The organism is Polynucleobacter sp. 71A-WALBACH (assembly GCF_018882365.1).
GTDB lineage: Bacteria > Pseudomonadota > Gammaproteobacteria > Burkholderiales > Burkholderiaceae > Polynucleobacter.
Genome location: NZ_JACVOP010000003.1, coordinates 170,647 through 285,316, shown reverse-complemented (window position 1 = coordinate 285,316; position 114,670 = coordinate 170,647). Strand labels below are relative to the sequence as shown.

Sequence of the window (114,670 nt, the reverse complement as noted above, 5' to 3'; positions counted from 1 at the left end):
ACTCTCAAGCCAAGCTCAATGCAGTGGCAAGACAACTCAATGAACGACCTAGAAAAACACTAAACTATCAAACACCGGCAGAACGTTTTGCCCAATCTGTTGCATCGACGGGTTGAAATCAAGGTCGTGAGCAGTCACTCAAATTCCAATGGATCGTTAGTTCGTTGGTCTTGCGCTCACCTGCATATAGACCCGACACTTCCTAGGGCAACGATTTTGTTATCCATTGCTTTTATATGACAGGTTTAAGCCAATATACGAAGTTAGACTAAGCCTATTGGGGTGCTACCAAGATGTTTCGGTATTACTTCTGTATTTTGTGAATTCATCCAACAAGAAATCAACGAATACCCTTGTTTTCGCAGACAGATTATTTCGGGTTGGGAATACCGTATAGATGTCGGCGCTGGGGAGCTCCCAGTCAGAGAGAATAATTTTAAGTTGTCGATTTTTAATGTATTGCTCAGCATCCCATATTGAACGAACCATGATGCCCCTGCCTTCTATGGCCCATTTGATAACTGATTCACCATCGTTACTGGTTAATGGTCCTTGAACCTTGACGGATTCAGTTTTGAGTCCCTGATGAAAATGCCAGGTCCCATAAGATTCATCTGCTTCGCGAATAAAAAGACATTGATGTTTGCTTAAGTCTTTAGGTTGCCCGGGCTCACCCATTCGCTTGAGATAGCTTGGGGCGGCGCAGAGTACTCGATGATTATTTGCCAATAGTCTTGCTGTTAGTCGTACATCTGGCAGCTCGCCAAAGCGGATTACTACATCGAGACCTTTTTCAACCAGATTAATGGGTCGATCGTTCAGCGTGAGCTGAACTTCAACTTCAGGATAGAGGTCTGAAAATTTAGCAATCGCTGGAGCAATATAGCGTCTACCAAAACCTAATGTAGCGCCAATTTTGATGATGCCTTTGGGGGTACTGCGACTACCCGATACCAACCGCTCAAGCTCCTCAAGATTGGTAAGAACACGTGCGCCTTCAGTAAGGTAGGTTTCACCTTCGGGTGTTAGGCTAATTTGACGGGTAGTGCGCTGAAGTAGCTTCACGCCAAGCCGCTTTTCAATTAAGGCAAGTCGTTTACTTACGGCAGGGGGTGTTAGTCCCAACTCCTGTGCCGTTGCAGCCATGCTCCCTTGCTTTATGAGTAGGGCAAAGAAGCCGATATCAGAAAAACTATTCATCAGGTAATTATTAACTAAAAAGACCGAAAGATGTAATTTAAACGATATTAAGATTGTTTAATTTACGGGTACGATAACGGTACAGATAAAAAATTGGAGGAAACATCCATGAAATGCAAGGTCGCTTTAATAGTTCTATTGGGTGCTTTTGGCTTTACCACTGCGGTGATGGGGCAAACATATCCAGAGCGCCCAGTGAAGCTCATCGTTCCTTACGCACCTGGTGGTAGTGCGGATATTACTGCCCGTATGATTTCTGAGGACTGGGGCAAGGCTCTTGGCCAATCCATGATTGTTGAGAATAGAGCGGGGGCTGGGGGTAATGCTGGGGTTGATGCTGTAGCAAAATCAAAACCCGATGGCTATACGATTGGCATTCATACACTGTCGTTGGCGGTAAACCCAGCTTTATATCCCAAGATGCCTTTTGATACGCTCAAAGATTTAGCTCCAATCGGAATGGTTGCAAGTTCACAGCATGTGCTCGTGGTAAATCCAAAGGTTCCTGCAAAAGATTTGAAAGAGTTGCTAGCCTTACTTAAGAAGAATCCAGGCAAGATGACTTATGCATCTGCTGGTAATGGCAGCACCATGCATATTGCGCCCGAGCTATTTAAAGCGACTTCAAATACCTTTATTACCCATATTCCTTATCGAGGCGGTGGCCCAGCTCTTAGCGATACTGCCGGTGGTCAAGTGGATATGAGTTTTCCAGTAGCTTCAGCTGCAGCGCAATTTGTTCAAAGTGGCATGTTGAGAGGTATTGGCGTTACGGGAACAAAGCGTTCGCCATTGATGCCTAATATTCCCACTCTGGCTGAGGCTGGTTTACCTGCTTACAGCTTTGAGACATGGTTTATTGTCTTTGCGCCCACTGGCACACCACCATCTGTCATTGACAAGCTCAATGGAACCTTGAATGCCGCATTGGGCAATGCAACTCTCAAGGCGCGTATGACCAAAGAGGGTTTTGATCCTATTCCGTCTACACCTGCTCAGGCTCGTCAGCGTTTAGAAAAAGAAATTCCTTTGTGGGCAAGGCTGATTAAAGAACGCGGCATTACATCTGACTAAATTGATCTTATACATTGTCACTGAAAGTCTGAAATGACTAAAACGCTATATCAAAAACTAGTTGATTCCCACACGGTAGCAACGCTAGATGCCGAGAATGTATTGCTATTCTGTGATTTGCATCTGATGAACGAATACACCAGTCCGCAAGCCTTTGCAGGTTTGGATGAAAAAGGTCGCGGTGTACCCATTCCCGGGCAGAACGTTGCTGTTGTGAGTCACATCATCCCCACCCACAATGAAATGCCAAGGATGATTGCGGATCCAGCTTCTTCATTGCAGGCATTTAATCTGAAGAAGAACTGCGTAAAGCACAATATCCCCTTGTTTGATACCAATGACGCATTACAAGGCATTGAGCATGTAGTCTCTCCTGAGCACGGCATGGTACGCCCGGGTATGGTGATCATTTGTGGGGATAGTCATACAACCACCTATGGCGCTTTGGGCGCCTTGGGTTTTGGTATTGGCACCTCAGAGGTTGAGCATGTTCTAGCAACGCAAACCTTGGTGTACCGCTTAGCCAAAAACATGCGCATTAAGATCAATGGTAAGTTGCCCGTTGGCACGACCTCTAAAGACATGATCCTTAACATCATCAGTCAAATTGGAGCTAAAGGCGCTATTGGCTTTGTCGTGGAGTTCACCGGATCCGCGCTAGTAGATTTAAGCACTGAGGCACGATTTACTTTATGCAACATGGCGGTGGAGGCGGGTGCTCGCGGGGCCTTGATTGCACCAGATAAAACGGCAATTGATTATGTGTTGGCAAGATGTCCCGATATTAAGGGTGATATTAAAGACCGTGCGCTAGCGCATTGGGCAACCCTGTATTCAGATAAGGACGCTAAGTTTGAAAAAGAATATGAGTTTGATGCTGGAGATATGGCGCCGTTTGTAACTTGGGGCACAAGTCCAGATCAAGCTATTGCTATTAATGCCACCATTCCAACTAAAGACTCAATTCAAGATCCGGTTGACAGGCTCAGTCTTGAGCAGGCATTGAAATACACCAAACTGTCTGATGGTCAAACATTAGAAGGTACTCTGATTAATCACGTCTTTATCGGCTCTTGTACTAATGGCCGTATTGAAGACTTGCGCAATGTGCTTGCCACAATTGGAGATCGCAAGGTAGCCGCTGGTGTTCGAGCCATGGTTGTTCCTGGATCGGGCGCAGTGAAGGCGCAGGCCGAGAAAGAGGGTATTGCTGATAAGTTAATTGCCGCCGGTTTTGAGTGGCGCAAACCTGGTTGCTCTATGTGTCTTGCCATGAATGATGACGTTCTCACTTCTGGCACACGCTGTGCCTCGACAACCAATCGTAATTTTGAGGGTCGTCAGGGCAGGGGTGCCATCACCCATTTAATGAGTCCCGCTATGGCTGCTGCCGCTGCGGTCACAGGTACGATTACTGATGTACGTAAATTGCAAGGAGCTGTAAATGCATAAGCAATCCAACATTAGCGGACATGCTGCTCCATTGCGCATTGCTAACTTTGACACTGATCAAGTGATGCCAAAGCAGTTCTTGCGCGGAATTGATAAGTCTGGCTTAACCGAAGGTTTGTTTTATGACCTGCGTTTTGATGAGAATGGTAAAGCGAAGCCTGACTTCTTTTTGAATCAAGCGGCATATGCGTCAACTGATGTATTGATTGCAGGGCCCAACTATGGCTGCGGTTCTAGTCGTGAACATGCTGTTTGGGGAATGCAGCAGTTTGGCTTTAAGGCGGTAATTGCTTCTAGCTTTGCAGAGATTTTTTATTCCAATGCAATGGGTAATGGCTTATTGTTGGTGGTTTTGCCTGAAGACGAAGTGCAGGCCTTGATGAAAGAGGCGGACGACAATAGTGCACCGATCAGCATCGACATCGACATTAAGAATTTAACGGTCCACACCCAAAAGCATGAATTTAAATTCACCATGTCAGCAAGGCATCACCGTATGTTCCTTGAAGGCCTGGATGTTATTGGTCTTACCTTGAAATATCAATCTCAGATCAATGCGTTTTCTCAGCAACACTGGAAGGCGCAGCCTTGGGTTAAAGATATTGCACGAGTGACCACTGATAGATTGAATTCGCTGCGCTAATCTGGTGTCTTCTTAGTATTTAAATATGAATTAAAAAAATATCATGCTAATGTGCATGTGCTACAGCTATTTCCTGATAAATATTTAAATCAGTTGGAATATGATTAAACTAAGTGGATGAATAATCAACTTCTTTAAGGCGGCAAACATGCATTCATTTCAGTGGACACAGAGTGCACTAGGAATTATTGTTGCGTTAGGGATGACAAGGATCATCATGTCGGTTGTTCAGGCATGCGTCTCACGCAGACAGGTCCGACTCGATTGGATTCCTTTTGTGTGGGCTTTCAATATTTTCTTTTTATTACTTCAATTTTCTTGGAATTTTGTTGAATTGGAAGCTATTGTTGTTAAGTGGAATTTCGGTATTTTTTTATTGCTACTGGGTTTTGTCATAACCCTATTTTTTGCAGCAGCCTTAATTTTGCCAATTTCTGAGTCTCAGGCTGGCGGGGATTTAAGTAGCTGGTTTCGAAATGATGGTCGTTGGGCATTACCATTTTTAGCTCTTTACGCCTTTTTAGCTTACCCATTTAATTGGTACTTGGCAGAACTACCTCCCTCTTCCAACCCTGCATCAATGATATTAATCATTCTGGCTATGACTGCTTTTTTTACAAGGTCCCGAAAAATCTTAGTGATTGCGACCGTGCTCAATTTCCTATTAACTTCTGCAATCATCGTGGAGATGATTGCGAGTTCATAAGAATGGTTATATTAAGTTGCTAAAATTACCCAATGGACTCTCTTCATTCCTTGATAGGAAACGCCCAACCAGTACTCTGGGAGAATGCTCAGCGTCTTTCTAATCATGAGATTGCATCTGGTTTATCGCTTGGCTTGGCTGATATGCATTCTGCCCAAGATCGATTTTTGCGATTCGCCCCCTTGCTTGCCAATTTATTTCCAGAGTTAGTTAGTACGGCTGGTCAAATTGAGTCCGATCTATTGCCTGCTCCTCATATGCAAGCTGCTATCGATTTTCCAGTTGAATGTGGGCGTCTCTGGATTAAGGCAGACCATACACTTCCAGTAGCGGGGTCCATTAAGGCTAGGGGAGGTTTTCATGAGGTGCTTGAGTTTGCTGAAAATCTTGCCATGAAGAGTGGTTTGATTCAGGCGTCCGAGGACTATCGTGCATTGAATAGCCCTGAAGTGCGTAATCTATTCTCCAACTATGAGGTGGCAGTAGGCTCTACTGGTAACTTAGGATTAAGTATTGGGGTGATGGCTGCGGCACTGGGATTTAAGGCGGTGGTGCATATGTCTGCCGATGCCAAAGAGTGGAAGAAGGAGCGCTTACGTAAGCGGGGGGTTCAAGTTATTGAACATGTCGGCGATTATGAAAAGGCGGTTAGCGCTGGTCGTGCGATGGCTGCACAAAATCCAAATGCCTATTTTGTTGATGACGAGAGATCTCTGTCTTTATTTTTAGGGTACGCCGCTTCAGCCATTCACTTTAAAGAGCAGTTGCGTGAGTATGGGCTTGTAGTGGATGCCGAGCACCCATTAATCGTTTACATTCCTTGCGGGGTGGGCGGCGCGCCTAGTGGAATAGCTTGGGGATTGAATCAAATCTTTGGTAGGAATGTGTACTGCTACTTTGCTGAACCCACACAATCCCCTTGTTTTTTGGTGCAAATGTTAGCGGGCGATGGAGAGCACCCCTCTGTTTATGATTTTGGATTGCATAATCGCACTGAAGCCGATGGATTGGCTGTACCCAGAGCATCGCTTTTGGCTGCCCAAGCAATGCGTAACATTGTGGCTGGCGTTTATACGGTAGACGACCAGACCATGTTTGATGATTTGGCGAGATTGCATCGTTCTGAGGGCTTGGATATTGAGCCATCGGCTGCGGCAGGCTTTGCTGGACCGCTTTGGCTGAAAGGTGGCCCTTTGTGCATTCCTGGCGCCAATCACATAGTATGGACAACTGGTGGCTCTCTAGTACCAGAGTCAGAATTTAACTCCTTTCTCCAACGTGCTTCTATTGGTTAACTATTTATATGAGTGAAATCTTTTTTCAAAGCGCAACGAGCTTAGCGCAAGCCATTAAAACTAAAAAACTCAGCGTGCTAGAGGTGATGGATGCGCATATTGATCGAATTGATAAATACAATCACGCGATTAATGCGATTGTGACGATGGATTTAGAGGCTGCGCGACAGTCCGCTAAAGATGCGGATGTGACATTAGCTTCTGGTGCCCCCGTGGGACCCTTATTTGGATTGCCTGTAGTGCATAAAGATAATGTGTCTACCAAGGGTATGCGCACTACTTATGGATCGCTGGCTTTCCAAAATAACATCCCCACTCAAGATAGCTTGATTGTTACAAGGCAGCGTGATGCTGGTGCCATTACCTTAGGCAAAACGAATATGCCTGAATTTGGTGCTGGATCGCATACTTTTAATGAAATTTTTTGTTCCACAAAAAATCCATATCGCTTTGAGGTTTCGGCAGGGGGCAGTAGTGGTGGGGCTGCCGCTGCTTTGGCCGCGGGTTTCGTACCCCTCGCCGACGGATCGGACATGGGAGGCTCTTTACGAAATCCTGCAAGTTTTTGTAATGTAGTCGGGTTGCGCCCCTCCTTAGGGCGAGTGCCTGTCGTGCCATCTAGTTTTTCATTTGGCACCTTAGGTGTAGCGGGTCCTATGGCTAGAACCGTGGATGATGTGGCGCTGTACTTGTCGGTCATCTCTGGGCCTGATTCACGCGATCCCTTTTCCGTGGCATCGGATTCTCAAGTAGAGCCTTTATTAAATAACATCGAAACCAAGGGCATCAAGCTGGCATTTAGTGCTGATATTGGTGGCTTGCCTTTTGAGTCACAGGTATCAAAAGTGATTCAAGGGAGTTTGCCTATTTTTGAGTCGCTTGGCTGTTATGTGGAAGAGGCGGAGCCTGAATTTACGGATGCCGATTTCGCTTTTGAAGTCTTGCGAGGTGTTGCCTTCGCGACTAGCTTTGGCCCCTTGAGGGCGGGCAAAGGTGATTTATTAAAAAATACGGTGGTATGGAATATTGATGTTGGTCTAAATCTTCGCGGTGAGGAGATTGCTAGGGCCGAGCGAATTCGATCAGCTATGTTTTTAAAGATGGAGCTATTTTTAAAGAAATATGATTTTCTAATCTGCCCAACTACGCAGGTTCTCCCTTTTGATATTCATATGGAATATCCAATGGAAATTGATGGTACTGCGATGAGTACATATATTGAGTGGATGCGATCAGTATGTCGTATTACGATCACAGGACATCCGGCGATTTCAATTCCATGTGGTTTTAGTGATGATGGTTTGCCAGTCGGCATTCAAATAGTCGGCCCATATCGCCAGGAAAGAAAATTATTAGAATTTGCAAAGCAGTTTGAAGCGGCTAATCCCGTCGGTTTAATTAGACCGGCGCTATAGATAAAAAAGAAGGGGATCACCATGGGTTTGTTTAATAAATCAGTATTTGCAGTGCTGGCCTTGATATCAGCAAGTGCAATAGCTCAGTCTTATCCGGATCGACCGATTAAGTTGGTAATTCCATTTACACCAGGCGGATCCACAGATGTCATCGCTAGAATTTTGGCAAAGCCCCTTGGTGAAGAGCTAAAGACCGCAATCATTATTGATAATAAGCCTGGTGCTGGTACCGTGCTGGGAGCAGAGATTGTCGCAAAGGCTTCGCCAGATGGATATACATTGCTGCTGTCTTCCGGAACTACTTATGTTGTAAATGCGGTGGTCATGAAGAAGTTGCCCTATAACCCTCAGACAAGCTTTGATCCACTCGGGATTGTGGGATCAACGGGTTTAGTTTTGCTGGCTAACAGTACAACTGTCAAGGCGAATAATTTAAAGGATCTGATTGCGGAAGCAAAAACAAATCCGAAGATCTCAGCATACGGCTCCTTTGGTGCGGCGACGACCTCACACTTTGCTGGGGAGATGATTAACGCCGCCACAGGCCTCAAGTTAACACATATCCCTTATAAGGGTAGCGCGCCAGAAATGAGTGACTTAATTGGGGGGCAAATTCCGTTATCGATCGATACCGTAGTAGCTGCCGTTCCCCAGTTGAAGAGTGGCAGAATTAAAGCAATTGTCGTTACCAGTGAGAAGCGGGCGCCATTAATGCAGTCGACTCCTACCGCAATTGAAAGTGGCTATCCATCCATTCATATGAGCACTTGGTTTGCGATAGTGGGTCCACAAGGGCTTTCAGATCAAGTTCAGCGTAAGCTTGAGACTGCAATTGCAAAAGTAATGTCTCAAAAGGAGACTAAAGATGCATTAATAGCGAGTGGCTTTGATCCTGAGTATGGAACGCCCACGCAATATCGAGCTAGAGTGTTTAGAGAGTCGGGACAATTGCAGAAAATTGCAACACAAGCTCAAATCTCTACCGAATGAGTTGATGTTTGGTCAGGTGAGCGTTAACTCAAGATCCGCATTGCGTGATAATTTCTTTTCTCACTTTAATGCCAATCAAGCCGCCTTCGGGCGGTTTTTCAATTGCTTGAAGGGCTGCCTTGGCTCCCTAAGAGATCTTCAGTAAATCAAGGCTATTCCTCATAAGGATCTCCATTAGTACCCCAACTCTTTACTTCTAATGGTTTAGGCGCTTTCTTTGGCAAGCTTTTCCAATTTTGAAAATATGGCAGTGCCTTTAGGTGCAAAAGTAACAAACTTAACTCGGGCATCTGTTTTTGAAGGAGTTAATTTGAGGTATTTATCTGTGACCAGTTTGGAGATAACTGAATGTATCGTAGCTTGTGAACCAATTTCTTTCAGTGCCAGCAGATCTTTAACCTGTAACTTAGCCTCAGAATCCTGTTTATAAATCATTTGCAGAATCTGCCGATGTCGAAATGGTATCCCAATCCAAATTTTTTCATTTTTTGCAATGAATTGGGTATAGGCGCTGATGTTCATGCGTGAGCATATCCCTCAAACTACGAAATAATCTTGATGTAGATCGTATAACTGGATCATATGAATAAATAGACTGTGGCTGATTGGGAGCTAGCAACCATTCTTTCGTTTCACTCGAGCCTCTGGGGCTAGCCTAGATGTTGCACCAGAATAAGCCCCCAGTGATCCTTGGGCAAGGTTAAGGAGAGGGAGGTAAGTAAGGCAATGTCAGCTATCGGACAATAAAAATTAATCATGTCTATCCTTAGTTGATGGTTGGATTAAATGCCCTAGTTAGGGGACTCTAGTAGTTGTTGAAGTTTTCCATAATCAATTGCGCTAATTTCACGGTTTCTTATTTGAAAATAATGATTTTTTTCGAGGGAGGTAAGTCCACGGCTAAGTGATTCGCTAGTCATTCCTAGGTAACTTTTCAAGTCCTCCCGCTTCATAGGTAGCCGAAGGGAATCAAGTCTTGAATAGGTTTCACCCAGTTTGTCATGTAGGTCAATGAGAAAGTGAGCTATTTTTTGCTCTGTAGAATGAGACCCAAGGGAAAATAAATGCTCTTGGGTGCGATTGATTTCTTTACTCATAGAGTGCCCGATCGCCTCTTGGAGAGCGGCCTCGGCTTTCATTAAAGACTGGATGCGAACAAAGTCAATACTACATAGCTCTCCATCAGTAATTGCTATAGCGTCCAAGCGATGTTTTCCATCGGCGATTCCATCCGTGCCAACAAGGGTGCCTTGAGTGGCAAAATGATTGACTTGATGATGTCCATTGGGAAGACTGTATTCCACCTTTAGAAAGCCCACCCTCACGTTATATAACGCATGGATGGGGTCACCGTTATGGAAAATAGGATCACCCGATTTAATCTTTATTTTTTTTACATATTGCCCCGTCAAGTTCTCTAACTGCATGAGATCGAGGTTTTTATGTAGGCAAGTTGATCTAGAGACACAGTCAACACAAGGACTTATTTGCCTATGCCTAAAAGAGGATGTATGTGCTGAACTACCAATTTGATGTGTTTGCATCTAAAACCTTCTTATAGTTGCCTTTGTGAAAAGTCGCATTTCAATTAAGGCGGGGAGGGTCAGATTACAAAAGCGCTTGCCTAATATATTGATATTTATCAATAAAAAATACTTTTTAGTATAAAAATCATAATTAATATCAATAAATACTCTTATTCCAGCACCGATAATCCAACGACAAAAGAAGGGTTGTTTGCCTGTAAAGGCTTGCGAGAGTTCTATAAAGCGATGATGTTTTAAATCGGTGATGCCAATGCGCTGGGGCATGAAAATAAAGTTTTAACCACTTCACTACAGGGTTTACACAATAGAGATTGATGTTGCTAACGACTGCCATAGGTAGGAAGGATTCCTTATGAAAAATAAGGCTATTTCTCATAAGACCCTCTACTAATTTAAAGATGTTTTTGAGTAAGCTTTTGCAATTTTGCAAGTAAGGAGTTGCCTATTGAGTCTTAACTAGATCCTGATGATCGTTAGATCGATTTGTCGAAAAGCGGGTGAGGCAATCGTCTGCCTTCGGCCAAAAATAGACTCAATTGCCACCCCCAAGCCATATAATTAATAGAAATTTAATTGATAGTTCAGCTCAGTCAAGACGGGAATAATGTTGCGTAAATACTGTGGTTTTAATTGGTGTTTGGTTTTCGTGTGGACCGCGTCATTATTTATTCTTGTTGCCTGTGGCAATGGTAGCAATTCCTCGATTTCGAGTACAGCACCGGATACGAGTAACACCTACACTGCGCTGGCCACACCTTTGCTCGATTACATCGCAGTAGACAAGGCAGTAAATACAACTAAATCCAGTTCACTCAATACCAGCATTATTTATGGTGCGGACTTTTTCGCGGAAACGCCGGCCATTCTTACGGCCAATTATGGTTTTGAGGGCTACATGGGTATTCGCGGGCTAAACGGTACTGGTGCATCAGCGCAGGCGGCTGCTTATGCTAATAATGTAGCGTATGAAGTGATAGACCCTTCACTACAAGCTGCCTCACGTGCTTACTATTCCGCTGTAGGAGATCTGGGATTTACCTATACCTACGAGGCGGTAGCGAACTCAGCCGATACCATCCCCGTGGTATTTAGCCATCCGATTTGGCCACCTTCAGTATCACCAGCTGCGTTTTCGGTAACCATGAATACTGGCGCTGTAGTTACACCGCTAACAGCAAGCTTTTTACCTAATACGGAATATAACGAGCGGCAAACGGTGGTGCTTTCCGGTTACTGGGGGAATCGAATTCTGCCAGGCAACCCAGGTGCCGAGTATCCGGTATCTGTAAGCATTGTCAGCTCTCCGACCGAGCTCAAATTTGTAACGCCAAGAGGCTTGGTATCAGCCATCGGGCTGAGCGTAGAGAGTAAAAATCCCTATGTCGCTGGAAATGGACCAAGGATTCTTGCAGCCAAGCTCAATGTATTTTCTGATCTTGGTGAGAGTAACCCTCAATGGCTGACAGCATCGTATGCTAATAGTGGAGCTGATTTATTTGGTGCGTCGGCACAGTATCGCTTACGTATTTATACCAGCGCAGGTTTTTCACCTGATGGGATTAGCAGTATTCTGCCAACGGATTTTGGTAAGTTCTTTATTCTTAATGCCACGGACGCTAATGGTAATTCCGTGCTGATTACTCAGTCGGGTGTTACCTATAACATTCCGGGCTACGGTAATGTGAAAGTTCTAGGAATCGCAGATACGGGCCCATCGCAGTCGACTTACAACTTGGCGTACGTTGAAGACCATGACAACCAGTACGATGTCATTCTGTCAGGTGATAGCGCTGCTATTGCTAGATTGGTATCGATTCGCATGCCGTCTTCTGGTATCTATTCCCCAGTCTATAACCCTGGCGGTCCGGGAAACGATCCCACGAATAATCCAGTCGGGCCATTTACAGTTGCTAGTTCTGATCAAACTGTTGCCATTACGAACAATATCCAAAATGGTGCGTATGTAGCCTACATCGAGATTGACGGTCCTGTAGCTAAGAATAGTCAGGGTCAGCCCATAGGAATACTACAGGGAGCTGCGGTCATCAACAACGCTACCGGATTTACTATCAACGCGTATTTAGATCCCACGGGGAAACGATTCTATGCCTCGTTTCCGGTATATCCCCGCTGAAGGATATTAGCCGTCGGTTGAGTGGATGGGTGAATTAAAGCACTTCAGATAGTAAAAGGATCTGAAGATGCGAAAGAGCATGATGCTCGGCATCGGAGAGCTGCTTTAGGAGTTATTTTGCTTTGGCTAAATCGTTAAAGCGTTTTAAGCCCAATTCCCTAAGTTCTACATATCTAGCTCTACTGTCAGTAGCTTGCCTAAATTGAATCAGATTTTTTCTAGTTAATTTTTTAAGTGCCGCATGAATGGTGGCAGGGGAGGCAATACTATCAAGCCCCAGTAAATCACCCACCTTGCTATCTTTTTTATCGCTCCAAAGAAGGGCCACGGCATTCAAAACTTTAATTTGAGTGCTGTCTAAGCCGTAAAACGCATTTATAGCCTCTTCCTGCCTAAGATATTTTATATAAGCTAATAGCTTCTTATTGATATTAATTTGCCCCCTCCAGCAAACCTTTCTAGCTTCAAATATACTGATTTCACTTTATAGTTTTTATAAGATAACTTAGAAACAGCTTATGACTGAAGAGCACGCAGAAAACGCTATAAGATTGCTAGATATAGTTCATGACTTATATGGCAATGACAAGCAATATCCCTACGAAAATCTTCCCTTTTTAGTTAAGAGCGATGGTGGCGTTGTTCTAAGTGATGGCTTGATGGCTGAGTTGAGTAAAGATGAAAACTCTGATTTAATGGATTGGGCGCATGAAAACATTGTGGGCTTATTTGAGTAGCCTCACCCTAGCCCCCAATAGCCTTACTGAGGATTTCATAGCGTTTGTGGGCAAGCTTAGTTAGCGCCACCTCTTTAAGTCTTCCATCATCTTTATTTGAATTGAGTGTGATGAGTTTGGAGTCGACTAAATGTTTTAGTCTTCCGTGTATCGTTGCTTGTGACGCTATCTCCTTTAATGACAGTAAATCCTTTACATTGAGAATGCGTCCCGCATTATTGGCTTTGGCGACAGTATTCAAAAGCAATATATCAGTAGCATCTAAATCTAGTTGACTATTACTTTTTTCTAAAATAATTAGGTAATTAAGGTATTTATTAATGCTATTCATTTATCAGGGTAGAAGCATATAGGATTTTGAACCATATTCTCTTTGCGTTTACTTAACAATGCTTTATGTCAATTTTTTGGCAGAGATTTGAATACATATATTTTTTTAGTTATAGACTCATGTCCCAGCAGGCCCATCAGGAAAGCAAGCTCTCATCAGCAGTAGTGGGGCACTTTTTTTTGCCCCTAAAGACCCAAAACAGTTTTAAGAAAAATGCCCTAAGGCAGCATTGACAAATTGCGCCATTCTTAAAAGTCCATCTGGCGGATGTTGGCGTAGATACTGCTTATAAAAGATTTCCACTTCCACGCGCTCAGAATCACTCAGGCTAGCAAGCCCCATTTTTCCTCTGACCCAGTCAATATGGTCGCAGATGACCTCCATATTTCCTTCATCAATAGCACGGTGAAGGCGATTAATAAAGTGCTGGTTACCTAGGAGGTCAATTTTTTCAGTATTGAGAATGTCATCGGCTGCTGTTTTGTGATTGCGGTCTCCAAATATTTTCTTATTTGGATAATGGGTGATTCTTTCCTTATGTGACCTCATTAATGAGTGCGTCCATGTATGTATATATGAGCTTACATACTGAGCAATTTTTTCTAAATATTTTTGACATTTCTCAATAATTAAAAAGTCATAGCTTCTATAAATGAGACGTGGGATGTGATGTGTAATTTGGTTTGCGAGGGGAATGTAAATCAAAGACTATTTATTCAGAAGAATAGATGCATCTAGTTTCACTTCTCCAGAGGCGAGAGTAGTTCAATGGTAGAACGGTGGCCTATTGATAGGTCGCTACAAAGGTTCGATTCCTTTCACTCGCCTCCTTCTGATATTTCACTCATTGACTATGTGTTTAACAGGTCAATAGTTCATCCATATGGAGGCAACATGAATCAAGAAGAATTATCAAAGGTAAAACAGGATATGGAGCGTTTAGTCGCTGATGTAAAAAATCTGATGCAAAGCAATACCCCATCGTGCGGTGCATGCGATGAAAGAGCGGTGTGCCCATCTAAATGCGGTATGCGCGGACATCGGCTGATGTGCTTGGGCTTGGTAGCGCTTCTAGGTGGGGCGGTTGGCGCGATGCTGAGCCATAAGCAGTCGTCTTAATTGCTCCAAGAGCTTATTAATCTTTGCAAGTTTTCTGGCTCGACTGTAATGATTCCGCCACGCGGTGAATCGATTTCAGCGATTAAGTAAAACGAGGTTGCAACTACAAATGGGAAGAAGAGAAAGAAGATTCGATCATTCTTAAAGTTCTTTGAATTAAACCCAATCAGTAGGTTGGAGCAGATAGCGATGATTCCAAGAAGCATCCAAGCAACCGTAGGAATTCTATTTTTCCAGGCAGCCGTAGTGTCTCCAAGAGAGTTCTCTACCTCATTCATGCCAGACATTAAAAGAGCATTTGTTGGCGTAGCCCGATTTTTAACAAACGGAAGAATTTCAGACCAAAGGTCATTTTGAGCTTTTCCGATGACTGCATTTATCTTTTGAAGACTTGATGAATCTGGTGTGGAATAGTAGTTAACACGTTCTTGCGCATATAGTCGCAAGTTCTTTTGAATGCTATCCTTATTTTTTTCGGGCAATATTTCTGCTCGCATATACAGAGTGCCCAAAGCATTAGCTTCGGCTTCCTCCAGGCCTTTTCTGAGGTCATAGCGAGCAATTGACATGGAAAAAGTAAATCCAATGATGAGGCTAAGCAGGGTGAGGGTGGCAGTTTGTATGCTTTGAAAATCCTGCATCGTCCTTTCTTGGCTTTTGTGCTTCCAGCTTAGTCCATAGCCGCCAATCCAAATGCATAGCCAAAGAGATATAAATGAAAATAGAAAAAGATGGAAGGGGTTATTGAGTAGATAAGTCATGGCTTTTAATTTTGTGAATTGTTTAAGATTACAGGAGGCGCCCTCCATTGACCATTGCGAATAGGCTCTTTGGGGAGATAGGTTCTAAAGGTTAAAAGAAATGGTCCATCGGGAATGGGTAGCCAATTTGCTTCATTTTCCTTACCAGGTGAAGCATGCTGAATATAGAAAGTAATACTGCCATCTGAGTTCCGAATAAATTGAGGGAGCATATGCGAGCTTAATTTATATCGATCTAACTGGTTTTCATATAAAAATCTATCAGATCCATATGCGGTGATAGACCAAAAGCCATCTACTGGTGGGAGTTGCCCTTTTTTAATGTGAATCTGATAATTGTTTTGGCCATTAAATGGCTGGCCATTACTGTCGGACGGATATCCCACCCCCATGAATTCTTGCGCGGCATTACCGTATATTCCAATCATCGCAGCAACTGCGCGTGTTAAATAATCGTTTCCCAGAAAGGCGCGGCTACCAAACAGCTCAACTGATGATTTAACTTTGCTCGATCTAGCCACCATCTCTTGCAGACCAGCTTGCATGCCTGCAGTGATGGCAGCCTTTTCTTCCTGGGATTTTGGATTAAATACGGCCCCTGGTTTAATTCCTATTTGCGCGAATTCATTCCGAAGATTTCTTTCTTGGGGAAGAACGGGCATGCTACTCAGCATCCAATTGAGCGCAGTAAAAAATTCTAGATTAGTTGGGTCTTTACGAATATCTACCGGCCTTACTAAAGGCGGCAAAATAGGCTTGGCAAGCGCTGGCTGGGATTGATATGAAGCAAGTGTTTGCACTAAGTATTGTTTTTGTAGTTCGCGCACTGTATCAATATCTTTTGAATAAAAGAGTTCTGTGCGATATAGGGCTAGTACGATGTTGGAGTCAGCCCTAATTACTTTCCTAATTCCCCGGGGTATTTTTCCCGTCCAATTGGGGCCGGCGATGAGATAGCTTGCTTTATTATTGGGGTTGGGCTTGATGTAATCGATGATGTAGGTATAAGCATCAATTAATTGAATGGCGACATATCGACCTTTTTCAACCCTTGGAATGGTTAGTATGACCGGTTCATTTTTTAGATCTAGCCATGCATAAGAGTAAGGAGTGTCAACATTGGGGGCAACAATACTTTTATCCTGAGGTGTTGCGGTGTTGTTTGCATGGCTGATTTGATTGAGTGGCGCGCGATAGGCTGGAGAGTTTGGGTCCAATGCCTGTTCGTATAAAACGGAATAGTTATCCACTATTGGATAGCCCCAAATAAATGCCTTTTTAGCGATCGCCGTAACTTCTGAGGTGCTTAGTGCATGTGCATAGGTATTGGTCAAGAGGGCGGCGATTAAACAGGCAAGAAGTCGAGTTAATTTCATGAATGCCCTCTAGTCCTTAGAAGAAATACTTAACTGATGCACTTAAAGCCCCTTTATCTGCGAGGGCGTCGAAAGTTTTACTTAGCCCAATCGTAGTTGCCCAGTTTTGAGTAATTTGCTTGTTCAAGTCTACCTTTACCAGGGTCCACTTGACAGAATTTGGTATCTGGCCCCAATATTGACGAGCATCGGCCACTATTGCCCAGCCATCCTTGAGAACAAAAATTGGCATAAAGCGAATCTCGCTAGAGGTGTAGTTGGTTTGGCCATTGGCAGCGCTTGAAATATTGGCTGATGGGTTAAGGGATTGGTTGTAACCAACTAGTGACTGAGTCTGCTTTACAACAAATGCCGTAATAAAGTCTCGTGACCAAGGCTTTACGGCTAGACCCCCAACTCCAATAAGGTATTTATTTTTTCCTAAGGCTGGTTCTGTGGCGATAGGGAGTACCGCCTCGCCAGATAGTCCAAGCGTCCAGCCATTAACGGGAATCATATAGCGATAGCGTGTAAAGAGATCACCGTTGCCCTGCGTTGAGTAGTTAGGTGAATTGATATTAATTAAAAATGGCATTTCAATATTAAAGCCTGACTGGTCGTCTAATTTCTTGTCGAACTTAAAGGTGGTGGTATTGGTTTGACCGCCACCTTTTAAACGTACGTTGTCATTAATGATGTCGACTCGAGTATCAATATCAGCGGGATTAACGCCTTTAGACTGAATCTCTTCTGCCTGGGAGTTGCTCGCTATGAAGACTAGGGCAAATAATGCGCCGATCACAGTCTTGCGCTGGACATGGCATAGCGTGCCGTGTGTATAAATGGTCATGAACTTGAGCAACTCTATAAAGAAGCTTCATTTTGGATTTATAGAGGCTATTTGAATAGGGTTGATTGCCCATTTTGGGCATCTCCCTATTTAGTTATTGCCCAATTTAGGCGAATATTGCCTAAATCTGCTTAAAACAAGCAATCTGTTGATGGGATATGAATGAAGACTTCCGAAAAACTTTGGCTAACTATCTTTGGGCTATGCCTATCCTGTTATTGGTCGTCTATAGGCGCACAAAGTGCTGGTACATCCACTCCAAAGCAAAATATCGCGGCAGAAGGACGTTGGAATCCCTTTTATTTACATAAGCCTAACTCTGAAAAAGAGATCGATTTATATAAGCAGGAATACGAAGTCAATATGGCAACTGCTGGATATTTATATTCAGTCCCACCGTTTCTCCATTACCGCCAGCGTTATGAGTTCTTGCGTAACTTTCAGCTGTATATGGGTGATAAAGGAAATCCATTCGGCCAATTTCTTTTGTTAAGACAGCCAGCCACATATCAAACTCAAGATCCAATGGCGAATGTGGATACCTTGTATGGCGCAACTTTTTTAGAGCTTTCAAGTACTCCTATGGTGTTGGTGGTGCCATCAATTCCAGATCGCTATTATTCATTTGCCTTAGTGGATGCTTATTTTTATAACTTTGATTACATTGGCTCCAGAACTACCGGGCAGCAGGGTGGCAAGTTTTTAATCGTTGGCCCCAATTGGCAAGGGGAAAAACCTAAGGGGGTCGATAAGATAGTTCGAGCGCCCACCAACTCCATCAATATCTACCAAAGAATCTATTTTAAAAATGCTGGTGATATTGCGGCCGTCAATCAGATTCAAGATGCTATTCAGCTGCTCCCCCTTGAGAAGTTTCTAAATCCAGCCGCCACTGCTTCCTTGCCCAAGCCTGAAAGCTATATGAAGCTTGATCCTTTGGCCGCCAAGGATCCTTGGACAGTTTTGCAAATTGCCAATACCTATATGGGCGAAAATCCTCCGCCTAAAAGTGACCTTACATTTACTGAATATTTTGCGCCTTTAGGAATTGGTCCCGGATTAAGTTTGCATAGCTCAAAAAGTGTATTGGAGAATATTGGCAAAGGGGCCGAGCAGGCTGATCATGCAATGTCCGCCATTGCCTTGACGGGCTTTCCAGTAAAAAATGGCTGGCAAATTCCTCCACCGAATGTAGGTGAGCATGGTGGCCCTGGTGGTGTAGCAATGCAAGCCATGATTCAAGTGCGATCTATTGGAATTAATAGCTCAAAAGAAGCGGTGTATTACAACGCTTATACCGATGCCGCTCTCAAGCCATTGAGCGGTGCCAAATCTTATGCAATTACTTTTACCAAGAATGCGATCCCACCAGTTGATAAGTCATGCTTTGGATTTTGGTCTTTGACAATCTACGATCGCATAAATGCGCGTTTAATTGAGAACTCTGCTAATAAATACAGCATTCGCTCTGCTGATAATTTGATTTATAACGCGGATGGTTCGCTCACTCTGTATGTTCAGCCAACAGCCCCTGCTGATAAGGCCCTATTACCTAATTGGTTGCCTAGTGATGCTAGCGGGGAATTCATTTTGGCCTTAAGGGTTTATCTAGGAGGTAAGGAGGTTACCTCTGGTATCTATATTCCAGCGCCGATTGTGATGAAGCCATGAAAAACTTTGATGAGGCATTTGATGCCAACTTCTCACTCGTTTCATTAATTGTTAATCGTCATCTCATCAATCATATGCGTCGCGTAGTCACGCAACTAGATATGGATTTAGAAAGCGCCTATTTATGGGGGATTTTGGCCCACTTAAATGTCATGGGCTCCCTTCATCCTGAGACCAAAATTACCGCGCTGCTTGATGAGTCTGGAGCTCCTTTAAAAGGTATCAACCCCGTTTCTTTAGCTACGCTTTCTCAGGTATCGGGGTTTGCTAGAGAGACGGTCCGAAGAAAGCTTTTAGGTCTGCAAGAGAGGGGCAAGGCTCAGCGTCTTGAAAATGGCCAATGGCTTGTCGCTATTAGTGGCGTTGACGAAAACATTGAGGCGTTTACAAAAGAAACCGTACTTCAGTTATTGGGCGTTGCCAAAGAGGTGACCGACATATTGGAGAGCAGTCAAAAAAATAGATCCAAATGAAGGGGTAGGTAGGCGGTGCGTCTTCTTTTAGCACCATTTTTGAAAAAATAAGGCCTGGGTATTGAAATACTGTATAGATATACAGTATATTAGAACCCATGGCACTTATCGCACTTCCACAAAGCTCCTCAGAAAGCACTCTGACCCAGGCCCCACAAGCCTTGGCGGCAAATGGTGCCTATGAGTTCAAGCTTCTGAGTCACCGCATTTCAGCGGGATTTCCGAGTCCAGCGGCTGATTATGCTGAGGAAGGCCTCGATCTCAATAGCTATTTAGTCCAAAACAAGCCAGCCACCTTCATGTTCACCGTAAAGGGCGATTCGATGATGGGCGCCGGCATTTGTGATGGCGACAAGGTAGTGGTCGATAAAGCCCTCAAGCCAAAACATAAAGACATCGTGGTTGCCGTAGTTGACGATGAATACACCATCAAGCGCCTCTATCAATTGCGCGGCAAAACTGAACTCCAACCAGAGAACCCGAATTATGAGCCTATTACCTTTAATGAGAACAGCGAACTCCAAATCTGGGGTGTAGTCGTTGGGGTAGTACGCAAGTACAGCCACGCTAGTAGCCGAAACGGGAGGTCCTCATGAATCAAGCTGGTCAAACCAATCAACTCTTCGCACTCGTTGATGTGAACAACTTCTATGTATCTTGTGAGCGCGTATTTGCGCCTAAGCTAGAAGATGTGCCGATGGTGGTTCTATCTAATAACGATGGCTGTGCTGTAGCGCGTAGTGCTGAAGTCAAGGCGCTAGGCGTGAAGATGGGTACGCCATGGTTTCAGATGAAAGACCTAGCTAAGCAACATGGTATCCAGGCCTATTCTTCAAACTACACCTTGTATGGCGACATGAGTGGCAGGGTAGTAGAAGTCTTAAGAAAGTTCACACCCAATTTAGAGGTCTACAGTATTGATGAGAGCTTCCTGCAAATAGAGACAGTGCTCAAGCAATACACAGATCCTACTAACTTAGGTCAAATCATCAAGCAAGATGTTAAAGACACCACAGGATTGCCCGTCTGCGTGGGTATTGGTGCAAGCAAGACGCTCGCTAAGCTAGCTAATCACTTAGCTAAAAAACATCCCCAGTTCGCTGGCGTGTGTGACATCAGTTCGATGTCAAAAGAAGCCCTCTATCAATGGATGGCAGAGACAGCGGTAGGCGAGGTATGGGGTATTGGTGGCAAGACTGCCAAGAAACTCAAAGAACTCAAGATCTATAGCGTATTTGATCTGGTACAAATTTCACCACAGGCGATGCGCCAACAATTTGGCGTTGTGATGGAGCGAATTTGCTATGAGCTACGTGGCGTATCTTGCCTGCAGCTTGAAGAAGTGGCGCCAGCCAAACAACAAATCATTTCTTCAAGAAGTTTTGGTAAGCCAGTGACTTTAATGGAAGAGTTGGCTGAGTCTGTTGCTACGCATGCCGCAAGAGGTGCCGAGAAACTTAGGAGCCAAAAGTCAGTTACGGGTGCGCTTACCATCTTTGTACAAACGAATCCACATAAACCATTTGAGCCACAGCACCATCAAAGCGTCACCGTGGTTTTGAGTGATCCCAGCGATAACACCTTAACACTGACTACTGCCGCATTAAAGGGTTTGAAGCAAATCTACAAGACAGGCTTTAAGTATAAAAAAGCAGGAGTCATTCTCAATCTCTTGGCTGACAAACCCACTATGCAGCAATCCCTATTTGATGACATGGAAGTAAAAGGCAAATCTGCCGGTCTCATGAAGGCTATGGACTCGATCAATAACCGCTTTGGTAACGCCGCCATTAAAACCGCTGCATCCGGAACTAAACAAGACTGGCAAATGAGATCAGGGAATAGATCCCCAAACTACACCACGCAGTGGGATGAATTGCCAGTAGCGCGCTAAGGAAGTGGCGATAAAAGATGAGTAAAAAAAAGAAATAACGAAGCTAATTTTACTAGCTCATTTCGTGAGCTAGTAAGACCCTATTCTGAATACATAGAAGCAAAACAGAAGCAAAGACAGTAACAAACAAAAGTAACAACACTTAATTAAACGTAGATAAATACCAGGAGAAATCAAATGGAACTATTAAATAACTTTAACGGCATCTCACTCGCAGTGATCATAGTTTTGTCTTACTGCGCAGTACTAAAAAGCACTAAGCGCAATGAGAGCGGCAATACACGAGTATTTAGCCGCAAGTACCAGTAAGAGGCGAATGGCAGGCAATTAGCAGTCAATAGTAATAATTAGCTTGGCAAAGAGGGGGCAAGGAAATCACGGATTCCTTGCCTCTTTTCTATTGATGTTGCGCTTAAGGTGGCTAGCTACCATCACCTCGCTGATATTGCTCTTTGTATGCTGGCAAGCCTATAAAAGAAGAGGGTAATTCCCCTATATTAACTAGGTGATTGCAAGTAATAAAAACATCATAAATATCGCTAAAATGAATTTATGACTGAAGAAAATCAAACCTATCTAGAGAAAAAATTACGCCCACTGCCGCGCTGGATATTTATGTCCCGCTGGTTACAGGCACCTTTATATCTTGGCTTGATTGTTGCCCAGGGTGTTTATGTTTGGCAGTTCTGGATAGAGCTGGTTCATCTCATCAGCATGATGGCTGATAAGTCCATGACTGAAACCGCTTTAATGTTGGTTGTACTGGGCTTGATTGATGTAGTGATGATCTCTAACTTGTTAGTAATGGTCATCGTAGGCGGATGGGAGACCTTTGTTTCCAGGCTAGAGCTTGAGAATCACCCAGATCAGCCAGAGTGGTTGTCACACGTCAATGCGGGCGTGTTGAAGGTGAAGCTCGCAACAGCCATCATTGGTATCTCATCGATTCATTTGCTTAAGACCTTCATCAACGCAGCCTCTTATGATGAAAAGACCTTGATGTGGCAAACCTTAATTCACATTACCTTTGTGCTGTCAGCCGTAGCGATTGCCTATACAGAAAAGCTCGTAAGCTCAGCGCACAAGCAGCATTAAGAAATTAGCTCTGCAAGGCCTTGCGAAGGTATTCAGAGACATTGTCTTGACGAAGCATCCAATGCTTATAGTCTGATGGGACCATGCTAATGAGTTCGCCTTTATGTTTACCAAAAGGCATGATCGTTGGAATGCGGGCTTTCTCAGACATTTCCCATAAAGCATCCAAGGATGCGGGGCGCAAGAGAGTAATGATCTGATCCAAAATCTTGGAGCAAATCCAGACATCCGCTAAGGCACTATGTGCATCACGTAACTGCTCTCGAGCAGTAGCGCGTTCAAAGTTGTAGAGCAGGGCGCTTTGAGTATGACTATCTAAGTTAGGCCATAGGCTGCGAGATAGCGCCAATGTACAAATGCGCTTGACCTCCGGCTTGCCAATCGCTTCCCAGTCAAAATCTACGCTATGACCAATGATGTACTTGGTACCAGCAGGCAATCTAAATGATGTGCTGGCTGGGCAGTTAACCAATTCCTCATCCATGATGTGGTGAGTAGCTAAAGCACCTAAGCTAATTGGTTTGCCTGGGTTGTAACGCTGCACCCAAGGATTACCAACAGCAAGCGGATTAATAGATGTGACATCTAAAGAAGCAGCCTCAATGATGACGGCATCTTTTTTATCGGTTGCTTCTACATCAAAAATAATGGCTTGGGGCATTAGAGTTTCTCTGGGTGTTAGGTTTAGCTAGATAGATATTGTGCCCTGAAGTATTTTTTAAGTTGACATATCAAAATTTGCCCAATTTTTCCTACTCCCAAATAATCCCCAACCCCTATTCTTTGTAGCTCCAAGCCTCTACGCTGAGTCTTTCTGACTGCTGGAGGATTTGAAATGCATGTAGCCATTGAATATAGAGTTAAGCAACAACGCGTATTTAGATTGGTAATAGGCTCCCGCTTAGTGCTCGTTTTGCTGATTATTTGGATGATTTGGGGAATCTTCAGAATCTTAAGGATCCTGTAATTAGGCTAAATCTAGCTTGGGGAAGGTGGACGAGCCCGACCCCCGGCACTGACAGAATTGGGTTTGGCTGCTTCGTTCCCGACCTGACCAGGTTATCCAAACCGCCATGCGGGGAGGCCCGTCCAATTCCATTTTAGCTTGTTAGAATGTAATACATGACAGCATTGGCTTTAGCCCGTTCGTGGCGCCCTAAAACTTTCTCCCAATTGGTAGGACAAGACCATGTGGTTAAGGCCTTAACCCATGCCTTAGACCAGGGTCGACTCCACCACGCTTGGCTCTTCACAGGCACTCGAGGGGTCGGAAAGACCACAATTGCCCGAATTATGGCCAAAGCCCTTAATTGCACCGGGGAAGATGGCCAAGGTCGTATGACCTCAGAACCCTGTGGAAAATGCCCAGCTTGCCTAGAAATCGATGCTGGACGCTTTGTTGACTACATCGAGATGGATGCTGCGAGTAATCGCGGGGTAGACGACATTGCTGCTCTATTAGAGAAAGCAGCCTACGCACCAAGTAATGCCCGTTATAAGGTCTACATGATTGACGAGGTGCACATGCTCACCAATCATGCCTTCAATGCCATGCTCAAAACGCTGGAAGAGCCGCCTGAACATGTGAAGTTCATACTTGCTACTACTGATCCCCAAAAGATCCCAGTCACCATTTTGTCTCGTTGCTTGCAGTTCAATCTCAAGCAAATGCCAGTACCGCTCATCGTTGAGCATCTCGAAAAAGTACTCGCTGCAGAAAAAGTCGATTACGAAACCAATGCACTCCGCGTATTAGCAAAAGCAGCTCAAGGCTCAATGCGTGATGCTTTATCACTCACGGATCAAGCTATTGCTTACGCTGCTGGCAAAGTATCCGAAGAAGCGGTACGTGGCATGCTCGGCACGCTTGATGATGCTTATCTCATTCGCATCCTTGATTCACTCATTGCAAAAGATGGTGCAACACTATTGGCTATTGCCAATGAGATGGGTGAGCGCAGCATGTCTTTCTCATTGGCACTTGCAGATCTATCTAGCCTCATTCAGAAAATCGCAGCGGCACAAATTGTTCCTGAGTCTGTATTAGAAGACTGGCCTGAAGCGGCAGAGATTCGTCGTCTAGCTGGTGCACTTACAAAAGAAGAAGCTCAGCTCTTCTACCAAATCAGTATTACTAGCCGCCCCGATTTATCGTTAGCACCAGATGAGCAAACTGGTTTTGCCATGACGCTTTTGCGGATGCTGGCCTTTCGTCCAGGTAATGAAGCTCCCGGCAGAGCGGGAGGCTCAGCACCGCCAGTAGCTTCGGCGCCCAGACCTACTGCACCAGCAAATCAAACTGCTGCTCCGGTTAGACCGGCCGCCTCAGCTGCTCCAGCTCCTCAAGCTAGGCCCCCAGTTTCAGCTCCATCAGCTTCAGTTGCGCCTACTACCCCAGCTTCACCAGTTGCCTCAAGTGCAAATCGACCAGACTGGCATGCATTGATGCGCCAGTTACCGGTCAAGGGCATGGTTCAGCAATTGGCTTTTCAGACGGAGTTACAGGATTGGGATGACACTCCAGCGGGCGTTCGTGCCACTGTCGTGACACCGATGCCACAGCTCGCTTCAGATGCTTCTGTTGGTCGTCTTGCGGACGCCTTGACTGCGCACTTTGGTAAACCTGTCAAAGTGGTCATTGAGAAGGGTGAAGTTGAAGGCAAGACGGTAGCTAAAGTTGATGCTCAGATTCATCAAGAGAAAAGACAAAACGCAGAACAAATGATTGCGCAAGATCCATTTATTCAGCAATTAGAAAAAGAGTTCGGAGCCAAAGTCGTTGGCGGTTCCGTTAAACCTCTGTAATTCAGTTAAAAAAATCAATAGAACACATTCATAAAAGGAAATAAAGCGATGATGAAAGGTGGCCTTGCTGGTTTGATGAAACAAGCTCAGCAGATGCAAGAGAAGATGAAAGTAGCGCAAGAGCAATTGGCTGCGCTAGAAGTCACTGGTCAAGCTGCTGGTGGTTTAGTCAAAGTCACCATCTCTGGCAAACACGAAATGAAACGCGTGCAGATTGATCCAGGTGCAATGGACGATCGCGAGATGCTCGAAGACCTATTGGTTACTGCCTATACAGACGCATTCAAACAAGTGGAAGCTGCTAGCTCACAAGTGATGTCTGGTGCAACTGCTGGTATGCCAATGCCTCCTGGCTTTAAGTTGCCGTTTTAATCATTAATAGAAAACTGTTTATTTAATGGCACGTCAAGAAGCTCCTCAAGATGCCCTCGGTCGATTGATCGAGGCATTGCGCGTATTGCCTGGAGTAGGCCCTAAGTCTGCGCAACGCATGGCTTTCTATTTGCTTCAGCATGATCGCAATGGCGCAGCTGTGCTTGCTCAGTCATTGGGTGAGGCAGTAGAGACAGTGGGCCACTGTGCCCGCTGTAATACTTTCTCTGAAACCCAAATCTGCAGTACTTGTAATGATGATCGCCGTGATCCATCCTTGCTGTGCATTGTGGAAACACCTGCTGACCAAGTGATGGTAGAGCAGACCTTGAGTTTCAAAGGGAATTACTTTGTTTTGATGGGCCGTATCTCACCACTCGATGGCATGGGCCCAAATGAAATCCATTTCGATCGTTTGCTCAATCGTATTGAAGCCCCAGACACTGGAGTGTCAGTCAGAGAAGTTGTTCTAGCAACGAATTTCACAAGTGAAGGTGAGGCAACAGCCCACTACATTGGTGAAGTGCTGAAATCCAAAGGCATCAAAGTCACCAGAATCGCCAGAGGTATTCCGGTGGGTGGTGAGCTGGAGTATGTGGATGCAGGCACTTTAGCTAGAGCACTCATGGATCGACGTACAGTAGGGTAGTTTTCTAAAACCCTTTTGCTCTTGGCGTTGATATCAACTGGCTAAAGAGCTACATTCATCTTTTAACTACAGCATGGTCAGATATTCTTCTGACCCATTAAAAGATGCCCTCAAAACCCAATAAAAACCTTTCGCAAACTTTGGCCGCAATTGCAGAGCTTGAGGATCAACAGGATCTAAAAATGGCTGATAAAAGCATGAAAGAGCTCCGTAGTGTGAGGGTTAAGGCAATACCCATAGAGCGGTTGATCAGAAGCATTGATCGTAAGATTGCTATTGAAGAGGCGTTGTCGAGTTAAATGCCCAAAGTGATTAGGTTGTCCGAGAGTCTAGTAATGCAAGCTAGGGAAGTTGGCGAGATTACGGGAAGATCGTCCTCCCAACAAATTGAGCATTGGGTTCGCTTGGGTAAATTTGCGGAAGACCACTCGGATTTGACTGGCCAAATGTTGCAAGATATCCTCAATGCCCAATCCCCAAAGACCAATAGTCACTAAATCGACATAAATTCTAGGTAAATTGCCTCTTTTTGGGGATAATTTGGCCTGCACCACTGTTGAGCTTCAATCTCACGCTGTGCCCATCTAAGTTGTCTTGTTTATTACCCCGGTAGATCTGGCCTTATTTTATTGAATGGCCATTGATGCTAACCAATGTGAAATTGTGAATGACCCACAAATCCTATCTTCTCCTGTTGAGCTTGCTGGCTGCCTTTTGCAGTACGACTGCGCTCGCTCAGAAGGCCGGATCAGGGTCGGATCAAATTGCGAGCTTTGCTTCTCCGATTCAGGACATTCCTACTGAGGGAGAGTTGTTTGGTTTGCCTGTGAATATTCACGGCCAAACTACTTACATTAACCAGCGCTATAACAATTTCACATCCTCATACTCGGGTATGAATAGCTTATCGAGTGATAAGGCGATGAGCTACACCTGGTCAGGCACCTTATTCTTTGGCGCGCGCATCGCTCCTAATACGGATGTGTATTTCAATCCAGAAGTAGTTTCTGGAGTGCCGTTTTCTAATTTGACTGGCTTGGGTGGTTTTACTAATGGTGAAGCTACAAAAGCCAATGGTGCTCAGGCTAAGTTTTATTCGGCTCGCGCTTTTGTGCGTCAAACCATTAATCAAGAGGGTGACAAAGTTGTTCTTGAGAATGAGGCCAATCAAATTACCCAAACTGTCAGCAGTAATCGAGTTGTGCTGACGGGTGGTCAGTTCTCCACGCTCGATATTTTCGATGACAGTCGCTATGCCAAAGACCCCCGCATTCAGTTTATGAACTGGGGCAATATGACCTATCTGGCGTATGACTATGCAGCTGATGCCAGAGGCTACAGCTGGGGCTTAGCGGGCGAGTGGTATTTGGATAACTGGGTGATGCGAGCCTCACGTATGCTCGCACCAAAATCCCCCAATGGTCGTGACCTGAACTGGCAAATCTTTAATACCTATGGTGACCAAGTAGAGGTGGAGCGTCAGCACAATATTGCTGATCTTCCTGGAAAGGTGAGCGTTCTAGCCTATCGCAATAAGATGATGTTGGCTCGCTTCTCAGATGCGACTAATTACGTTATCCAAAATAATGCGCAAGGCACGCAGGCCATTAACAACGTGCGTAACAACATGCAGTACAAAACCGGTATTGGTTTGCATGGAGAGCAGGCTTTAACAAAAGACCTGGGTATCTATGCTCGCGCCTTTACATCCGATGGCCATACTGAAACCATGTCATTTACTGAAGCAGACAATTCAGTCTCAGTAGGTATGGGGATGAATGGAACAAGTTGGAAGCGCCCGAATGACAGTGTTGGTATTTCAATGATGCAAAACGGTTTGTCGAGCTATCGTCGCGGCTATCTTCAGGCGGGTGGTGTGTCTTATTTCATTGGTGACTATGCAAGTCCAAGTCAGACCATCTCATACACCCCTGAGCGGATAGGTGAGGTGTACTACAACGCTACAGTGATTAAGAATGTTCTGGCGGGTTTGAACTTTCAGCACATCATCAATCCGGCTTACAACTCTGCCCGTGGACCGGTAAATATCCTTTCTTTCAGGATCCATGCTGAGTTTTAACGGTTTTAAGGTATTTCAGATTAATTATTGTCTTTAGAATCAATAAGTTAGAAATTCCCAAATAATAGACATTTGGGTTTTCTCACCTATAATCGTCCAAACCCCCTATAAATACAGGGAAACCTGCATCTGGGGCTAAAAAAACAGCATTAGTACAGATTTAGAGGCAGCCGATTTGACTTACGGCCAGATAAAAACGAGTGAATTTGTGAATACGACAGCAAACCCCATGAAGCGGGTTGCTGGTGCAGTCGCCTCCATATTTTTTGTTACTTCTGTATTTGCTCAGTCAAATACACCGATACCGGCCAGCGTTACCGTGCAAACAAATGAATCCAAGGATTCTTTATCTGCGCCGCCAGTAGTCAGTAATGAAACTGCGAATCCCGCAAATGCCGCATCGTTGTTCGCACCAGTCAAACCCAGCAATACGCCAAAAATTTATACCAAGGGTGCGCCATCTGGCCCTGCAGAAATGGATTTGCGTCAGCTGTGGACTGAACTCAAGTTAAATAACCCGCAATTATCTTCACTGCGTGAGTCCTACTTATCTGCAAAGGCGACTGTGCCGCAGATCAATGCGCCAGCCAACCCGCAAGTAGGTTTGGTGTGGTCTGGCATGCCTGTGAACTCGCCATTTGCATTGGGTGGCGCAAATGCGCCTTCATCAACCTATCCACAAGGTATTAGTAGCAACAACGCCATATCGTTTACGCAGCCTTTTCAGTTTCCGGGAAAAAAGAGCTTGGCATCCGATATTGCTAATACCAATGCAGAAGCATTGTTAGCGCAAAGCGAATCCACTTACTTGCAATTGGGTGCGCAGTTATCTACTTTGTATTACACCGCCTTGGCATCACAAAAGCAGCTACAAGTTCTGAAAGAATCCGTCTTGCGTTTAGAGATGATTAAGAACGTGGCTAAAGCGCGCTATGCCAACAATGCTGCTGCCTATGTTGAATATCTCAATGCGCAGGTATCCCAGAGTGCAGCGCAAGCGGATCAGTTCAATGTGGAGCGTCAGCTACAGGTAGCGCTTAACAGTATTAATACCTTAGTTGGTCGCCACTCCCGTGAAAAGTTAGTTTTACGTGGAGATGTACGCCGAGCCATGAGCAGTGTGCCGACCCTAATCGAGTTAGAAGACTATGCAGAAAACGGTCACCCCTCTCTAAAGAGCTCCGCACTCCAATTAGATGCCGCTCGTAAAGGTGTAGATTTGGCGAAGAAGGCCTACTTGCCGGATTTCCAGGTAATTGGATCATCGTATACGCCACGTGGGCCATTTTCAGCGAATAATGGCGCGATGTTTTATCAGTTCGAGCTGGATCTGATTATTCCTTTGTATTTCTTTACCAAGGAGAAGTACGGCGTAGAGCAGGCGCAGCGTAACCAAGCGGCTGCTGAAGCGGGCAATATTTCGAATCGCCAGCAAATTGTGTTGGCGGTGAACAGTGCCTATGCTGCTTATGAACAAGCAAAGAATCAAACTCAGTTTCTAAAAGAGCGCCAAGTACCTCAAGCAGATGCTGCTTATAAGGTGGGCTTAACTCAATACTCTAATAATGGTCAGGGATTTAATGATTTGCTGACAGCGCAAACTCAATTGCGCAACCTCGAAGTTCAATTAGCGTTGGCAGAAAGTAATCTTCTGCAGGCGCAAGCAGTATTGCTAGTGACATCTGGCAAAGAACCTTTTTAAGGAGCAGTGTTGAAAGACAAAATTCTTTCTTTTCTAAAGCAGTGGGCTGACAAGGCAAAGCCTGTCGCCGATAAGTTTCTGCGTTTCGGTGGACATAAATTACAGGTTGCCTTTGCGAGTGCTGCGGGTTTGTATTGGAACCTGAGCCCACAAAACCGTTACCGCGTGTGTTTAGCCGCCTTTGCCTTTGCGATTCTTTCAGTTGGTATTGTGCTTGGTCGCATCACCAATGTTAACCGCAGCGTCAAAATTGAAACCTCGGATAAGGCTCTTAAAGTAGAGAAGAGCGGCATCCTGGAGTTGAAGTTACCGGGCGTGAAACTAAACCCAGAAGTCTATGTCTTCCAAACCGCTGAAAAAGTCCAAGTTCCGGTAGATATCAAAGTGCCAGGACGTTTAGCATTTAATGCTGAAAAGTCTAAAGTGTTATCTGCTCGCGCTCCAGGCCGAGTGGAGCGTATCTACGCATTCGATGGCGCTGAGGTGAATATCGGCTCTCCAGTGGTTGAGCTCTACAGCCCCGAGTTTGTTTCGGCGCAGCAGGAGTATTTGCTTTCCTCAAAAATGGCGAAAGTGCTTGAATCTAATAAGACCATGAGCGATCTGCTAGGTGATGCTCGCATTACTCAGCAAGCGGCAGCAAACCGCATGAGAAATCTCGGTGCTGGCGATGGCGATATTAAATCGATTGAAACAACTGGTAAGACGCAAGCCAATTTGGTCATGCGCTCCCCATTAAAAGGCGTTTTAGTGAAGCGCAATGTGGAGCCCGGTTCTGCCGTGAGCTCAGGTGATGTGATTGCTACTTTGGCCGATCCAAAACAACTCTGGTTCCTAGGTAATGTATTTGAACAAGACTTTCGCTTGATTAAGCCAGGTCAAAAAATGGTGTTGCAAGTGGAGGCGTACCCGGACAAAGAGTTTGTGGCTTATGCAAACTATGTCGCTCCCACTATCGATCCACAAACTCGTGCTTTATTAATTCGTGCTGATATTGAGAACGGCGACGATCTCTTGCGTCCAGATATGTATGCCTCCGCCAAGTTAACGACTGGTATGGCTGACGCAATCGTTGTTCCGCAAACAGCAGTAGTGCGTATTCGTGAGATGCGCTATGTCATTGTGAAGGTGGGTGATGAGGTCTATCGCCGTTTGCCAGTTAAAGGCTATGACCTGAATAGCAAAGCCTTTGCCATTACCGAAGGTGTAGAGCCAGGATCGCGGATCTTAGCTGAGGGCGCTGTTTTATTAAACGATCGTTTTGCTAAGCAGGAAGACTAAGTGAGCGTATTTACTTCCTTTATTCGGGGTGTACTTGAGAAGCGTGTGCTGGTTATCGTTGGCTCGATCCTGCTCCTCGGTCTGGGAATGTTCAGTCTTTCTAAGTTGCCGATTCAGCCATACCCTGGAGTAGCGCCATTAACGATTCAGGCGATTTCTCAATGGCCTGGTAGAAGTACTACCGAGGTAGAGCAGCAGGTCACTATTCCTGTCGAAAATGCTTTAGCTGGTATTCCTGGTCTACAAGCTTTCCGCTCGGTTTCTTTATTTGGCTTATCGGTTGTTACTTTGAAATTCAATGACACTACCGATCCCTTTAAAGCCCGTCAAACATTTATTACCAGCCTCGGTAATGTCAGCTTCCCGCCTGGGGTAACTTCTAGCATTAGCCCGGACTCCGATGCGACTGGCGAGATCATGCGTTATGAGGTGAGATCAGACTACGCTTCATCAACTCAACTGAAAACGCTACAAAACTATGAGATCTATAAAGAGCTCAAGCAAACACCAGGCGTAGCGGACGTTTCTTCTTTTGGCGGTAAGGTTCGCCAATATCAAGTGATCGTGAGCCCAGAAAGCTTGCAATCGAAGGGTGTGACCGTAAATCAGTTAATTGATGCGTTAACTAATGCCAATAGCAATACCGGCGGCGGATTGCTTCCTAGCGGCGAGCAGCAGTTTGTAGTTCGAGGTGTAGGCCTCCTACGCAATATTGATGACATTAAGCGGGTAGTGATCTCCATTCACAATGGTGTGCCGATCCGTATTGGAGATGTGGCGCGCGTTGAGATTGGTAATGCACCCCGTTTGGGCATGTTCCAGTTCAATGACAATCCAGATTCTGTTGAGGGCATCGTGTACTTGCGCCGTGGCGAGAATGCCACTGAAGTATTAGCCCGGGTGCGCAACACGGTAGAAAATATCAATAAACAAGTATTGCCCCCCGGAATCGAAGTAGTCCCATTCTATGATCGACAAGTGCTCTTGGATATCACGATTGGTACTGTTAAGCACACTCTGTTCTTTGGCATCTCCTTAGTTCTCGCGGTGCTCTTTTTCTTCTTGGGTAATTTACGTGCGGCGGCGGTAGTTGCTGCAGTGATTCCTTTGGCGCTGTGCGTCTCGTTTATTCAGATGCACATCTGGAGCGTGCCTGCGAATTTGATTTCTCTTGGCGCGATTGACTTCGGTGTGATCGTGGACTCGGCAGTGATTCTGACAGAGAATGTCATGCGTCACTTAGAGGAGGGCGGTAAGCGCCTCAATCAAAGCATCATCTTGGCTACCAGCGAAGTGCAGCGTGCCATGATTTACTCCACCGGTATCATTATTGTTGCTTACTCCCCATTGTTCTTTATGGGTGGAGTAGAGGGCATCATCTTTAAGCCAATGGCGTTTACTATGGGCTTTGCTTTGATCGCGGCCATGGTCTTGAGCTTAACTTTCTTGCCTGCGATGATCTCCCTGGTTTTTGGCGAGAACTTACACCATAAGCCACCTGGATTTATTACTAAGCTCTTGAATGGCTATAAGCCTTTACTCAGAAAGTGGATGGATCGTCCATTAACTGTGGTCTCTGTTGCTGTATTTGTTCTGGGTCTGACATTGTTGAGCGTCACTCGCTTAGGAACTGCGTTCTTGCCCACCTTAGAAGAAAACAATATTTGGTTGCGCGTAACCCTACCCAATACTGTGGACTTGGATTACTCCGTCAAAATTGCCAATCAATTACGCGAGACTTTCTTAAAGCAGCCTGAGATTGATAAGGTGGCTGGTCAGATTGGTCGTCCTGATGATGGTACGGATTCCACTGGAGTGTTTAACCAAGAGTACGGTCTCTATCTGAAGAGCCCAGAAAACATGCCAAGTGGATCGAGTAAGAAAGACTTAATTACTCACCTTGAAACAGAGCTTAATAAAATTCCGGGTATCACCTATAGCTTCTCTCAGTACATTCAAGATAACGTGAATGAGGCCTTGTCTGGCGTGAAGGGTGAAAACTCTGTGAAAATTTACGGTACCGACCTGGAGGTCTTAGATCAAAAGGCGCATGAGGTCATTGACCAGCTCAAAAAAGTTCGCGGTGTAGCGGATGAGGGCATTCTGAAAGAGTTAGGTCAACCAACACTGAATATTCAGATTGATCGTGAACGCGCAGCGCGTTACGGTATTAATGTGAATGACATTCAGACGGTGGTTGCTAATGCGATTGGCGGCGCTGCGGTTACTAATCTCCTTGAAGATGAGAAGACTTTCGGTATTGCAATTCGTTTGAACGAAGGTAGTCGCAACGACGTTGCTGATATTGGCCACCTCCTGGTCGACTCTCCGAACGGCGCGGCAATTCCTCTGTCGATGGTTGCTACTGTCCAGTTATCTGATGGCCCATTCTTTATTTATCGTGAAGCAGGTAAGCGTTACATCGCGATTAAGTTCAGCGTTCGTAACCGTGACTTGGGTAGCGCGGTAGAAGATGCCCAATTCCTGGTTGAGAAAAATATCACTCTGCCACCAAACTACTCGATTAGTTGGGATGGCCAGTTCAATCAAATGAAGCAGGCGCAGAAGAAACTCATGCTGATCGTGCCATTGGCATTGCTTGGTATCTTCTTGTTACTCGTAAGTGCTTTTGGTAATTTCCGTGATGCGGTGATTGTGATGATCAACGTACCGTTTGCTGCGATTGGTGGTGTGATTGCTTTGCATCTGGCTGGCGAAACTTTAAGTATCTCGGCATTCTTTGGTTTCTTATCGCTCTTTGGTATTGCGATTCAGGATGGTGTGATTCTGATCTCCTTTATTAATAAGACGGCGGCAACCGAGCATGGTGAGATGAAAGATGTCATGGTTGAAGGTGCTTCATTGCGTGTTCGTCCCGTGTTGATGACCGCTATGCTTTCTGGTCTTGGCCTATTGCCAGCGGCTTTATCGCATTCCATTGGTTCTGAAGCTCAACGTCCTTTGGCTCTCGTCATTGTGGGTGGTATGGTGACAACTACTATTCTGACTCTCCTGGTCTTGCCGGTAATTTATGGCTGGTTTAGAGGTCGTTCATTAACACCAATGGCCAAAGCCTAAGAGCATTATCAGAGATGAAAAGGAATGTCTAGCATGAGTGAAAATCAAAAGCAGCCTCATATTCTGATATCCAATGATGATGGATATTTGGCTCCTGGTCTCTTGGCCCTGGTAAATGCTATTCGCCCGCTAGCTCGCGTGACAGTCATTGCCCCTGAGCAAAACCATAGCGGCGCCTCAAACTCATTAACACTCTCACGACCGCTATCCATTCATCGGGTGGCTGGTGGTGAGCGTGATGGCTTCTTGTTTATTAATGGCACACCAACAGATTGTGTCCATATCGCCATGACGGGTTTCTTGGATGAAAAGCCCGATCTCGTTGTCTCTGGTATCAATCAGGGTGAGAACATGGGTGAAGATACTCTGTACTCTGGTACGGTAGCTGCCGCAGTTGAGGGTGTGATGTTCGGTGTTCCTGGCATTGCTTTCTCACAAATTGATAAAGGCTGGAACCGCATTGAAGATGCCGCTAAAGCGGCGCACGATATCGTGGCGCAAATGCTGGTTTCTAAGTTGGCACATACCGAAGGCGCAGCTACTTTGCTGAACGTCAATATTCCCAATCGTCCTTATGCTGATCTCTATCGCTGGCGCGTGACCCGTCTGGGTAATCGTCATCATTCACAACCCGTGGTTGTGCAAAAGAGCCCTCGTGGTGAACTGATCTATTGGATTGGTGCAGCGGGGGATGCCAAAGATAGCTCCGAAGGAACAGACTTTCATGCGATTGATGATGGCTGCATTTCTATTACGCCAATGCAGTTGGATTTAACCCATCACGCCCGCTTAGCTGCGATGCGTGCCAATGGTTGGGATCGCGGTTGAGGCCAGCCGCAGAACGTAACGCTGGTCATCGGCAAGCCTTAGCAGCGAAAGTACTCGCTGCTGGGGTAAAGCACGGTAAAACATTAGAAGCAATTGCTACTGTTCCACGCCATGCATTTATGGATGCCGGTATGCATCCTCAGGCCTACGAAGATACTGCTTTACCAATCGGGCATTCTCAAACAATTTCTAAGCCATCAGTTGTGGCACGCATGATTGAGCTGTTGCATAAGCCTAAGCAAAAATTAGGAAAAGTATTAGAGATTGGAACGGGTTGTGGCTACCAAGCAGCAGTCCTCAGCTTGCTATCTGAAGAAGTCTATTCAATTGAGCGTATTCGTCCTTTGCACGATATGGCAAGAGAAAAGCTGCGTCCATTTCGCATCAAAAATCTGCGCCTCATCTACGGGGATGGCATCTTAGGTCTACCCCAAGCCGCCCCTTTTGATGGAATTATTTTGGCCGCTGCTGGCCTGGGTATTCCGGATGCCTTATTGGACCAATTGGCTATTGGAGGGCGCTTAGTGGCTCCCGTGGCTAAAAATGAGAAAGAGCAGCAATTGATCATGGTTGAGCGCATGAGCTCCCAGCGTTATCAAAGAACCGTTCTGGACGAGGTCTTTTTTGTCCCCTTACAATCAGGGGTAGTATGAAAAACCCAATGAATCTACTGTCTAAATACTTTCTATTGCTTCTGGCAATCACTTCTTTGGCGCTCAATGTGGGTTGTTCGACAACCCCAAGAGCGAAGCCAGCGAATGTGGTCGATCGCAGTGGGGGTAATGGCGAACCAACGCCACCAGGCTACTATCGCGTTAAGCGGGGTGATACCTTAGCTCGCATTGCTCTAGATAACGGACAGTCTCCGCGTGATGTAGCGCAGTGGAATAATTTATCCAACCCCAATCAGATTGAAGTAGGGGATTTGATTTTGGTGAAGCCACCAGCTGGCTCCAAGTCTGCTGTTAAACCAGCGCCTAAGACACCAAGCAGTATCGATACCCCAAAAACAGATGCGCCCAAGGTTGATGCCGCCAAGACAGATGTACCAAAGCCAGACAATTCGAAAGAGATGGTTGCTGAACCAGGCATTCGTTTGTCATGGCCAGCTAAAGGTAAAGTCAGTGATGATTTCAGTGAAAAAACCAAAGGTATTGATATCGCTGGTAAGTTAGGTGAGCCAGTGACTGCAGCCTCTGACGGTAAAGTGGTTTACGCTGGTAACAGCTTACGTGGTTATGGCAATCTCGTCATCATCAAGCATGACAATACTTACCTTACAGCCTATGCCCATAACCGCACGCTATTGGTAAAAGAGGGTGATTCGGTCAAGAAGGGGCAGAAGATTGCTGAGATGGGCGATACCGATGCAAACTCGGTCAAACTCCATTTCGAATTACGTGTGAATGGCAAGCCGGTAAATCCAACGCCATACTTGCAGTAATTGCAGGCCTAGTACAGCGCTAGCGATTTCATTATGGCAACCGTTCTCGTCTTTGATATTGAAACCATTCCGGATGTAGCAGGACTACGTCGTCTCAACGACTATCCAAATTCCCTCTCAGATAGCGAAGTTGCGGCTAAAGCGATGGCCGAACGTGCTGAGAAAACGGGTAGCGAGTTTTTGCCACTATATCTGCAACGTATTTGCGCTATCTCTTGTGTGATTCGCAGAACAACCAAAGAAGGTGCGCCGCAAATCAAAGTGGGTACCCTAGGCACACCGCAAGATGATGAAAAGGTATTGATCCAAACCTTCTTTGAGTTGATTGAAAAGTACACGCCTCAATTAGTATCCTGGAACGGCAGTGGCTTTGACTTGCCAGTGCTGCACTACCGCGCTCTAGCAAACCATGTGCAAGCACCGCGCTATTGGGAAATGGGCGAGAGCCAAGAAAACGATAGCCGTGAATTTAAGTGGAATAACTACATCAGCCGTTATCACATGCGCCATCTAGACATGATGGATCTCTTGGCAAAATTTAATGGTCGCGCTAACGCGCCATTAGATGGTCTGGCAAAGCTTTGTGGTTTTCCGGGTAAGATGGGCATGGATGGTAGCCAAGTATGGCCAGCATATCAAGAAGGCAAGATTGACGACATTCGACGCTATTGCGAAACAGATGTCGTGAATACTTATCTGATGTATTGTCGCTTTCAGTTGATGCGTGGTGGATTTTCATTGGAAGAATACACAGAAGAAATCGCCTTCGTAAAAGCGTATTTAGAAAAAGAATCTAAAGAGCCCCATGGCGAACAGTGGCAAGAATATCTCCTGGGATTTGCTCCGGATGCGTAGAGGAGAAAAGCCAGTTCACATTGTTGTGACTGAGCCGATACGAGTTGAATCCCTTGATCTAGACGCGCAAGGGATTGCACGCTTAGCTCCCACAGAAGAAGATCTTGAGCATGGGCTAGATGCGGGTCAGAGCGGCAAAGTCATTTTTATTCAAGGCGCATTACCAACTGAGCTGGTCACTTATGTCGTTACACGTGACAAGGCGCGTTTTAGTAAAGCTAAAGTTCTCGACATCCTCAAGCCTGCCGTATTTAGAGCGGTGCCCAAGTGCAAAGCCTTTGGAGTTTGTGGTGGCTGCACGATGCAGCACTTAGATATTCGGGCGCAAGTCGCGATGAAGCAACGCGTGCTAGAGGATGATCTAAAGCATATCGCGAAAGTAGCTCCTGAAGAGATTCTTCGCCCCATGGGTGGTCCTGCTTGGGAATACCGTCATCGCGCACGATTAAGCGCAGTCAATCGCTCGATCAAAAAAGGCACTGTACTAATTGGATTTCATGAGGGTAAGAGTGGCTATGTCGCTGACATGACTGCCTGCGAGATTTTGCCTAAGCATGTTTCTGATTTACTACCAGAGATGCGTAAATTAGTGATGGGTCTATCCATTGTTGATCGCATGCCGCAAATCGAAATTGCTGTGGGTGAGCCCGAGGAACCCAATTCAGATGATCCCAAGAAAGCAAAGCCAGTTACTGCCTTGGTGTTCAGAAACCTGCTGCCGCTAACGCCAGCAGACGAGAAACTGCTTAGAGATTTTGCGGATCAGCATCAGGTCTGGGTTTGGTTACAACCCAAGGGAATTGAAACCGTTGCACCGTTCTACCCACTAACTGGCAAACTTTGCTATCGCCTGCCTGAGTTTGAAATCGAGATGCCATTTAAGCCGGCGGATTTCACGCAAGTCAATCACATGATGAACCGCGCTTTGGTGAGTAGGGCGATTCGCCTCTTAGAGGTTCAAGCAAGTGATCGAGTGCTCGATTTGTTTTGTGGCATTGGTAATTTCACCTTACCGCTCGCAAGAAGAGCAAATGGCGTGCTAGGTATTGAAGGCTTGGAAAGTTTGACTACTCGAGCTAAAGCTAACGCAGAACACAATCAGCTCACAGATCGAGTCAGCTTTATGCAAAGCAATCTATTTGAAGTGACAACAGAGACGATTGCTTCCTGGGGTAAAGCCGAGCGCTGGTTGATGGATCCGCCGCGTGAGGGTGCTATGGAAATCTGTCAGGCTTTAGCTTTATTGAATGAGCAGGGCAGTGATCTATTGCCTAAGCGCATCGTCTACGTCTCCTGTAATCCTAAAACCCTAGCCAGAGATACCGAGATCCTATGCCATCAAGCTGGCTATATCCTCAAGAGCGCGGGCATCGTCAATATGTTCCCTCACACCTCGCATGTAGAGTCGATGGCTGTTTTTGAACGCCCAATTCTCTAATTATCGTAATTAGAGTTGTTTTCTGCACTGATTTGGTGCTTTATGTATTGTTGCAGTGCAATATTAAGAAGATGACCAGATGGGAAGGTGTAGATTGAATTCAGTCAGCAAATATTTGCTGATCTTGCTTTTATCTACTTCGGGAGCCCAATATGAAAACCTCAGATAGCTTTGCCATCCTCATGATTTTGTTTGCGCTGTCCTACGCCGTTACGATATTTACAGCCAACTAAAAAGGCGCCCGCAGGCGCCTTTAAGTAAAGCTGGTTTACTGCAAGCAGCTACTTAGTCGCGGTTACCGCCAACGATGCCCAGTAATGCGAGCAAGTTGGTGAAGACGTTGTACACATCTAAGTAGATGGCTAAAGTAGCCATGATGTAGTTAGTCTCACCACCATTGATGATGCGTTGCACGTCAACCAAGATAAATGCTGAGAAGATCGCGATTGCTAAGACCATCACAGTCAACATCAATGCAGGCAACTGAAGCCAAATATTGGCCAAAGAGGCCACGATCAAGAGTAGTACACCGACCATCAGCCATTTACCCATGCCAGCAAAATCACTCTTGCTCACAGTAGCAATCGTTGCCATCACAGCAAAAATCGCGCCTGTGCCACCAAAGGCCAACATGATCAAAGTAGCGCCATTGCTGTAGCTATTGAGGGTGTAGCCCACTAAACCGGACATCATGATGCCCATAAAGAAGGTGAAACCCAAAAGAAGCAGAACGCCTAGACCAGTGTCTTTGTTCTTCTCAATCGCCCAGAAGAAACCAAAAGCCACAGCCATAAAGACGATAAAGCCCATAAAAGGACTGCCTGCCATCAGGTTTAAACCAAAGGCAACGCCTAGCCATGCGCCAATGACGGTAGGAACCATCGAGAGCGCCAAAAGGGCGTAAGTGTTGCGCAGTACGCGGTTGCGTACCTGAGGGGTGCTAATCGAGCCAGTTTGCCCAAAGCCGTAAGAGTTCAGATCACTCATATTGACTCCTTCTTCATAGTAATTACACGAGCCCACTAGGGGCTGTTGATAGTAAGTATAGACAAAATGGGGTAATTTCAAGCCCCCCATGAAAAGGACTACAAATTAAAGGGTTATGCCCTGTAAATTCAATAGCTTAGCCACGCTCAGATCAGGGTAAATACGGTCAGCCGATGTATAATTCGGGGGTCGCTGAATTCCTGGCGCGTTGTAGGAAGTGTGGCAGAGGTTCGCCTCCAGTCCAATTCAGCGCCGATTTGGCTAAATTTTTGAAATTACTATTGGAGTTTTACATGGCTATTGAACGCACCCTGTCGATTATCAAACCTGATGCTGTAGCAAAAAACGTGATCGGCAAGATCTATGACCGTTTCGAATCTGCTGGTTTGAAGATTGTTGCGTCCAGAATGGCGCATTTGTCACAAGCTGAAGCTGAGCAGTTCTACGCTGTTCATGCTGCGCGTCCTTTCTTTAAAGACTTGGTGAGCTTCATGATTTCTGGTCCTGTGATGATTCAGGTATTAGAGGGCGAAGGCGCGATTGCTAAGAACCGTGACTTGATGGGCGCTACTGATCCTAAGAAAGCTGACGCTGGCACAATTCGTGCTGACTTCGCTGACAGCATCGATGCAAACGCTGTTCATGGTTCAGATGCTCCTGAAACTGCTGCTGTCGAAGTTGCATTCTTCTTCGCTGGCATGAATGTTTTCAATCGTTAATCAACGATTGCTAACAAATAACCTATTTACTACATAAGTAGGCGCATTGACCTCCCCGCGCGTAAATCTCTTAGATTTTGACGCTGACCAAATGGCAGCGTATGTCGCGGGGTTGAATGAAAAGCCCTTTAGGGCGAAGCAACTCATGCAGTGGATACACCAGCGTGGTGTTTCCGACATCAACGACATGAGTGATTTAGCAAAAAGCTTTAGAGCAACACTGCTCGATAAGGCGGAAGTTCTTTCTCTCCCAGTAATTAAAGATGAGCATGCAGCAGATGGCACCCGCAAGTGGTTGCTCGATGTTGGGGCTGGTAATGCTGTGGAGTCGGTATTTATTCCTGAAGATGACCGTGGCACATTGTGTATTTCATCTCAGGCAGGTTGTGCAGTCAATTGCCGTTTTTGCTCAACAGGGCATCAAGGCTTTTCACGCAACCTCACCGCCGGTGAAATCATTGGTCAGTTGTGGTTTGCTGAACATTTACTCCGCAATGATCCCAATGCGATTCGTCGCGTTGAGCAGTATCCAACTCCAGGTTGGGAGCACACCGGTCGCGTGATCTCCAATGTCGTGCTGATGGGCATGGGCGAGCCCTTGCTCAACTACGACAACGTCGTGACTGCTTTGCGCTTAATGCTCGACGACAGAGCTTATGGTTTATCTCGTCGTCGCGTCACCGTATCGACCTCAGGGGTCGTTCCGATGATTGATCGCTTGGCACAAGATTGCCCAGTAGCATTGGCTGTGTCATTGCATGCGCCGAATGATAAGTTGCGCGATCAATTAGTGCCATTGAATTTGAAATACCCTTTAAGAGAATTGCTTGCTGCATGCGAAAGATATTTACCTTTTGCCCCAAGAGATTTCTTAACCTTTGAATACTGCATGCTTGATGGTGTGAATGATTCAGACATTCAGGCAAAAGAGCTGGTGCGCTTGTTGGCGAACATCAAATGCAAGATCAATCTGATTCCGTTTAATCCATTCCCAGAGTCTGGATTAAAGCGCTCATCCGCCCAACGTATTCATGCATTTGCGAGCATTTTGTTAGATGCCGGCATGGTGGCTACTGTTCGTAAAACTCGTGGTGATGATATTGCTGCGGCTTGCGGACAATTAGCAGGTGATGTGGTTGATCGCACTAGAGTGCGTGAACGTGCGGTGCATGAGAAGCAAATTCAGCATGATCACGAAGAGGCTGCTGACAGCGTTGATGATGAAGAAGAGCAAGAGTATCAACCCGAGCATCCTGTGCAATGGCTCAAAAGATTAGACGGCTGATTTCTCAAAACAAGTCCAATGAGTAATTCATCTAGCAATCTACCGAATCTGCCGAAGCTACCTTTGGGCCCAGCGCCTAAAAGAGCAACACGTCAAGCAAAGGTGATTTGGAAAACCAACATCATCACAGTGGGTGGCGATGCACCGGTTCGCGTTCAATCCATGACCAATACGGATACTGCTGATGCGCTTGCTACTGCAATTCAGGTCAAAGAGTTGGCTCGTGCTGGATCAGAGATGGTGCGCATTACGGTGGATACGCCAGCTGCTGCTGCAGCGGTGCCTTACATTCGCGAACAGTTAGACAAGATGGATGTTTTGGTGCCTTTGATCGGCGACTTCCATTACAACGGCCATACTTTATTAAATGATTTCCCAGAATGCGCGCAGGCTTTATCCAAGTACCGCATTAATCCCGGTAATGTGGGTAAGGGCGCCAAACGCGATCCGCAATTTGCGCAAATGATTGAGGCGGCTTGCAAATATGACAAGCCCATTCGGATTGGTGTGAACTGGGGTAGCCTAGATCAAGATTTGCTGGCCAGCATCATGGATAGCAATGCGGCATTGCCCGTTCCCAAGACTGCGCAAGAGGTCATGATTGAGGCATTGATTCAGTCGGCATTGCAGTCTGCAGAAAAAGCAGTGGAGTTCGGTATGGACCCCAATCAAATTATGTTGTCCTGCAAGGTTAGTAATGTGCAGGATTTAGTGGCGGTTTACCGCGATCTCGCGCGTCGTTCTGATTACCCATTGCATTTGGGTTTGACTGAAGCGGGCATGGGTAGTAAGGGCATTGTGTCTTCAACTGCTGCAATGGGCATTCTGTTGCAAGAGGGTATTGGCGACACCATTCGGGTTTCTTTAACGCCGGATCCTGGTGCGCCTCGTGAGAATGAAATTATTGTCGCGCAAGAGATCTTGCAAACTATGGGATTACGTAATTTCACACCCATGGTGATTGCATGCCCTGGTTGCGGTAGAACGACAAGTACGACTTTCCAAGAATTGGCTGCTGATATCCAGTCTTACCTGCGCCAGCAGATGCCCGTGTGGAAGAAAACCCATCCTGGCGTTGAAGCAATGAATGTCGCCGTAATGGGCTGCATCGTGAATGGCCCTGGCGAGAGCAAGCACGCTAATATTGGTATCTCATTACCCGGAACTGGCGAGACGCCTGCCGCACCGGTTTTTGTTGATGGTGTCAAAGTCAAAACCTTGCGTGGCGACAATATTGCTCAAGAATTTCAGGTGATTGTTGATGAGTACGTCAATCAGCATTACGCTCCGAAGTAATAGCAAACTAAATGCTAGAACAAGAACAAGAACAAGAACAATAAAGAAATACACTAAAGCACAACATGACTGACCAGGTAAACCCAGCTAAAGCACAAAAGATCCAGAAAATTAATGGCGTTCGCGGCATGAATGATCTTTTGCCAGCTGACGCTGCTCAGTGGACGCATCTTGAGCATGTCTTGCGCGATCTCACTCGTGCCTATGGTTACGAGTTCTTGCGTACGCCGATTGTGGAAGCAACTGCGGTATTTCAGCGTGGTATTGGCGAAGTAACCGATATCGTTGAAAAAGAAATGTATTCCTTTGAAGATCGTCTGAATGGTGAGCAACTCACATTACGTCCAGAGGGTACTGCCGCTGTAGTTCGTGCCGTCGTTGAGAATAATCTACTCTATGAAGGACCAAAGCGTCTTTGGTACACAGGGCCGATGTTCCGCCATGAGCGTCCACAGCGCGGTCGTTATCGTCAGTTTCATCAATTTGGTATTGAAGCGATGGGCTTTGCTGGACCAGATATTGATGCAGAAATCATTTTGATGGGGCAGCGTCTTTGGGATGAGCTTGGCCTCAAAGGTGTGCGTCTAGAGATCAATTCTTTAGGTCAAGCTCCTGAACGTGCTGAGCATCGTGCTGCCTTAGTTACTTACTTTGAAGCTAACAAAGCGCAGTTGGATGAAGATTCACAACGTCGTTTATTGACTAATCCATTGCGTATCCTAGATTCTAAAAATCCAGCGATGCAGGATTTGATAGAAGGCGCGCCAAAGTTATTGGATTTCTTGGGTGAAGAGTCGCTGAAGCATTTCGAGGCGGTACAAGCTTTATTGAAGGCGAATAACATTCATTGCAAGATTAATCCCCGTTTGGTACGTGGTCTGGATTACTACAACCTGACCGTCTTTGAATGGATTACGGAAGAATTGGGTGCCCAGGGCACGATTGCTGGTGGTGGTCGGTATGACCCCTTAATCGAGCGTATGGGTGGCAAAGCTGCCCCTGCCTGTGGTTGGGCTATGGGCATGGAGCGGGTCTTGGAATTAATGAAGGTTTCTGGATCTTTGCCGGAAGCGCCAGCCCAATGCGATGCCTTTGTGATTCACCAGGGTGGCGAGACCCTGACTGCCGCGATGATTATTGCTGAGCGCCTGCGTAACGCAGGTATCGATGTCATCCTGTTTTGCCCTCCAGATGGCCAAACTGCCAGCTTTAAGTCCCAAATGAAGAAGGCGGATGCAAGTGGGGCGGCCTATGCTGTCATTATTGGGCCAGATGAATTGGCTAAGGATGAGGCTCAGCTCAAGGATTTACGAAGTAGTGGCGAGCAGAAGGCAGTAGCCCTTGATAGCGTGGTGGAGGCTGTAATTGATGCCATAGTTGGCGCCACCGAATAGAATTAAGACATTCATTATTAAAACTGCATTTATTAGCTTGGATTGACATGCCTTTAGACCTAGAAGAACAAGAACAAGTAGATCAACTTAAAGCATTCTGGCAAAAGTATCGCAACATCATTACCGGTGTAGTGACTGCTGCTTTATTTGCTTATGCAGCTTACAGTGGATACCAATGGTGGCGCACTAGCCAAGCGGCGGCCGCTTCACAGTTATATGAAACGATGGTCACAGCGATTAACAAGGGTGATAAAGATCAAACCTTGCTCGCTGCTGATGATTTGCAAAAGCAGTTTTCTGGTACGCCTTATGCAGCAATGTCCAGTCTGGTGGCCGCGAAGATTGCATCTGATGCGGGTGATTCTGCAAAGGCCATCGATTATTTGCGTTGGGCTGCCAAGAATTCTTCTGATCAAGGCTATTTGGCTTTGGCAAAATTACGTTTAGCATCGCAGTTGATAGAGCAGGGCTCCGAAAAGGATTTTGCAGAAGCCGATTCAATCCTAAAAGAAAAGCCTGTCTCAGGTTTCGAGGCTTTATGGTTAGAGCGTCGTGGAGATTGGTATCTAGCGCAAAAAAATATTACTGATGCGCGTAAGAGTTATGAAGCTGCTTGGGTACTACTCAATCAAGCAAAAGAATTCCCAGAAGAGGCGCGTCGCCTCCTGAAAGTTAAATTAGATGCCGTCGGAGGAGTAGCTCAGTGATGATGGATTGCAAACGGGTAGCAAAACTAGCAAGTACGACCCTAGTCTTAGGCTCTGTAGTCCTGGCCTTGGTAGCTTGTTCTGGCGGCTCACGTGTGCGCAAGCCTGCTGAGCTAGTTACGGTTAGCAATCAATTTGATTTATCTCCGGTATGGTCAACTGGTATCGGTTCATCTGAACCATTTAACTTTCATCCTTCGGTAGCAGGTGAAGCTGTTTTTGCTGCATCCCACCGTGGCAATCTCACTAAGTTGGATTTACGTACTGGTGAAAAGTTGTGGGAAGTATCGGTACCGGATCGCCTTTCTATTGGCCCTGGATCTGATGGACGTACTACAGCAGTAGTGACAACCAAGGGTACCGTCTATGCCTATGACGAAACTGGTAAACCTATCTGGAATGTGAGTGTTGGTAGTGAAGTACTATCAGAGCCAGTAGTTGCCGGTGGCGTAGTAATCATCCGTGCATTGGATAACCGCTTTATTGGTTTGGATGCTCAGACAGGAGTTCGTAAGTGGACTTATCAACGTCAACAATCCGCATTGTCTTTGCGCGTTGGCTACGGCATGCTCGCGATTGGTAATGAGGTCATTGTGACCGGATTTGCTGGTGGTCGCTTTGGCATGATTGCGATTGCAAACGGCGGGCTAGTTTGGGAGACGCCGATTTCCTTTCCAAAAGGCTTCTCTGAGATTGAGCGCTTAAATGATGTGACTGCGAAGCCAAGCATGGATGGCGAAACTATTTGCGCTGTCTCTTATCAAGGTCGCATCGGTTGCGGTCAAGCGCGTACAGGTAATTTATTGTGGTTCAAGGATTTTTCAAGCTATACCGGTACAGCTCAAAGTCCTGACTTAGTTTTTTCTTCTAATGAAAAATCCCATGTGACTGCTTTTGCAGTAAAGGATGGTTCACAAGCTTGGGAGAACACGCAGCTGACATTTAGAGATGTGGGTGAGCCATTGGCAGTTGGTAGGGTAGTACTCGTTGGTGATGCACAAGGTTATGTGCATGCACTTTCACAAGCGAATGGTGAAATGCTGGCACGCATTCGTCATGACAGTAGTCCAATCTCAGCCGCACCGATTGCGGTGAATGGCCTCATCTTGATTCAATCTCAAGGTGGCAAACTAGCGGCGTACAGTCCAAAATGAATCCAGTAATCACTATTGTCGGTCGTCCAAACGTTGGTAAATCGACCCTCTTTAATCGCTTAACGCGTTCACGCGATGCCCTAGTAGCTGACTTCTCGGGCCTGACTCGAGATCGTCACTATGGCAAAGGCCGTATTGGCGAACGCGCATTTATCTGCGTCGATACCGGTGGTTTTGAGCCTGTGGCGAAGACCGGCATTGTTGCCGAGATGGCAAAGCAAACTAAGCAAGCCGTCGCTGAATCAGACATCATTATTTTCTTGGTAGATGGTCGCTTGGGTATGGCGCCACAAGACCGCGTCATTGCCGATTTTTTGCGCAAGACAGGTAGACCAGTCATTCTGGCAGTCAATAAAACTGAAGGTATGCAGTCCGGTATCGTTACTGCAGACTTTCATGAGCTAGGTTTAGGTGAGCCTTTCCCGATCTCATCCGCGCATGGTGATGGCGTGCGTGGCTTGATTGATGATGCTTTGGATTCTTTAGGCATTCCAGAGCCAGAACCAGAAGAGCAAGAAAACGATCCAAATCGCCCAATGAAGATTGCGGTTGTAGGTCGTCCTAACGTAGGTAAATCGACCTTGATCAATAAATTGATCGGTGAAGAGCGCGTAATCGCGTTTGATATGCCAGGCACAACCCGTGATGCGATTGAAGTTCCTTTCGAGCGCAATGGCAAACCTTACATCTTGGTCGATACCGCAGGTCTGCGCCGTCGTGGAAAAGTATTTGAGGCGATTGAGAAGTTTTCCGTTGTTAAAACTTTACAAGCCATTGCGGACTGTAATGTCGTGATCTTGATGCTAGATGCGCAGCAAGATATTTCAGAGCAAGACGCGCATATCGCTGGATTTATTGTAGAAGCAGGGCGCGCATTAGTGGTCGCTGTAAATAAGTGGGATGGTTTAGATGCCTACGTTAAAGAGCGTGCGCGTTTAGAGATCGCTCAAAAACTCCGCTTCTTGGATTTTGCAAACGTTCATCCTATTTCCGCTAAAAAAGGTACTGGCCTCAAAGAGCTCTTTAAAGATGTTGACTTGGCCTATGCTGCTGCAATGGCGAAGTTACCAACGCCAAAACTCACCCGTATTTTGCAAGAGGCTATCGAGCATCAGCAGCCCAAGCGTGTGGGCATGGGTCGTCCAAAATTGCGTTATGCCCACCAGGGTGGTATGAATCCCCCAATCGTGGTGATACATGGAACATCTTTGAGTGGTGTAACTGATAGTTATAAGCGCTACCTAGAAGGCCGTTTTAGAGAGGTCTTTAAGTTACGCGGTACCCCATTGCGCATTCAGATGAATACTGCCAAAAACCCCTATGTTGATGCGGACAAAGGCAAAAAAGGCAAAAAGAAGTAAAAAGGTAAAAACAGCGTTACAGTTTTAAGTGTCTTTTGGCTAAGGGGCTTGATTTTTGAATATCAGACCCCCTATGCTAGAGATAGACGGTAGTAGGAAGCGCATAGCAGATAGCAGGCATTACTTGGTAGTAGATTATTTAATAAAAAAGCAAGACTCCCAAAATATAAGCAGTCTATAAAAACCATTAAGGAGCAGTATGAATAACAGCAAAATCCAATTACTACAGGATCCCTTCCTCAATGCTTTGCGCAAAGAGCATGTTCCCGTCTCAATCTATCTGGTGAATGGCATCAAACTACAGGGCAATATTGAATCCTTCGATCAATATGTGGTTCTATTGCGTAACACTGTGACGCAGATGGTTTATAAACACGCCATTTCCACGATTGTTCCCGCTCGTGCAGTGGAGTTCCGTACGGAAGAACCTAGCTCTGTATAAAACAGGTGTAGATGCGGCGCGTGCCGTTCTGGTTGGAGTTGATACAGGCCGCGAAGATTTTGCGGACAGCATGGCAGAACTCAGCCTTCTAGCTGAAAGTGCTGGCTCCATACCTACCGCTAGTGTGATTGCCCGCAAGGGTAAGACTGACCCAGCCTTATTTATTGGCTCGGGTAAAGCGAGTGAAGTCAAAAAAGTGATGGAAGAGCAAGGTGCCGAACTGGTCATCTTTAACCATCCCTTATCCCCAACTCAGCAACGCAATTTAGAGCGCCATATTGGCTTTCATGTCATGGACCGTACTGGCCTGATTTTGGATATCTTTAGCCAAAGAGCGCAAAGTCATATTGGTAAAACTCAGGTTGAGCTAGCTCAAGTGCGCTATCGTATGTCTCGTTTAGTCCGTGCATGGAGTCACCTAGAGCGTCAACGTGGTGGCATTGGCGTGCGCGGCGGCCCTGGCGAAACCCAGATGGAGCTTGATCGACGGATGCTGGCCACTAAGGCAAAGCGTCTAGAAAATGAGTTGGAGAAGCTCCAGCGCCAACAAAGAACCCAAAGAAGGGCGCGTAATCGTAAAGATGTCTTTTCGGTATCTCTGGTGGGTTACACCAATGCTGGTAAGTCGACCTTATTTAATTCCCTCACTAAAGCAGGGGCATATGCCGCAGATCAGCTGTTTGCAACCCTCGATACAACCTCTCGCAAAGTCCATTTAGAGGGCGTAGGTTCGATTGTGGTCTCCGATACAGTCGGCTTTATCCGTGAATTACCGCACCAACTGGTGGAGGCCTTTAGGGCCACTTTGGATGAAACCATCCATGCGGACTTGATTTTGCATGTGATTGACGCCTGTAGCCCAGTGGCAAGGGAGCAAAAGGCTGAAGTAGAGGCCGTTTTACGAGAAATTGGGGCTGATGACATCCCCCGTATCGAGGTCATGAACAAGATTGACCAGATGCCCCAGACCTTTACGGAGGGGGCGGTTCTAATCCGAGATTCCGAGGGAATTCCGAGCCAGGTTTTCCTCTCCGCCAAGACGGGCCTAGGCCTCGATTTATTGCGCTCAGCCCTCGCCGAATGCTCTCAAATGACTGATAGAATAAGGGTCGAGCAGAATCGTGCCAAGGTCCAAATGGACCCAGACGAGTTTTTAGCTCCTTTACCCGAACGACCAGAGACTTCTGAATTTAACCCGATTCCTAACCGAAAATATTCACCAAACGATGCGTAAATTTCTTGAGCTGTTTTCGGTCAATGATCCAGGCTGGGGCAATAGCCACCCAGGTAGTGGATCCAAAGATGCCAAAGGTGGGCAGGGTAGTGAACAATCTCCTCAAGTCGAACCCAGTACTCCAGATGCTGAAAAACCAGTAGAAGTTCAGCCAAATAGCCCAAGGCCAAACAATCAACCTGCTAAGCCAGATGGCCCGCCTGATTTGGATGAATTGTGGCGTGATTTCAACGACCGCCTCAGCGGCATTTTTGGTGGTAAGAAAAAACCAGGCGCAAGCTCAAGCAAGCCAGCAAATAAACCAAACAGCACTGACATTCCTCCACCGTCCGAGCGCGGTAATAGTGGCGGTAATGCTGGTGGTGGTAGCGGAGGCAACGGCGGCGGAATGAGTGCGCCCAACTTCAATTTCACCAATCCTTTTGGTTCTAAGGCCACCGTCTTACTGGCTGCTGGTGGCGTGCTGTTGATTTGGATTTTTAGTGGCTTCTTCATCATTCAAGAAGGCCAGGCTGGCGTGATCTCTACTTTTGGCAAATACGACTACACCGCCAAGCCGGGTATTAACTGGCGTATGCCTTGGCCAATCCAATCTCAAGAGACGGTCAATTTGTCTGGCGTGCGATCTGTTGAAGTGGGGCGCCCAATACTGATTAAGGCAACCAATCAAAAAGATTCTTCAATGCTTACTGAAGATGAAAACATTATTGATGTTCGCTTCGCTGTTCAGTACCGACTGAAGGATCCTACCGATTATTTGTTTAATAACCGCGACCCTGATGCCACAGTTGTGCAAGCAGCAGAGACTTCCGTTCGTGAAATCGTTGCTCGTAGCAAGATGGACACTGTCTTGTACGAAGGGCGCGAGAAGATTGGTATTGATCTGGCCAATTCTATTCAGAAAATTCTAGATAGTTATAAGACTGGTATCTACGTAACTAGTGTGACCGTTCAGAACGTTCAGCCTCCAGAGCAAGTGCAAGCTGCTTTTGATGATGCGGTGAAGGCTGGTCAAGATCAAGAGCGTTTAAAGAGCGAAGGTCAGGCTTATGCCAACGACATTATTCCGCGCGCTAAAGGTACGGCAGCGCGTTTGATTCAAGAGGCCGAAGGTTATAAAGCGCGTGTAGTAGCTACCGCTGAGGGTGACGCCGCTCGCTTCAAACAAATATTCGTGGAGTATGCAAAAGCACCAGGCGTGACTCGTGATCGCATGTACATCGACAGCATGCGCGAAATGTATAACAACGTTACTAAAGTTTTGGTTGATACCACCAAGAACAATAGTCTCCTGTATCTCCCGCTCGATAAGTTAGTTGCTCAAGTGAGCGCAGAGAGTACGCAAGTAGCAACAGGTCAAACACCGGCTACTACACCGACTGGTTCGGTAACAGTGGGTGGAGCAACTGGCAATCCTGCTGCACCAATTCAAAGCGCTCCTAGTGCGGCAACTCCAAATGCTGGAGCTGTAAATACGGGGGCTACAAATGCTGGTGATAAACGTGATGGCCTACGTAGTCGTGATCGGGAGGCAAGATAATGAATGCAAATCGTCTCCTAGCTAGCATTGCTGGCTTAATTGCTCTGGCCTATGTCCTGGCATCTAGTATCTTTATTGTTGATCAGCGTAACTTCGCTGTGGTCTTTGCTTTTGGTCAGATCGTGCGGGTGATTGAGCAACCTGGCTTGCAACTGAAATATCCAGCTCCATTTGAAAGCGTACGTTTCTTTGATCGTCGCATCTTAACGATTGATAATCCTGAAGCAGAGCGCTTTATTACTGCTGAGAAGAAAAATCTCTTAGTCGATTCCTATGTGAAATGGCGCATTGTTGATCCGCGTAAATTCTTCATCAGCTTTAAGGGTGATGAGCGCTTGGCACAAGACCGCTTAACTCAGTTGGTTCGCTCTGCCTTAAACGAAGAATTTACTAAACGCACTGTCCGTGAATTGATTTCCGATCAACGTGAACAGGTCATGCAAGGTATACGTAAGAAGGTGGCAGATGACGCTGCTGATATCGGTGTAGAGATTGTCGACGTTCGACTCAAGCGGGTAGATCTACTTGCTGAGATTAGTGATTCCGTCTACCGTCGTATGGAGGCAGAGCGTAAACGTGTCGCCAATGAGTTGCGTTCCACCGGTGCAGCAGAATCAGACAAGATTCGCGCAAATGCCGAGCGTCAGCGCGACACGATCTTGGCTGAAGCTTATCGCGATGCCCAAAAGATTAAAGGCTCAGGAGATGCAAGAGCTACTGCACTCTATGCAGAAGCATTTGGGCGTGATCCACAGTTTGCGCAGTTCTATCAAAGTCTTGAGGCTTACCGTAGCTCCTTCAAAGATAAGAAGGATGTCATGGTGGTTGAGCCTAATGGCGAGTTCTTTAAGTTCTTGCACAAAAAAAATTGAAAGTGAATATTTCAGATCATGAATCGTTGGTTACTTCCTGAAGATATTGCTGATGTTTTACCTGCTGAGGCTCGTAAGGTAGAGACTCTGCGTCGTGCCATTCTGGATTTGTATCAGTCCTATGGTTATGAGCTGGTTGCACCTCCTATATTGGAGTTCTTGGATTCATTGCTGACTGGCACTGGTTCCGATCTCAATTTGCAAACATTTAAGTTGGTCGATCAATTATCTGGACGCACATTGGGCCTACGTGCTGACATGACTCCACAGGTAGCTCGGATTGATGCGCACTTACTCAACCGAAAAGGTGTTACCCGTCTTTGCTATGCAGGCTCTATTGCCCATGCTCGCACGCCAGTAGGTAGTTCTGCACGTGAAGAGTTACAACTTGGCGCTGAAATTTATGGCTGTGCAAGCTGGGAAGCGGATTTCGAAGCAGTCTCTTTGTTATTGCAGACTTTAAGTGTTGCTGGGTTGAACAAGGTTTACCTAGATCTTTCCCATGCAGGTGTGCTCGCAGGGATTCTCGATGGGCAAACTCTGGAGAAGGGCGATATTGAGGCTCTGTATAGCCTATTGCAAAGTAAAGATCGACCACGCTTGGTGATCTGGGCTAAATCATTGCCGACTAAATCCGCTGAAGCTTTAATGGCGCTTACCGAATTGAATGGCCCTTGCGCACAAGTATTAGCTAATGCTAAAAAGTCTTTACCAAAACATCGGTTGATTGATGAGGCTTTAGCTCAATTGGAAAAGCTATCCACTGCTATCGCTGCACTGCCTGGCAAAGTTGAGCTGAGTATTGATCTAGCCGATTTACGTGGCTATCAATATCATAGCGGCGTGATGTTTGCGGCCTATGTAGATAAGTTGCCCCAGCCAATTGCACGTGGTGGTAGATATGATCATGTAGGTCAAGCATTTGGACGTCCTCGTCCTGCCACTGGCTTCTCAATGGATTTATTAACCTTGGCAAATCTTGCGCCTGTAGCGCAAAGAAAGCTTGCCATCGTAGCGCCTTGGATCATGGATGTGGACTTATCCAGCAAGATCGCCGAGTTACGCGATGCTGGAGAAGTGGTTATTCAGTCGATGGATGGTGACGCTGTAGAAACCGCTGAATATCTTTGTGATCGTGAGCTGGTGAAGCAGGGCGGCTCATGGGAAGTAAGCAAGAAATAAAAAGAAGCAAACAAGAAACTGATTCTGTATTTAACAAACTAATTCTGTAATTACCTTTTGGATTTTATTATGTCTTTAAAGCAACAAGCTCATGGTCGTAACGTCGTTGTCATTGGCACCCAGTGGGGTGACGAGGGCAAGGGCAAAGTAGTTGATTGGTTAACTGACCATGCTCAGGCAGTTGTGCGCTTTCAGGGTGGACATAATGCTGGTCATACGCTGATCATTGGGGATAAGAAAACGATTCTGCGTTTGATCCCATCCGGAATCATGCACAAGAATGTGATTTGCTATATCGGCAATGGCGTAGTGCTTTCTCCTGAAGCGCTCTTTAAAGAAATTGGTGAGTTGGAAGCGGCGGGATTGGATGTTCAGTCTCGCCTGAAAATTTCTGAGGCAACCACTTTGATTCTGCCTTATCACGTCGCTATTGATCATGCTCGCGAGAAAAAACGCGGCAATGCCAAAATTGGCACTACTGGTCGTGGCATCGGTCCAGCATACGAAGATAAAGTCGCCCGTCGTGCCTTGCGTGTGCAAGATTTGTTCTACCCAGAAAAGTTTGCCGCACAGTTACGTGAGAACTTGGAATATCACAACTTCATGCTCACCAACTACTACGGTGCTGAGCCAGTGGATTTCCAGAAGACTTTAGAGGAAGCCATGTCTTATGCCGAGCGCATCAAGCCTATGGTGGTGGATGTCTCTAGTGCCTTATATGCGGCAGAGCAGGCAGGCCAAAATTTATTATTCGAAGGCGCACAAGGCACTTTGCTGGACATCGATCACGGCACCTATCCTTATGTGACTTCAAGCAACTGCGTAGCGGGTAATGCAGCGGCTGGATCTGGCGTTGGTCCTGATTCACTGCAATACATCTTGGGCATTACTAAGGCTTATTGCACACGTGTTGGTGCAGGCCCATTCCCAAGCGAGTTATATGATTTTGATAACCCAGCCAAGCAAGATCCAGTTGGTGTGCGTTTAGCAGAAGTGGGCAAAGAGTTTGGCTCCGTTACTGGTCGTCCACGTCGCACTGGATGGTTAGATGCCGCCGCTCTCAAGCGCTCCATTCAGATCAATGGTTTATCTGGTCTTTGCATTACCAAGCTAGATGTATTGGATGGATTTGAGACTATTCGTCTATGTGTTGGATACAACCTTGACGGTCAAAAATTAGATGTATTACCGCGCGGCGCTGAAGCCGTTGCACGTTGTGAACCAATTTATGAGGATTTCCCAGGTTGGAAGGGAACGACTTTTGGTATTCGTGAATGGGACAAACTCCCAATAGAGGCACAGAAGTTCCTGCGTCGTATCGAAGAAGTTGCAGGAAAGCCGATCGCTATGGTCTCAACAGGACCTGAACGTGATGAAACGATTCTTCTGCAACATCCATTCAAGGGTTAATAAGTAATTTTTTAATTAACTTTTGTATATTCAATTGACATATTTGTTTTGAGGTTTATAGATGACTGCACGTACACAATGTAATAGCCTTCAAGTGGCTACACCCCTATATCGTTTCATTGAAGATAAGGTTCTGCCTGGCACAGGTATCAAAAGCGCTGACTTTTGGAAGGGTTTTGATGAGATCGTTAAAGACCTAGGTCCAAAAAATGAAGCTTTGTTAGCTAAGCGTGATCGCTTGCAATTGGATTTAGATAAGTGGCATCAAGCCAATCCTGGTCCAATCAAAGATATGCCTGCCTACCGCAAGCACCTGAAAGAAATCGGTTACTTAGATGAAGTGCCAGGAAAAGTTCTGGGCACTACTAAGAATGTAGATGATGAATTAGCGCTTCAAGCTGGTCCTCAGTTAGTGGTGCCAGTTCTGAATGCGCGTTACGCATTAAATGCTGCCAACGCACGTTGGGGCTCTTTGTATGATGCTCTCTACGGTACTGACGTTATTTCTGAAGAAGATGGCGCAACTAAGGCTGGTGCATACAACCCAATTCGTGGCGCTAAGGTAGTTGCCTTTGCCCGCAAATTCTTGGATCAGTCCGCACCATTGGCTAAAGGTTCGCATGCAGATGCTACCGCTTACACAATTGATGGTAGTAAGTTAGCTGTCAGCCTGAAGGATGGCAGCAAAACCGGTCTTGCTGATGAGAAGCAGTTTGTAGGTTATCAAGGTGACGCATCTGCGCCTTCCTCTGTTCTCCTGCGCAATAACGGTGTACACATCGATATTGAAATCAATAAGACTAAAACCATCGGAGCTAGTGATGCTGCTGGTGTAAATGACGTTGTGCTTGAAGCAGCGCTTTCTACAATCTTAGATTTGGAAGATTCAATTGCCGCGGTGGATGGCGATGACAAAGTGCTTGCTTACGAAAACTGGCTAGGTATTCTTAAGGGCACCTTGGTTGAAGAAGTCAGCAAGGGTGGCAAAACCTTTACTCGCACATTGAACCCGGATCGTAAATACACTGCTGGCATTGGCGCTGTTGATGCTAAAGATGGCGTTGTCACTTTGCATGGCCGTTCTTTGTTATTCCTTCGTAACGTAGGTCACTTGATGACTAACCCAGCCATCATCACTGGCGACGGTAAAGAAATTTATGAAGGTATCTTGGATGCAGTAGTTACTGTATTGATCGCATTGCACGACATTAATCGTCCGGCAACTCAGGCGATTGGCAATACACGTAAAGGTTCCGTTTACATCGTAAAGCCAAAAATGCACAGCCCTGAAGAAGTTACCTTTGCTGGCGAACTCTTTGGCCGTGTTGAGAAATTATTAGGCTTGCCTGCGGATACTGTGAAACTCGGCATCATGGATGAAGAGCGTCGTATGAGCGCAAACATCAAGGCTGCTATTGCTGCAGCTGGTGCTCGCGTAGCCTTCATTAATACTGGCTTCCTAGATCGCACTGGTGATGAAATGCATACAGCGATGCATGCAGGTCCAATGATGCGCAAAGGCGATATGAAAACCAGCAAATGGTTATCCGCTTACGAGCGTCGTAACGTTCTGGCTGGTTTGGATTGTGGCTTGCGTGGACGCGCTCAAATCGGTAAGGGTATGTGGGCTATGCCAGACCTGATGAAGGCGATGCTTGAGCAAAAGATTGTTCATCCAAAGGCGGGTGCTAATACCGCTTGGGTGCCTTCACCAACTGCTGCGACATTGCATGCATTGCACTACCATCAAGTTAACGTAGCGCAACTGCAAAAAGAAATGGAGCAGTTAGATACTGCTGCAGAAGCAGAAGCTTTGCTCGATGACTTATTGACTATTCCAGTAGTTGAAAAAGCCAACTGGTCTAAAGAAGAGATCCAGCAAGAATTAGATAACAATTGCCAGGGTATCTTGGGTTATGTGGTTCGTTGGATTGATCAAGGCGTTGGTTGCTCTAAGGTGCCTGACATTCATAACGTAGGTTTAATGGAAGATCGTGCCACCTTGCGTATTTCTAGTCAGCATATCGCGAACTGGTTATTGCATGGCATCGTGACTGAAGCGCAAGTGAATGAGACTTTACAGCGTATGGCTAAAGTAGTTGATGGTCAAAATGCGGGTGATCCTTTATACAAGCCAATGATGCCGAATTTCAAAGACTCTTATGCTTATAAAGCGGCTAGCGATCTGATATTCAAAGGTCTAGAGCAGCCTAATGGTTATACCGAGCCTTTGCTGCATGCATGGCGCTTGGTAGTTAAAAAGGCGCACGCTTAACTTTCAATTGCTTAGTCTCAAAATTAAATGGATTTGTCGCAAGGCAAGTCCATTTTTTCTTTTGACCTCTAGCAATTAATCTCCTAAAGAACCTATGTTTGGCTTTCTTAACCCCTTTACCAAAATAACTGCTGCTCAAGGGCGGGCACTTGGTTTTCAATTTAATGATGGGGGTAGGGAGGCCGCAGGATTTAAAGGGGGTGCTGGTGACTGCGTGGTTCGTGCCATCGCCATTGCTGCCGAGTTGCCCTATATGCAGGTCTATGAGGATCTTCGTGCTGCCAATGCTAGCTATGCAGATCAACGAAATGATAAGTTGGCCAGAAGACTCAATGCCAAAGGCGTCTCACCTCGTAACGGCAATCATCGCAATGTTTTTCATGGCTATATTGTTAGTCATGGGTTTGAGTGGGTTCCCACCATGAAAATCGGGGCTGGCTGCCAAGTCCATATGCTGGCCAATGAACTACCGGCGGGTAGATTAATCGTGAAGGTTTCTAAGCACTTAGCAGCGGTAGTTGATGGGATTATTCACGATACGCATAATCCCTCTCGGGGTGGTTCACGCTGTGTTTATGGCTATTACATTAAGCGCTAGAGATTGCAGTTGAATTAAAAAAGCCCCTGAAACATTCAGAGGCTTTTTTTGTAAATACAGCCATAAATAGCCTAAAACAGGGGTAATTCAGCAGTAAATTACCAATTTCCACTAGTTTTACGTGATTTCTGCTCCATTACTTTAGCTTCTGAAAATGCTGCTGCGAGCAGGCTAAAGAAGTCTTTAATAGCAAATAAAGGCTTAAAGCTGAAAATGGGTGCTTGGTGAAACTGTACTGAGTTTGAATGTGCCATGGTGAGCTCCTTAAGGGTTAACCCTAATGATACACCCTATCCCTCTCAATTGCAGAAATTTGAGTGATTTAGCCTAATACGCGCTGGTATTACGGTACTTTTGATCCCAGGCATTTTTATAGGCGGTGGTCATGCCAATCATGATGGAAGTGGTCCATGCTAAAGAAAATAGGCCGCTGAAGGAGATGAAGAACGCAAAGGTTTTCCATCCATCCAGCAAGTTATCGGATTCAAAGCCTACGGTTGTATAGCAGCTACCGGCAAAGAGAATGGCGTCAATGGGTGCTTTCATAATGCCCAAACCAATGATGAAGACCGACCAAAAGAAGATCTCTAGTAGGTGGAACATGGCCAAAAAAACGAAAGTGGCATAAAAGTGAAAGAAAACACGGTTGTATTCGTGTTTGGCAAGATTTTGGCGGGTGAGGCGTTCAAAGCGCATATAGACGTGGTTAATAGCGCTGCCATGAAAGAACAGGATACAGATAAGGAAAAGAATTCCCCAGGCGGCATCTCGCATGAGGATTAAAAAAGGAAAGTCAGAGAAAGCGGTGATGATGTGGTTCATGAGGGCTTTAAAGGAGGGGCTCAGGCATTGATTTCTTAGTGGGTTGATAATGTCACATCTCTAATTTCATGTAAAGAAACCCTTGACCGAGCATCACATGCCAGGAGGAAAGCAGAAAGAGCGCTTTTTCTTATTCTCCTTGGCCGGAATTCAGTTCACCCACATCTTGGACTTCATGATCATGATGCCCTTGGGCCCCGAATTTATTCGTGAGCTCAATATCAATACGCATCAGTTCGGCCTATTACTTTCTTCCTACACTTTTGCCGCTGCCATTGCTGGTGTCTTTGCTACCTACTTCGTGGATCGCTTTGAGAGGCGAGTGCTGCTTCTCAGTTTGTATGCCTGTTTCATTATTGCTACCTTAGTTTGCGGCTTAGCCCCTGACTACCATTCTCTTTTTATCGCGCGAGCTTTCGCGGGAGCGTTTGGCGGCATATTGGGTTCATTGGTTCAAACCATCATTGCCGACTCCATTCCGTTTGAGCGTAGAGGCAAGGCTTTGGGAACAGTGATGTCCGCTTTCTCGGTATCGACTGTGGCGGGAGTTCCGCTCAGCTTATTTCTAGCCAATAACATTCCATCTTTAGGGTGGCGTGCCCCCTTTATTTTCATTGCCTTGGTTTCAAGTCTGATTCTGTATCTAGGCTATCGCAATATTCCCAAGATCTCTGGTCACTTAGGACATTCCCACGAGGGAAGTCGCCTCAGTCAAATCTGGAATATCTTTGTCGCTCATCAGCATCTGCGTGCATTCATTTTTATGGCGCTAATTATGTTGACAGGATTTTCTGTGATTCCTTATATTGCCCTCTATCTCACATCGAATGTGGGAATTGATAACTCTTATATTTCCTTAATCTATCTTTGTGGCGGGATCGCTACGCTAATGAGCTCACGCTTGATTGGTCATATGGCGGATCGTTACGGTAAGGTCAAGGTATTTAGGGTGCTTGCTGTAATCAGCTTAATTCCTTTACTGGTAACTACCAATCTTGTGCCTGTGCCATTGTGGGTGGTGTTGATGAACTCCACAGCATTCTTTGTTTTAGTTTCAGGTCGCATGATTCCGGCGATGGCAATCGTGAGTCAAGTGGTGGATGCCAAAATGCGGGGGACCTTCATGAGCCTAGTAGGTTCAGTACAAATGCTGGCATCAGGATTGGCGTCTGTGCTGGCCGGTGTGGTCGTGACCATTGGTACCGATGGGAAGATGGAGCACTACAACCTAGTGGGTTATGGGGCAGCCTTCTGTGGCTTGCTTACCTTCTGGTTGGTGGGATATATTCATACTGATAAACAGGCGCACTAAGTCCAATTCATTTTCAAAAGAGAGGTTGTCATGATTACATTTCAAAGACCCGACGGCACTTCAGTAGAGGCCTATTTAATTGAGCCTGCTAATCCTCAAAATGCGCCTGGCGTTGTAGTTATTCAGGAGTGGTGGGGTCTTGATGATGAGATTAAAAATGTTGCCAACCGTTTAGCCAAAGCAGGCTATCGCGCCTTGGTTCCAGATCTATATCGTGGCAAGCTCGCCCTAGAAGCTAATGAAGCTGAACACCTGATGAATGATCTGAATTTTGGCGATGCTGCCAGCCAAGATATCCGCGGCGCCGTTCAATATCTCAAGGCAACTGGTAGTGGCAAAGTTGCGGTCACTGGCTTTTGTATGGGTGGGGCACTTACGGTATTGTCAGCTGGCCTCGTTCCGGAATCTGATGGCACGGTAGTTTGGTATGGCTATCCTCCACTGGAGTACGTTGATGCCTCGGCTATTCAAAAGCCGATGTTGGCTCATTGGGCTCTTCATGATGATTTCTTCTCGATCGCTGGTGTTGACCAATTAGAAGAAAAACTGAAAGCAGCTGGAGTCAACTATGATTTCCAGCGCTATGACGCTAAACACGCCTTTGCTAATCCGAAGTCGGATTCTAGAGGTCTGCCACCATTACAGTACAACCCAGCTGCTGCTGATTTGGCCTGGGAACGCACTATGGCTTTCTTAAAAAATACTCTAGGTAATTAATAAGCTATTTAAGGGCGCATATGTTTTTCAATTGGATTTATAGACGAAGCAATGTCCAGATATTAATTATTCTGGTTCTATTCTTCGTGGTTTTGTTGGACTTAATGCCGCGTATTTTGCAGTCCATTCCGATGTTTTCACCTACCCAAGACAGTACGCGCTTAGGTTTAAGTCTTTTTGGATCGATCATTACCTTAAGCGGCTTGTTAATTGGTTTCTTGCTAAACCAAGCGCAAACCAATTTTCGCGAAGTGCAATCTTTAGTTTCTAGAGAAGCAGGTCAAATTAACAATCTTGATCGTCTGCTGGTGCGCTATGGTGATCCCGCAATCGCGCCTATGCGTAAAGAGCTATTCGACTATATGAACTCGATTGTCTATGATGAGTGGGATTTAATGAAGGATGGTCTCGGTAGCTCAAAGACGCATATGCTTTGGCGGGGGATTTCTCGCAAGCTACTATCCCTTGAGCCTCATACCAATAGGCAGACCGCAATGTATACCGATATTCTCAAAAAGGCTGAGGAGGTTGCTGAAAGCAGGGAGTCCCGAATCGAGCGCTCATCAGTGCGATTGCCTAACTTATTTTGGGTTGTCATCATCATTTGTATGACGGCCTTACTTGGTATTAACACTTTGTTTTTGCCTTCCGATTCTTTTTTCATGGGATTGAAAATTTTGCCAGTAACTTTAGGAGCCCTAATCTCACTCTTGGTGATTACGGATCAACCGTTTAAAGGTCAAAGTTCCGTGAAGGCTGACCCCTTCCTTAAAATTATTGAGTCTATTAAAACTCGTACTGAATAACCCACTCTTTTTATTGCCATGCATCTCTTCGCCGAAAATCTTGCAGTTGAACTCTCCTCTTATTACCGCAACCTTGCCTTAGGGCATGGTGTGATTCCAAAAGTCTTTACTTTAGTGAATGGGGCTCGGGATCAATATCTCTTTTTTATTGATGATTTGCGCATGGAAGCAGATGAAGAAAATCAATTCCTAGCTTTTATTGTGCAGGCGCATGAGGCAGTTTGCTATGCACGAGGAACTTTAGTGATTTTGGAGAAATCCCAGCAACTGATCGAATTTGCGGTAATTGATCAAGATGATGCTGATGCCATTGTGTGCTCCGCCCAATTAACGCGGAATATTGACGATAAGCCAGTTGGCCTCAGCGAGTTTGAAAAGACCTTAGCCCCTAAAAAGACCATCTTCTTTAGTGGCCTCTTTGAGCCCATCAAGCTATCAGAGGATAGGGCGGAAGAGTTTGAAAGCCTTTGGGATGAAATGAAGCCTAAGATCTTGCATCGAAACATGGGGATTTAAGTGGCGATTAGAATGGATATGGATTCTTACCTTCCCACGTGTTCTTCCACAAATTTTGGCGAAGGTCTATGCCTAGAATCACTTGGCTGATGCACGTTAAATAGCAATGGAACAGTATTTCGCCCCCTATCAGTTAACGTTCTTTCTGCCGCTAGTTGCGATTGCAATTATTCTCGAGTCTTACTTCTATAAAAAACAATTTAATAAGCCCTACCCATGGCGGGAGAGTGCAACCTCATTAGGTGTTGGCTTAGGCCATCAATTGACTGGCGTGATCAATCGTCTTTTAATACAGGGCATTATGGCCAGCTTTGTTTGGCAATACCGTATCTACACAATGCCGAATCAGTGGTGGGTGTATGTAGCGTTGTTTGTGGGTCTAGAATTTTGCTACTACTGGTATCACCGCGCTTCACACGAGATATTTTTGATGTGGGCTACTCATAGCACCCATCACTCACCTAATGAGCTGACCCTTTCTGCCTCCTATCGCCTCGGGTGGATGCCTTTCTTATCGTTTAGCTGGATCTTTTTCTTACCACTCGTATTTTTGGGATTCTCGCCCATTCTCGTCTTTACAATGCTTTCTATTAACTTAATGTATCAGTTTTGGCTTCATACCAAACTAATTGGTCGCTTAGGTATCCTAGAGGGAATTCTTAATACCCCTTCATCTCATCGAGTTCATCATGCAAGCAACCCAATTTATCTCGATAAGAATTATGGTGGAATTTTAATTTTGTTTGATCGCCTCTTTGGCACTTACGCAAAAGAGGCGCAGGGCATCGACATTACCTATGGGCTTACTCACCCAAACTATTCTGATAATCCGATTGAAGTGGTTTTCCGAGTTTGGCGTGAGCTCGTTATGAAGGTATTGAATACACCGGGCCTAAAAAATAAGCTGAGAATCATTTTTTCGCCACCGGCTTAGATGCAGTTCATTTAGTGCATTTTTGCTGAAAATATCTAAATTAAAGCAATTGAACTTTAGATAAGGTCTAGGGCCATGATTGTTTTGCCTGTTGAAAAAGGGCCATTTAGTCCCCATATAGGTCTTTGTAGGTGTATTTGGTGCCCAGGAAGGGACTCGAACCCCCACAACCTTACGATCGCCAGCACCTGAAGCTGGTGCGTCTACCAATTTCGCCACCTGGGCATGCCGTTATTATAAAGGTATGCGCCTTTTGGCTCACTTTCTAACCCCTTTTGGCTTTTTCCCTTCAGACCGAGTGGTTTGATACAGTAGCCTTAGCAAGAATAATCATTGATATATAAGGCATGGATTGCCGAAGGAATTAAATGCGTAAAGCAAAAAACTTGGTGCCACGAGAGGCTGACCGCTTAGGTACAGTCCAAGGTCACCGAGATGGATTTGGATTTGTTATCCCGGATGACGGTGGCGAAGATATTTTTCTTTCTGAAAGAGAAATGTCCCGCGTCATGCATGGGGATAGAGTAAATGTCAGAGTATTGGGAACAGATCGTCGCGGTCGACCAGAAGGTCAGATCGTTGATGTGATTCTGCACGCAAATAAGGTAGTGATTGGACGCCTCTTAAATGAGAATGGTGTCCTCATTGTTGCGCCGGAAGATAAGCGTATCGGCCACGATATTTTGATCCCACCAAAAGGCCAGGGCAATGCCAAATTAGGTCAAGTGGTGAGTGTTGAAATCATTGACTATCCCGATAGCTATCGTCAAGCTGTTGGTCGTGTTGTTGAAGTGCTTGGTGAGATAGATGATCCCGGCATGGAAATTGAAATCGCTGTTCGTAAATACGGCGTTCCCCATGAATTTTCAGCGGCAGTGAAAAAAGAGGCCGATGCTTTGCCTGATACTGTTCAGCAAACTGACCTTGAAGGCCGCGTTGATTTACGTGATGTTCCTTTAGTCACTATTGATGGTGCTGATGCCCGTGACTTTGATGATGCGGTGTATTGCGAGCCAGTCATGTACGGCAAGAGCAAGGCTTGGCGTCTCATCGTCGCTATTGCTGACGTATCGCATTATGTTCAGCCAGGTAAGCCTTTGGATGATGAAGGCCTCTTGCGCGCTACCTCGGTGTATTTCCCGAGACGGGTGATACCCATGTTGCCAGAGAAGATCTCGAATGGTCTTTGCTCACTAAATCCTGGTGTTGATCGCTTGTGTATGGTGTGTGACTCGGTTGTGGATAACAACGGAGTGGTTTTGGCATATCAGTTCTATCCAGCAGTGATGCATTCCGCCCAACGATTTACCTACGATACGGTTTGGGAGATTCTTTCCAATAGCAAAGGCCCTGAAGCCACGCGTTTTGCTGAGTTCAGACCTTTACTGACCAATCTCTATTCTCTATACAAAATTCTGTTGGATGCACGTCAAAAGCGTGGCGCGATTGAGTTTGAGACAACGGAAACTCAGATTATTAGTAATGAGCTAGGGAAGATTCTGCGCATTGAGCCGCGCCTGCGTAATGATGCGCATCGCTTGATTGAGGAGTGCATGTTGACAGCGAACGTTTGCGCTGCCGACTTCATTGACCAGAATAAGCATCTCAGTTTGTACCGTGTGCATGGTGAGCCCTCTGAAGAGAAGTTAGTTACTTTGCGTCAAGTCTTGCGTACCTCTGGCTTGTCATTGGGTGGCGGTGAAAAGCCGAAGCCAAAAGACTTCGCTAAGCTCATGCGTGAAATCAAAGATCGTCCTGATGCCAATATGCTGCAGTCATTGGTTCTGCGTGCTATGCAACAGGCAATGTATCAGCCTGATAACGAAGGTCACTTTGGTCTCGCATATCCTGCGTACTCGCATTTCACTAGCCCAATTCGACGCTATCCAGATCTTTTGACGCATCGCGTGATCAAGGCGATCTTGGCTAAAAAGCCCTATACGCCAGTATTGCCGCCGACAGTGCCACTCAATCTGACGATGCCGCGCAAAGGCAAGGGTCGTGAGAATGCCGTGAATGCTAAAAAATCTCATAACGATGCTAAAGAGGTGGCCGCAAAGGGGACCCGTTTACCAAAATTACCTAAGGGTGCCAATGCTGCATTGCCTATTTGGGGTCAATTGGGGGTTCATTGCTCATCTAACGAGCGTCGTGCAGATGAAGCCTCTCGCGATGTTGAGGCCTGGTTGAAGTGTTACTACATGCGCGATCACTTGGGTCAAGAATATGCAGGCACCGTTACTGGCGTTGCATCGTTTGGCTTATTTGTGCAACTAGAGAATCTCTTTGTTGAGGGCATGATTCATGTCACCGAATTGGGTGGCGATTATTTCCAGTATGACGAAGCCCGCCAAGAATTGCGTGGTGAGAGAACTGGTATTCGTTATCGTTTAGGCGATCGGGTACACGTCTTAGTCAGCCGCGTTGATCTGGATGCTCGAAAAATTGAGTTTAGTCTGGTGAAGTCGGTTGGCTTAGAGCCAGGCGGCACTACCAATCGTCGTCAAATTGTTTTGGCTAGCGATACCGGTAGGCCTAATAAGAAGGCATCCCCCAAAAAAGGTCGCTCTGGTAGCAAAGAGCCGCAGAAGCATGCTGGTGTCAATGTCAATGCCGCTAAATCTGCTGGCAACCTGAATGCCAATCAATCAAAGAATCATGCTGGACGCAGTGCGAGTACTGTTGCTAAGGTTGGGAAGCCTTCTAGGCCAGCAAGTAAACCTGCTGGTACAAAGCCACCCGTTCGTAGCACTAAAGCGCGTCGTAAATAAGCAGTAATACAGAATCGAGATAAGTAAAGATGAAGCAAATATTAGTTGGTTTTCATGCGGTACAAGCGCGCTTACGGGTGGATGCGGATAGTCTGAAGTCAGTTTATTTTGATCCTAGTCGACGTGATCGCCGTATGGGTGATTTTCTGAAGCAGGCTGAAGAGCTCCTGGGAGAAAGATTGCATGCAGCAGACTCCGAGCGTCTTCATAAGCTAGCGGGTCATGATCGCCATCAAGGTGTAGTGGCTCTAGCCGAAAAGATGACAATTGCGCGCACGATCACCGAGGTAGTGGAAGATGCAGAAAGCAATCAAAGCAAGGTGATGTTCCTGGTATTGGATGGTGTAACCGATCCCCATAACTTTGGTGCTTGCTTACGTGTGGCTGATGGTGCCGGTGTAGATGCCGTGGTGATCCCAAAAGATCGTTCCGCCTCTATTAATGCCACCGTCAGCAAAGTATCGAGTGGTGCTTCTGAAGTGATGCCAGTTATCACAGTAACCAATCTGGTTCGCAGTATGAAAGAGATGCAAGAGGCAGGTGTTTGGTTAATTGGTACCGATGACGAAGCGGAAAAATCTATTTACGATCTAGATCTCACTGGCCCCATCGGAATTGTCATGGGTGCCGAGGGTGAGGGCATGCGCCGCTTAACTCGTGAGACCTGTGATGAGCTAGTTCGCATTCCAATGAAGGGCGTAGTTGAGAGTTTGAATGTATCTGTAGCTAGTGGCGTATGCTTGTATGAGGCACTAAGGCAGCGTATGGCTAAAGAGCCTAAATAACTAGCGCATCATTCTGTTGACTCAAGGAGTTTCTATGAAATGCAATATCGGACATACTGACCGCGTTCTGCGAATGACTGTTGGCGTAACTTTGATGGGACTTGCTGGTTTTGGTATCACTGGCCCTTGGGCTTGGATTGGCATCGTCCCATTACTTACAGGCATGATGGGAAATTGTCCCGCTTACAGCATTCTCGGTATTAACACCGCAAAGAAGTAATCAAGCGATTGCTAACTTAGCAGCTGCTGTACAAACTGCTCTAGTTGCGCCGGAAGCAGTGCTCCGCTCAGGCGGTGGACTTCTTTGCCATTCTTAAATCCCGCTAGCGTTGGTATTGAGCGGATATTCCATTGTGATCCGAGTAGTTGTTCTGCCTCGGTATTCACTTTCACAAACAAGACTTGATTTTCGTGACTCATTGCGCTCGCCTGAAAGGTGGGGCCAAACATCTTGCATGGCCCACACCATGGTGCCCAGAAATCTACGATGACCGGCATCACGGATTGGCTTACTAGCTCGCTAAAGTTTGCCGCTCCCGCATTGATTGGCAGAGATAGAAGCTCTTGCTTGCAGGCTCCACAAATAGGGGTCTGATTGAGCTTTTCAGTAGGAACTCGATTTCCTTTGTTGCAATGTGGGCAATGAATAATCATGTTGATTCCTCAGTAGGCTAAACACAAAGCTTAATTACTTAATTACATAAGAGCGCTTCTAGCTTTTCAGTATCGATACAAAAATTACGTATTCCTTCGGCCAGCTTTTCAGTGGCCATCGCATCATTATTTAATTGCAATCTAAAGTGAGATTCATCCAGCTTCAGTTGAATGATATTTTCACTTGCAAGAGCGCTGGCTGCATTGCTGGCATTCAGTTTTTTCTCAACTGCTACCGTGCTTTTCTGCAGTTCACCCAAAAGCTCTGGGCTGATGGTGAGTAAGTCACACCCAGCCAGCTCCAGAATTTGACTAGTATTACGAAAGCTAGCACCCATGATTTCAGTGGCAATGCCAAAGTGCTTGTAATAGTGGAAGATGCGTTTCACAGAGGTAACGCCAGGATCATTTGCGCCGCCATTATTGACATCGTTCCAGGCGCTACCCAGTTTCGCTTTGTACCAGTCGGTAATACGCCCCACAAATGGAGAGATTAATTTCGCATTGACCGCACCGCAGGCTGCTGCTTGTACCAAAGAGAAGAGGAGCGTCATATTGCAATGAATGCCTTCGGCCTCTAGAACCTTCGCCGCCTGTATACCTTCCCATGTGCCAGCTAATTTAATCAAGATTCGCTTGCGATCAATCCCATGTGATTCATAAAGAGAAATGAGGTGCCTGGCCTTGTTAATGGTTGCCTGAGTATCAAAGGATAGGCGGGCATCTACCTCAGTCGAAACTCTGCCAGGGACAGTCTTCAAAATCTCAAGGCCAAAAGCCACTAGGATGTAATCAACTAAATCGACTGGTTTCATACCGGGGTGCGCTGATTTGACTTGATTTACTAAAGCCTGATAGTTGGCTTGTTGAGCCGCTTTCAGGATGAGGGAAGGGTTGGTGGTGGCATCCTGCGGTTGGTATTCCCGCATGCGCTCGAAGTCGCCGGTATCGGCCACAACGGTAGTGAATTGTTTGAGTTGGCTTAGTGCAGTAACAGAGGAAGTCATCAGGATCTTGAATACTCTCGATTAATTAATCAGGCAAATAGATTGAATATCATATGATAGATGGATAAATAAGGCTGTTCCAGTTCAGATAAGGATATCGGGCAAGATCATGAATCAAGATCAACTAAAGCAATTGGTAGGTGAGGCGGCGCGGGATGAGGTGCTAAAGCTGCCCTCGGGCCAGATCCTAGGTATTGGTACAGGCTCTACCGCTAACTGCTTTATTGATGCCTTAGCGCCCCATAAAGCCCACTTTTCTGGAACAGTATCAAGCTCTAATGCCACTACGGAACGCCTCTTAAAACACGGTTTTAAGGTCTTAGATCCTAATGAGGTGGGTGAGTTACCCGCTTATGTCGATGGCGCTGATGAAATCGATCCAGCGGGCCATATGATTAAAGGTGGTGGTGGCGCCTTGACCCGTGAAAAGATTATTGCCTCGATGGCAAAGCAATTTATCTGTATTTGTGATGCCTCCAAACAAGTGCCAGTTTTGGGTAACTTCGCCTTACCCGTGGAGATTATTCCTTTGTCTAAAGGGGTCGTCACTCAGGAGTTAGCTAAGTTAGGTGGTACGGTCACACTCAGAATGGCAAAAGATACCCGCTCAGATTTAGGTCAGACGCCAAGCCAGCCTTTTGTGACGGATAACGGTGGCTGGATTTTAGATATTGCGGGTTTAAAGATTTCAGACCCGCTCGCACTTGAGTCTCAAATCAATCAAATCGCCGGCGTTATTACGGTTGGTCTTTTTGCCAAAGAGAAAGCCGATATTTTGTTGGTGAGTAACGCATCTGGTGTGAGTAGAATTACTTTCTAAATAAAAAACCCGACGGGGCAGCAAGCTGAACCATCGGGTTTGTTTGCCATGACGAAACATGGCGCAGGCAAAGGGAAGAGATTTAGTTCCCAATGCCCATAAGCACATAGATATGCTTACGAGTAGTGGCTTTCGCCAATGTAGCCGATCACGAGATCTGACTGACTACGACTTCATCCTATGCCTGTGAATTTCTCTCGTCAAGAGATATTCAAAAATAATTATTCTGCTTCCGGCACATAACCCTGAGCCATGTCTGCGCCACCTTCAAAGAAGTATTTTTCAACTTGTTTGAGTAGGTATTGGCGAGCGCGAGGATCGGCCATATTCAGGCGATTCTCGTTAATCAACATGGTTTGGTGTTTTAACCAGGCGGCCCAAGCCTCCTTAGAAACTTGATTCCAAATCTTCTTGCCTAGATCGCCAGGAAGTGGAGCAAAGTCCATACCTTCGGCTTCTTTATTGAGTTTGATGCATTGAACCATGCGTGCCATTTGTAATGCCTTTCAAATACGGTGTGCTAAAAAATAAATAGGTAAAACAAAGAATGTAAAACAGGGGGCGTATATAAGCGTCTATAGATCTTTGGTAAGAACCATGGATTTACGATCCCAGTTGTAAATCTGCTTTCTTTCCTCTGGCAGATCATCTACCGAGGCGCGCTTAAAGCCACGCTTTAAAAACCAATGTTCTGTTCTGGTGGTTAAAACAAAAAGCTTCTTGATGCCTTCCCGTTTTGCCCGCATTTCCACCCGCTTGAGTAAACGCTCTCCATCTCCTGAGCCCTGAACGTCTGGGTCTACCGCCAAGCAAGCAAGTTCACCCACACCGTTAGGGAATGGGAAGAGGGCAGCGCATCCAAACAAGACGCGATCATGCTCTATAACGGAGAAGCGTTGAATATCGCGCTCGATCACGTCTTGACCGCGGGCGGCCAAAATACCCTCTTCTTCAAGGGGGCTAGTCAACTGCAGAATTCCACCAACGTCATCTTGGTTAGCTTCGCGTAGGTTCTCAATATCGGATGAAGCCAACATCATGCCAATACCATCATGGGTAAATAGCTCTTCTAAAAGGGCGCCATCTCGATTGCAAGGCAAGAAGTGTACGCGGCTCACACCAGCACGAATCGCTCTACCAGAAATATTAAGCAAACCCTTCATGCCTAAATCCAGTTCTGGATGTTGGGCAACATATTCTTGAAGTTGTGGCATTGACAGTTCGGTGATGTAATCATCTTCCTCATCTTTCAAACCAGCATAGGGGCTGAGAAAAATTAACTTATCGGCTTTAAGCGCTGCGGCAGTAGATGCGGCTACATCCTCAAAAGCGAGATTAAATGCCTGACCAGTGGGTGAGAAACCTAATGGTGAGAGCAATACAATTTTATTGCTATCGAGTGAAAGTCTAATCGAGGTCGAGTCCACCTTACGTACTAAGCCAGTATGGATGTAATCAATCCCTTCAACTACACCAACAGGCATGGCCGTAATAAAGTTGCCTGAGATCACAGAAATGCGTGAGCCCGCCATCGGCGTATTAGGCAATCCGCGACTAAATGCCGCTTCAATATCTAAGCGCAGTTCACCGGCAGCTTCTTTGACGCACTCCAAAGCGGCGGCATCGGTAATCCGATAGCTGTGCATGGCACTTTGGCCAAATTGGCTCTTAATATTACGAAGCGTCAGCTGCTCTTCAATTTGGGGGCGGATGCCATGAACCAAAACAATGCGCATACCCATGGCATGCAACATGGCGATATCTTCAATGAGATTTTCTAAGCCAATTTCTTGGGCTAGCTCACCAGCAAAGGCAATCACAAAGGTCTTCTCTCGGAAGCTATGGATATAGGGCGCAACGTCACGCAGCCATCCCACAAAAGGAAAGTTGGAGCTTGATTCTTCGGCGTTTGAGCCGGGGTTTGGTGCATTTGTTGGCATAGTGAGAAAATTATAGGGTGCAAGAGCCTATAAACCAACAAAAACCCAAAGCAAGCCCTGCGACTGTGCCTGCTTCCAACACCCCTCGACGGTTAGAAATTCGCTTTCCGGAGGAGTTGCCAGTTTCAGGTCAACGCCAGATCATCAAAGATGCTTTGAGCTCACACCAGGTGGTGATCGTCTGTGGCGAGACTGGTTCAGGCAAAACAACCCAATTACCTAAGATCTGTTTGGACCTCGGTAGAGGCACCATGAACGGCGGTCGGCTTATTGGACATACACAGCCTCGCCGTATCGCTGCGACAGCCACAGCGAAGCGCATAGCCCAGGAGCTAGGGACTCCAATCGGTCAAGACGTCGGGTATCAAGTCCGCTTCGCAGATAAGACCAGTCAGGGCGCCTCTATTAAGTTAATGACCGATGGCATCTTGTTGGCTGAAACCCAGCGAGATCCTCAGCTGCGCGCCTATGACACGCTCATCATTGATGAGGCGCATGAACGTAGCCTCAATATTGATTTTCTATTGGGCTACCTTCGTCAGTTGCTACCCAAGCGCCCAGACCTCAAGCTGATCATTACCTCAGCCACGATTGACGCTAAGCGTTTTTCTGACCATTTCACATTGAATGGCAAGCCTGCTCCTGTAATTGAGGTGAGTGGGCGACTTTTCCCGGTTGAGCAGCGGTATGAACCACTAGAGCCTGATGTCAAGCCAGATGGAAAAAAAGAATCTAAAGAGGCTAAGGAAATTCCGGATGCGGTAGCGGAGGCGATCGCCAGTGCATGGCGCGAGGGTGCTTCAGGCGCTGGAGATGTGTTGGTCTTCTTGCCCGGAGAACGAGAGATTCGGGATTGCGCTGAAGCTCTGAGAAAAGATCATGTACTCCAGCAACGCTTTCATCCTGAAATTTTGAGTCTATTTGCTCGTCAATCGGTTGCGGAACAGGAACGCGTTTTTAATCCCGGCAATGGACGACGCATCATTTTGACAACGAACGTTGCCGAGACTTCATTAACAGTGCCCAATATTCGCTATGTAGTCGATAGCGGTTTGGCACGCGTAAAGCGCTACTCCTATCGCAATAAAGTAGAGCAACTTCAGATCGAGCCCATATCTCAGGCCGCTGCTAACCAACGGGCGGGTCGTTGCGGTCGTGTATCAGACGGTATTTGTATTCGCTTGTATAGCGAGCAAGACTATTTAAATCGTCCTAAATTTACTGATCCTGAAATTCTGCGAAGCTCACTAGCAGCGGTGCTGCTTCGCATGACTTCCCTGCGTTTACCGAGAATTCAAGAATTCCCATTTATTGATAAGCCCCTAGGTCGAGCGATTGCCGATGGTGTGCAGTTGCTAGATGAGTTAGGCGCTATCGTCTATGACGAGGTCTCTGCTGGTGATAACAAAGATATTAATAACAGCTTCAAGCTCACCCCTACAGGCAAGCAATTAGCAGACCTGCCGCTGGATCCCCGAATTGGGCGCATGCTCTTGGCCGCTAAAGAGCAAAACGCCTTGCGTGAAGTCACCATCATTGCTTCCGCCTTAGCTACGCAAGATCCCCGTGATCGACCTATAGATCAGGCTGCCGCTGCTGATCAAGCCCACCTGCAGTTTGCGGATGAGCGTTCGGAGTTCTTGAGCTTCGTCAAATTATGGGATTGGTATCAAGATGCTTTGCAGCACAAGCACAGCAACCGCCAATTAGAGAACTTATGCCGAAGTAAATTTTTATCTCCAAGACGCTTACGTGAGTGGCGCGATGTTCACGGCCAACTCCATACGATGCTGGGTGAAAAGGGCTGGAAGGATAATCCATCAGCTGCTACTTATGAGCAAGTCCATCTCTCTTTATTAACGGGCCTCCTAGGTTATGTTGCCAAAAAAGAAGAGGATGAAAAATCTCAAGAGCGTGGCAGCAAGACTGGCGGTTATATCGGCGCACGGGGCATTCGTCCCTTTATTTGGCCAGGATCAACCATTGGTAAGAAGGCAGGCGCTTGGATTTTGGCTGGTGAACTATTAGAGACCAATCGGATGTATGCCCGCACGATTGCAAAGATCGAACCTCAGTGGGTCGAGAAGGTTGCCGGCCACCGTCTGATTAAATCCCTGAGCGATCCATTTTGGGATAGTCGTCAAGGTGAAGTGATGGCCTTTGAGCGCGGTACTTTATATGGCTTACCGATTTATCACGGGCGTCGAGTGCGTTATGAACCGCACAATCCAGAAGATGCGCGCGAGTTATTTATTAAGCAGGCTTTAGTCCAGGAAGAAATGTTTGGCCGCATGGATACTCCGGCATTGATTCGGGAGACTGAGGCTGACGCTAGAAAAAAATATCCTGGTAGTTTTGAATTCTTCTGGCATAACCGCAGACTGATTAAAGAGGTTGAGGCTTTAGAGCATCGCTCACGCCGTCCCGATGTCTTGGTGGATGATGATCTCTTATTTGCTTTTTACGATTCACGTATCCCTAAAGAGGTTCTCAGTAGAGAGGGCATGAGGACTTGGCTAAAGAAGGCATCTAAGAGCGAAGGCGCTAATGAAGAGTCGGCTGACGGTCTCCTACGTTTAGCTAAAGCGGATTTAATGCGCCACGAAGCTGCCGGTATTACGGTGGATCGCTACCCTAAAAAAATGATGGTGGGTGGAGGCGAACTCAGCTTGACTTACCACTTTGAACCGGGCAGCCCTAAAGATGGGGTGACTCTCGTAGTTCCCTTAACCCTGTTGAATCAGGTTGATGGTCGCCGTTGTGAATGGCTAGTTCCAGGCATGTGCGAGGAGAAGGTGCAGCTTTTACTTAAATCACTTCCTCAGAAATTGCGCCGACACTGCGTGCCATTGCCTGAGTATGCAAAATCATTTTTAGAGCGCATGCTGACGGAAAAGCAATTTGGGGTTGGTGACTTTCTGGATGCTTTGATTACTGATATTCGCAAAGAGCGTGGCTTAGAAATTAAACGCACCGATTTCAGGCCAGAATCTCTGCCGTTACATTCTTCTATGAATTTCCGCTTAGTGGATGAGCACGGTCGCCAGCTTGAGTTGGAGCGTAATTTAGCGCGATTGCGTGCTGAATATGGTGAAACTGCCCGAACAGCATTTCAGGCCATTGCGCAACAAGCAGTTCAAGAAGAGCTTGGCGCCGATATTCCAGCTAGCGCCTCAAATCCAGCATCCAAGACGAATCTAGGCGCCAGTGGATCTGGCATAAAAAATGTAGAGCAGGGTGGATATCGAACTTGGGATTTTGGTGAATTACCCGAAACTCTGGAGATTCAAAAAGGTAATCGCACTTTGTTTGGCTATCCCGCACTGGTGGATCGTACCGAATCCTGTGATCTTGAGGTGTTCGACGATTTGATGGAAGCTCGTAAACATCACTGGCAGGGATTACGTAGACTATTTTCCTTATCGAATAAAGACACACTCAAGGCGCTACAAAAACAACTACCTGGAATCCGAGAGCTCGGCTTACTCTTTATTAATGTGGGATCAGTCGATAGTTTGATTGAGCAAATTCTCAATCTTGCTTTAGAGCGAGCTTTTATGAATGACCCATTGCCAGCCAATGCAGAACAATTTGCGGAGCGCCTGCAAGCAGGAAAACCACGCTTGGCATTAATTGCCCAAGAGATTTCAAAGCATGCATTGGCAGCATTACAGGCTCATGCGGATCTGCAAAAAAAGCTGGCTCAAGCAAAGGCAGCCTCAGTGACTGCCTATGCGGATATTCAGAATCAGGTTCAGGGGTTGATATTTGAAAAGTTTGTTTCAAGCACGCCATATGGTCAGTTAGTCCATTTCCCTCGCTACCTTAAAGCAATTGCTATGCGCATTGATAAATTGAGAGCCAACCCCAGCCGAGATGCGCAGTGTCAAAAGGATTGGGAGTCTGTTGCTCGGCCCTGGCAAAAACTCGTTCAGGCTAGTCGTGGATCAGCTACTTACGACATGAGCGAAGACCAGGCCTTGGTGGATTTTCGCTGGCAGCTTGAAGAATTGCGGGTAGCCTTGTATGCCCAGGAGCTAAAGACCCCAACCCCAATGTCGTTAAAGCGCCTTGAAAAGGTCCTAGCCAGCTTGCGCTAAGTCAAATAGGCTACTAGTTAAGGGCCTACATCGGAGCATCAATTGCTTACAATGTCGGTTATGCACACTTATTTCAGTAAAGCCAAATTTGGCACTATTTCAGCTCTAGCTGCTTTTGCCTTAATCGGATCACAAACTACCGTTTTTGCTCAAACAGCGCCATCACCCAGTTCCGCAGCAGAACCAAAGCTGGCGATCGTCTTGAACTCTGGCGAGGCATCGGTGAGCTTGATTGATATGCCTAGCCGAAAAGTAATCAAAACTGTCCCAGTTGGTAAAGAGCCCCATCACTTAATGATGACGCCAGATCAAAAAACGCTACTGATTGCAAATGCAGCGGGTAATGATGTTGTGCTGATGAATCCCGTCAGCGGCGAGTTGACAGGCAAGATCCCAGAGATTATTGATCCATACCAAATTGGCTATTCGCCAAACCATAAGTGGTTTATCGCCAACGGCAATCGTTTGGATAGGGTGGATGTTTATCATGCGCAGGGCGCAGATCTTAAGCTAGCCAAATCCATCAAGTTAGGTAAGACACCAAGTCACGTGGCATTTACAGCAGATAGCAAAATTGCATTCATTACTTTGCAAGACTCCAATGAATTAGCGGCAATCGACTTAGATACACAGACGGTGATTTGGAAAATGCCTACAGGTAAAGTGCCTGCTGGTGTTTGGATGACTCCTGGTGACCAGAACCTGCTTGTAGGTATTACTGGCGAAGATAATGTCCAGGTAATCGATTGGAAGAATCGCAAAGAAGTAAAGCGGATCTTTACTGGGAAGGGTGCGCATAACTTCCGTCCATTGGGCGATAAGAAGCATGTGTTTGTAAGCAATCGGATTGCGTCAACCATCAGCTTGCTCAATATGCAAACCCTAGAAAAGGTTGGCGATATCACTGGCTTACCTGCAGGTCCAGACGATATGGAAATTACGCCCGATGGAAAAACCATGTGGGTTACATTCCGCTTCTCTAAAAAGGCTGGAGTGATTGATATTCCATCAATGAAGTTGGTAACGGTGATCCCTGTGGGTAAATCTCCGCATGGAGTTTTCTTTACACCACGCGCTGGTTGGGAATAATTCAGATAATGCAATTGACAGCATCGCTTGCAAAATTAGCTGTACTGATTGTTGTGGCGATATCTTCATCGTCAGTTTTTGCTGAAGAGGCCAATTGCAAGAAAACGGTTTATCTCACTTTCGATACTGGCAATATGTCTGTAGCTCAGACTGTTGCTGATATTTTGAATCGTCAAAAGATCAAAGCCACATTTTTTCTGGCAAATGAAAAAACAAGCCGAGGCGATTTTTCTTTGGATGACTCTTGGAGGTACTATTGGCAGGATCGCGTACGCGAAGGACATCATTTTGGTAGCCATATCTATGATCATGTTTACTTTGTCAAAGATGGCCCAAGTGGAGAAATTTTTGTAAAGCCGCAATTTGGGCCAAAGGCAGGGGTGACTACCCTCTACAACGAGGCGGCCTATTGTCGAGAAATCAGACGTGTCGAAGATCGCTTTAAAGAGCTAACCGCAACCAACATACAAAAAATTTGGCGTGCTCCAGGCGGAAAAACCTCTCCCCGCTCCATCAAGATGGGAAGTCAGTGCGGCTATCAACACTTTGGCTGGAGTCCAGCAGGATTTTTGGGTGATGAGCTAAGCTCCCGGAGTCACCCCAATCAAATGCTGTTAGATAAGGCGAGTAGCCAGATTCAGGACGGCGACATCACCATGGCCCATCTGGGGATTTGGTCGCGTAAGGAGCCTTGGGCTCCCGCCGTTTTAGAGCAGCTCATTATCAATTTGAAGGGGCGTGGCTTTTGTTTTGCCACTCTGCCAAAACAGGATAAATAAGTCACAATTAGAAGCATGGATTCCAATCCCTTTTTAGCCACTATCGCCTCCGCCTACGCCAGCGTTCAAGAATTCTTGTTCGCCAATGTGGCGGGTCCGATTTTGTACCAATTCGATCTCATGTCGATGGCAGAGGATGTTTTTGATGGTATCGATTGGTTTTTATTTGGTTGTATTCAGATCCTATTGATTGCTGTCATTTTGCGTACCTGGGAAAGATTTGCTCCAGCAGAGATTCAGGAGCGATTTGCTAAAACATCTAAGGCAGATATTGTCTATACCTTGTTTCATCGCCTAGGCATCTTTCACGGTTTGATCTTTCTCGCCTTATCGGGATTTTTCTTCCAGATTGACTCGGTCTTGCATGACTTTCGCTTTAACCGGCTGAATGTTGAATCTTGGTGGCCATCGGTGACTTCCATTCCGCTCGTGAGTTTTTGTATTTATTTCATACTCTTAGATTTTGTAGAGTACGTATATCACCGTGCATCACACACCTTTAATTGGTGGTGGCAGCTACATGCTCTGCACCACAGTCAAACTGTTATGACTGCCTGGTCTGATGATCGTAACCATATTTTGGATAGCATCATGCATGCGGTGGTATTTGCATTCTTCGCGCTACTTTTTGGTGTCTCGCCAGGTCAATTTATTTTGCTGGTGGTCTTTAGTCAATTCATTCAAAGTTGGCAACACGCCAATCTGAAGATCCATCTTGGCGCTTTTAAGTACCTATTGGTATCGCCGATGTATCACCGGATGCATCATGCGGTAGGTTATGGTCATGAAGCCAAAGGTAAACCAGGTGTTTTAGGCGGATGTAATTTTGGGGTCTTATTTCCGTGGTGGGACATGCTATTTAATACTGCGATTTTCCCAAAGGATGTTCATCCTACTGGCGTTAGGGATTTGGCTGTTTCAACCAATGTATTGCAGCAGCAGTGGCAGGGCCTCGTTCACTCAGCTCGTGAAATTCTTCCCAAGACAAAATAAAAACTAGCAGTTCACTTAGTGGCAATGGAAAACTATGGATAGCATGCAGCAAGTATTTAAGTCTTTTGGCTTAGCTTTAGTCGGCACGATGCATCCCAAAATGATGTGGTTGAGTTTTCGTCCCTTTTTGATTGTCTCGGTTTTGTGGGGCTGCTTAATTTGGTTAACGTGGACGCCAGCGTTAGAGATGCTCAGTATCTTCCTGACTACATCCATCTTTACCAGCTGGATACAGGATGGCTTGATTTGGGCCGGCTTTGAAAATGCCCGCGCCTGGATCGCGCCACTCTTTTTTGTAATGCTATTGATTCCATTGATCTCGATCAGTTTATTGGTATTCATCGCCTTTACAACAGTGCCGGCGATCGTAAAAGTGGTTACACGACAGCACGCTTACAAAGATCTTGAGCGAAAAAAGGGCGGTAGTTTTTTTGGTAGCTTCGTCTATACGATTTGGTCGGCCCTAATCTGTTTAGCCTTGGTGATGTTGACTTTGCCAGTATGGTGGATACCACCATTGGTAGCGGTCCTGCCGCCATTGCTTTGGGGTTGGTTAACGATGCGTTTGATGTCTTATGACGTCCTGGCGCAGCACGCTACCTCAGAAGAGCGCGATACGCTTTTGCATCAACATCGTTGGCCGCTATTATCCATGGGCATTGTTTCGGGCATGCTGGGGGCTGTACCCACGTTCTTCTGGGCAACTTCGGCTTTAGCCCTCGTCTTATTTCCTATTGTGAGTTTTGTTGCCCTTTGGATTTACTCTTTAATCTTTGTATTTGCGGCGCTGTGGTTTACACATTATTTGCTAGAGGCGTTAAAAGAGTTGCGCAGAAACGAGTTAGATCAGTCTCTAAATATTGAGGCGCGTGTAATTGATATGGAGCTCCCGTACCATGGTTGATGCAGTAAAAGAAGTTTCTATTGATGCGCCCGAAGTCAAGGCACGCCGTTTTGGTTTGATTGTGATTGGCGATGAAATTCTATCTGGTCGACGTCAAGATAAGCACCTGAGCAAATTAATTGAGCTATTGAATGATCGGGGTCTAAGTCTATCTTGGGCTAAATATGTAGCGGATGATCCTGCGCAAATTACGGCAACTCTAAAAGACAGCTTTGCGAGTGGTGATGTCGTTTTTAGTACTGGTGGCATTGGTGCCACTCCTGACGACCATACAAGACAGTGCGCGGCTTTAGCCCTGGGTACCAAAACTGAATTGCATCCAACTGCACAAGAATTGATTGCTGGGCGTATTCAGTCGATGGCTGAGGGTGATCCGATTAAAGCAGACCTGAATACTCCTGAAAATCAACATCGCTTCAAGATGGGTGAATTTCCTCTTGGCAGCGACATTATTCCGAACCCCTATAACCAGATCCCAGGCTTTTCTGTTCTGGAGCATTACTTTGTCCCAGGTTTTCCAGTGATGGCTGCGCCGATGATGGCCTGGTGTCTTGATACGCATTATCAAAACCTATTTCATCGTGAAAACTGGGCTGAGCAGAGTTTCATTGTTCCTAAGGGTATTGAGTCGACCTTAACGCCATTAATGGAGCGTATAGAGGCGAATTTCCCTGGGGTGAAGGTCTTTAGCCTTCCATCAGTTGGCGACCCTTCTAAGGGCGGTGTTTACGCTGAACGTCACATAGAGCTGGGTATTAAGGGCAATGCAAATCTATTGGAAAGTGCTTGGATTGCGCTACGTACTGGTACCGAGGCCTTGGGTTATGAAATTCACGATATTGCTAGACCAGAATAAGCACTAATATGGTGCAAAAATAGTATTTTTAAGGGTTTTGAGGGGTATTTCAGCACTTAATTAGTGCAATAATGACTGTTCCCGTTTGTTTGCTTCAGTAAATTAGATACATCCCAAGGGCATATTTGATGCCTGGAATGAACAAGGGTGTACACCTTAGGTTTGTATTCCGAATTTAGTTAATAGAGGAGATTTGCATGACGAAGACCGTCGCTGATGTGATGAAGTTGGTTAAAGAGAAAGAATGTACTTTCGTTGATTTCCGCTTTGTGGATACAAAGGGTAAAGAGCAGCACACAACAGTACCTATTTCCCATTTTGACGAAGACAAATTTGAGAGCGGTCATGCGTTTGACGGTTCCTCTATTGCTGGCTGGAAAGGTATTGAAGCTTCTGACATGTTGTTGATGCCAGATCCAACAGCTTGCTACATCGACCCATTCTATGAAGAGCCAACATTGGTGATCACATGTGATGTGATCGAGCCTTCAGATGGTAAAGGTTATGACCGTGACCCACGCTCTATTGCTAAGCGTGCTGAGTCTTATTTGAAAAGCACTGGCTTAGGCGATACAGCCTATTTTGGTCCAGAGCCAGAGTTCTTTATTTTTGACGGTGTCCGTTGGGGTGCCGATATGCAGGGTTGTTTCGTTAAGGTGGATTCTGAAGAGGCTCCATGGTCTTCAGCTGCTGAAATCGAAGGTGGTAATCCTGGTCACCGTCCAGGTAAAAAAGGCGGGTACTTCCCAGTTGCTCCAGTCGATACATTCCACGACATGCGTTCTGAAATGTGTTTGATTCTCGAATCCCTAGGTATTCCTGTCGAAGTGCATCACCATGAAGTTGCTGGCCAAGGTCAAAACGAATTGGGTACAAGATTTAGCACATTGGTAGAGCGCGCTGACTGGACTATCTGGCAGAAGTACGTTATTCAAAACGTAGCTCACGCTTACGGCAAGACAGCGACATTCATGCCTAAGCCTATCGTTGGCGACAACGGCTCTGGTATGCACGTTCACCAATCTATTTGGAAAAACGGCGAGAACTTGTTTGCTGGTAACGGCTACGCTGGTTTGTCAGAGTTCGCATTGTTCTACATCGGCGGCATCATCAAGCACGCTAAAGCATTGAATGCGATTACTAACCCAGGCACAAACTCATACAAGCGTTTGGTCCCAGGTTTTGAGGCTCCGGTGAAGTTGGCTTACTCTGCACGTAACCGTTCTGCTTCGATTCGTATTCCACACGTTTCTAGTCCTAAGGGTCGTCGTATCGAAACTCGCTTCCCTGATCCATTGGCCAATCCATACCTCTGCTTCGCTGCTTTGATGATGGCAGGTTTAGATGGTGTTCAGAATAAGATTCACCCAGGTGAAGCTGCTGACAAGAATTTGTATGACTTGCCACCAGAAGAAGATGCAAAGATCCCAACCGTTTGTGCAAGCTTGGAAGAGGCATTAGAAGCTTTGAACAAAGACCGTGAGTTCTTGACTCGTGGCGGTGTCTTTACTGACTCTATGATCGACGCATATATCGCTTTGAAGATGGAAGATGTCACACGTTTCCGTATGACGACTCATCCGATCGAATTCGATATGTACTACTCCCTGTAAGCGAAGGAGACATGTTGAGCGCAGGTCTGTTGCGCAATTCGTTCAAAGGGGCAGCTTCGGCTGCTCCTTTTTTTCCGACATTGCTTGATCAGATGCCTAATGCCATCGTGGTATTTGAGGCTGAGACCCAACAATTGGTTTATGTGAACCCCGCTGCAGAGTCTGCGCTGGATCTTTCACGAAAATCACTTGAGGGTCAGTCTGTGCGCGACCTATTTGGGTCTAGTGAATCCTTAAATCACATGATTGAAGAGGTAAAGGCAGGGCACTTCCCTGCTCAACGCCAAGAGATGGTCTTGCATTCTTTGCCAGGTAGCATTCATCAGGAGTCGATTCCTGCACACGTGGTGGTCGCGAGTCTTGAAGACCCAACCCTCATCATGATGGAATGGTTCCCGATTGATCAGCAGTTACGAAGTGAGCGCGATGAGCGTGTAACTCAGCAAGTAGAAGCAAATAAACAGCTAATGCGTAACTTAGCGCATGAAATTAAAAATCCTTTGGGTGGTATTCGGGGCGCAGCTCAACTGCTGGAGTTTGAACTTCCAGAGAAAGGCTTACGTGAATACACTCAGGTCATTATCAAAGAATCGGATCGACTGCAGAACTTAGTTGATAGATTATTAGCGCCACATCGTAAAGCGCACGCCATGGAATCGTTTAATGTCCATGAGGCCTTAGAGCGTGTTCGCAGTTTGGTCTTGGCAGAGTTTCCGAAAGGCTTGCGGATTATCCGTAACTACGACACCAGTCTTCCCGAGGTTTTGGGTGATAGGGAGCAGTTGATTCAAGCGGTCTTGAATATCGCCCACAATGCCGCTCAAGCTCTTTCAGAAGAAATACACCAAGGCATTGCTCAAATTGAATTGAAGACGAGGGTAGCCCGCTCGGTCACCATCTCTCGGCAGCGTTACAAGATGGCGATGGATTTACACGTGATTGATAACGGCCCAGGTATTCCGGAAGATATACGTGAGCGCATTTTCTTTCCATTAGTTTCAGGCAGAGATGGGGGCAGCGGTCTTGGCCTCACCTTAGCTCAAACTTTTGTGCAGCAGCATCAAGGTTTTATCGCTTGTGACAGCCGTCCTGGGCGAACCGATTTCCATATTCAAATTCCTTACCGTAGGCAGGAGAAAGCATTATGAAACCCGTATGGATCGTGGACGATGATCAATCTATTCGTTGGGTGCTTGAGAAAGCGCTTACTCGCGAGAATATTCCTCATAAGAGTTTTTCTAATCCCAATGACGTGCTCAATGCACTGGAGAAGGATGCTCCGCAAGTGTTGATTTCTGATATTCGGATGCCGCGCGGTAATGGATTGGATCTTTTGCAAAACGTAAAAGAAACTCATCCACTTTTGCCAGTCATCATCATGACTGCGTACTCTGATTTAGATTCAGCTGTTTCGTCTTTTCAGGGTGGTGCTTTTGAGTACCTCACCAAGCCATTTGATATCGACAAGGCTATCGAGTTAATTCGTCGCGCAATGGAGCAGAGTGAGCGCAACCAATCCGGCAATAAAGAGATGAATGGTTGGAGACAAGATTCAACCGAGATCATCGGTCAAGCTCCAGCAATGCAAGAAGTCTTTAGGGCTATTGGACGCTTGGCCCAGTCTCACTCAACAGTCTTAATTACTGGCGAATCTGGCACGGGTAAAGAGCTGGTGGCACAAGCGTTGCATAAGCATAGTCCTCGCGCTAAAGGCCCCTTTATGGCCTTCAGTACCGCTGCAGTTCCTAAGGATTTATTAGAATCAGAATTATTTGGTCATGAGCGCGGTGCATTTCCTGGAGCCTTGACTTTACGTCGTGGGCGTTTTGAGCAGGCAGATGGCGGCACTTTATTTTTAGATGAAATCGGCGATATCCCATTTGATCTTCAGACCAGGCTATTACGCGCCTTAACCGATGGCCATTTCTATCGCGTTGGCGGTCAGGATCCAATTAAGGCGAACGTACGCATTATTGCTTCGACCCACCAAAATTTAGAGGCTCGAGTTGCCGCGGGAGCTTTCCGTGAAGATTTATTGCATCGCTTAAATGTGATTCGTTTGCGGATGCCGCCAGTGCGTGAACGCGCCGAAGATATCCCGGTACTAGCTCGGCATTTCATGTTGTCTTGTGCAAAGTCTTTGGGAGTCGAGCCTAAAAAACTATCCGATGATGTCTTAAAGGAAATTAGCGGCATGCCTTTTCCTGGTAACGTGCGCCAACTTGAAAATCTTTGTCACTGGTTAACAGTGATGACTCCTTCGAACGTGATTGGGGTAAGTGATTTGCCTGCCGATATTTTGGCCGAGGCAGGAGAGCATCCAGTCTTATTACAAGGTGAATCCAATCCTTCGGCTCAAGTTCCAGCTAGGGGTGCTTCCGTGGATTGGGAGAGCGGTTTAGGGCGCTTAGCAGTCAAGATGCTGCAAGATGGTGACGCTGAGGTGTATGACGTTCTATGCTCTAAGTTTGAAAAAGCAGTACTGCAAGCTGCATTAGAGGTTACTCGCGGAAGACGCGTTGAAGCGGCGCAGCGTCTTGGCATTGGTCGAAACACGATTACTCGTAAATTGCAGGAGCTCGGTATTGATGGTTGAGTCGGTAAGGATAGCTGCCTGGAATGTGAATTCTCTCAAGGTACGCTTACCCCATGCCCTGAAATGGCTGCAGGATCAAGAGCGGGCAAATAAGCCTATTGATGCGCTTTGTCTTCAGGAGCTCAAGATCACAGATGATAAATACCCGCATAAAGAGCTTGAGGAAGCGGGATATATCAGTATTGCTGCTGGTCAAAAGACTTATAACGGTGTCGCCATCATTGTGCGTCGCGCTGCCTTAGCCCCAATTGCAACAGATTATGAAACCACTTTTCTAAAGCCGATTAGAAATATTCCTGGCACTACAGATGAACAGCAGCGCATCTTGGCGGCCACGATCTGCTTTAAAGGAATGCAACCCATTCGTCTGGTATCGGCTTACTTCCCCAATGGCCAGTCTCCTGATAGCGACAAGTTTATTTATAAATTGGGATGGCTCAAAGCCCTGGAAAATTGGTTAAAAGAAGAGCTGGCCCAAAATAGTCGTTTAGCTCTTTTAGGTGATTTCAATATCGCACCGAGTGATGAAGATGTCCATGATCCTGCCAAGTGGATTGGTCAGAATCTGGTGTCGCCACCAGAGAGAGCAGCATTTCAGCAGCTATTAAATTTAGGATTGACAGATTCTTATCGAATGTTCGAACAGGCGCCTAAATCGTTTAGCTGGTGGGACTACCGAATGATGGGCTTTAGACGTAATGCTGGAATGCGAATTGATCACATCCTACTAAGCGCTGCACTCAAAGAAAAATGCAGTGCGAGTCTGATCGATAAAGAGCCTCGTACTTGGGAGCAGCCTTCGGATCACGCCCCCGTGATTGCGGAAATTAAAGCCTAACTAGGCTGGAGCACTTAAACCACCATGACGTAGCAATGCGTCTACGTTTGGTTCCCTGCCTCTAAATGCCCTAAAGGATTCCGCAGCAGGGCGGCTGCCTCCAACTTCTAAAATTTCTGTGCGATAGCGCTTTCCAGTTTCCGCATCTAAAACACTACCAGTCAACTTTGCCGCCTCTTCAAAAGCAGCATAGGCATCTGCAGATAGAACCTCTGCCCACTTGTAACTGTAGTATCCAGCCGCATACCCGCCAGCGAAGATATGGCTAAAGGTATTAATCCAGCGAGAGATCTCCGGTTGCGGGATCACATTAAATTCTGCGGCGATTTCTCGAGATACATTGAGCACTGCTTGGCCCTGAGCGGATTTTGCATCAAAGCGTGAATGCAATCTCCAGTCCGTTAAAGACATCACAATTTGACGTAAGGTCATTAGGCCATTTTGGAAGTTTTTTGCAGCTAGCATCTTTTCAAAGAGCTCACGGGGTAACGGCTTGCCTGTTTCCGCATGGGCTGTCATTTTTTCAAGCACTTCCCATTCCCAGCAGAAGTTTTCCATGAATTGACTCGGCAATTCCACGGCATCCCACTCGACGCCGTTAATGCCAGAGACACCTAAGGCGGTAACTTGGGTTAAGAGGTGATGCAAGCCATGTCCGCTCTCATGAAAGAGCGTAATCACATCATCATGGGTGATGGTGGGTTGGCGTAACTCACCATCCACTGTGACAGGGGGAGCAAAGTTACATACTAGATAAGCAACTGGTATTTGAATTTCTCCATTAGGCAGTTCGCGACGACCTCGCGCATCATCCATCCAGGCTCCACCACGTTTCCCAGGGCGGGCATAAGGGTCTAAATAGAAGTAGGCCAGGACATGTCCCGCGGCATTGCTGACGGAGAAAGATTGCACATCCTGATGCCAGGTTGGTAAGTCTGCTTTCTTAATCTGCACTTCGAAAAGAGTTTGAATCACGCCAAATAATCCCTCCAATACTTTTGGAAGCGGGAAATATTGCTTGAGCTCATTTTCAGAAAAGGCGTAACGTGCCTGCTTTAAGCGTTCCGCAGCAAATGCAGTGTCCCAAGGCTGAATTCCATCAGCAATTCCAAGTTCAGTTTTAGCAAACTCACCAAGTTCATCCCAGTCACGCTGTGCAAAGGGTTTTGACTTGCGGGCGAAATCAGTTAGAAAGAGATCAACTTCTTCGACGCTACTAGCCATCTTGGGGGTGATACTTAAAGCGGCATAATTAGCCAGTCCAAGCATATGGGCTTCTTCATCTCGTAAACGAAGTTGCTCAAGCATGTTTTGTGTATTGTCCCAATCGAGCTTGCCTTTGGCGTATTGTGGCGCTAGTTCTGAAGCTCGGGTCACATAGGCCTCATACATGAGACGACGCAGTGACCGATTTTCTGCATACTGCATGACTGGATAGTAGGACGGAAAGTGTAATGAAAATGCCCATCCTTGAAGATTCTTCTGCCTAGCCAGATCGGACGCTGCAGCGATAGCATCTTCTGGCAATCCTGTTAGCTCGGTCAGATCGTGAACTACATGAATGAATCCATCTGTTGCATCTAATACATGATCTGAAAATGCTTTACCTAATAGCGCTTGTTCATCTTGAATTGCTGCGAAGCGGGGCTTTTGTGAATCGGGAAGCTCTGCGCCACCCAGGCGAAAATCTCTTAATGAGTTTTCAATGACCTTTTTTTGTGCGGTAGATAGCTTTGCAAAACCAGCGCTCTGATTAAGAGCTTTGAATTTTTGGTACAGCGCTAAATTTTGACCTAAGCTAGAGAAGAATGCAGTGACCTTGGGCATCATCTCGCCATAGGCTGCTCGAAGTTCTGGGGTATCTGCAACACTATTGAGGTGGGGGATGACCCCCCAAGATCTACCTAAAGATTCAGTAGCATCCTCGAGAGATTCCACTAGGTCATTCCATTTTGCAGGAGTAGTTGGGTCAACCGCATGATCTACAGCATGTTGAGCTTGTTCTAGTAGAAAATCAATTGCAGGCGCAATGTCAGAAGGCTTTACTTCGGAGTAGTCGCAAATGCCTCTTCCGAAAGAGATTAGTGGATTCTTTTGGAGTTCAGTAGAAGGCTTTGGGAATGTTGATGTAGTCATCCCTATAGCTTAATGGACGGAGGAAAATTTTGCCAACTAGGCGGATTTGTAAAGCGATTAGTTGGATGGTTTAGCTGCTTTTTCAGCTGCCTCTAGGGTATTCATCAGGAGCATCGTGATAGTCATCGGCCCTACGCCTCCTGGTACGGGAGTAATCCAACCAGCAACGTATTGGGCAGCATCAAAATCCACATCGCCACACAGCTTACCATCAGGCATACGATTAATACCCACGTCAATGACAACGGCACCATGCTTCACCATGTCACCAGTAATCATTTTGGGTTTACCGGTGGCAACTACCAAAATATCGGCATCTTTAGTGTGATGCGCTAAGTCACGCGTTTTGCTATTGCAAATAGTGACAGTAGCCCCCGCTTGAAGCAAGAGCATCGCCATTGGCTTGCCAACAATATTAGAGGCCCCAACGATCACTGCACGCGCACCACGAATGGGGTATTCAATACTCTCGAGGATCTTCATGCAGCCATAGGGTGTGCAGGGCTTGAATTCGGGTTGACCAACCATTAAGGCGCCTGCATTGGCTACGTGAAAACCATCGACATCTTTTTCTGGTGCAATTGCTTCTAATACACGCTCAGCTGCAATATGTTCTGGAAGAGGGAGTTGAACTAAGATGCCGTGGATCGAAGGATCAGCATTGAGTGTCGCAATGCGAGCAAGTAATTCTTCTTCACCCAAATCCACTGAGTAGCGCTCAAGCACAGAATGAAAGCCCACATCTTCACAGGCCTTCACTTTATTTCTGACATAAACCTGGCTAGCAGGATTCTCGCCAACAACAATCACCGCTAAACCAGGCCTCACACCTTTGGCGGTAACTATTGCGCCACGCGCGGCAATTTCAGTGCGTATTTTTTTAGATAGGGCGACGCCGTCGAGTAGCTGTGCAGGCATGAGAAATTAATTAGGTTGTGGATCTGATAGCGCTAAGCGAAGGAGGTCTGCAACGGTATTGACGTTCAGCTTTTCCATGATGTTGGCGCGGTGAGCCTCTACAGTTTTAATGGAGATACCTAGATCATCCGCAATTTGTTTGTTTAGGCGACCAGCAACAATACGCTCAAGCACTTGACGCTCACGACCAGTCAGTTTGCTTAAGAGACTCTGAGTAATCTTGCGTTGACTTGCTTGTGAGTAATCAATGCGCGCTTTTGCAAGCATGCGATCGACTAAACCACAGAGATCATTTTCTTTAAAAGGCTTTTCAATGAAATCCACTGCGCCACGTTTCATTGTAGAAACTGCCATAGAGACATCGCCGTGACCAGTAATGAAGGCAACTGGCATTGGCAGGTTTTCACTGATCAAGCGTTCTTGTAATTCGAGACCTGACATGCCTGACATGCGGACGTCGAGGATGGCGCAAGAGATGGTTGATTTATCTGTGCTTTGCAGGGATTGCAAAAAGCGTTCCGCACTAGCGTGGCAACGAACGACATAGCCATTACTTTCGAGAAGCCAGGTGAGGGAGTCGCGAACCGCCTCATCATCATCGACTACATAAACCACTTCGGCTTGGTTGGGTTTGCTAGCGGTGCTGACGTTCATATTAGTTCTCACAGGTAAATCAAAACACGAAAGTTAAATATTACTCTTAGATCCTGGACTCTCCAGGGGTAGCAATATTGTAAAGGTGCAGCCGGAAAGCTTAGTTTGCTCTGTATCCATCTGATTTTTGGCCCAAAGTCGACCCTGGTGGGATTCAATAATGGACCTGCAGATATTCAATCCCATGCCCATGCCATCATTTTTAGTGCTGAAAAAGGGCTCAAACATTCGCTCAATTACCGAATCTGCAATTCCAGCACCTGTATCGGTAACTTGAATGCGCAGCATGGCTGGGAAGGTGCTTGTATCCAAGTCAGCTGAAATCTTGACTGGAGGTGCTGACCATCTGGAGGAGAGGGGGTAAACCTCCCTTACGCTATCCAGAGAGTTCTTCAGGAGGTTAACCAGAACCTGAAGAATAAGGACTGGATCTAAATCTACCATTGGTAGGTTCTCGGCAATATGAGAGCTAATGCTCAGTCGATGACGATGCGCTTCAATCTCAACGAGGCCAACAGCATCGTTAATGATTTCGGAGATGTCACAAGATTTACGCTGAGGCTCGCTCCGTTTCACGAATCCCCTGATCCGCTGAATAATAGTACCGGCTCTATGTGCCTGATCAGAAGCTTTTTCTAGCGCCGGGAGGATATCTTTTTGCAAGGTGGGATCTAAATTGCCCTGCAATCTTTTTGCAACACCCATGCAGTAGTTTGAAATTGCGGCAAGCGGCTGGTTTAATTCGTGAGCCAAGGAGGAGGCCATTTCACCCATGGTCGTGAGACGACTAGCAAATTGCATGCGTTCATCTTGTTGCCGCGCTAAATCATCCGCTTCGATACGAATCGTAATATCTGTTGCAATTAAGAGTTGTGCTAATTGCCCATCAACCCAAGGAACAAAGCGACGACGTACCTCATACCATTTTGAGGTGCCGGTGGATTCGTCAAGAAGCTGAATTTCTTCTGACTCTGATTCTTGATAAAGAGAAGAAGGTGGAATGCCCGGCGTAAGATCAGCAGAACCCTCGGTTAATTCTTGCATCGTGTTCTGAACAATGTTGCCACCAGCTAATTCAAAATGTCCTTTAGCCGAATTGCCAAATCGTTCACGATAAAAGCGATTTGCAAACAGCAACTCTCCAGTTTCATTCGAGACTACGGAAACGGCAGCATCCAAACCTTCTAAAACAGTAACGAAACGTTCTTGTGACGCAGCTAATTCTTCACGAATTTTCTTCGGCTCAGAAATATCAATTAACGAGGTTACCCAGCCCGTTTGTTTGCCATTTTCATTAATTAATGGCGAGATAAAAGTTCGAGTCTGGATGATGGATCCATTGCGGTGCAGAATGGAGCCCTCAATACCAATTTTCTTTTCTTGGCTCAATGCAGTCTTGAGAGCCTTATTCATCTTTTCGGTAAGCTCATCCCTCTTACCTTCGGGCCAGAAGGCAAAGGGTGGATTTTGACCAATTAATTCTGTGGCCGTCCAGCCTGTCATTTCACAAAATGCAGGATTGACATAGGTGATCGCCTTATTCATATCATGCGCACGAATACCTACTGGAGTAGAGTTTTCCATGGCGCTACGGAAATTAGTTTCAGCGCGTAAGTTGGCTTCTGCTTCTTGACGCACCTGCATTTGCTTTAAGACGGACCATAAACTCCAAACCACAAATGCGCTCAAGCCAAGCACCACACCAATTAACATTCTGAAAGTTAAATTGGTAGCAGGTGGGTAGGTATCAATCCGCAAACTCAGATTAGGGCTTAGGACCCCAATGTCCAAACTAGTTTGATTACTAAAGGCGCGTTTAGGCGTGTTCTTATCAGATGAAATTGCTAAGACCTTATCGTCATCAGTGATTAAGGTGAAGCGGTATTGACCTTTGAGTTCGCCTGGGATCATCTCAAGCATGCCTTGGGTTGTATACAAGACAGCCACCATACCTTTAATTTCGTTACCAGAAATTTGAGGGACTGTTTGCCAAAATACATTCCGAATTTCTTTTGAGATTACCTCGTCACTAGGAACTTCAAGCGCAATGAATTGACTGAATGCAGGTCTATTGGTTGCAGTGCTGAGCTCAAGGGTTTTTCTCAATGCCTGATTAATAGCCCCAGCATTATTCACTTTATTAAACCAATCGGTTTTCAGGTTATCTGCTGGAATCCTCCATTGGCGCTGATTTGTTTCATTAATCCAAACAATTTGGGCCATCTCATGATTACTTTGGAGGAGGTTCTCTGCCTGAATAATGGCATTTTCTTTTAATTTCGCAGAGTCTCCTGCGCTAACGTAGTCTCGCCCGATCGATTGCAATACATCCGTATTGTTTGCAAAACGCAATTGGATGCGTTGCTTCGCAAATGAAAGCTCTCTGAATAATGCAGCTTCTTGTTGGCTTTTTTCTTGAAGCTGCAGGGTACCCATGATGACGCCCATGACTACGGTAAAAAGCACAATCGCTATCAAAGGGGTGTAGACAAGCTTAAAACCCCGTATTCGACGGAGCCACTTCACAGGCTTGAGCTGCCAGATTGAAAATGCGATTTTTTTCATGTAATCCGCTTATTTTGCCTCATGGGTAGCTTTATTTACTCTATTTGCATTAATTGACGCTCTAATTTGCAATGCAACAAAATATCACATAGTGAGAAATACTATCATTATGTGGAAAATTGCTTGTTTACACCCATAGACCTTCCTAGAATATTGCCTATAGAGTGAATAAATAAGACCGATGTGACTAATGGAGGCAGTTTATGGCAGCAGTTCCAGATCAAATTTTGGGTAGCGCAGGTAAGCAAGATGCGGATCCCGGTGAAACCCAAGAGTGGTTGCAGGCGCTAGATGGCGTCATTCGTAATGAGGGCCCAGAGCGTGCGGCCTACCTCATTGATCAGCAAATTTCTCATGCGCGAGTCAATGGGGTTAATCAACCCTTCCATGCGGAAACTCCCTACATCAATACGATTCCAGTTGAGCAGCAAGCGCGCTTACCTGGAGATCAAAACGTAGAACATCGGATTCGCTCATACACTCGTTGGAATGCAATGGCTATGGTCTTGCGTGCTAATAAAGATACGAATGTTGGTGGACATATATCTTCTTTTCAATCGGCAGCCACTTTGTATGATGTCGGCTTCAACCATTTCTGGCATGCACCATCTCCAGAGCATGGCGGCGACCTTATCTTTGTTCAGGGACATTCCGCGCCAGGTGTTTACGCCCGTGCTTATATGCTCGGACGCTTGTCTGAAGATCAGCTGAATAATTTCCGTCAAGAAGTTGGCGGCAATGGTATCTCTAGCTACCCGCATCCTTGGTTGATGCCCGATTTTTGGCAGTTCCCAACAGTATCTATGGGCCTTGGTCCAATCATGGCTATTTATCAGGCGCGCTTTATGCGCTACATGCAGGATCGCGGATTTATTAAAGCTGAAGGCCGTAAGGTCTGGGCTTTCCTAGGCGACGGTGAGACCGATGAGCCAGAATCACTTGGCGCTATTGGTATGGCTGGCCGTGAAAAATTAGACAACTTGATTTTCGTAGTGAATTGCAACTTACAACGTCTTGATGGTCCTGTGCGCGGTAACGGCAAGATTATTCAAGAGCTTGAGGGTGAGTTCCGTGGTGCTGGTTGGAACGTTATTAAAGTGGTTTGGGGCGGTCATTGGGATGCCTTGTTCGCACGCGATAAAAAAGGCATTTTGATGCAGCGCCTTGGCGAAATCGTGGATGGTCAGTACCAAACCATGAAGGCCAAAAATGGTGCTTACGTTCGCGAGACTGTATTTAATACTCCCGAGTTAAAAGCTTTGGTCAGCGATTGGAGTGACGATGAAATTTGGCAGCTAAATCGTGGCGGCCATGATCCCCATAAAGTATTTGCTGCTTTTCATTCAGCTGTAAATCATAAGAATCAACCGACAGTTATTTTGGCTCACACCATTAAAGGTTACGGTATGGGCGGCTCGGGTGAGGCGATGAATATTGCTCACCAAGCTAAGAAGATGAATGCGGATGATGTCCGTCGTTTCCGTGATCGTTTTGAGATTCCAGTAAAAGATGAGCAGCTAGATGAAATGCCTTTAGTGAATTTTGCCGAAGGTAGTCCAGAGCTTGAGTACATGAAAGCGAGACGTCAAGAGTTGGGCGGTTACTTGCCACAACGTCGCATGAAGGCTGAGAGCTTGCCGGTACCTGCGCTGGATGTATTCACACCATTATTGGAAGCAACTACTGAAGGCCGTGAAATCTCTACAACCATGGCCTTTGTTCGTATCCTGAATACGATTGTGCGCGACAAGGTTTTGGGTAAGAGGGTGGTTCCGATTGTTCCAGACGAGTCTCGTACTTTTGGTATGGAAGGTATGTTCCGCCAATTAGGTATTTGGAATCAGTTAGGTCAGCTTTACACTCCAGAAGATCATGATCAATTGATGTTCTACAAAGAGGATAAGACTGGTCAGATTTTGCAAGAAGGTATCAATGAAGCGGGTGGCATGTGCGACTGGATCGCCGCCGCAACTTCATACTCAACCCATGGCGTCCCGATGTTGCCTTTCTACATCTTCTACTCCATGTTTGGTTTCCAGCGTATTGGAGATCTCTGTTGGGCTGCTGGTGATATGCGTAGCCGTGGCTTCTTGTTGGGTGGTACTGCTGGTAGAACCACTCTAAACGGCGAAGGCCTTCAGCATGAAGATGGCCACAGTCAAGTGTGGAGCGCTGCTATTCCAAATTGCATCAGCTATGACCCTTCATTCTCATTTGAAGTGGCCGTAGTGATTCAAGATGGTATGCGTCGCATGCTGGCGGAACAAGAGGATGTGTATTACTACATCACCTTGATGAATGAGAACTACGCCCATCCAGCCATGCCAAAGGGTGCGGAACAGGACATTATTAAGGGGATGTACAAGCTCAAGTCGGTTGGCGATGCCAATGCGAAATTACGAGTACAGCTATTAGGTTCAGGCACGATTTTCCGTGAAGTGATTGAAGCTGCTGAAATCCTGCATAAAGATTGGGGCGTTGCTTCTGATCTCTGGGGTTGCCCAAGCTTTACTGAGTTAGGTCGTGATTGGACTGCAGTCCATCGCAATAATCTCCTTAATCCAACGGCAGCACCGGCTCTATCTCATGTAGAGAAGTGCCTCAAAGACACTGTCGGTCCAGTGATTGCGGCTACTGACTATGTCCGTTTATTTGCGGAACAAATTCGTCCTGCGATTCAGCATATGGGTCGTCGTTTCGAAGTGTTGGGAACTGATGGTTTTGGTCGTTCCGATACGCGCGAAAAATTACGTGATTTCTTTGAAGTAGATCGTCGCTGGGTTGTACTAACTGCTTTACGCTCTTTGGTTGATGCTGGCCAATTAGATCGTCAAAAGCTAGCCGAAGCGATTAATAAATACGAAATCGACATCACTAAACCAAACCCCATGACGGTTTGATCAGAGACAGATACTATGAGCCAATTAATTGATATAAAAGTCCCGGATATTGGGGATTACAAAGATGTGCCTGTCATTGAAGTCTTAGTAAAGGCCGGTGACCGAGTTGAGAAAGAACAGTCTATTGTTGTTCTGGAATCAGATAAGGCCACTATGGATGTTCCCTCATCACACTCTGGTGTGGTGAAAGAGGTCAAGGTTAAGGTGGGTGACTCGATTTCAGAAGGCGCTATTGTTCTTGTGCTTGAAGAGAGTGGGGCCGCTGCGGCTGCAGATGTAGCTCCAGTTGCTGCAAAAACAGAGTCTGTCGCAGTCGCAAATCCAGCCCCAGCTACAAAAGTGGAGCCACCGATTGTGCGTGCGCCAGCACCACCGCCTGTAAGTAACACTCCGGTTGATGTAGATCCAACAGCAAGTCATGCTAGTCCTTCGGTGCGTAAGTTTGCGCGTGAGCTTGGCGTTGCTGTTCATCAAGTTAAAGGTTCAGGCCCTAAAGGCAGAATTACTCAGGAAGACGTACAGGCCTTTGTCAAGGCTGCCATGAGTGGTGGAGCAGGCGGTGGATCAAACGCTTCTGGTGGAAGCTTGGGCGGCCTCAATTTAATTCCATGGCCAAAAGTCGACTTCTCTAAATTTGGCGAGACAGAGCGTCAGCCCTTAAACCGGATTAAGAAGTTAACTGCAGCAAACCTAGGTCGCAACTGGGTCATGATTCCTGCCGTGACTTATCACGAGGATGCGGACATTACCGATCTTGAAGCATTTCGAGTTCTGACTAACAAAGAGAATGAAAAGCAGGGCCTCAAAATCACCATGTTGGCTTTCCTAATGAAAGCTGCTGTGGCTGCTCTCAAAAAGTTCCCTGAGTTCAACAGCTCTATTGATGGCGATGACTTGGTGTTGAAGAAGTACTTCAACATAGCTTTTGCAGCCGATACGCCAAATGGCTTAGTAGTTCCAGTCATTCGGGATGCAGATAAAAAAGGCATCTTTGAGCTTGCGCGCGAAACTTCAGAGTTGGCCGCGCTAGCTCGCGATGGTAAATTAAAGCCAGACCAAATGCAGGGCGCAAGCTTCACTATCTCTTCTTTAGGCGGTATTGGTGGTACGTATTTTTCACCTATCGTTAATGCACCTGAGGTAGCTATTCTGGGCGTCAGCAAAGCTGCCATGAAACCTGTTTGGGATGGCAAGCAATTTGTGCCGCGCTTAATTTGCCCGTTGTCATTAAGTGCTGACCATCGCGTGATTGATGGTGCTTTGGCAACACGATTTAATGTCTATATTGCTCAGCTGATGTCCGACTTCCGTCGCGCAGCACTATAAGGAAAAGATATGGCTAAGCAAATTATTCTCGTTCCGGATATTGGTGATTATTCAGATGTACCAGTCATTGAGGTGCTCATCAAGGTAGGTGATGTCATTGAAAAAGAACAGCCACTACTCGTTCTTGAGTCAGACAAAGCAACCATGGAAGTTCCAGCTGATGCGGCTGGTACCGTTCTGAGTATTTCCGTTAAGAATGGTGACAAGGTGAGCAAGGGCAGTGTCGTTGCTGAAATTGAAGTGGGAGTAGCAGCTACGCCTCAAGCTTCAGCACCTGCGGCATCTTCAGCTCCAATCCCTGCTCCAGTAGCAGCCCCTGTAATCAGTGCGCCAATTGCTGGTCAATATAGCGGCAAAGTTGACCACGAGTGTGAAGTGCTCGTATTGGGTGCTGGCCCGGGCGGTTATAGCGCTGCATTCCGTAGCGCAGATTTGGGTATGAGCACTATTTTGGTGGAGCGTTACGCGACATTGGGTGGTGTTTGCTTAAATGTGGGTTGCATTCCTTCAAAAGCATTGCTTCATACAACTGCGGTAATGGATGAAGTTAAAACAATGTCTAAGCATGGTATTAGCTATGGCGCTCCCAAAATTGAAATCGATCAGCTACGCGGCTACAAAGATTCGGTCATCGCAAAGTTAACCGGTGGGTTGGCTAGTATGGCTAAGGCGCGTAAAGTTTCAGTAGTGCGAGGATTAGGCCGCTTCTTGGATGCAAATCACGTAGAGGTGGAACTCACCAAAGGTGATGGTCAAGATTTGGACGGTCAAAAAGAAGTGATCCGTTTTCAGAAGGCGATTATTGCGGCAGGAAGCCAGCCAGTGAAGTTGCCATTCTTACCAGAGGACCCGCGCATTGTAGATAGTACTGGTGCTCTATTGCTTAAGAGTATTCCAAAGCGCATGTTGGTGATTGGCGGCGGCATTATTGGTCTGGAGATGGCTACCGTCTACAGCACCTTAGGTTCCCGTATTGATATTGCCGAAATGATGGATGGCCTAATGGCAGGTGCAGATCGTGATTTAGAAAAGGTATGGGAGAAATTTAATGCCGGCCGTTTTGAAAAGATCATGCTCAAGACTCGTGCCTCTAAAGCCGAAGTAAAGGCAGATGGTATTCAGGTTAGCTTTGAGGGTGAGAATGCTCCAGCAGAACCTCAGACTTATGATTTGGTTTTGGTTGCAGTAGGGCGCACACCTAACGGCAAAAAGATTGATGCATCTGCTGCGGGCGTGATGGTAGATGAGCGGGGCTTTATCGCGGTCGACAATCAAATGCGTACTAACGTGCAAAATATCTTTGCGATTGGCGATATCGTCGGTCAACCTATGCTTGCTCATAAGGCAGTACATGAAGGTCACGTTGCGGCTGAAGTAGCTGCTGGTGAAAAATCCTGCTTCGATGCCAAGCAAATTCCATCGGTTGCCTACACTGATCCAGAAGTAGCATGGGCTGGTTTGACAGAAGAGCAGTGCAAAGCCCAAGGCATCGCTTACGAAAAAGGTTTATTCCCATGGGCAGCCAGCGGTAGAGCAATTGCCAATGGCCGTGATGAAGGTTTCACAAAACTAATTTTCGATGCTACAAGTAAGCGCATTATTGGTGGCGGTATTGTGGGTACGCATGCTGGTGATTTAATTGGCGAAGTGTGCCTTGCGATTGAGATGGGAGCTGATGCGGTAGATATCAGTAAAACGATTCATCCACATCCAACCTTAGGCGAGTCTGTTGGTTTGGCTGCAGAGGCTGCTCTTGGCCATTGCACCGATTTACCACCAGTGAAAAAGAAAGCCCATTAAAAAGCTATCTTCCATCATTTACTAGAAAAGAAAAGCCCCGAGAGATCGGGGCTTTTTACTACCACTGTCACTACAAGAAATCTATAGCGAGATAAATATTACTTTTTCTTACTAGTTTTACTTGTAGCGTTTCCAGCTGTTTTCATCGTTTTTTCAACTGAGCTAGTAGCGTTGCTCAAATTAGTTTGAGCAACTTCTACCGCGTGCTTTACTGCCTTTTGGCTAGTTTCGTAAACGTTGGTAGCGGATGCAATCGCTTGTTTCATCGCAATGACTGCGGCATCGGAACCTGCTGGCGCATTCTTTGTCCAATCTTCTACTAAGGCATTAATCTTTTTCTGCCCCGCTTGAAACTCTTTTTCAGCAGACTTAGTAAAACTTTCTTGAGTCTCATGAGCTAATTCATAAAGATGGCGACTATAGGCCATAATTTTTTCCGCCATGGGCTGAACTGCCTCAGCTTGATGCGCGAGGAGTTGTTGAATATCTTTTACTTCTAAGGCTTTTTTAGCGCTGCTCATGCTTTCGCCAAGACTTTGCTTTGCAATATGCATGTTCAACTCAACTAATTTCTCAATACTTTGAAGAGCTTGATTAGTCAGGCTGCTCAAAGTTTCTAAATTCGCTTTTTGCGCTGCCGCGATTTGTTCTGGCGTTAAATTCATTTCAATCCCTTTCTGACGGACTTCATATCTTCACTCACTATGAGCTTTATCTTAGTAATGTCAATTTATTTATAGAGCATTTTACAGAATTTATATTGCGGTGCAGCATGAAGCTAGCCCATCTTCAAATATGGCGAGCGGTATTTAAATAAGCCTAAAATCATAGGTTGAATAAAAAACTCCACATTTTCAATAAGTTATCCATGAGATTGAAGCTAGACAGCCTGATTGCACCATTCTTTGTATTGATCTGGAGCACTGGCTTTGTGATTGCACGCTTAGCCATGCCATACGTTGAGCCAGCCACCTTCTTGTTTTGGCGTTTTTCAGGCGTGTTAATGGCAATGGCATGCCTCAGCCTTATTTGGAGAATTAGTTGGCCAAGCTGGTCTCAAATGAAGCACATTGCAGTGGCGGGAGTTTTGCTGCAATTTGGCTATCTTCTGGGGGTTTGGTTTGCCGTTCGCTTGGGTATGACTGCTGGCTTAGCGGCGATCATTGTGGGCTTGCAACCGATTTTGACTGCCTGGTTTGCCGCTTGGGTTTCTGAAAAAGTAACAGGACGCCAGTGGATTGGCTTAGGTTTTGGTTTCGCTGGTGTAGCTTTGGTAGTGGCAGAAAAAATTGGTTTTGCTCACATCCCCTTGCTTAGCTATGTTCTTGCCTTTGCCGCCTTGCTCTCTATTACGTTCGGCACCCTCTATCAGAAGAAATTCTGCCCCGTATTTGATCTTCGTGCCGGCTCTTCAATTCAGTTTAGTGTGTCTGCTGTCCTCTGTTTTATTTGCATGTATTACTTTGAATCTGGTGTCATGGTTTGGAATGCCTCCGTTATTGGGGCTTTGCTCTGGGCAATTTTCCCTCTATCGATTGGATCCATCAGTTTGCTATTTATGATGATTCGCAAAGGTGCGGCAACCAAGGTAAGCAGTCTCTTGTATTTAACGCCCCCAACTACGGCAGTAATGGCCTGGTTCTTGTTTGATGAGCCTTTTACTTTAATGATGGCAGGGGGCTTGTTGTTAACTATGACAGGGGTTGTGCTTGTGAATCGTGGGCAAGCAAGCGTTGTTGCTACGATTGCTGAATAAGTCTGCACTAAATATAGGCATTATTAGCGCCTATGAAAGCAATAAACGCGGCCTAGTGGCAAAAGTTATTTATCATTCGGTATGTTAAAAGTTTTGGAAGGTAATTGGGGATGCATTTGAATCGTTTTTGGCTCATCGCTCTAGTTGGTCTAATGTCATTTGGCTTAGCAACTTCTTTTCAGGCAAGTGCAGCCAATAAAGATTCCCAAACAACAAAGCAGGCCAAGGCATCGTCCAAGACACCAGTTAAAGCGGAATCTAAAAAAGTAAGCAAATCCCCAAAGAAGTCAACATCTGTCCGAACCACCGTTACACGTTCAAGCGAGTCAGTTGTAGAGGCTAGACCTTCTTTTGCTACTGCTCTAGGATTGCGTGGCCAGCATGATGATCTCAGTCTGAAGTCCAGCGTCGCAATGGTCGTTAATCAAGATACCAAAGAAGTCTATTTTGAGAAGAACTCTTCGATAAGCCTCCCGATTGCCTCCATCACCAAATTGATGACCGCAATGGTGGTACTTGATTCCAAATTACCCCTCGATGAAACTATCGTTATTAATGCGGATGACGTCCATATATATCGAACTTCACGCCTAGCTGGCGGAACGGTCTTAACGCGAGAAGAGGCTTTATTGTTGGCGCTAATGTCTTCCGAGAACCGTGCCGCCTATACGCTTGGTAGAAATTATCCAGGCGGCATCCCCGCTTTTGTGGATGCCATGAATCGCAAGGCAAAAGAAATTGGTATGACGCATTCTCATTTTGCGGACCCGACTGGGTTAATGAGCGAGAACGTGGCATCAGCAGAGGATCTTACGCGGATGCTCAGTGCCGCCTATCAGTACAAAATGATTCGAGAGTTTTCTACTTGGCCTGATCTGACTATGGTAATTGCGAAACGTCCACAAAAGTTCTTAAACACCAACCGCTTAGTGCGTGCTGGCGATATGAATATCGGCTTACAAAAAACAGGCTTTATTAATGCAGCAGGTAAGTGCTTGGTGATGCAGGCCCGAGTGAATAACACGCCGTTGTTGTTGGTTTTCTTAGACTCTGTTGGTACGCAATCGCGTTTTGCTGATGCGGTGAGAGTACGTGATTGGTACGAGCGCATGCCCTCTGGGGAGCCTCATGCAATTCGTCGCCTAATGTAGTAATTGCACTCTCAAACAAATTTGAGGATTGGGCCTGGGTATTAGGTGTTGGAGTCGTTGACCTTGGGTTTGTAACCCATGCCCTTTGAAATCTGTAGGGCGGTATCTTGCAAAAGCTTTAACCAGTCTTCCTTAATGCGATCAGTAGGCGAGCTCAATGAGAGCCCCGCTACTAACTTACCGCTGTCATCAAAAATCTCGGCAGCGACACAGCTCACACCCAGCTCTAATTCTTCATTGTCACGTGCATGACCTAATTTTCGAACTTGATTGAGTTCGGAATCCAGCTTTCCTAATTCGGTAATGCTATTTCTGGTGTGTCCAGCTAATCCGGTGCGGGTGACATAAGCGCGTACTTGGCCAGGGTCATCACTTGCCAGAAATAATTTACCTACGGATGTCAGATGGAGTGGCGCTCGACCACCGATAGCACGCACCACTTGCATGCCGGAACGTTCGCTGTAAGCGCGATCAATATAGACAATCTCATCGCCTTGGCGAACAGAAAGATTGATGGTTTCACCTGTGAGCTTGTGCAAGGCGCGCATTGGCGCTTGGGCTGCTTCACGAACCGATAAACGCGCTTTAACTAAGTTACCTAGTTCTAGTAGCTTCAGGCCGAGTCGATACGTGCCACCATCGCCACGCTCTACTAAACGGCAGGCTACCAAGTCATTAAGGATGCGGTGAGCTGTAGAGGGGTGTAAATCAGTCTCTTCGGCGAGGTTTTTAAGACTACTAGACTCTTCATGAGTGGCTAAGGCATCGAGCAGGTTCATCATGCGCTCAACTACCTGGATCGCTGTTTTACCAGCCTCACCAGGTACTTTTGCCACTTTTTCAGGTTTGCTCATCGTCATACTGTCAATTGTAGCGATTTTTGCTGAAATTGCACAATATGAAATTGAGTTTCAATTCTAAAAGTATTGCTGGTGACTAGCTGGTTACTTTCTTAGCGCAGCAGCACACTCGGCAATGAGTTTTGGTCCACGGTAGATAAGGCCGCTATAGATTTGTACAAGGCTGGCACCAGCCTCTATTTTATCTTGCGCGTCTTTGCCAGAGAGGATGCCGCCAACGCCAATAATCGGAATAGCATTGCCCAAATGCTGCTTAAGACTTTTGACCACTTCAGTAGAGACGATTCGAACAGGGGCACCAGATAGGCCACCAGCTTCTTGTCCAAACTCGAGTCCTTGAACGGCATCGCGGGCAATGGTGGTATTTGTTGCAATGACCGCATCAATCTTAAATTCAAGCAAAAGATCGGCAATGAGTTTGATATCGTTTGGATCTAGGTCGGGAGCTATTTTTAAAAAAAGAGGCTTACGAACACCATGCTGATCGCTGAGGGCTTCACGAGCTAAATGCAATGAACCAAGCAAAGAGCGCAGCATTTCCTCGCCTTGAAGAGCGCGTAAATTCTGGGTATTGGGGGATGAGATGTTGACCGTGATGTATGAGGCGACCTCATAGACTGCCTCCATGGCAGTAACGTAATCGCTAGCCGCATTCTCGATGGGCGTACTCGCATTCTTGCCAATATTTAAACCGACGATGCCGCCACTTTGCCAATAAGCAGAGTTGCGAACACGCTTCACGCAAGCATCGACACCATCATTATTAAAGCCCATACGATTGATAATTGCTTGAGCTTGCGGTAAGCGAAACATGCGGGGCTTCGGATTGCCAGGTTGGGGTTTGGGCGTAACAGTTCCAATTTCTAAAAACCCAAAACCTAGAGAACCTAGAGCATCAATATGTTTTCCATCCTTATCTAACCCAGCAGCTAGGCCAACTGGATTTGGAAAGGTAATGCCACACAAGTTGCGGGGATCGGGAGCTGGCTGCTCCACTAAGCGGCGTAATAAACCCCAGCGCTCAGAGCGATCTAAATTGCTGAGAGTAATGTTATGGGCTTGCTCTGGGTCAAGAGAAAAAAGCAAGGGACGTAGAAGGGGGTAGCTATCGATCATGGGTAGATATTATGGCCCAATGATGGGTTGCCAGTGGTCATCAATCAAGCCTTCGATCGGCTGAAACTTAGCCTTGTAGGCCATTTTTTCACTACCTTCAATGTAATAGCCGAGATAGAGGTAGGGAAGATCAAGCTCCAAGGCCTGCTGAACTTGCCACAAAATACTAAAGCTGCCATAACTTGCGGAGGTATTGCTGGTATCAAAGAAGGTGTACACAGAAGAGATGCCTTGATCCAAGATATCAATCATGCTAACCATGCGCAGACGTCCCGGATGGGAATCCTGCTGTCCATCACGAAACTCAACGATTCTGGAGTTCACTCGGCTCTGCAGTAGAAATTGCATGTACTGATCTTGGCCATCTTGATCCATATCCCCGCCAGCATGACGCTCATTTTGATATTGTTGATATAGCTGGTAGTGCTCTTCTTGGTAGCCTAAGTTGAGAACGCGAATATCGAGTCCAGCATGTTTTTTCCAGGAACGTTTTTGACTGCGATTGGGTGAAAAGCGCTTTACTGGAATACGGGTAGCAGTGCAGGCATTGCATTCGTCACAATAGGGTCGGTAGGTATATAAACCGCTTCGTCGAAATCCTGCATTCACTAGCTCACCATATAAATCAGCATGAATTAAGTGCGAAGGTGTCGCCACTTGTGAGCGAGCAGTTTTACCCGGCAGATAGCTGCAAGGGTAAGGTGCCGTTGCATAAAACTGGAGCTCGGTTAATGGAAGTTCTTTTAGTTGGGTCATAGCCAGTGACGCAGAATCTCTTTATCAAATTTCCAGGGAATCTCTATATTAGTTTGCTTTAATGCAATGTGCAGATGGGCTAAAAATTCATCTCGAGAAATGGGTGCGGCACCTAGAGAATCGAGATGTGCCGTTTCTTGCTGACAGTCGATCATTTCCACCTGATTTTGCTCACACCAACTAGCAAGAGCAGCCAGGGCAATTTTGGAGGCGTCGGATTGGTGGCTAAACATCGACTCCCCAAAAACCATCCCACCAAAAGCCACGCAATAGAGGCCTCCTATTAGCCGTCCATCTTCCTTCACTGCAATACTATGAGCCTTGCCTTGTTCGTGAAGCTGGGTATAGGCATCCATGATTTCATGGGTGATCCACGTGCCATCTTGATCTTTTCTTCTGGTAGTTGCGCAGGAGCGAACAACCGCCCCAAAATCTTCATCGACGCAGATATTTTTCTGCGGATCCGCTAAAAAATGACGAATCGTTTTTTTAAGCGAATCATGGCATTTAAAGTGAGCGGGCTTTAATACCATGCGGGGGTTTGGTGACCACCATAAGACGGGTTGATTATCTGAGTACCATGGAAAAATTCCCATTTGATAGGCTCGAGCTAGTTGCCCTGGATAAATACGGTCACTGACTGCAATTAAGCCTGGAACACTGGGGTCGGGATCTGGGCAATCCATAGGATTAGGAAATTCATCCTGAGATCCTAGCCAGTTGATATTGCTCATAAGCTTGCGATGACTAGATTTTTTCTGTTGGCAGAATATCTCTGCTGCGGACACTAAATTCAATATTGGAGCTAAATACTCCAGCAGTGCGATCAGCAAAGAACCACTCTAGAGTTTGTTTTACCGTAGGAAAGGCAATCTCATTCCATGGAATATCTTGCTCATCAAATAGGGCAACCTCTAAACTTTCTTCGCCAGCAAGAAATTCCGGTGAAGTCATTGTCGCTAGATAAAAAAGGTGTACTTGCTCTGCATGAAGAACATTGAGTAGGGAGTAGAGGGGGCCAATTTGAACAAGGGCACCGGCCTCTTCTTGGGTTTCTCGGGCAGCTCCAGCGCTAGTGCTTTCACCCAACTCCATAAATCCAGCCGGTAGAGTCCAATAGCCATGCCTAGGTTCTATGGCGCGACGACACAACAAAACTTGATTGCCAAAGACAGGGATGGTGCCAACTACGTTTCTAGGATTGAAGTAATGAATACTTCCACAAGAGTCGCACACATGACGCTCCCGCGAGTCATCCGCTGGAATCTTGATGCTAATGGGCGCTGCGCAGTGCGAGCAAAACTTCATGCGGGCTTTCTAAAAATGGGCGGGGATGATTCCACGTAATGCATTACTAAGAATAATCTCTTTCGCATTCCGAAGATCATCAATAGTCAAGTTAGCCTCATGGGCATTCGATTCTGGGGCATTTAAGATAATTGATCTCATTACTCCTGGCAGGAGGCCGGCTGAGACAGGTGGCGTAAGCCAGCGATCTCCAGTGTTAATGAAAACGCTACTTCTACCCCCCTCAGTCACAAAGCCTTGCTCGTTCATAAATAGAGCGTCAAAGCCACCAAGACCTTCTGCTAATTTCCAGGCCTGGTCATAGATAGTTCGACTACTCACTTTATGTCTCAGCAATACATTCCCCGAGTGAAGAATGGCGTCGCTTGAGCATGGAAGAATGTCGCTTGCCCAGAAGATTTTTACCGATTCTTGCAGTGGACTGATTGGAGAAATTTGATAGCTTGGCTTTCCCGCATGATCGAGGTCTAATCGCAGACGATAGTCGGTATTGCTAGAGCAGTTTGCGCAGGCGATTTCAATCACTTTATTGATATCCGAGATGGAGCAGGGTATTCCAAGCGCCAGGGCTGAATCAGCTAACCGCGCTAAGTGAAGTTGAAGATGTTGAGCTTTACCTTTATGAACCAAGATGGTTTCAAATAAACCCAACTCACTAGGCATCTTGCTCAAGAAGGCTGCTTTAATCTGACACTCTTCCCATTCTTTTCTAGCTTCCGAGTCAATCGTAATACCAGCACCTACGCCTAAAGTAAACGGTGATGCATAGGTTTTGGTGTCGCGATCAATCTCTAGCGTACGAATGGGGACACTAAAAGCAAAGTCACCATTAGGGTCTAGCCAACCCAGGGCGCCACAGTAATAGCCACGATCCTCAGATTCAAGCTCCTGAATAATTTGCATGCTTCTTTTCTTTGGGGCTCCGGTAACAGAGCCACAAGGAAAAACAGCATTCAGGACCTCTCTTAACCCAATCCCAGGTCTTATCTCTGCTTGCACCGTAGATGTCATCTGCAGCACATCACCGTACCTAGTAACCTCAAATAGCTCCGGAACAGTTACTGTTCCTTGCAAAGCAAGTCGACTCAGATCGTTGCGTAAGAGATCAACGATCATGACATTTTCAGCTTGATTTTTACTATCTTTTGACAGGTGCTCCGCTGAATCCCTTAATGCATTAGCGGTACCTTTCATGGGCATCGCCTTTAAAGTGCTGCCTTGCTTTTGAATGAATAACTCGGGTGATTGAGACAGAATAAAGTTTGAGTCACCCGCTATAAATGCGCCAAATCTGCCAGGCTGTCGATCTCTTAACCTTGCATAGAGTGCTAGTGGGTCACCATAAATTTCACCCGTAATTCGAAAGGTATGGTTAATTTGATAAGTATCGCCGTTGCGGATGTACTCTTGAATGGTCTGAATATCTGAAGTGAACTGCTCTTCATTTATAGAAAATTGAAGATTGGCAACGCCTGCGATTTGAGACTCAGGCTCCAAGCTTGCTAGTCTCTTCTCGATAAAAGTATCGACATCCTCTTTGCTGAAACTTTCATAAGATTTGAATGACCACGCCTGAACTAAAGGATGCTCATTGTGCTCATGATTTATAGGCTGACTAATCTGATGAATGTATTGCCCTAATTCATAAGCAAATGCAGCGACAACATATTCACCCTGGGCAAGAGCCCCATTGATATCCTGAAGACATTGATCTACTGCTGCCAGGGTTTCTGAATGGCTAGACCGGGGATACACAGTCCAGCTCTGAACAGAATGCTGATAGTGGCGACTACTAGGCTGAGCCTGAGTGCTTTGGGCGTCATCTAGCAATATCATGTTGATTACCGTCAGAGCTCAAGTAGCCTGAAGAAGTTACTTTAAAACGGTAGCCGATTCGATAGTGACTGTCTTACTTGGCACATCCGACATGCGACCCATTTTTGGTGCTGTTGCAATCATGGTGGGGATTTTTCGAATTGCATCAATAGTTTGAGTGCCAGAAATTACTTTTCCGAACACGGTATATCCACTGCCCATCGCATTGGGGTAATTTAAACCTTCATTGTCTTTAACGTTAATAAAGAACTGGGCTGTTGCGGAATCGGGATCAGATGTGCGAGCCATAGCAATCGTGTAAGTTTGATTCTGAAGTCCATTTTGAGCTTCTGAAACTACCGGTGCATTGGTTGGTTTTTGAGTCAAGTCCGGAGTAAAGCCTCCCCCTTGAATCATGAAGCCATCAATCACGCGGTGAAAAATAGTGCCGTTATAAAAACCACTGTTTACATAGTTCAAAAAGTTGGCAGTAGTTTTTGGTGCTTTTACAGAATCTAATTCGACAACAAAATTACCCATCGTGGTTTTGAATTCAACTTTAGGCCCAGCAAAGCTAAGGGTGCTAGCAAAAAGACCGGTTATCAAAAATAGGGAAGCAATGATTTTACGCATAATGAAGATCCTTAAAAATCTAGTAAAAAAGTAAATGTAATTGTATTGCTCAAAGGCCTGAGGGCACTTGGCCGGCATATCGATAAGCCGCCTCTTCAAACATATTGGGCCTATCTAAATATTCCAAAGCCCAATCGATGGTGTCTACACCCCAAAAGGCATGGCCATTAATCACTAGGGTGGGCACACCAAAGGCACCATCTGATTTGGCGCTTTCGGTATTGCTAATGAGCTTGGTTTTGATTTCAGGAGCATCTGGCTTCGGAGTATCCATTGGTAAGCCAAGATATTGGCAAAATTCTAGCCAATATAAATTGGGATCTTTGCCTTCTACCCAGACATATTCAAACGCTCGCTCCACCATATCCCACTGGGCATTTTGCTGCACCAAGAGGCGTTGTGCTGCGACAGTGAGAAAGGGATGGTGTTCTGGAAAGCGAAATGGCAAACCTAATTTTTCAGCGAGCCATACGCAGTATTGGTAGGTGTGAGGGCGCTTGGCCTCCACCTCTCCAGGGCCACGATTATCAGTCGCCCTAAATAGCCCGCCCAATAGGATTGGTACAGGCTTAATGTCTACGCGTTTATCAAGGCGATGGCGTTGCTTAATATAGAAATAGGAAAATGGTGAAATGATGTCGTAATAAAAAGTCCCCTTGATCGGGTTTGTATTCAGCTGATCTTGAATCATTTCTTTTTGGTTTCCTCATCTAACTTGTGTAAGAAAGCCATTTTCTCGGCAATCTGACTTTCAAGTCCTCGATCAACTGGCTCATACCAATGGGGCTCTGCCATTCCATCTGGAAGGTAATTCTCTCCAGCAGCGTAGGCATGAGGCTCATCATGTGCATAGCGATATTCCTTGCCGTGACCTAACTCTTTCATGAGCTTAGTTGGAGCATTACGTAAATGATTGGGGACTGCTTTGCATTGATCATTCGCAACATAGGCTCTTGCTGCGTTGTATGCCTTATAACTTGCATTGCTTTTAGCGGCGATGGCCAAATACACAACCGCCTGCCCAAGTGCCAACTCACCCTCTGGTGAGCCAAGCCGTTCAAAAGTTTGAGCTGCATCATTCGCTAGTTGCATTGCCCTAGGATCAGCAAGTCCAATATCTTCCCAGGCCATGCGAATTATTCTTCGGGCGAGATAACGCGGATCTGCTCCGCCATCCAACATTCGGCAAAACCAATATAAAGCTGCATCAGGATTGGATCCGCGTACAGATTTATGCAGTGCGGAAATCTGATCATAAAAGTGGTCCCCACCTTTGTCAAAGCGACGAGCCTGGACGGTCAAGGCGTTCTCAATGAACTCCTGATCGACAGTGCTGATATTGGAATTGGGTGTGGTGACTGCGTTAAGGACTTGTTCTACTAAATTCAGTAATCTTCTAGCATCGCCATCTGCATGAGAGATGAGGCTATCGATTGCCGCAGATTCAAACTCAATATCAGGCATTGCATGCGCGCGCGCCTGATCAAATAATTGCTTCAGCTCTGAAGCGCTTAATGATTTCAGTACATACACTTGGGCACGTGAAAGCAGTGCGGAGTTCACCTCAAATGAGGGATTTTCTGTAGTTGCACCAATAAATGTAAATAAGCCAGATTCAACATGGGGCAATAAGGCATCTTGTTGGCTTTTATTAAAGCGATGAATTTCATCGACAAATAAAATAGTTTGTCTGCCATATTGAGACATACTTTGTTGAGCTTGCTCGATTGCCTCGCGAATTTCTTTTACACCAGCAAGAACGGCTGAGATTGCAATGAACTCTCTATCAAAGGCCTTGGCTGAAAGTCTTGCTAGGGTGGTCTTACCAACCCCTGGCGGCCCCCACAGAATCATCGAGTGTGGCTTGCCAGAGGCAAAAGCAAGATTGAGTGGCTTGCCAGGGGCTAATAGGTGCGTCTGCCCAATGACTTCTTCAATTGTTTTTGGGCGTAAGGCTTCCGCTAAGGGTGGGGGAGGCGCTTGATCAAATAGATTGCCCATATTCATTTAGTTAGTTTTGTACAAACAAAATAACTAGGGCTGCCCAAATCAAGCAGCTTGCGGAAACTAGCGTTAGTCGATTGCGTAAAGTGATAAATGCATTGCATGCCACTTCGCTTGAAAAATAATATTGATAAGTTTCCTTGTCAATATTTCTCTGGATTACCAATGCAGACGCCAAGATCACCAGGCCGACTGGAATATAGATGTGCAGTGCAACCCAAGCTACTAAAGCGGGGATTACGCCCCAAATCCAAGCGTTGCGATCTTCCCAGCGATCCCCTGGAGGTGCTTTGCCTAAAGTATGTAAATTGGCGCCCCAATGTAATGCACCCATGAAGGCGGTGATGACCGCACCATAACCAGCTAGCGACTCAGCGCTTAAATAATTCATTGGGGTGGGAGCTAGCTGCACCATTAGGGCGAGTCCAACAAATGGAATTAGACCTGCATAGGCTAATTTACGAACTAGGGGAGGCAGTGGGTTCACAAAAACTTCTTTATTTGGATTGATAGGTTACGAGCGACAAAATTACTTTTCATAGGTGTAGACACCGCGTCCAGTCTTCCGACCAAGGTATCCAGCGGCAACCATCTCGCGTAACAGTGGGCAAGGGCGATACTTTGAATCACTAAAGTTTTCAAAATAGACTTCCATGACTGCCAAGCAAGTATCAAGACCAATTAAGTCAGCTAAAGCTAGTGGGCCAATAGGTTGATTGCAGCCTAACTTCATACCGGCATCGATGTCTTCTGGACTAGCAAGGCCTTCGTGCAAAACAAAGAAGGCTTCGTTAATCATTGGTAACAAAATACGGTTTACAACAAAGCCGGGAGAGTTTTTAACGGTGATAGGCTCTTTACCAACGCGCTTAGCCATTTCAATAATGGCAGCGTGTGTTGCGTCTGAAGTTTGCAAGCCCCGAATCACTTCTACCAAAGCCATCATTGGGGGCGGATTAAAAAAGTGCATGCCAATAAAACGGCTTGGATTAGAGTCCAAAGCGGCAAGCTTAGTAATCGAGAGTGAAGAAGTATTTGTAGCAATGATGGTTTCTTTGCTGACGATTTCATCTACCTGCTTCAAAATTTTCTCTTTGACAGCCTGGTTCTCGGTGGCAGCTTCAATCACTAATTGCAGGCCTTTAAAGTCAGCGTATGAAGTGCTACCTTTGATACGTTTTAATGCCGCATCTTTATCTTCGGCTGTGAGAGTTTCTTTTTTAACAAGGCGATCTAAGCTCTTGCTAATTTGACTCAAGCCGCGCTCGACAGCGGCATCATTGATATCAACCATCACGACATCTAGACCCGCAACTGCGCAGACCTGCGCAATACCATTGCCCATCGTACCTGCACCAATTACTCCGACTGATTGAATCTTCATGCTATTTCCTTTTTTGATACTGTGATGAACCAAATAATTGCTCTCTTGCTTTGTCATCATGCAAGGGCTTACGTAATGCGGTTAATACTTCAACGCCACGCTTAACGGCAGGACGCTCACCAATCATTTCAAACCAGTGCTTGAAATGCGGAAATTCATTGATATCGATTCCTTGATTCTTCCAATTGCGGGTCCATGGAAAGATGGCGATATCTGCTATTGAATAACCTTTACCAGCAATATAAGGATTATCTTTCAGTTGATGATCGATAACGCCATACAAGCGCTTGGCTTCATTAGTGTAGCGAGTGATTGCATAATCAATTTTTTCTGGGGCGTAAATCCGAAAATGGTGGTTTTGGCCTAAAAGAGGGCCTAAACCTCCCATCTGGAACATGAGCCATTGCAAGACTACGTACTTACCTCGAGTAGATTTGGGCATCAACTTCCCCGTTTTGGCCGCCAGGTAGAGCAAGATTGCGCCAGACTCAAATAGGTGAATAGGCTTACCATCGGGACCGTTTGGGTCGGTAATAGCTGGAATCTTATTATTGGGACTAATCGCCAAGAATTCTGGTTTGAACTGATCGCCAGCCCCGATATCAATGGGATGGGCAATCCAATCTCTGCCTAACTTGTAACCACACTCTTCGAGCATGATGTGAACCTTATGACCATTTGGGGTTGGCCAGCTGTAAACATCAATGATGTCTTTGCTTGGTTTACTTATTGCCATGATTAATTTCTCTTATTTAGGGTTTGTAAACGCTCTAGGGCTGAAGAAAGCGTCGCTTCTTTTTTGGCAAAACAAAAACGGATTACGCCTGATTCAACTGGCTTGGAATAAAACGCGGAAACAGGAATAGCGGCCACTCCAATTTCGGTAGTCAGCCAGGAGCAAAAATCTGCTTCATTCATCTTTGCCTGGAGAATATTCAGACTTGTGTAGTTCACACATTGAAAGTAGGTTGCCGGCGTGGGCAATAATTTGAAGTCAGTCTGCTCCAGACCCTGGATAAAGTAATCCCGTTTGGCTTGATAAAAAGCGGGTAGGCTTAAATAATGCTCAGCATTTTTTAGGTAGCTCGCTAAACCATATTGCATAGGTGTATTAACGGTAAATACATTGAACTGATGCACCTTGCGAAACTCTTTGCTCATCACTGTGGGGGCAGCTACGTAACCTACCTTCCAGCCCGTGACATGATAGGTTTTACCAAAACTTGAAATAAGAAAACTTCTTGCCGCTAATTCAGGATGGCTTGCAATGCTCTGATGACTGCATCCGTCGTACACCATGTGCTCATAGACTTCGTCGCTCAGAATCAGCGCATCAGTGTGAGAGACTAAGTTCCACAAGCGATCAAGATCGGATGTTTGCCACACCATGCCGGTTGGATTGTGTGGCGTATTGATGATGATGAGTCGGGTTTTTGGGTTTATGGCCTTTTCTAAATCATCCCAAGGTATTGAATAGAAGTTAACTGAGCCATCACCATCTCGATTAGCAATTAAAGAAACTGCAATGGTTTTGCCGCCAGCCAATTTGATTGAGGGTCGATAGCTATCGTAGGCGGGTTCAATAATGACAACCTCATCTCCCGGGCTAACGCACGACAAGATCGCCGTCATGATCCCTTGAGTGCCACCTGCTGTAATGGTGATTTCAGTATCGTGATCGTATTGGTGGCAATACAAAGCAGAAATTTTTTGTGCCACACCCTGGCGTAATTCCGAAACTCCCGTCATCGGTGGATATTGATTGTGATCCGCTAGCATTGCCTCATTAACCTGGGATATGAGCCCTAGGTCACAAGGGAAGTCTGGAAAACCTTGACCCAAGTTAATTGCTTGGTGCTTTGTAGCTAGCGCAGACATTACCGTAAAGACTGTAGTTCCCACCTCGGGCAGGCGACTGGGAAATGCTGGGGTCAGAGGGGTGTTTTGGTCCATGCAGGCGATTTAGGGCAAATAAGGTAGGTAGTCGCTAGAATGATAGAAATTCATATTCAAATTGTGCCATGCTGATCGTACTTTCACCCGCTAAATCCTTAGATTACAAAACCCCAGTCAAGGTTAAGGCTCCCACCTTGCCGGAGTTTGCTTCGGAATCCGCAAAACTGATTGCAGATCTGAAGAAGCTTTCGCCTCAGGAGGTCGCTGATCTCATGGGCCTCTCGGATCAGTTAGCCGCTCTGAACGTAGGGCGCTACCGTGATTGGTCAAAGAAATTTACTGAAGAAAACAGTAAGCCGGCCATCTATGCCTTTAATGGCGATGTCTATGATGGGTTTGACGTGAAGACCCTAAGTGCCAAGGCTGTGTTTTGCTCAGGACCATATTCGTATTCTTTCGGGTTTATATGGCGCTTTGCGCCCCCTTGATTTAATGCAACCTTATCGTTTAGAGATGGGAACATCCTTTAAAAATACTCGAGGCAAAGATTTGTACGCGTTCTGGGGTGAGCGAGTGACGGATTCGCTTAAGCGTGTGCTTGAGAGTCAAAAGAAGCCTGTCCTGCTCAATTTAGCCTCCGAAGAGTATTTCAAAGTATTGCAGGCTAAGAACCTAGATTGCCCAGTCATTTCTCCGGTATTTCAGGATGCCAAGGATGGCAAGTACAAAATTATTTCTTTTTATGCCAAACGAGCTAGGGGATTAATGGCCCGCTATGTGGCTGAAAACCGCATCACCGATCCCGCCGATTTAAAGGGTTTTAATTTGGATGGTTACACATATGTTGCCTCTGAATCTAAGCCAGAAAAACCGTTATTTAGACGTCCCGAAAGAAAGTAGGAGAGTGCATCATGGCTGTTCATCGCACTAAATCCTCGCAACGCGCCTCCCCAGATGTTGAGCGCTTAGTAGCCGACGCTATCTCTTTGGCAGCCTCTGGCAGTCAAATTGAAGATCGTTTTTGGGAGGAGCGTTTAAACGTTCGCTTAATGCGATTATTAAAAAGCCAAAATCAGAATGTGATTGATGCTGCCCTAGATCAAACATTCAGAATTAATACCGTAGCCTTCGAAGTGCTGGCTGATTCAGCGGAGACTCTTGCTGAATCACTCAGCATGGAGCATGAAGGTCAGGGCTGGGATGTGCTGTTATTGGCTTTACCAATTGTTGCGCATACCCGCTATCAGATTCCCTCTGGTGCGCTACCGGTTCATGTTATTGAATCTACTGCGGCCGCATTGCATCATTCAATTGCTTCATCGGACACGCGCTTAGCTATTGTTCCTTGGCTTTACAGCATTGATCAAATGCCGCATTCCCATTGCCAAACACGATTACTTACTGAAGCCTTAGCAACAGCGGCTATCACTGCTGGTGACGTCAAGTTAGAGCTTCGCGATATGTCAGAGACGATTGCAGTTTTAGCTGACCCGCGCTTCATCATCGCCGCAGTCGCAGCTCCATCAGGGACGCCATTGTTTCGCTGGCAAGCAGAGCCCCCAACTCGACAAGAGCGTGGTGTTAGTTTGATTGGCTGGCAAACTGCGATGCAAGAACCTATTGCCGCACTCCTGCCGGGTTGTGAGTTCGAGCTTTTGCTGCCGGAAGCCTATTTCACTAATTGCCGTTTGGCGGATAAGCAAGTTCGTCCATTAAGTATTCGGGCTGGCGTCAATTTCTTAGAAAGCACTCTTGGTGTACTGCCGGCTGGATTATCTTGTGTAGTAGGGGCATTTGGCGAGGAGCAGGCTGATGAGTATCGAATTTCCTTCAGCTTAAAAGGCTCCCCTGAAGTTGTCTATGGTGTGATTTGGCCTTTGTATGACAGGGAGAGCGTTGCCAATGACGCGCTGAATGATTTATCTGATGATGACAGTCCAATGAAGCGAATTGCAGATGCACTGCGTGATGCTGGCGTTGAGGATGTTTTTCGCCATGCAATGCTGTTTGACCCAGAGCTCTGTGATGATTGTGGAGCACCGTTATTTCCGGATCGATCGGGCGATGCTGTGCACGCTGAGTTGCCGGACGATGCGCCAATACAGCAGCCTTTATTTCACTAGCCTAATTCTATCAATCTTAAAAAGATGGTGATAAAAAAGCCGAGAAATTCTCGGCTTTTTCTTTTGATTCAACTTCGATTAGTTCTGAGTAAAAGGCTCTGAGTCGGCAAATAAATGTGGCAACTTACCTGTCTTCATTTCTGCGGTTTGGCAGAAATCAGCAAGACGAGTTCCAGATTTAATGTTAAACAGCATTGCTTTATTGCCCAGCACTACAAGGTCATGCCCACTGGTAGTGTTCTTGTAACGCAAGCTACCAGGCAAAGAATTTTCACGCTTCAAATCAAACGTTTTCGATTCCCAAGTCAGGCGAACCTTTTCTGTTGTTCCTGAAGTTTTAAATTGTTTACTTTCGCTACAAGTCCAAGTAGTTACTTCTTCGCTAGCAATAGCTGATGCGGAACCTAAGAGGCTTGCTGCAGCCAAGCTAACGATGAGAAGAGTTTGCTTCATGTGTATTAATCCTTATGAGAGGAGGTGCTTAACGCCAGCTTGTTCTTCAAGCAGCTCGTTCAAAGTGTGGTTCATACGTTCACGTGAAAACTCATCAATCTCCAAGCCTTCGATCATTTTGTATTCGCCGTTTTCGCAAACAACTGGATAGCCATAAATCACTTCAGCTGGAATGCCGTATTCACCTTTAGATGGAATACCCATAGTGACCCATTTACCATTCGTGCCGAGAACCCAGTCACGAATGTGATCGATTGCGGCATTAGCTGCAGAAGCTGCTGAAGAGAGGCCGCGGGCTTCGATAATGGCTGCACCACGTTTGCCAACTGTAGGAATGAAAGTATCTTTATTCCATGCCGCATCGTTGATGCTGTCTTTTACGGACTTACCGTCAACAGTCGCGAAGCGATAGTCAGGGTACATCGTTGGGCTATGGTTACCCCAAACAACCAATTTCTCGATATCAGCAACAGGTTTGTTCAACTTGCTTGCTAGTTGTGAGAGAGCACGGTTGTGATCCAAGCGCAACATGGC

Annotated in this window: 107 protein-coding genes, 2 tRNA genes, 1 other RNA gene and 3 pseudogenes (1 of these 113 cut by a window edge); 73 read left to right on the top strand and 40 right to left on the bottom strand. The window is 46.1% G+C overall.

Features of this window, described 5'->3' with window-relative positions; all coding sequences use genetic code 11:
* A pseudogene (locus ICN42_RS10705) lies at nt 1–116 on the top strand (IS30 family transposase); the annotation flags it as partial.
* Between the two features lie 169 nt (nt 117–285).
* Here the strand turns inward: ICN42_RS10705 and ICN42_RS10700 are convergent.
* On the bottom strand, nt 286–1,200 hold the full coding sequence (locus ICN42_RS10700) for a LysR family transcriptional regulator (RefSeq protein WP_216254505.1): 915 nt from the start codon (nt 1,198–1,200) through the stop codon (nt 286–288).
* A gap of 108 nt (nt 1,201–1,308) precedes the next feature.
* Here ICN42_RS10700 and ICN42_RS10695 point away from each other — a divergent pair, with 108 nt between their 5' ends.
* The 7 genes from ICN42_RS10695 to ICN42_RS10665 all read left to right on the top strand — a co-directional run bounded on the left by ICN42_RS10695 (nt 1,309) and on the right by ICN42_RS10665 (nt 8,775).
* On the top strand, nt 1,309–2,274 hold the full coding sequence (locus ICN42_RS10695) for a tripartite tricarboxylate transporter substrate binding protein (protein ID WP_216254502.1): 966 nt from the start codon (nt 1,309–1,311) through the stop codon (nt 2,272–2,274).
* 33 nt (nt 2,275–2,307) lie between these two features.
* Nucleotides 2,308–3,726: a 3-isopropylmalate dehydratase large subunit gene (gene leuC, locus ICN42_RS10690; protein ID WP_216254499.1), complete on the top strand. Its 1,419-nt coding sequence runs from the start codon at nt 2,308–2,310 to the stop codon at nt 3,724–3,726.
* Nucleotides 3,719–4,369 (top strand): 3-isopropylmalate dehydratase small subunit, encoded by a 651-nt coding sequence (gene leuD, locus ICN42_RS10685; RefSeq protein WP_216254496.1) that lies wholly within the window; start codon nt 3,719–3,721, stop codon nt 4,367–4,369. Before leuC ends, leuD begins: the two co-directional genes overlap by 8 nt.
* Nucleotides 4,370–4,517: 148 nt before the next feature.
* Nucleotides 4,518–5,075, top strand: coding sequence for a hypothetical protein (locus ICN42_RS10680; protein WP_216254493.1), 558 nt, complete (start codon nt 4,518–4,520; stop codon nt 5,073–5,075).
* A 32-nt stretch (nt 5,076–5,107) separates the two neighbouring features.
* The gene (locus ICN42_RS10675; RefSeq protein WP_216254490.1) at nt 5,108–6,370 is read left to right on the top strand and encodes a D-serine ammonia-lyase; all 1,263 of its coding nucleotides are present in this window, start codon (nt 5,108–5,110) and stop codon (nt 6,368–6,370) included.
* 2 nt (nt 6,371–6,372) lie between these two features.
* A complete protein-coding gene (locus ICN42_RS10670) occupies nt 6,373–7,785 on the top strand; it encodes an amidase (RefSeq protein ID WP_370626034.1) in 1,413 nt (470 codons plus the stop codon).
* Nucleotides 7,786–7,806: 21 nt separating this feature from the next.
* Complete coding sequence (locus ICN42_RS10665) at nt 7,807–8,775, top strand: tripartite tricarboxylate transporter substrate binding protein (protein WP_216254484.1); 969 nt, start codon at nt 7,807–7,809, stop codon at nt 8,773–8,775.
* 204 nt (nt 8,776–8,979) lie between these two features.
* Here the strand turns inward: ICN42_RS10665 and ICN42_RS10660 are convergent, their stop codons facing one another.
* From ICN42_RS10660 to ICN42_RS10650, 3 genes are all read right to left on the bottom strand, one after another.
* Nucleotides 8,980–9,297, bottom strand: a complete 318-nt coding sequence (locus ICN42_RS10660) for a helix-turn-helix domain-containing protein (protein ID WP_216254481.1) — start codon at nt 9,295–9,297, stop codon at nt 8,980–8,982.
* A gap of 269 nt (nt 9,298–9,566) precedes the next feature.
* Nucleotides 9,567–10,319 (bottom strand): Crp/Fnr family transcriptional regulator, encoded by a 753-nt coding sequence (locus ICN42_RS10655; RefSeq protein WP_216254478.1) that lies wholly within the window; start codon nt 10,317–10,319, stop codon nt 9,567–9,569.
* A complete protein-coding gene (locus ICN42_RS10650; protein ID WP_216254475.1) occupies nt 10,320–10,586 on the bottom strand; it encodes a hypothetical protein in 267 nt (88 codons plus the stop codon).
* A 340-nt stretch (nt 10,587–10,926) separates the two neighbouring features.
* Here ICN42_RS10650 and ICN42_RS10645 point away from each other — a divergent pair, with 340 nt between their 5' ends.
* Nucleotides 10,927–12,456, top strand: coding sequence for a hypothetical protein (locus ICN42_RS10645; RefSeq protein WP_216254474.1), 1,530 nt, complete (start codon nt 10,927–10,929; stop codon nt 12,454–12,456).
* Between the two features lie 112 nt (nt 12,457–12,568).
* Here the strand turns inward: ICN42_RS10645 and ICN42_RS10640 are convergent, their stop codons facing one another.
* Complete coding sequence (locus tag ICN42_RS10640; RefSeq protein WP_216254470.1) at nt 12,569–12,748, bottom strand: hypothetical protein; 180 nt, start codon at nt 12,746–12,748, stop codon at nt 12,569–12,571.
* 226 nt (nt 12,749–12,974) lie between these two features.
* On the opposite strand from ICN42_RS10640, the gene ICN42_RS10635 reads away from it, so the two are divergent.
* Complete coding sequence (locus tag ICN42_RS10635) at nt 12,975–13,193, top strand: hypothetical protein (RefSeq protein ID WP_216254467.1); 219 nt, start codon at nt 12,975–12,977, stop codon at nt 13,191–13,193.
* Between the two features lie 7 nt (nt 13,194–13,200).
* Here the strand turns inward: ICN42_RS10635 and ICN42_RS10630 are convergent, their stop codons facing one another.
* Entirely contained in the window at nt 13,201–13,524 is a 324-nt protein-coding gene (locus ICN42_RS10630; protein ID WP_216254464.1) for a hypothetical protein, read from the bottom strand.
* A gap of 204 nt (nt 13,525–13,728) precedes the next feature.
* Nucleotides 13,729–14,073 (bottom strand): hypothetical protein, encoded by a 345-nt coding sequence (locus ICN42_RS10625; protein WP_216254462.1) that lies wholly within the window; start codon nt 14,071–14,073, stop codon nt 13,729–13,731.
* 204 nt (nt 14,074–14,277) lie between these two features.
* Between ICN42_RS10625 and ICN42_RS10620 the strand changes: the two genes are divergently transcribed.
* Together ICN42_RS10620 and ICN42_RS10615 are read left to right on the top strand one after the other, a co-directional pair.
* Nucleotides 14,278–14,352, top strand: a tRNA-Asn gene (locus ICN42_RS10620).
* 66 nt (nt 14,353–14,418) lie between these two features.
* Nucleotides 14,419–14,643, top strand: coding sequence for a hypothetical protein (locus ICN42_RS10615; RefSeq protein ID WP_216254460.1), 225 nt, complete (start codon nt 14,419–14,421; stop codon nt 14,641–14,643).
* On the opposite strand, the gene ICN42_RS10610 is transcribed toward ICN42_RS10615, so the two are convergent.
* The 3 genes from ICN42_RS10610 to ICN42_RS10600 form a co-directional block, all read right to left on the bottom strand.
* Nucleotides 14,640–15,284, bottom strand: a complete 645-nt coding sequence (locus tag ICN42_RS10610) for a hypothetical protein (RefSeq protein WP_216254458.1) — start codon at nt 15,282–15,284, stop codon at nt 14,640–14,642. The genes ICN42_RS10615 and ICN42_RS10610 overlap by 4 nt on opposite strands.
* A 125-nt stretch (nt 15,285–15,409) precedes the next feature.
* Entirely contained in the window at nt 15,410–16,780 is a 1,371-nt protein-coding gene (locus tag ICN42_RS10605) for a DUF1254 domain-containing protein (RefSeq protein WP_216254455.1), read from the bottom strand.
* A 16-nt stretch (nt 16,781–16,796) separates the two neighbouring features.
* Nucleotides 16,797–17,609 carry a hypothetical protein gene (locus ICN42_RS10600; protein ID WP_216254453.1) on the bottom strand — a complete coding sequence of 271 codons (813 nt, stop codon included), beginning with the start codon at nt 17,607–17,609 and terminating at the stop codon, nt 16,797–16,799.
* Nucleotides 17,610–17,771: 162 nt separating this feature from the next.
* Between ICN42_RS10600 and ICN42_RS10595 the strand changes: the two genes are divergently transcribed.
* From ICN42_RS10595 to ICN42_RS10575, 6 genes are all read left to right on the top strand, one after another.
* Complete coding sequence (locus ICN42_RS10595) at nt 17,772–19,280, top strand: DUF1254 domain-containing protein (protein ID WP_216254451.1); 1,509 nt, start codon at nt 17,772–17,774, stop codon at nt 19,278–19,280.
* Nucleotides 19,277–19,753 (top strand): hypothetical protein, encoded by a 477-nt coding sequence (locus tag ICN42_RS10590; protein ID WP_216254449.1) that lies wholly within the window; start codon nt 19,277–19,279, stop codon nt 19,751–19,753. The genes ICN42_RS10595 and ICN42_RS10590 overlap by 4 nt, the downstream gene beginning before the upstream one ends.
* A gap of 98 nt (nt 19,754–19,851) precedes the next feature.
* Nucleotides 19,852–20,349, top strand: a complete 498-nt coding sequence (locus tag ICN42_RS10585) for a LexA family transcriptional regulator (RefSeq protein ID WP_216254447.1) — start codon at nt 19,852–19,854, stop codon at nt 20,347–20,349.
* Nucleotides 20,346–21,647: a Y-family DNA polymerase gene (locus tag ICN42_RS10580; protein WP_216254444.1), complete on the top strand. Its 1,302-nt coding sequence runs from the start codon at nt 20,346–20,348 to the stop codon at nt 21,645–21,647. The genes ICN42_RS10585 and ICN42_RS10580 overlap by 4 nt, the downstream gene beginning before the upstream one ends.
* Before the next feature lie 177 nt (nt 21,648–21,824).
* Entirely contained in the window at nt 21,825–21,956 is a 132-nt protein-coding gene (locus tag ICN42_RS11975) for a hypothetical protein (protein WP_255539360.1), read from the top strand.
* A gap of 243 nt (nt 21,957–22,199) precedes the next feature.
* Nucleotides 22,200–22,742: a TIGR00645 family protein gene (locus ICN42_RS10575; RefSeq protein WP_216254439.1), complete on the top strand. Its 543-nt coding sequence runs from the start codon at nt 22,200–22,202 to the stop codon at nt 22,740–22,742.
* Between the two features lie 4 nt (nt 22,743–22,746).
* Here the strand turns inward: ICN42_RS10575 and ICN42_RS10570 are convergent, their stop codons facing one another.
* Both ICN42_RS10570 and ffs read right to left on the bottom strand, forming a co-directional pair.
* Nucleotides 22,747–23,403 carry a putative quorum-sensing-regulated virulence factor gene (locus tag ICN42_RS10570; protein WP_216254436.1) on the bottom strand — a complete coding sequence of 219 codons (657 nt, stop codon included), beginning with the start codon at nt 23,401–23,403 and terminating at the stop codon, nt 22,747–22,749.
* A 331-nt stretch (nt 23,404–23,734) separates the two neighbouring features.
* Nucleotides 23,735–23,832, bottom strand: an RNA gene (gene ffs, locus ICN42_RS10565) — signal recognition particle sRNA small type.
* Between the two features lie 32 nt (nt 23,833–23,864).
* Between ffs and dnaX the strand changes: the two genes are divergently transcribed.
* The 14 genes and pseudogenes from dnaX to rlmD all read left to right on the top strand — a co-directional run bounded on the left by dnaX (nt 23,865) and on the right by rlmD (nt 39,274).
* Nucleotides 23,865–25,547 (top strand): DNA polymerase III subunit gamma/tau, encoded by a 1,683-nt coding sequence (gene dnaX / locus ICN42_RS10560; protein WP_216254433.1) that lies wholly within the window; start codon nt 23,865–23,867, stop codon nt 25,545–25,547.
* Nucleotides 25,548–25,595: 48 nt separating this feature from the next.
* Nucleotides 25,596–25,919 (top strand): YbaB/EbfC family nucleoid-associated protein, encoded by a 324-nt coding sequence (locus ICN42_RS10555; RefSeq protein WP_215333326.1) that lies wholly within the window; start codon nt 25,596–25,598, stop codon nt 25,917–25,919.
* A gap of 25 nt (nt 25,920–25,944) precedes the next feature.
* Entirely contained in the window at nt 25,945–26,568 is a 624-nt protein-coding gene (recR, locus tag ICN42_RS10550; RefSeq protein WP_216254431.1) for a recombination mediator RecR, read from the top strand.
* A gap of 104 nt (nt 26,569–26,672) precedes the next feature.
* Nucleotides 26,673–26,867, top strand: coding sequence for a hypothetical protein (locus ICN42_RS10545; protein ID WP_216254428.1), 195 nt, complete (start codon nt 26,673–26,675; stop codon nt 26,865–26,867).
* Nucleotides 26,868–27,065 carry a ParD-like family protein gene (locus ICN42_RS10540; protein WP_255539359.1) on the top strand — a complete coding sequence of 66 codons (198 nt, stop codon included), beginning with the start codon at nt 26,868–26,870 and terminating at the stop codon, nt 27,063–27,065.
* Between the two features lie 170 nt (nt 27,066–27,235).
* Nucleotides 27,236–28,648, top strand: a complete 1,413-nt coding sequence (locus tag ICN42_RS10535) for a carbohydrate porin (protein ID WP_216254422.1) — start codon at nt 27,236–27,238, stop codon at nt 28,646–28,648.
* Between the two features lie 208 nt (nt 28,649–28,856).
* Nucleotides 28,857–30,350, top strand: a complete 1,494-nt coding sequence (locus tag ICN42_RS10530) for a TolC family protein (protein ID WP_370626030.1) — start codon at nt 28,857–28,859, stop codon at nt 30,348–30,350.
* Between the two features lie 9 nt (nt 30,351–30,359).
* Nucleotides 30,360–31,631 carry an efflux RND transporter periplasmic adaptor subunit gene (locus tag ICN42_RS10525; protein WP_216254419.1) on the top strand — a complete coding sequence of 424 codons (1,272 nt, stop codon included), beginning with the start codon at nt 30,360–30,362 and terminating at the stop codon, nt 31,629–31,631.
* Nucleotides 31,632–34,709 (top strand): CusA/CzcA family heavy metal efflux RND transporter, encoded by a 3,078-nt coding sequence (locus ICN42_RS10520; protein WP_216254416.1) that lies wholly within the window; start codon nt 31,632–31,634, stop codon nt 34,707–34,709.
* A gap of 33 nt (nt 34,710–34,742) precedes the next feature.
* The gene (gene surE / locus ICN42_RS10515; protein WP_216254413.1) at nt 34,743–35,537 is read left to right on the top strand and encodes a 5'/3'-nucleotidase SurE; all 795 of its coding nucleotides are present in this window, start codon (nt 34,743–34,745) and stop codon (nt 35,535–35,537) included.
* 29 nt (nt 35,538–35,566) lie between these two features.
* A pseudogene (locus tag ICN42_RS10510) lies at nt 35,567–36,190 on the top strand (protein-L-isoaspartate(D-aspartate) O-methyltransferase); the annotation flags it as partial.
* Nucleotides 36,187–36,981 (top strand): peptidoglycan DD-metalloendopeptidase family protein, encoded by a 795-nt coding sequence (locus ICN42_RS10505; RefSeq protein ID WP_255539358.1) that lies wholly within the window; start codon nt 36,187–36,189, stop codon nt 36,979–36,981. The pseudogene ICN42_RS10510 and the gene ICN42_RS10505, both read left to right, overlap by 4 nt.
* 33 nt (nt 36,982–37,014) lie before the next feature.
* On the top strand, nt 37,015–37,836 hold the full coding sequence (locus ICN42_RS10500) for a 3'-5' exonuclease (protein ID WP_216254406.1): 822 nt from the start codon (nt 37,015–37,017) through the stop codon (nt 37,834–37,836).
* On the top strand, nt 37,829–39,274 hold the full coding sequence (rlmD, locus tag ICN42_RS10495) for a 23S rRNA (uracil(1939)-C(5))-methyltransferase RlmD (RefSeq protein WP_216254566.1): 1,446 nt from the start codon (nt 37,829–37,831) through the stop codon (nt 39,272–39,274). Before ICN42_RS10500 ends, rlmD begins: the two co-directional genes overlap by 8 nt.
* Before the next feature lie 285 nt (nt 39,275–39,559).
* Here rlmD and ICN42_RS10490 read toward each other — a convergent pair whose 3' ends face one another.
* Nucleotides 39,560–40,261 (bottom strand): Bax inhibitor-1 family protein, encoded by a 702-nt coding sequence (locus ICN42_RS10490; RefSeq protein WP_216254403.1) that lies wholly within the window; start codon nt 40,259–40,261, stop codon nt 39,560–39,562.
* A 293-nt stretch (nt 40,262–40,554) separates the two neighbouring features.
* Between ICN42_RS10490 and ndk the strand changes: the two genes are divergently transcribed.
* The 15 genes from ndk to ICN42_RS10415 all read left to right on the top strand — a co-directional run bounded on the left by ndk (nt 40,555) and on the right by ICN42_RS10415 (nt 57,730).
* The gene (gene ndk / locus ICN42_RS10485) at nt 40,555–40,980 is read left to right on the top strand and encodes a nucleoside-diphosphate kinase (protein WP_015421250.1); all 426 of its coding nucleotides are present in this window, start codon (nt 40,555–40,557) and stop codon (nt 40,978–40,980) included.
* Nucleotides 40,981–41,071: 91 nt separating this feature from the next.
* A complete protein-coding gene (gene rlmN, locus ICN42_RS10480) occupies nt 41,072–42,265 on the top strand; it encodes a 23S rRNA (adenine(2503)-C(2))-methyltransferase RlmN (RefSeq protein WP_370626033.1) in 1,194 nt (397 codons plus the stop codon).
* An 18-nt stretch (nt 42,266–42,283) separates the two neighbouring features.
* Entirely contained in the window at nt 42,284–43,561 is a 1,278-nt protein-coding gene (ispG, locus tag ICN42_RS10475) for a flavodoxin-dependent (E)-4-hydroxy-3-methylbut-2-enyl-diphosphate synthase (protein ID WP_216254397.1), read from the top strand.
* A 65-nt stretch (nt 43,562–43,626) separates the two neighbouring features.
* Nucleotides 43,627–44,955 (top strand): histidine--tRNA ligase, encoded by a 1,329-nt coding sequence (gene hisS / locus ICN42_RS10470; protein WP_216254394.1) that lies wholly within the window; start codon nt 43,627–43,629, stop codon nt 44,953–44,955.
* Between the two features lie 47 nt (nt 44,956–45,002).
* A complete protein-coding gene (locus ICN42_RS10465) occupies nt 45,003–45,662 on the top strand; it encodes a tetratricopeptide repeat protein (protein WP_216254391.1) in 660 nt (219 codons plus the stop codon).
* Nucleotides 45,662–46,816 carry an outer membrane protein assembly factor BamB gene (gene bamB / locus ICN42_RS10460; RefSeq protein ID WP_216254563.1) on the top strand — a complete coding sequence of 385 codons (1,155 nt, stop codon included), beginning with the start codon at nt 45,662–45,664 and terminating at the stop codon, nt 46,814–46,816. Before ICN42_RS10465 ends, bamB begins: the two co-directional genes overlap by 1 nt.
* A complete protein-coding gene (gene der / locus ICN42_RS10455; protein ID WP_216254388.1) occupies nt 46,813–48,177 on the top strand; it encodes a ribosome biogenesis GTPase Der in 1,365 nt (454 codons plus the stop codon). The genes bamB and der overlap by 4 nt, the downstream gene beginning before the upstream one ends.
* A gap of 199 nt (nt 48,178–48,376) precedes the next feature.
* On the top strand, nt 48,377–48,619 hold the full coding sequence (hfq, locus tag ICN42_RS10450) for an RNA chaperone Hfq (protein WP_216254385.1): 243 nt from the start codon (nt 48,377–48,379) through the stop codon (nt 48,617–48,619).
* On the top strand, nt 48,579–49,853 hold the full coding sequence (hflX, locus tag ICN42_RS10445) for a GTPase HflX (RefSeq protein WP_370626029.1): 1,275 nt from the start codon (nt 48,579–48,581) through the stop codon (nt 49,851–49,853). Before hfq ends, hflX begins: the two co-directional genes overlap by 41 nt.
* Nucleotides 49,846–51,393: an FtsH protease activity modulator HflK gene (gene hflK, locus ICN42_RS10440; RefSeq protein ID WP_216254382.1), complete on the top strand. Its 1,548-nt coding sequence runs from the start codon at nt 49,846–49,848 to the stop codon at nt 51,391–51,393. Before hflX ends, hflK begins: the two co-directional genes overlap by 8 nt.
* Nucleotides 51,393–52,265 (top strand): protease modulator HflC, encoded by an 873-nt coding sequence (hflC, locus tag ICN42_RS10435; RefSeq protein ID WP_216254379.1) that lies wholly within the window; start codon nt 51,393–51,395, stop codon nt 52,263–52,265. Before hflK ends, hflC begins: the two co-directional genes overlap by 1 nt.
* Before the next feature lie 18 nt (nt 52,266–52,283).
* Nucleotides 52,284–53,447: an ATP phosphoribosyltransferase regulatory subunit gene (locus ICN42_RS10430; RefSeq protein ID WP_216254375.1), complete on the top strand. Its 1,164-nt coding sequence runs from the start codon at nt 52,284–52,286 to the stop codon at nt 53,445–53,447.
* 69 nt (nt 53,448–53,516) lie between these two features.
* The gene (locus ICN42_RS10425) at nt 53,517–54,857 is read left to right on the top strand and encodes an adenylosuccinate synthase (RefSeq protein WP_216254372.1); all 1,341 of its coding nucleotides are present in this window, start codon (nt 53,517–53,519) and stop codon (nt 54,855–54,857) included.
* A 61-nt stretch (nt 54,858–54,918) separates the two neighbouring features.
* Nucleotides 54,919–57,132 (top strand): malate synthase G, encoded by a 2,214-nt coding sequence (locus tag ICN42_RS10420; RefSeq protein ID WP_216254369.1) that lies wholly within the window; start codon nt 54,919–54,921, stop codon nt 57,130–57,132.
* Between the two features lie 94 nt (nt 57,133–57,226).
* A complete protein-coding gene (locus tag ICN42_RS10415) occupies nt 57,227–57,730 on the top strand; it encodes a hypothetical protein (protein ID WP_216254366.1) in 504 nt (167 codons plus the stop codon).
* 98 nt (nt 57,731–57,828) lie between these two features.
* Here the strand turns inward: ICN42_RS10415 and ICN42_RS10410 are convergent, their stop codons facing one another.
* Together ICN42_RS10410 and ICN42_RS10405 are read right to left on the bottom strand one after the other, a co-directional pair.
* Nucleotides 57,829–57,984, bottom strand: coding sequence for a hypothetical protein (locus tag ICN42_RS10410; protein ID WP_216254365.1), 156 nt, complete (start codon nt 57,982–57,984; stop codon nt 57,829–57,831).
* 73 nt (nt 57,985–58,057) lie between these two features.
* Nucleotides 58,058–58,552 (bottom strand): hypothetical protein, encoded by a 495-nt coding sequence (locus tag ICN42_RS10405; protein ID WP_216254362.1) that lies wholly within the window; start codon nt 58,550–58,552, stop codon nt 58,058–58,060.
* Between the two features lie 97 nt (nt 58,553–58,649).
* Here ICN42_RS10405 and ICN42_RS10400 point away from each other — a divergent pair, with 97 nt between their 5' ends.
* The 5 genes from ICN42_RS10400 to ICN42_RS10380 all read left to right on the top strand — a co-directional run bounded on the left by ICN42_RS10400 (nt 58,650) and on the right by ICN42_RS10380 (nt 62,837).
* Entirely contained in the window at nt 58,650–59,864 is a 1,215-nt protein-coding gene (locus tag ICN42_RS10400) for an MFS transporter (protein WP_216254359.1), read from the top strand.
* Nucleotides 59,865–59,894: 30 nt separating this feature from the next.
* A complete protein-coding gene (locus tag ICN42_RS10395; RefSeq protein WP_216254357.1) occupies nt 59,895–60,581 on the top strand; it encodes a dienelactone hydrolase family protein in 687 nt (228 codons plus the stop codon).
* A gap of 20 nt (nt 60,582–60,601) precedes the next feature.
* Nucleotides 60,602–61,387 carry a DUF4239 domain-containing protein gene (locus ICN42_RS10390; RefSeq protein ID WP_216254355.1) on the top strand — a complete coding sequence of 262 codons (786 nt, stop codon included), beginning with the start codon at nt 60,602–60,604 and terminating at the stop codon, nt 61,385–61,387.
* A gap of 18 nt (nt 61,388–61,405) precedes the next feature.
* Nucleotides 61,406–61,903: a hypothetical protein gene (locus tag ICN42_RS10385; protein ID WP_216254353.1), complete on the top strand. Its 498-nt coding sequence runs from the start codon at nt 61,406–61,408 to the stop codon at nt 61,901–61,903.
* 106 nt (nt 61,904–62,009) lie between these two features.
* Nucleotides 62,010–62,837 carry a sterol desaturase family protein gene (locus ICN42_RS10380; protein WP_216254350.1) on the top strand — a complete coding sequence of 276 codons (828 nt, stop codon included), beginning with the start codon at nt 62,010–62,012 and terminating at the stop codon, nt 62,835–62,837.
* A 138-nt stretch (nt 62,838–62,975) separates the two neighbouring features.
* Here ICN42_RS10380 and ICN42_RS10375 read toward each other — a convergent pair.
* Nucleotides 62,976–63,062: transfer RNA gene (locus ICN42_RS10375), tRNA-Leu, on the bottom strand.
* 143 nt (nt 63,063–63,205) lie between these two features.
* Between ICN42_RS10375 and rnr the strand changes: the two genes are divergently transcribed.
* Genes rnr through ICN42_RS10360 form a run of 3 tightly spaced genes read left to right on the top strand, consistent with a single transcriptional unit; the run spans nt 63,206 to nt 66,613 of the window.
* Nucleotides 63,206–65,608 (top strand): ribonuclease R, encoded by a 2,403-nt coding sequence (gene rnr / locus ICN42_RS10370; protein WP_216254348.1) that lies wholly within the window; start codon nt 63,206–63,208, stop codon nt 65,606–65,608.
* Between the two features lie 29 nt (nt 65,609–65,637).
* On the top strand, nt 65,638–66,393 hold the full coding sequence (gene rlmB, locus ICN42_RS10365; protein WP_216254345.1) for a 23S rRNA (guanosine(2251)-2'-O)-methyltransferase RlmB: 756 nt from the start codon (nt 65,638–65,640) through the stop codon (nt 66,391–66,393).
* 34 nt (nt 66,394–66,427) lie between these two features.
* A complete protein-coding gene (locus ICN42_RS10360) occupies nt 66,428–66,613 on the top strand; it encodes a DUF2892 domain-containing protein (protein WP_216254342.1) in 186 nt (61 codons plus the stop codon).
* A gap of 11 nt (nt 66,614–66,624) precedes the next feature.
* Here ICN42_RS10360 and trxC read toward each other — a convergent pair whose 3' ends face one another.
* Both trxC and tal read right to left on the bottom strand, forming a co-directional pair.
* On the bottom strand, nt 66,625–67,047 hold the full coding sequence (trxC, locus tag ICN42_RS10355; RefSeq protein WP_216862485.1) for a thioredoxin TrxC: 423 nt from the start codon (nt 67,045–67,047) through the stop codon (nt 66,625–66,627).
* Nucleotides 67,048–67,085: 38 nt separating this feature from the next.
* A complete protein-coding gene (tal, locus tag ICN42_RS10350; RefSeq protein ID WP_216254340.1) occupies nt 67,086–68,054 on the bottom strand; it encodes a transaldolase in 969 nt (322 codons plus the stop codon).
* A gap of 109 nt (nt 68,055–68,163) precedes the next feature.
* Here tal and rpiA point away from each other — a divergent pair, with 109 nt between their 5' ends.
* Nucleotides 68,164–68,874, top strand: coding sequence for a ribose-5-phosphate isomerase RpiA (gene rpiA, locus ICN42_RS10345; protein ID WP_216254337.1), 711 nt, complete (start codon nt 68,164–68,166; stop codon nt 68,872–68,874).
* Nucleotides 68,875–69,095: 221 nt separating this feature from the next.
* Here rpiA and ICN42_RS10340 read toward each other — a convergent pair whose 3' ends face one another.
* Both ICN42_RS10340 and argA read right to left on the bottom strand, forming a co-directional pair.
* On the bottom strand, nt 69,096–69,368 hold the full coding sequence (locus tag ICN42_RS10340) for an oxidative damage protection protein (protein WP_216254334.1): 273 nt from the start codon (nt 69,366–69,368) through the stop codon (nt 69,096–69,098).
* An 81-nt stretch (nt 69,369–69,449) separates the two neighbouring features.
* The gene (gene argA / locus ICN42_RS10335) at nt 69,450–70,814 is read right to left on the bottom strand and encodes an amino-acid N-acetyltransferase (RefSeq protein WP_216254332.1); all 1,365 of its coding nucleotides are present in this window, start codon (nt 70,812–70,814) and stop codon (nt 69,450–69,452) included.
* 65 nt (nt 70,815–70,879) lie between these two features.
* Between argA and hrpA the strand changes: the two genes are divergently transcribed.
* The 10 genes from hrpA to xth all read left to right on the top strand — a co-directional run bounded on the left by hrpA (nt 70,880) and on the right by xth (nt 84,582).
* Nucleotides 70,880–74,914: an ATP-dependent RNA helicase HrpA gene (gene hrpA / locus ICN42_RS10330; RefSeq protein WP_216254329.1), complete on the top strand. Its 4,035-nt coding sequence runs from the start codon at nt 70,880–70,882 to the stop codon at nt 74,912–74,914.
* A 60-nt stretch (nt 74,915–74,974) separates the two neighbouring features.
* The gene (locus ICN42_RS10325; protein WP_216254326.1) at nt 74,975–76,003 is read left to right on the top strand and encodes a cytochrome D1 domain-containing protein; all 1,029 of its coding nucleotides are present in this window, start codon (nt 74,975–74,977) and stop codon (nt 76,001–76,003) included.
* Between the two features lie 8 nt (nt 76,004–76,011).
* Complete coding sequence (locus ICN42_RS10320; RefSeq protein ID WP_216254324.1) at nt 76,012–76,782, top strand: polysaccharide deacetylase family protein; 771 nt, start codon at nt 76,012–76,014, stop codon at nt 76,780–76,782.
* 15 nt (nt 76,783–76,797) lie between these two features.
* Nucleotides 76,798–77,775, top strand: a complete 978-nt coding sequence (locus ICN42_RS10315; RefSeq protein WP_216254319.1) for a sterol desaturase family protein — start codon at nt 76,798–76,800, stop codon at nt 77,773–77,775.
* 43 nt (nt 77,776–77,818) lie between these two features.
* The gene (locus ICN42_RS10310; RefSeq protein ID WP_255539356.1) at nt 77,819–78,679 is read left to right on the top strand and encodes an EI24 domain-containing protein; all 861 of its coding nucleotides are present in this window, start codon (nt 77,819–77,821) and stop codon (nt 78,677–78,679) included.
* Nucleotides 78,672–79,535, top strand: a complete 864-nt coding sequence (locus ICN42_RS10305) for a molybdopterin-binding protein (RefSeq protein ID WP_216254313.1) — start codon at nt 78,672–78,674, stop codon at nt 79,533–79,535. Before ICN42_RS10310 ends, ICN42_RS10305 begins: the two co-directional genes overlap by 8 nt.
* A 197-nt stretch (nt 79,536–79,732) precedes the next feature.
* On the top strand, nt 79,733–81,148 hold the full coding sequence (glnA, locus tag ICN42_RS10300) for a type I glutamate--ammonia ligase (RefSeq protein ID WP_216254310.1): 1,416 nt from the start codon (nt 79,733–79,735) through the stop codon (nt 81,146–81,148).
* Nucleotides 81,149–81,174: 26 nt separating this feature from the next.
* Nucleotides 81,175–82,296, top strand: coding sequence for a nitrogen regulation protein NR(II) (gene glnL, locus ICN42_RS10295; protein ID WP_370626032.1), 1,122 nt, complete (start codon nt 81,175–81,177; stop codon nt 82,294–82,296).
* Nucleotides 82,293–83,744: a nitrogen regulation protein NR(I) gene (gene ntrC, locus ICN42_RS10290; protein WP_216254304.1), complete on the top strand. Its 1,452-nt coding sequence runs from the start codon at nt 82,293–82,295 to the stop codon at nt 83,742–83,744. The genes glnL and ntrC overlap by 4 nt, the downstream gene beginning before the upstream one ends.
* Complete coding sequence (xth, locus tag ICN42_RS10285) at nt 83,737–84,582, top strand: exodeoxyribonuclease III (RefSeq protein ID WP_216254553.1); 846 nt, start codon at nt 83,737–83,739, stop codon at nt 84,580–84,582. The genes ntrC and xth overlap by 8 nt, the downstream gene beginning before the upstream one ends.
* Here the strand turns inward: xth and ICN42_RS10280 are convergent, their stop codons facing one another.
* Genes ICN42_RS10280 through ICN42_RS10265 form a run of 4 tightly spaced genes read right to left on the bottom strand, consistent with a single transcriptional unit; the run spans nt 84,583 to nt 90,855 of the window.
* Nucleotides 84,583–86,718 carry a M3 family metallopeptidase gene (locus ICN42_RS10280; protein ID WP_216254301.1) on the bottom strand — a complete coding sequence of 712 codons (2,136 nt, stop codon included), beginning with the start codon at nt 86,716–86,718 and terminating at the stop codon, nt 84,583–84,585.
* A 57-nt stretch (nt 86,719–86,775) separates the two neighbouring features.
* Nucleotides 86,776–87,636: a bifunctional methylenetetrahydrofolate dehydrogenase/methenyltetrahydrofolate cyclohydrolase FolD gene (folD, locus tag ICN42_RS10275; protein WP_216254298.1), complete on the bottom strand. Its 861-nt coding sequence runs from the start codon at nt 87,634–87,636 to the stop codon at nt 86,776–86,778.
* Nucleotides 87,637–87,642: 6 nt separating this feature from the next.
* The gene (locus ICN42_RS10270) at nt 87,643–88,290 is read right to left on the bottom strand and encodes a response regulator transcription factor (RefSeq protein ID WP_216254295.1); all 648 of its coding nucleotides are present in this window, start codon (nt 88,288–88,290) and stop codon (nt 87,643–87,645) included.
* A gap of 33 nt (nt 88,291–88,323) precedes the next feature.
* A complete protein-coding gene (locus ICN42_RS10265) occupies nt 88,324–90,855 on the bottom strand; it encodes a PAS domain S-box protein (protein ID WP_216254292.1) in 2,532 nt (843 codons plus the stop codon).
* Nucleotides 90,856–91,058: 203 nt separating this feature from the next.
* On the opposite strand from ICN42_RS10265, the gene aceE reads away from it, so the two are divergent.
* From aceE to lpdA, 3 genes are read left to right on the top strand one after another with little or no spacing between them, the layout of a single operon-like run.
* The gene (aceE, locus tag ICN42_RS10260) at nt 91,059–93,755 is read left to right on the top strand and encodes a pyruvate dehydrogenase (acetyl-transferring), homodimeric type (protein WP_216254289.1); all 2,697 of its coding nucleotides are present in this window, start codon (nt 91,059–91,061) and stop codon (nt 93,753–93,755) included.
* Between the two features lie 15 nt (nt 93,756–93,770).
* Nucleotides 93,771–95,081 carry a dihydrolipoyllysine-residue acetyltransferase gene (gene aceF / locus ICN42_RS10255; protein WP_216254286.1) on the top strand — a complete coding sequence of 437 codons (1,311 nt, stop codon included), beginning with the start codon at nt 93,771–93,773 and terminating at the stop codon, nt 95,079–95,081.
* Between the two features lie 9 nt (nt 95,082–95,090).
* The gene (lpdA, locus tag ICN42_RS10250) at nt 95,091–96,881 is read left to right on the top strand and encodes a dihydrolipoyl dehydrogenase (RefSeq protein ID WP_216254282.1); all 1,791 of its coding nucleotides are present in this window, start codon (nt 95,091–95,093) and stop codon (nt 96,879–96,881) included.
* A gap of 98 nt (nt 96,882–96,979) precedes the next feature.
* Here lpdA and ICN42_RS10245 read toward each other — a convergent pair whose 3' ends face one another.
* Nucleotides 96,980–97,546, bottom strand: a complete 567-nt coding sequence (locus ICN42_RS10245) for a phasin family protein (protein WP_216254279.1) — start codon at nt 97,544–97,546, stop codon at nt 96,980–96,982.
* A gap of 203 nt (nt 97,547–97,749) precedes the next feature.
* Between ICN42_RS10245 and ICN42_RS10240 the strand changes: the two genes are divergently transcribed.
* On the top strand, nt 97,750–98,637 hold the full coding sequence (locus ICN42_RS10240) for a DMT family transporter (RefSeq protein ID WP_216254277.1): 888 nt from the start codon (nt 97,750–97,752) through the stop codon (nt 98,635–98,637).
* A 110-nt stretch (nt 98,638–98,747) separates the two neighbouring features.
* Nucleotides 98,748–99,788, top strand: coding sequence for a serine hydrolase (locus ICN42_RS10235; RefSeq protein WP_216254275.1), 1,041 nt, complete (start codon nt 98,748–98,750; stop codon nt 99,786–99,788).
* A gap of 41 nt (nt 99,789–99,829) precedes the next feature.
* Here ICN42_RS10235 and ICN42_RS10230 read toward each other — a convergent pair whose 3' ends face one another.
* The 13 genes from ICN42_RS10230 to ICN42_RS10170 form a co-directional block, all read right to left on the bottom strand.
* Nucleotides 99,830–100,648 carry an IclR family transcriptional regulator gene (locus tag ICN42_RS10230; RefSeq protein WP_370626028.1) on the bottom strand — a complete coding sequence of 273 codons (819 nt, stop codon included), beginning with the start codon at nt 100,646–100,648 and terminating at the stop codon, nt 99,830–99,832.
* Nucleotides 100,649–100,732: 84 nt separating this feature from the next.
* On the bottom strand, nt 100,733–101,764 hold the full coding sequence (locus tag ICN42_RS10225; RefSeq protein WP_216254273.1) for a quinone-dependent dihydroorotate dehydrogenase: 1,032 nt from the start codon (nt 101,762–101,764) through the stop codon (nt 100,733–100,735).
* Between the two features lie 9 nt (nt 101,765–101,773).
* The gene (locus ICN42_RS10220) at nt 101,774–102,520 is read right to left on the bottom strand and encodes an arginyltransferase (RefSeq protein WP_216254271.1); all 747 of its coding nucleotides are present in this window, start codon (nt 102,518–102,520) and stop codon (nt 101,774–101,776) included.
* Nucleotides 102,517–103,254, bottom strand: a complete 738-nt coding sequence (gene aat / locus ICN42_RS10215) for a leucyl/phenylalanyl-tRNA--protein transferase (RefSeq protein ID WP_216254269.1) — start codon at nt 103,252–103,254, stop codon at nt 102,517–102,519. Before aat ends, ICN42_RS10220 begins: the two co-directional genes overlap by 4 nt.
* A gap of 13 nt (nt 103,255–103,267) precedes the next feature.
* The gene (locus tag ICN42_RS10210) at nt 103,268–103,828 is read right to left on the bottom strand and encodes an NUDIX hydrolase (RefSeq protein ID WP_216254267.1); all 561 of its coding nucleotides are present in this window, start codon (nt 103,826–103,828) and stop codon (nt 103,268–103,270) included.
* A gap of 9 nt (nt 103,829–103,837) precedes the next feature.
* Nucleotides 103,838–105,664 carry a bifunctional chorismate-binding protein/class IV aminotransferase gene (locus ICN42_RS10205; RefSeq protein WP_216254265.1) on the bottom strand — a complete coding sequence of 609 codons (1,827 nt, stop codon included), beginning with the start codon at nt 105,662–105,664 and terminating at the stop codon, nt 103,838–103,840.
* A gap of 36 nt (nt 105,665–105,700) precedes the next feature.
* Nucleotides 105,701–106,276, bottom strand: coding sequence for a peptidylprolyl isomerase (locus tag ICN42_RS10200; protein ID WP_216254260.1), 576 nt, complete (start codon nt 106,274–106,276; stop codon nt 105,701–105,703).
* Nucleotides 106,277–106,325: 49 nt separating this feature from the next.
* Nucleotides 106,326–106,967, bottom strand: coding sequence for a 2-hydroxychromene-2-carboxylate isomerase (locus ICN42_RS10195; protein WP_216254256.1), 642 nt, complete (start codon nt 106,965–106,967; stop codon nt 106,326–106,328).
* Complete coding sequence (locus ICN42_RS10190) at nt 106,964–108,277, bottom strand: replication-associated recombination protein A (protein ID WP_216254253.1); 1,314 nt, start codon at nt 108,275–108,277, stop codon at nt 106,964–106,966. The genes ICN42_RS10195 and ICN42_RS10190 overlap by 4 nt, the downstream gene beginning before the upstream one ends.
* 10 nt (nt 108,278–108,287) lie before the next feature.
* Nucleotides 108,288–108,767 carry a DUF3429 domain-containing protein gene (locus tag ICN42_RS10185; RefSeq protein WP_370626027.1) on the bottom strand — a complete coding sequence of 160 codons (480 nt, stop codon included), beginning with the start codon at nt 108,765–108,767 and terminating at the stop codon, nt 108,288–108,290.
* A gap of 42 nt (nt 108,768–108,809) precedes the next feature.
* Nucleotides 108,810–109,664, bottom strand: coding sequence for a 3-hydroxybutyryl-CoA dehydrogenase (locus ICN42_RS10180; RefSeq protein ID WP_216254250.1), 855 nt, complete (start codon nt 109,662–109,664; stop codon nt 108,810–108,812).
* Nucleotide 109,665: 1 nt separating this feature from the next.
* Complete coding sequence (locus ICN42_RS10175; protein ID WP_216254545.1) at nt 109,666–110,373, bottom strand: glutathione binding-like protein; 708 nt, start codon at nt 110,371–110,373, stop codon at nt 109,666–109,668.
* Nucleotides 110,374–110,402: 29 nt separating this feature from the next.
* Entirely contained in the window at nt 110,403–111,617 is a 1,215-nt protein-coding gene (locus ICN42_RS10170) for a methionine aminotransferase (RefSeq protein WP_216254247.1), read from the bottom strand.
* Between the two features lie 68 nt (nt 111,618–111,685).
* Between ICN42_RS10170 and yaaA the strand changes: the two are divergent.
* Nucleotides 111,686–112,460 (top strand): annotated as a pseudogene (yaaA, locus tag ICN42_RS10165) (peroxide stress protein YaaA).
* 11 nt (nt 112,461–112,471) lie between these two features.
* Nucleotides 112,472–113,683, top strand: a complete 1,212-nt coding sequence (locus ICN42_RS10160; protein WP_216254244.1) for a DUF2863 family protein — start codon at nt 112,472–112,474, stop codon at nt 113,681–113,683.
* Between the two features lie 78 nt (nt 113,684–113,761).
* Here the strand turns inward: ICN42_RS10160 and ICN42_RS10155 are convergent, their stop codons facing one another.
* Together ICN42_RS10155 and ICN42_RS10150 are read right to left on the bottom strand one after the other, a co-directional pair.
* The gene (locus ICN42_RS10155) at nt 113,762–114,136 is read right to left on the bottom strand and encodes a hypothetical protein (protein ID WP_216254241.1); all 375 of its coding nucleotides are present in this window, start codon (nt 114,134–114,136) and stop codon (nt 113,762–113,764) included.
* 12 nt (nt 114,137–114,148) lie between these two features.
* On the bottom strand, nt 114,149–114,670 hold the 3' portion of the coding sequence (locus tag ICN42_RS10150) for a malate dehydrogenase (RefSeq protein ID WP_216254239.1). The gene runs 468 nt beyond the window's last position; the window shows 522 of its 990 coding nt (coding positions 469–990); the start codon falls outside the window, past its right edge — the gene reads right to left on this strand; its stop codon occupies nt 114,149–114,151.

What these genes read in the sequence shown, in the direction of transcription:
- ICN42_RS10320 (WP_216254324.1), top strand. Translation starts at nt 76,012, where the DNA reads ATGCAATTGACAGCATCGCTTGCAAAATTAGCTGTACTGATTGTTGTG.
- ICN42_RS10325 (WP_216254326.1), top strand. Translation starts at nt 74,975, where the DNA reads ATGCACACTTATTTCAGTAAAGCCAAATTTGGCACTATTTCAGCTCTA.
- ICN42_RS10160 (WP_216254244.1), top strand. Translation starts at nt 112,472, where the DNA reads ATGGCTGTTCATCGCACTAAATCCTCGCAACGCGCCTCCCCAGATGTT.
- ICN42_RS10240 (WP_216254277.1), top strand. Translation starts at nt 97,750, where the DNA reads ATGAGATTGAAGCTAGACAGCCTGATTGCACCATTCTTTGTATTGATC.
- aceE (WP_216254289.1), top strand. Translation starts at nt 91,059, where the DNA reads ATGGCAGCAGTTCCAGATCAAATTTTGGGTAGCGCAGGTAAGCAAGAT.
- ICN42_RS10660 (WP_216254481.1), bottom strand. Translation starts at nt 9,297, where the DNA reads ATGAACATCAGCGCCTATACCCAATTCATTGCAAAAAATGAAAAAATT.
- hisS (WP_216254394.1), top strand. Translation starts at nt 43,627, where the DNA reads ATGACTGACCAGGTAAACCCAGCTAAAGCACAAAAGATCCAGAAAATT.
- leuC (WP_216254499.1), top strand. Translation starts at nt 2,308, where the DNA reads ATGACTAAAACGCTATATCAAAAACTAGTTGATTCCCACACGGTAGCA.
- ICN42_RS10595 (WP_216254451.1), top strand. Translation starts at nt 17,772, where the DNA reads ATGAAGACTTCCGAAAAACTTTGGCTAACTATCTTTGGGCTATGCCTA.
- ICN42_RS10220 (WP_216254271.1), bottom strand. Translation starts at nt 102,520, where the DNA reads ATGACCCAACTAAAAGAACTTCCATTAACCGAGCTCCAGTTTTATGCA.
- ICN42_RS10655 (WP_216254478.1), bottom strand. Translation starts at nt 10,319, where the DNA reads ATGCAAACACATCAAATTGGTAGTTCAGCACATACATCCTCTTTTAGG.
- ICN42_RS11975 (WP_255539360.1), top strand. Translation starts at nt 21,825, where the DNA reads ATGGAACTATTAAATAACTTTAACGGCATCTCACTCGCAGTGATCATA.
- ntrC (WP_216254304.1), top strand. Translation starts at nt 82,293, where the DNA reads ATGAAACCCGTATGGATCGTGGACGATGATCAATCTATTCGTTGGGTG.
- rlmB (WP_216254345.1), top strand. Translation starts at nt 65,638, where the DNA reads ATGAAGCAAATATTAGTTGGTTTTCATGCGGTACAAGCGCGCTTACGG.
- ICN42_RS10680 (WP_216254493.1), top strand. Translation starts at nt 4,518, where the DNA reads ATGCATTCATTTCAGTGGACACAGAGTGCACTAGGAATTATTGTTGCG.
- ndk (WP_015421250.1), top strand. Translation starts at nt 40,555, where the DNA reads ATGGCTATTGAACGCACCCTGTCGATTATCAAACCTGATGCTGTAGCA.
- ICN42_RS10535 (WP_216254422.1), top strand. Translation starts at nt 27,236, where the DNA reads ATGACCCACAAATCCTATCTTCTCCTGTTGAGCTTGCTGGCTGCCTTT.
- ICN42_RS10650 (WP_216254475.1), bottom strand. Translation starts at nt 10,586, where the DNA reads ATGCCCCAGCGCATTGGCATCACCGATTTAAAACATCATCGCTTTATA.
- der (WP_216254388.1), top strand. Translation starts at nt 46,813, where the DNA reads ATGAATCCAGTAATCACTATTGTCGGTCGTCCAAACGTTGGTAAATCG.
- ICN42_RS10420 (WP_216254369.1), top strand. Translation starts at nt 54,919, where the DNA reads ATGACTGCACGTACACAATGTAATAGCCTTCAAGTGGCTACACCCCTA.
- ICN42_RS10415 (WP_216254366.1), top strand. Translation starts at nt 57,227, where the DNA reads ATGTTTGGCTTTCTTAACCCCTTTACCAAAATAACTGCTGCTCAAGGG.
- ICN42_RS10505 (WP_255539358.1), top strand. Translation starts at nt 36,187, where the DNA reads ATGAAAAACCCAATGAATCTACTGTCTAAATACTTTCTATTGCTTCTG.
- ICN42_RS10675 (WP_216254490.1), top strand. Translation starts at nt 5,108, where the DNA reads ATGGACTCTCTTCATTCCTTGATAGGAAACGCCCAACCAGTACTCTGG.
- ICN42_RS10210 (WP_216254267.1), bottom strand. Translation starts at nt 103,828, where the DNA reads ATGAAGTTTTGCTCGCACTGCGCAGCGCCCATTAGCATCAAGATTCCA.
- ICN42_RS10425 (WP_216254372.1), top strand. Translation starts at nt 53,517, where the DNA reads ATGTCTTTAAAGCAACAAGCTCATGGTCGTAACGTCGTTGTCATTGGC.
- ICN42_RS10490 (WP_216254403.1), bottom strand. Translation starts at nt 40,261, where the DNA reads ATGAGTGATCTGAACTCTTACGGCTTTGGGCAAACTGGCTCGATTAGC.
- ICN42_RS10195 (WP_216254256.1), bottom strand. Translation starts at nt 106,967, where the DNA reads ATGATTCAAGATCAGCTGAATACAAACCCGATCAAGGGGACTTTTTAT.
- ICN42_RS10465 (WP_216254391.1), top strand. Translation starts at nt 45,003, where the DNA reads ATGCCTTTAGACCTAGAAGAACAAGAACAAGTAGATCAACTTAAAGCA.
- ICN42_RS10630 (WP_216254464.1), bottom strand. Translation starts at nt 13,524, where the DNA reads ATGAATAGCATTAATAAATACCTTAATTACCTAATTATTTTAGAAAAA.
- ispG (WP_216254397.1), top strand. Translation starts at nt 42,284, where the DNA reads ATGAGTAATTCATCTAGCAATCTACCGAATCTGCCGAAGCTACCTTTG.
- ICN42_RS10235 (WP_216254275.1), top strand. Translation starts at nt 98,748, where the DNA reads ATGCATTTGAATCGTTTTTGGCTCATCGCTCTAGTTGGTCTAATGTCA.
- ICN42_RS10635 (WP_216254467.1), top strand. Translation starts at nt 12,975, where the DNA reads ATGACTGAAGAGCACGCAGAAAACGCTATAAGATTGCTAGATATAGTT.
- rlmN (WP_370626033.1), top strand. Translation starts at nt 41,072, where the DNA reads ATGGCAGCGTATGTCGCGGGGTTGAATGAAAAGCCCTTTAGGGCGAAG.
- hflK (WP_216254382.1), top strand. Translation starts at nt 49,846, where the DNA reads ATGCGTAAATTTCTTGAGCTGTTTTCGGTCAATGATCCAGGCTGGGGC.
- ICN42_RS10665 (WP_216254484.1), top strand. Translation starts at nt 7,807, where the DNA reads ATGGGTTTGTTTAATAAATCAGTATTTGCAGTGCTGGCCTTGATATCA.
- ICN42_RS10580 (WP_216254444.1), top strand. Translation starts at nt 20,346, where the DNA reads ATGAATCAAGCTGGTCAAACCAATCAACTCTTCGCACTCGTTGATGTG.
- ICN42_RS10180 (WP_216254250.1), bottom strand. Translation starts at nt 109,664, where the DNA reads ATGAAGATTCAATCAGTCGGAGTAATTGGTGCAGGTACGATGGGCAAT.
- bamB (WP_216254563.1), top strand. Translation starts at nt 45,662, where the DNA reads ATGATGGATTGCAAACGGGTAGCAAAACTAGCAAGTACGACCCTAGTC.
- ICN42_RS10390 (WP_216254355.1), top strand. Translation starts at nt 60,602, where the DNA reads ATGTTTTTCAATTGGATTTATAGACGAAGCAATGTCCAGATATTAATT.
- ICN42_RS10410 (WP_216254365.1), bottom strand. Translation starts at nt 57,984, where the DNA reads ATGGCACATTCAAACTCAGTACAGTTTCACCAAGCACCCATTTTCAGC.
- ICN42_RS10340 (WP_216254334.1), bottom strand. Translation starts at nt 69,368, where the DNA reads ATGGCACGCATGGTTCAATGCATCAAACTCAATAAAGAAGCCGAAGGT.
- ICN42_RS10430 (WP_216254375.1), top strand. Translation starts at nt 52,284, where the DNA reads ATGAATCGTTGGTTACTTCCTGAAGATATTGCTGATGTTTTACCTGCT.
- rlmD (WP_216254566.1), top strand. Translation starts at nt 37,829, where the DNA reads ATGCGTAGAGGAGAAAAGCCAGTTCACATTGTTGTGACTGAGCCGATA.
- ICN42_RS10245 (WP_216254279.1), bottom strand. Translation starts at nt 97,546, where the DNA reads ATGAATTTAACGCCAGAACAAATCGCGGCAGCGCAAAAAGCGAATTTA.
- ICN42_RS10695 (WP_216254502.1), top strand. Translation starts at nt 1,309, where the DNA reads ATGAAATGCAAGGTCGCTTTAATAGTTCTATTGGGTGCTTTTGGCTTT.
- ICN42_RS10605 (WP_216254455.1), bottom strand. Translation starts at nt 16,780, where the DNA reads ATGAAATTAACTCGACTTCTTGCCTGTTTAATCGCCGCCCTCTTGACC.
- ICN42_RS10590 (WP_216254449.1), top strand. Translation starts at nt 19,277, where the DNA reads ATGAAAAACTTTGATGAGGCATTTGATGCCAACTTCTCACTCGTTTCA.
- aat (WP_216254269.1), bottom strand. Translation starts at nt 103,254, where the DNA reads ATGAGCAATATCAACTGGCTAGGATCTCAGGATGAATTTCCTAATCCT.
- surE (WP_216254413.1), top strand. Translation starts at nt 34,743, where the DNA reads ATGAGTGAAAATCAAAAGCAGCCTCATATTCTGATATCCAATGATGAT.
- ICN42_RS10155 (WP_216254241.1), bottom strand. Translation starts at nt 114,136, where the DNA reads ATGAAGCAAACTCTTCTCATCGTTAGCTTGGCTGCAGCAAGCCTCTTA.
- ICN42_RS10555 (WP_215333326.1), top strand. Translation starts at nt 25,596, where the DNA reads ATGATGAAAGGTGGCCTTGCTGGTTTGATGAAACAAGCTCAGCAGATG.
- ICN42_RS10170 (WP_216254247.1), bottom strand. Translation starts at nt 111,617, where the DNA reads ATGGACCAAAACACCCCTCTGACCCCAGCATTTCCCAGTCGCCTGCCC.
- lpdA (WP_216254282.1), top strand. Translation starts at nt 95,091, where the DNA reads ATGGCTAAGCAAATTATTCTCGTTCCGGATATTGGTGATTATTCAGAT.
- ICN42_RS10270 (WP_216254295.1), bottom strand. Translation starts at nt 88,290, where the DNA reads ATGAACGTCAGCACCGCTAGCAAACCCAACCAAGCCGAAGTGGTTTAT.
- ICN42_RS10570 (WP_216254436.1), bottom strand. Translation starts at nt 23,403, where the DNA reads ATGCCCCAAGCCATTATTTTTGATGTAGAAGCAACCGATAAAAAAGAT.
- dnaX (WP_216254433.1), top strand. Translation starts at nt 23,865, where the DNA reads ATGACAGCATTGGCTTTAGCCCGTTCGTGGCGCCCTAAAACTTTCTCC.
- hfq (WP_216254385.1), top strand. Translation starts at nt 48,377, where the DNA reads ATGAATAACAGCAAAATCCAATTACTACAGGATCCCTTCCTCAATGCT.
- xth (WP_216254553.1), top strand. Translation starts at nt 83,737, where the DNA reads ATGGTTGAGTCGGTAAGGATAGCTGCCTGGAATGTGAATTCTCTCAAG.
- ICN42_RS10395 (WP_216254357.1), top strand. Translation starts at nt 59,895, where the DNA reads ATGATTACATTTCAAAGACCCGACGGCACTTCAGTAGAGGCCTATTTA.
- argA (WP_216254332.1), bottom strand. Translation starts at nt 70,814, where the DNA reads ATGCCAACAAATGCACCAAACCCCGGCTCAAACGCCGAAGAATCAAGC.
- ICN42_RS10230 (WP_370626028.1), bottom strand. Translation starts at nt 100,648, where the DNA reads ATGACGATGAGCAAACCTGAAAAAGTGGCAAAAGTACCTGGTGAGGCT.
- leuD (WP_216254496.1), top strand. Translation starts at nt 3,719, where the DNA reads ATGCATAAGCAATCCAACATTAGCGGACATGCTGCTCCATTGCGCATT.
- ICN42_RS10540 (WP_255539359.1), top strand. Translation starts at nt 26,868, where the DNA reads ATGCCCAAAGTGATTAGGTTGTCCGAGAGTCTAGTAATGCAAGCTAGG.
- ICN42_RS10500 (WP_216254406.1), top strand. Translation starts at nt 37,015, where the DNA reads ATGGCAACCGTTCTCGTCTTTGATATTGAAACCATTCCGGATGTAGCA.
- ICN42_RS10280 (WP_216254301.1), bottom strand. Translation starts at nt 86,718, where the DNA reads ATGACTACATCAACATTCCCAAAGCCTTCTACTGAACTCCAAAAGAAT.
- rnr (WP_216254348.1), top strand. Translation starts at nt 63,206, where the DNA reads ATGCGTAAAGCAAAAAACTTGGTGCCACGAGAGGCTGACCGCTTAGGT.
- hflC (WP_216254379.1), top strand. Translation starts at nt 51,393, where the DNA reads ATGAATGCAAATCGTCTCCTAGCTAGCATTGCTGGCTTAATTGCTCTG.
- ICN42_RS10575 (WP_216254439.1), top strand. Translation starts at nt 22,200, where the DNA reads ATGACTGAAGAAAATCAAACCTATCTAGAGAAAAAATTACGCCCACTG.
- ICN42_RS10200 (WP_216254260.1), bottom strand. Translation starts at nt 106,276, where the DNA reads ATGCGTAAAATCATTGCTTCCCTATTTTTGATAACCGGTCTTTTTGCT.
- ICN42_RS10645 (WP_216254474.1), top strand. Translation starts at nt 10,927, where the DNA reads ATGTTGCGTAAATACTGTGGTTTTAATTGGTGTTTGGTTTTCGTGTGG.
- ICN42_RS10625 (WP_216254462.1), bottom strand. Translation starts at nt 14,073, where the DNA reads ATGAGGTCACATAAGGAAAGAATCACCCATTATCCAAATAAGAAAATA.
- ICN42_RS10190 (WP_216254253.1), bottom strand. Translation starts at nt 108,277, where the DNA reads ATGGGCAATCTATTTGATCAAGCGCCTCCCCCACCCTTAGCGGAAGCC.
- ICN42_RS10600 (WP_216254453.1), bottom strand. Translation starts at nt 17,609, where the DNA reads ATGACCATTTATACACACGGCACGCTATGCCATGTCCAGCGCAAGACT.
- trxC (WP_216862485.1), bottom strand. Translation starts at nt 67,047, where the DNA reads ATGATTATTCATTGCCCACATTGCAACAAAGGAAATCGAGTTCCTACT.
- glnA (WP_216254310.1), top strand. Translation starts at nt 79,733, where the DNA reads ATGACGAAGACCGTCGCTGATGTGATGAAGTTGGTTAAAGAGAAAGAA.
- ICN42_RS10380 (WP_216254350.1), top strand. Translation starts at nt 62,010, where the DNA reads ATGGAACAGTATTTCGCCCCCTATCAGTTAACGTTCTTTCTGCCGCTA.
- ICN42_RS10610 (WP_216254458.1), bottom strand. Translation starts at nt 15,284, where the DNA reads ATGCAGGATTTTCAAAGCATACAAACTGCCACCCTCACCCTGCTTAGC.
- ICN42_RS10405 (WP_216254362.1), bottom strand. Translation starts at nt 58,552, where the DNA reads ATGAACCACATCATCACCGCTTTCTCTGACTTTCCTTTTTTAATCCTC.
- ICN42_RS10205 (WP_216254265.1), bottom strand. Translation starts at nt 105,664, where the DNA reads ATGATATTGCTAGATGACGCCCAAAGCACTCAGGCTCAGCCTAGTAGT.
- ICN42_RS10385 (WP_216254353.1), top strand. Translation starts at nt 61,406, where the DNA reads ATGCATCTCTTCGCCGAAAATCTTGCAGTTGAACTCTCCTCTTATTAC.
- ICN42_RS10360 (WP_216254342.1), top strand. Translation starts at nt 66,428, where the DNA reads ATGAAATGCAATATCGGACATACTGACCGCGTTCTGCGAATGACTGTT.
- folD (WP_216254298.1), bottom strand. Translation starts at nt 87,636, where the DNA reads ATGCCTGCACAGCTACTCGACGGCGTCGCCCTATCTAAAAAAATACGC.
- ICN42_RS10265 (WP_216254292.1), bottom strand. Translation starts at nt 90,855, where the DNA reads ATGAAAAAAATCGCATTTTCAATCTGGCAGCTCAAGCCTGTGAAGTGG.
- ICN42_RS10305 (WP_216254313.1), top strand. Translation starts at nt 78,672, where the DNA reads ATGGTTGATGCAGTAAAAGAAGTTTCTATTGATGCGCCCGAAGTCAAG.
- ICN42_RS10585 (WP_216254447.1), top strand. Translation starts at nt 19,852, where the DNA reads ATGGCACTTATCGCACTTCCACAAAGCTCCTCAGAAAGCACTCTGACC.
- ICN42_RS10310 (WP_255539356.1), top strand. Translation starts at nt 77,819, where the DNA reads ATGCAGCAAGTATTTAAGTCTTTTGGCTTAGCTTTAGTCGGCACGATG.
- tal (WP_216254340.1), bottom strand. Translation starts at nt 68,054, where the DNA reads ATGACTTCCTCTGTTACTGCACTAAGCCAACTCAAACAATTCACTACC.
- ICN42_RS10225 (WP_216254273.1), bottom strand. Translation starts at nt 101,764, where the DNA reads ATGATCGATAGCTACCCCCTTCTACGTCCCTTGCTTTTTTCTCTTGAC.
- ICN42_RS10615 (WP_216254460.1), top strand. Translation starts at nt 14,419, where the DNA reads ATGAATCAAGAAGAATTATCAAAGGTAAAACAGGATATGGAGCGTTTA.
- recR (WP_216254431.1), top strand. Translation starts at nt 25,945, where the DNA reads ATGGCACGTCAAGAAGCTCCTCAAGATGCCCTCGGTCGATTGATCGAG.
- ICN42_RS10315 (WP_216254319.1), top strand. Translation starts at nt 76,798, where the DNA reads ATGGATTCCAATCCCTTTTTAGCCACTATCGCCTCCGCCTACGCCAGC.
- ICN42_RS10700 (WP_216254505.1), bottom strand. Translation starts at nt 1,200, where the DNA reads ATGAATAGTTTTTCTGATATCGGCTTCTTTGCCCTACTCATAAAGCAA.
- ICN42_RS10545 (WP_216254428.1), top strand. Translation starts at nt 26,673, where the DNA reads ATGCCCTCAAAACCCAATAAAAACCTTTCGCAAACTTTGGCCGCAATT.
- rpiA (WP_216254337.1), top strand. Translation starts at nt 68,164, where the DNA reads ATGAATCAAGATCAACTAAAGCAATTGGTAGGTGAGGCGGCGCGGGAT.
- ICN42_RS10400 (WP_216254359.1), top strand. Translation starts at nt 58,650, where the DNA reads ATGCCAGGAGGAAAGCAGAAAGAGCGCTTTTTCTTATTCTCCTTGGCC.
- aceF (WP_216254286.1), top strand. Translation starts at nt 93,771, where the DNA reads ATGAGCCAATTAATTGATATAAAAGTCCCGGATATTGGGGATTACAAA.